This is a genomic window from Pseudomonas sp. GD03858 (assembly GCF_029840925.1).
In the GTDB taxonomy this organism is placed as follows: domain Bacteria; phylum Pseudomonadota; class Gammaproteobacteria; order Pseudomonadales; family Pseudomonadaceae; genus Aquipseudomonas.
Genome location: NZ_JAOCDM010000005.1, coordinates 1 through 102,609 on the forward strand (window position 1 = coordinate 1; position 102,609 = coordinate 102,609).

The following is a 102,609-nucleotide window of genomic DNA, read 5'->3' on the forward strand; positions in this document are numbered from 1 at the left end:
CTCGTACAGCCCTGCCGATGCCCTGCCGGGTCCTCACCCTGGCACGGCTCGGTTGCGCATGGAGATCCTTCATGGCCAAGCAGACCATCAATCTCGGCACTGCCCCAGGCGGTGCCGGCGGCGACACCCAGCGTTCAGCCTGGGTCAAGGCCGTCGCCAATTTCGACGAGCTCTATCAAGCCGATGCCAACTTGCAGACCAGCAAGGCGGCTGCCGGCACCAATGCCGACATCAAGGCGCTGACCGGCCTGGTCACGCCGCTGACCCTGGCCCAGGGCGGGACCGGCGGTAAAAGCGCGGTCGAGGCACGTACCGCCTTGGGGCTGGGCAGCGCGGCGACACGCAATGTCGGGCAGACCGCAGGCAGCCTGCTGGAAGTGGGGGCGTTCGGCCTCGGCGGCAAGTCATCGCCCTACAGTGATTCGATCAACCGCATGGAGGGCGGGTTCTCCCTGATCACGCCCAACACCCAGTATGTCGGGGCCACGGGCATCGGCTACGGCTCGGTGCTGACGGTGCCCTACAGCGAGGCCGAGTTCCGCGGCGCACAGCTGTTCTTCGGGCAGTCGCCGGAAGCCCGCCTGGTCCTGCGCTCAGGCAGCTTCGCCACGGCGACCTTCAACGTCATCTACCACACCGGCAACACCACCCGTGCCGCCGATGGCACCCTCAAGGCGATCTGACCATGACCCGAGCCGCAATCAACCTCAACGGCCCGACCGGCGAGGTCATCGACGTGACGTCCCTGGGGCGCGACACGATCAGCTGTCACAAGGCTGGTACGGGTGAATACCGGGTGCTGGGCACCCTCGGCATGGCGCCGCCACCGGAGGGCTGGGGGTATGTCATCAACCCGCTGGACGCCGGTGTCGAGGTGCGCATCCGGCATGTCGCTCCGACGCTGGAGATCAGCGTCAGTCGCGACGGTGTCGCCACCGACCTGCAGCACAGCCTGACCTTGCACGTGGCCGTCGAGCCACTGCCACCCGAGCCGTTGCCTGAGCCGCGTCCCGACCCGCTTGCCGCCGCCCAGCGCGAGATCGGCAAGCGGCGCGCCGCCGCCGACCTGGCCATTGCCCCGCTGCAGGACGCCGTTGACCTCGAGGAGGCCAGCGATCTGGAGCAGCACAGCCTCAGGGCCTGGAAACGCTACCGCGTGGCGCTCAACCGCCTGCCGGACCAGGACGGTTTCCCGGAAACCATCGAGTGGCCGTCCGCCCCGCAATGATCGCCGCTTTCTTGCATGAGGAATCGCCCATGAGCGAACTCTCCACACTCAGCGCGGCGCTGACCGCCAGGGTGCGCGAAGCGATGCCGGCGCTGGCCTCGGTCGACAGCCACGACCGCGCCGATCCCTCGCCCGCGCTGCCGGCCCTGCGCCACGGCATCCTGCGCATGACCGCCGACGGCGCCCCCCGCGATGGTCGCTCGGTGCTGATCGCCACCTTCGAGGCCGACATCACCCCGGATGCCACGCAGCCCGAGGCGCGCCTGCAGGGCAGCGAACTGGCGGCGCAACTGATGGACTTGCTGCGCCAGCAGCTATGGGGCCTGGATTTCGTCGAAGCCAGCCGCAACGTGCAGGCGCAGTACGAAGGCGTCGGCTGGAAGGTGCGCTGGGAGCAGCCGATCCTGTTCGGCGAGCCGCAGTGGGCCTGGCCCGACCAGCCACCCGGCAGCCTGCTGCTGGGCGTCGATCCGCGCACCGGCGCCGGCAATGAGCACGAGTACCTGGCGCCGGAGGACCTGGCATGAGTTACGCCACGGCGATGCACGACCGCATGCTGGCCTGCCTGGTGATTCCCTGCGCGGTGGTCGCGGTGGACCTGGTCGCGGCGCGGGTGCGGGTCGGCGATGGCGACTGGACCAGCGCTTGGGTGCGCTGGCACAGCCTGGCCGCTGGCAAGGCGCGGCACTGGCGGGCGCCAAGCCTGGGCGAGCAGGGCGTGCTGATCAGCCCCAGCGGCGAACCGGCGCAAGGCACCTTCGTGCCCGGCCTGTACGGCAATGCCGGCAGCGCGCCGGATGAGCGCGACCATGTCGAGGTCTGGCGCTTCGAGGATGGCGGCTCGCTGAGCTACGACTGGCAGGCCGGACGCTACGACATCCAGCTGCCCACCGGCAACGCCACGGTCAAGGTCGGCGCCAGCACCCTGGTGGTCAACGATGGCGCCATCACCCTCGACGCCGCCGCCATCACCCTGACCGGCAATGTCACGGTCAAGGGGCCGCTGCTGGTCAGCGGCGACATCAACGGTGGTGGGCGGATCATCGATACCGCCGGCAACACCGCCAATCACAAGCACTGATACCCATTGCCTGTGCGCCCATGGGGCTCGCAGGCAGGGCCGCCAGGCCAAGGGTAGGACCTAGAACAGGGGCCTGATATGCCGCAAGGTTTCGAGAGCTACAACGTCGACGGTTCGCTGAACACCCGTGTCACGGATCGCATCACCCGGATTCTCGGCAAGGTCGGCCCGGTGAGCGCAGCGGGGTCCATCACCATTCCCGAATTCGCCCACGGCACACCGTGGACAGCCATTCTCCAGCGCAACACCACCGGCGGGTTCAACCCGTTCCGCTGTGTCCACGCCTCGGTCAGCGGCACCACGCTGTCGTGGAATCTGACCGGGTTGGCGGGCTGGGCCATACAGCCAGGCACCATTGTCTATGGGGTGTACTGATGCCCGCGGGTCTTCAGGTACTCAACGACAAAGCCCTCATCCAGATCGACGGAACGTTCCAGAATCTGTGCCTGGTGGCCAAGGGCACGATCAGCACCACCACCGGTAACCAGTCCCCGTATCCATGGGCGCGGTTCGCCCGGATCGACTATCCGGTGGCCGCTCGCCAACCGATCATTGCCTTCAATACCCAGGGCTGGGCCTGCTACCTGGTCGATGACACCGGCTTCAAGGTCTTCGGCATGCCGGCTTCCGGGTCGGGCAGCGCCCCGCTAGTCGTCGAGTACTTCATCTTCGACCTGCCGCAATACGCCCAGGCCCTCGGCAACGTCGGTCTGCAGGTCTGGAGCGAGCAGGGCCTCGAAGTGTTCCACAGCAAGAACAGGTACATGCGCGTCGTTGGGTCGTACTCCGTCGATATCGCCTACGACACGACCCATACCGGTACGGCGCCACCCGGCATCAAGCTCGCCGTGGCGCCGGGCGTGCAGAGCGTGGGCTATCTGTCCGAGCGCATCGGCACCAATACCCAGATGGGGCTGGCCGTGCGCATGTGGCATGGCCAGTGCCAGACCCCTGCCGCCGGCGGCAGCTACCTGATCAGCAACAAACTCATCACCGTCTTCGCCGGGCCGGGCCTGGCCAGCAACCAAGGCGCGGTCGGGGCCTACAACAACGGCTTGGTGGTGGACGTTACAGGATACTAGGAGGTCATATGCCACTCGATTCGGTCAAACTGGGAACTCCTCCCACTGGCGCGGACGGTGACGTTGCGCGCACCGCGTTCATGCGGATCAACAACAACTTCAAGATGATGGACGACATGGGGCTGACCGCGCCCATTTCGCCTACCCGAGACATTGCCGATCTGAACCAGGCCACCAGCCCAGGTTGGTACAGTGCGTTGAGCGGCACCGCGACTCACCTGCCGCCAGGGATGAGCTATCCCCTGGTCTGTGTCGCCCAGTCAGCCGTCGGTTTCATCGTGCAGACCGCGCTCGACCCCATGACGGGGAAGTCGGCCAGCCGCGGGTTCAATGCCAACATCCAGACCTGGAGCGACTGGCGAACCACGCCCGCGTCGTCCGACCTCGGCTCTGCGGCCTTCGCCGCGCTGACCACCTCCACGGCCGACTCGACCACTGGCCGGGTATTGAAGGTCGGGGACTTTGGCGTCGGCGGTTTCACCCCAGGCGTGCTGGAGAGCGACATCAACGCGCTGCGCTCCACCGGTGACTATTACGTCGAGGGCAAGGGACTGAATATCCTGCCGCTCAACACCAACGGTTACCTGCGCGTCTGCTCGGTGGCGGGCGCCTACTCCATGCAGTCGTTCACCGCCTACAACGACAGTGGCATCTACCAGCGCATGCTGATCAATGGCACGTGGACCGGATGGTTCGAGAAATGCGCCCCGACCACTCGCTTGAGTGTTTCAAGCAACCTGAACTTCGAATACAACCGTGATTGTCAATTTGTCGATACCACGGCCAACCGACCCGCGTTCATCGCCTACGGTGTCGTACGCACCATGTGGCGTCATGCCAACAGCGAGTGCGTGCAGCTCGCCTGGTCCGTTACCAATGAGCTGACGGCCATGCGCCGGGTGATCGGCGGGGCCTGGACGGCATGGGCCAATACCACGCCAATGGGGACTGTGGGGCAGGGCTGGCAGGCGACTGCCCGGGCCCTCAATACCTCGTACCTGAACGACAGCGGACGGCCGATCCAGGTCAAGGCCCTGGTCGGCCCCGCCACTCAGATCAACTCGTACCTGCAGTGGGTGGTCAATGGCGTCACCCTCCCCGGGTCCTATAGCGGCGCGGCAGGGCAATACATCGACAGTGGCGCCATCATCGTGCCGGCGGGCGCATCATACGGCCTGTTCGGCAATAACAACCCTGGTGCGCTCAACAGCTGGATGGAAATGCGATGACAGGAGGTCACGATGTTTGATCCACAGATGAAGTACTACCGAGACGAGCGCTGGGATGGCCTGGCCATGATCCATGCGTTCAAGGCCGATGGTTCGCAGGACGACTTTATCGACGAGTCACGGGTGCCGATGACCGAGGCCGAAGTCGAGGACTACTACCGGCGGACGTTGACGCTCGATCCTCTCAGGGCTGCCCAGGCCGAGATCCTGCGTCTGCGTGGCCTTGCCGATAGCGCCATCGCCCCCCTGCAGGATGCCGCCGAGCTGGGCGATGCCCGCGAGGCGGAGGTCGTTCGGTTGACGGCGTGGAAGCGCTACCGCGTGACGCTGAACCGTGTGCCCGAACAGTCAGGCTACCCCGCCGAGATCGACTGGCCGGCACTGCCGTCCTGAGCGCGTCGAATCACGCCCCAAGCCCGCAGCCGCGGGCTTTTTCATATCAGGAGAACGTCATGCATATCCATCCAAGGGATGTGCCCGGGACAGGAGGTGCTCCATGATCGGCCTGGACCGGCGTACCGGGCAGCCACTGTCGGGCATTGCCCACCTGCGTCAATCCATCGAGGACATCCTCACCACCCCCCTGGGCAGCCGGCGCATGCGTCCCGAGTACGGCAGCCAGCTGCGCCGCTACGTCGACCTGCCGGTCAACGAAGGCTGGAAGAGCGCGGTACAGGCTGAAGTGGCCCGCGCCCTCGGGCGTTGGGAGCCGCGCCTGAAACTGGAGCGGGTCAAGGTCATCGCCGTGCTCGACGGCCAGGTCAGCCTGGCCTTGAGCGGCCGCTACCTGGGCGACGACGCGCTGGTGGAGGTGAGCGTATGAGCCAGGTCGACCTGTCGAAACTGCCCGCCCCGCAATTGCTCGAAGACCTCGATTTCGAGGTGCTGTATCAAGAGGACCTGGCCAGTTTCCGCGCCCAGCTCGGCGACAGCTGGAGCGCCAACCTGGAAAGCGATCCGGTGACCAAGCTGCTCGAGGTCGGCGCCTACCGCAAGCTGCTCAACCGGGCGCGCATCAACGATGCGGCCAAGGCCCTGCTGCTCGCTTACGCCCAGGGCCGCGACCTCGACCAGCTGGCGGCCAATGTCGGCTTGCAGCGCCTGGTGATCCAGACCGCGAACCCGAGCACGACACCACCGGCCGAGGCGGTGCTCGAATCCGACGATGCCCTGCGCGAGCGGGTGCAACTGGTCTACGAGGGCCTGACCACCGCCGGTCCGCGCAACAGCTACATCCTCCATGCCCGCAACGCCTCGGGACGGGTCGCCGACGCGACCGCCGAAAGCCCGTCGCCGGCCGTGGTGGACGTTACCGTGCTGAGCCTGGACGGCGATGGCCTGGCCAGCCCCGAGCTGCTGGCGCAGGTCAGCGCCTACCTCAACGACGACGATATTCGCCCGGTCGCCGACCGGGTCAACGTGCGTAGCGCCGAGGTGTTGCCCTATCACGTCGAGGCGGTGCTGCACATGGCCGACAACGGCCCGGAGTTCGAAGCGATCCTCGCCGAGTGCAGGCGTCGTCTCCAGGCCTGGATCAACCCACGTCGGCGGCTGGGCGTCGAGGTCGCCCGCTCGGGGGTCGATGCGCAGCTGCACATCGACGGCGTGAGCCGCGTCGAGCTGATCGGCTGGGACGACATCCGTCCCAGCAAGGCGCAGGCGGCCTGGTGCATCGGCATCGACCTGCGACGGGGGGACTGACATGCACAGCCTCCTGCCGCTCAACCGCACGCCGCTGGAGCGGGCCATCGAGGTGGCCGCCGACGAAGACCTCAAGACTACGTTGCGCACCCTCTACAACCCCGACACCTGCCCGGCGCACCTACTCTACCAGCTGGCCTGGGCCTGGTCGGTCGACCGCTGGGACGATAGCTGGAGCGAGGCGATCAAGCGCTCGGTGATCCGCTCGGCGTTCTTCGTTCACGCCCACAAGGGCACCACTGGCGCCCTCAGGCGGGTGGTCGAACCCTTCGGTTACCTGATCGAGGTGCAGGAGTGGTGGCAGACCGAGCCTGCCGGGGTGCCGGGGACGTTCGCCCTGAAAGTGGGGGTGACCGACACCGGCATCAGCGAGCAAACCTACAACGAACTGTCGTCGCTGATCGACGACGCAAGGCCGGTCAGCCGCCACATGACGGGGCTTGCCATCAGCCTCGAAAGCCGCGGCGCTCTTCATTTCGGCTGCGCGCTGCAGGACGGCGACGAGCTCGACGTCTACCCGCTGGCGCCTTCTGACGTGATCGTCAGCGGCACTATCGGTCGCGGCGGTCGGGAACACACAATCGATACCTTGGACATTGCACATGGTTGACCAGAATTCCCAGTTCTACGCCATCCTCACCAACGTGGGCGCGGCGAAACAGGCCAACGCGGATGCCTTGGGCATCCCGTGGAAAATCACCCAGATGGGCGTGGGCGACGCCAACGGCGCCGACCCCACGCCAAACGCCACCCAGACCAGGCTGATCAACGAATGGCGTCGCGCGCCGTTGAACCAACTGAAGGTCGACGACAAGAACGCCTCGGTCATCGTGGCGGAACAGATCATTCCGGCCGATACAGGCGGCCACTGGATTCGCGAAATTGCACTGTACGACGCCGACGGCGACATGGTGGCGATAGCCAATTGCGCGCCGACCTACAAGCCACTGTTGAGTCAAGGCTCGGGACGCACTCAGGTCGTGCGGATGAATCTGGTGGTGAGCAGTGCCAGCAATGTGCAACTCAAGATCGACCCGTCGGTAGTGCTCGCGACTCGCGAATATGTCGATGCAGCAATCTTGAATATCTTGCCGGCAAACAAGGCGGCCGGTGCTTATACGAAGGTGACCATTGATGATCGGGGCGTGGTCCTGCAGGGCGCTAATCCAACGACGCTCGCGGGCTTCGGCATCCAGGACGCCTACACTAAGGTCGCCCTCGATACCGTACTGGCTTTAAAAGCCAGCACGCAGGACGTTTACTCCAAGGCGGCCGTTGACGCGGCGCTATCCACCAAGGCTGGGCACGCCACAACACTGGCCGGCTATGGCATCACCGACGCTCTGCCGAACCTCAACCCGTTGCCCTACGGTAGTTATGATCTGCATGGAACCAACTACGCGTTCGTCAGTTCGCCGCTTGAGTCCAGCATCTGTCAAAACGCCTTCTGGGACGGCCAAGCATGGCGAAAGCACGATACATCGAAGCCAGCGGTCACTGTCAGTGCGGCGGGTGGTCAAGCCACCGTGCGGACATGGCCAGCGGGTGACCCAACCTACACGTCGGCGCGCATCCTGGATTCGAGCATGGAGGCCACGGTCGCGGATCTTGATGGAGGCACGACGCCTGCAAAGTGGGTGAGCGTCGCGGGCCTCTCCTATTACGTCTGGAAAAAACTGGCGGCGGCGTCCGAGTCGATAGCGGGGGTTGCCAGATTTGCAACACTCGCGGAAGTGGTAGCGGGAGCCGCCGGATATCTCACTGTATGCCCGGCGTATTTGACGGCGGGATTTGGCGCAAACCTCAGTGCCGGTAATGGCTATATAAAACTGCCGCAGTGGATGGGTGGTTTCATGGTGCAGTGGTCCTACAGTGATGAGTCAAATTCAGCAGTGGACTATCGATATTTTCCCGTGCCGTTTACCACCGCTTTTGCTGGATGGCTGCAACTTTCTTCTGAAACCATCAATGGATTCGGAGGCAGTTATGGGACCATTCTCCAGATAGTCGATAACAATCGATACCTTTGGTCCGCCGGGGGGACTTTTGGTGGTGGTGGCAAGGGCTGGGTACTGGCATTCGGTCGCTAGGGTGAAATATGAAAAACGTTATGAGGTTTAGCTGTTCTACCGGGTGTTTCTATGATTCGCGTATCCATCAAGAGATACCGGATGACGCCCTGTCAGTGACTCAGGAAGAATTCAACGATCTGTGCGCCGGGCGTAACACTGGCCAGCAAATCCTGCTGGAAAACGGAAAGTTGACTCTGGCCGATCGTGAGCCAGTCGTACTGTCGCGAGATGAGGCCGCGGCCAAGGAGCGAGCATGGCGCGACAGCGCCTTGGCCGATATTCAGTGGTTGCGCGATCGTCACCGTGACCAACTGGAAATTGGCTCGACTGCCACGCTTGCGCCGGCGCAGTTCAAAGCGCTGTTGGTATACCTGCAGGTGCTGCGTGACTGGCCCCAGTCCGAGCAGTTCCCCCAGATCGAGCACCGGCCAGTCGCGCCGCCCTGGATCTCGGAACACATTCAATGACGCCCCGCACTGACGGGGCGTTTTCCTTTCCGATGGACCCTTGGCCTCGCTCTGCGGGGCCTTTTCGTATCTGGAGACTTACATGAGCGGATTCTTCCACGGCGTCACCGTGACCAACGTCGACACCGGCGCGCGCAACATCGCGCTGCCGTCATCCTCGATCATCGGCCTGGTCGACACTTTCACCGAAGGCCCGGGCGCCACCGCCAAGGCCAACGACCTGGTGCTGATCACCAGCGAGCGCGAAGCGGTCGCGGCATTCGGCCAGGACGCGGCGATCACCAAGGCCTGTCGCGCCATCTACAGCCGCGCCAAGGCGGTCATCGTCGCTTGCGGCGTGGCCAAGCTCGAGGATGCCGCCGAGCAGACCTCGGCGATCATCGGCAACGTGCTGGCCGACGGCAAGCGCACCGGCTTGCAGGCGCTGCTCGACGGCAAGAGCCGTTTCAATGCCCAGCCGCGCCTGCTGGTCACCCCCAAGCACAGCGCCACCCAAGCCGTCGCTACCGCCCTGGTGGCCCTGGCCGACAAGCTGCGCGCCATCGCCATCATCGACGGCCCCAACACCACCGATGAAGCGGCCATCGCCTACGCCAAGAACTTCGGCGCCAAGCGCGCCTTCATGGTCGATCCGGGCGTGCGCTACTGGGACAACGCCGAAGAGGCCACCGTCGACGCGCCGGGTTCGGCCTGGGTCGCCGGCCTGTTCGCCTTCACCGACCGCGAGTACGGCTTCTGGGCTTCGCCTTCGAACAAGGAGTTCGTCGGCATCACCGGCACCACCCGCGCGGTGGAGTTCCTCGACGGCGACGACAGCTGCCGCGCCAACCTGCTGAACAACGCCAACATCGCCACCATCATCCGCGACGACGGCTTCCGCCTGTGGGGCAACCGCACCCTGTCGAGCGACCCGAAATGGGCCTTCGTCACCCGCGTGCGGACCATGGACATCGTCATGGACGCGATCCTCTACGGCCACAAGTGGGCCGTGGACCGTTCCATCACCGCCACCTACGTCAAGGACGTCACCGAGGGCCTGCAGGCCTTCATGCGCGACCTGAAGAACCAGGGCGCGATCATCAACTTCGAAGTCTATGCCGACCCGCAGCTGAACACCGCCAGCCAGCTCGAGCAGGGCAAGGTGTACTGGAACATCCGCTTCACCGATGTACCACCTGCCGAGAACCCCAATTTCCGCGTCGAAGTCACCAACCAGTGGCTGACCGAAGTCCTCGATTCCGCCGCTTAAGGAGCGCATCCACATGGCAATGATCCCCGAAACACTGGCCAACCTGAACCTGTTCGTCGATGGCGTCAGCTTCCAGGGCGACGTGCCCAGCCTGACCCTGCCCAAGCTCACCCTGAAGATGGAGGAGCACCGCCCCGGTGGCATGGACATGCCGGTCGAGATGGACCTGGGCATGGAGAAGCAGGAGGCGGCCTTCACCACCACTGGCGTGCGCCGCGAGTCGCTGAAGTTCTTCGGCCTGGCCGATGGCACCGCCTTCAACGGCACCTTCCGCGGCGCCTTCAAGGGCCTGAAGGGCAAGATCAACCCAGTGATCGTCACCCTGCGCGGTTCCCTGAAGGAAATCGACATGGGCGACTGGAAATCCGGCGACAAGGCCGAGATCAAGCACAGCGTCGCCGTCACCTACTACAAGCTGGAAGTCGATGGCCGCCTGGTTTACGAGATCGACGCCCTGGGCATGAAGCGGGTGATCGATGGGGTCGACCAGCTGGCCGCGCAACGCGCCGCCCTTGGCCTTTAAGGAGAACGCCCGATGGCTCAAGCGAAAAAGATGCCGCAATGGCTGACGGTCGATGCCGAGCGCGTGACCGTGCGCCTGTCGCGCCCCAGCGAGGCCAATGGCGTACAGGTCGACAGCCTGGCGCTGCGCGCCCCGACCGTGCGCGACATTCGCAACGCCCAGGCCGGCGGCGCAGGTGACGACGAGCAGCGCGAGCTGAACCTGTTCGCCTCGCTGGCCGAAGTCGGCGTAAAGGATCTCGAAGGTCTGGCCCTGAAGGACTACAGCCGGCTGCAGGCTGGCTATTTTCGCCTGGTGCAGGACGACGAGCTTTGACCCGGCCCGGCAGAAGGCCGCCGCCAGGCGGCTGGCCAGGGAGCTGCATTTTTCCGCCAGCGAAATCATGACCATGTCGTACAGCGACATGGTTTGGTGGCTGGTGGAGTGAAAGGGAGACACGGATGGCGAACAGATCTACGCAAGCGCTAGGCGCAGCCTCCGTCCTGGAGCTCGGGGGATCGTTGAGGGGGGAGCGACTCCTCACGGTACCCATGGGGGCGTTTGGGGTGACCCAGCGGCCGCCCGATGTTGGTGGTGGTAGTGCCAGGCCGCCCCGGCAAGGGAAGGAGGCTGTCGAGGACAAGGTCGAACAGACCGAATCCTTGAAGGCACAGCAACAGCAGGTTGGCCTGCTTCAGCAAAACAAGGCACTTCTGGAGCGCGCCCTGAACGCCCGGGCGATTCCTCCGGTGCCGACACCGTTGGCCCAGGTCACGCAGACTGCGCGCGATGCCGTATCGTCGCTGCTGGTTGCAGGCGGCGGTTACCTGCTGGCGAAGGGAATCGCCCAGGCACCCGCAGCGATTGGCAAAACCTGGAGCGGGAGCCGTGGTACGCCTGACAGCGAGGGCCATCCTGACGGAGCCCAAGTCAGCACACCCGCTCGTCCGGGTACTGTGTATCTGCCTGCGCTGCTCATCGGCGGCACTGAGCGCAAACCTGTCATGGAAGACTACCCGCTTGGCGCGGATGCGGGCCCCGCGCCAGTGCCCAGACCCGCCGAGCCGGGGCGTTGGGCGCGGGCGCTGCTGGCTGGCAAGTCGGCTGCCGGCATGGCAGGGCTGGACGCCGGGATGAAACTTATCTTCACGGCGACCACTGCCTCCACGCCAGACCAGGTGGGCGAGGGGGTGGGGGGCGCCATAGGTGGCTTCCTTGGCGCCGTGCCGGGGGCCATGCTGGGCGGGAAGCTCAAGGCCGGGGCTCCGGTTGCCTCGCTGGCGTTCTCCTTCGTCGGCGACAAGGTCGGCGGCGCGCTGGGCAAGGCGCTGATGGCCGCTCCTGGAGACGCATCACGACAAGCATCGGCAACCAATACCGGAGGCGGGCAATCGACACCTCCCGTGAGTGCCTCCTCGCCATCGCCTGCGACCACCTTGTGGGGCACCCTGGCCGGTGCCGTGGGGATCGGTGCGGGGGCGGCGGCGTTCAGGCACCGGGGCCGGCTGAGTCGTCTGGCGCGTGGCAAACGCAGCCCGATGTTGGAAGAGCCTTATCCATTGGGCGCGGACGCCGGGCCATCGCCCACGGGCATCAATCCTGCGGCGGGACGCTGGACCAGGCTGAAGGACGCGTTCAAGGCACCGGGCAAATTGCCTTGGCTGGAGGCCGGGATGAAGGCGGGCTACACCTACGCCACCGCCAAGACGCCCGAGGAGAAGGGGGCCGGCTACGGTGGCGCGATAGGTGGCGCGGTAGGCACGGCGCTGGGGGGCTTGCTCCTTGGCGGCATCGTCGGACCACCCGTTGCAATGCTGATTGGCAATGCGGTCGGTGACAAGGTCGGCGGTGTGGTTGGCGGATGGATCGGCAAGACGCTCTTCGCTGCCTCCGACGGGCCCCGCGAGAAACATCGCTCGGCGATTGCTCTGCGAGACCCACGCCAGATCACCCAGGTCCCCAGGGGGGAAGTCATCGACGAGCAGGTCGGCACAAGGATGGCCAGACAGCTCTTGTCACCGACAGCCCCGTTGAGGCTGCCGGAAGCCGACCCCTCTCCGGCACAGGGCCAAGGAGCGACTGCGCAACCGGTCACCCAGCAATTCACCTTCACCGCGAACATGCCCATCACCGTGCAAGGCAGCATCGATGCGCCCAACCAGCTCGCCCAGCAACTCGAGGAAGCGGTCCGGCGGGTGATGCAGGACCTGCACAGGCAGGCCTACAACGCACAGCTGGCCGATCACCCCAATGCATTCTGAACAGGAGGAACCATGACCTATCTGGAGCAGCTGCAAGCCACGCTGCACGCCCTGGTCAAGGCGGGAGAGGCAGGGCGTCGGCGTGCCGACGCCATGCTCGATCCGCTGAACGAGGCGATCGGCCATGTGCAGGGCGCGGTCGCCGAACTGGAAGGTTTGCCGGTGGTGGGGCCGATCATCGGCGCCAAGCTGCAACGCACGCTGCGGGCCATCGCCACGGCCCAGGCTCGGGTGGCCAAAGCGATTGCCCGGTACGACCAGGCACTGGGCGTGGTGCGCCAGGTGCGTGAGCGGATCGATGTGTTCGCCGGCCACGTGGCCAAGGCCGGGGCGGCGATTCGCCGGGTGGCGGGGGAGGTGCGTTCGACGGTGAATGGCGTGTTGTCCACGCTGGGCTTCGCGCCTCAGACGACACCCGCCGCCGAAGCGATCAAGCCGTTCCCGCATCTGCTGGTGTTGCAGCCCCTGAAGGCCGGCGCCGCGCCGTACTACTTCAATCTCGACACCGCCGCCTTCGACCAGTTGCGCCGGCAGACGCGTTTTCGCTGGGCCGGGCAGGAACGCCTGAGCCGCGCGAATGCCCAGCAGGCCATCAGCCTGGGCGAGGAGAGCATCAATATCCGTGGTGCGATCTTCCCTGGGTTCAAGGGCGGTCTCGGCCAACTGCAGACGCTGCGCAGCATCGGCCGCCAGTTGCTGCCGCTGTCGTTGACCACCGGCTACGGCGAGGTGCTCGGCACCTGGTGCCTGACCAGCATCGAAGAGGAACAGAGCATGCTGCTGGCCGGCGGCATTGCGCGCAAACAAGGTTTTTCACTGGAGTTCGTGAGCTATGGCCAGGACCTGCAAAACGTCTGAGGGCGACATGCTCGACACCCTTTGTCAGCACTACTACGGGCACCTGGGCGGCACGCTTGAGGCGGTGCTCAATGCCAACCAGGGGCTGGCGGACGAAGCGCAGCCGTTTCGTGCTGGCGTGAGGATTCAGCTGCCGGAGCTGCCGGTGACCGCGAGCGACGCCGTCCAGTTGTGGGATTGACCAGCAGCGAGATGGCACCTTTCAAATCACCACTGGAGCCTGAACCATGCAGCCCCAATTTCGCATCACCGCGGACGGCAACGACATCACCCGGTTGATCAATGACCGCCTGCTGCTGCTGCGTACCACCGACAAGCCCGGCGTCGAGTCGGACGAGTTCGAACTGCGCATCGATGCCCGCGACGGCGCCATTGCGCTGCCGGCCAGGGGCGCGCTGCTCGAGGTCCACCTGGGCTATGCCGGACAACCCTTGAGCCGCCTGGGCCGCTATAGCGTGGATGAGGTCGAGCTGTCCGGCCCGCCCGATACCCTGGTGATCCGCGGCAAGGCCAGCGACCTGCGTGGCACCGGCAAGACCATCCGCAGCGGCAGTTGGGAGAACGTGACGCTGCAACGCATCGTCGCCGAAATCGCCGCGCGCAACGGCTGGCAGGCGGTCTGCCCGCTGGCTGTGCAGGTGCCACGGGTCGATCAGTACAGCGAGTCGGATTTCAACTTCATCACCCGCCTTGCCCGCCTGCACGACTGCACCGCCAAACTGGCCAACGGGCAATTGCTGGTGATGCCGCGCCAGGGCGGACACAGCGCCAGCGGCAAATCGTTGGGCGTGGTGACCATCGCCCGTGCCGATGTCAGTCAGTGGCAGTTCAGGCTGGCGGACAAGAACACCCATAAGGCGGTCAGGGCCCGGCATCAGGACAGCGCCAGCGGTCGTCTGCAGGCTGTGGAGTTGATCAACGGCGACGCGCCCGACGGCCTGCAGCCGGTGTATACCGACCGCCATCTGTATCCCACCCGCGCCGCCGCCGAGCAGGCCGCCCGGGCGCGCCTGGCCAGCTTCAATCGCGACAGCGCCAGCGTGCGCCTGGACATGCCGGGGCGCACCGACCTGTTCGCCGAACGCAGCATCGAGACCCGCGGTTTTCTCGCCGGACTGGACGGGACGTACCTGATCGAGTCGGTGGAGCAGGTATTCACCGCCAGTGGCTGGCGTACCACCGTGCAGTGCAACGGCGGGCGCCAGGGCAAGGCCCGGGCCAAGGGCGCGGCGCCGCAGCGCAGCGGGGCATTCAAGGCCTGACGGCCATGGAGAGGGTTTCCCGGTGCCTGCGGGTCAATGCAGTTCCTATAGTCGTCGTCAAATCGACGGGCCCGACCAGGGAGGGCGGCACATGCGTGACTTACCCCTGTCGGAGGTGACCTTCGAACCGTCAGGACCAGCACATGTTCATCGATCTACGCTGTGGCCAGTGCAACAAGCTGCTGGCACGCATCACCCCCGTTTCCGAGCTCCAGATCAAGTGCGGCCGCTGCCGCACCTTGAATCATGTGAAAGCCACGCGCTTCGAGCCATCGCCCATGAGCGAACCCGTGGCGGCGATCGCCGCCGTTCGATCAGACCGCAATGGAGAACCCATCGATGCCGCTCACTGAACAGCAGCTTCGCCAGATCTACCCGCTCGCCGGCCAGCGCGCCGCGACCTTTCTTCCCGCTCTCAACAGTGCCATGGCCAATTGGGAAATCGACCACCCCAAGCGCATCGCAGCCTTCCTGGCCCAGGTCGGCCACGAGTCCGGCCAGTTGCGTTACGTCAAGGAGCTGGGCAACGCCCGCTACCTGGCCCGCTACGACACTGGCAGCCTGGCGCTGCGCCTGGGCAACACGCCCGAGGCCGATGGCGATGGCCAGCGCTATTGTGGGCGCGGGCTGATCCAGGTGACCGGACGCAACAATTACCAGGCTTGCAGTCGCGCACTGTTCGGTGACGAGCGCCTGCTGGCGCAGCCGCAGATCCTCGAGCAACCGCGCTGGGCCTGCGAGTCGGCGGCCTGGTTCTGGCATTCGCGCGGGCTCAATGCGCTGGCCGATCAGGGCGAATTCAACCGAATCACCCGGCATATCAATGGCGGATTGAATGGCCTGTCCGATCGCCTCGAACTGTGGAGCCGGGCGCGCGAGGTGCTGTGTTGAGTCGCTTGCAGTTGGCGCTCTGCTTGCTGCTGATGACGCTCAGTGCGGCATCGGCCTGGCAGGTACAGGCCTGGCGTCATGGGCGCCAGCAGGCCCTGCAGGAGCAGGAACTGGCACAGCAGCGCCTTGACCAGGCCGAGGCGCTGCAGCGGCTGATGCTGGCCGAGCGCGAACAGCGCCTGAGCCTCGAGCGGCGCCTGCAGGACAGTGAATCGAAACATTTCCAGGAACTCAATGATGCCCAACAGTCTCAAGCCCGTCTGCGTGATCGCCTTGCTACTGCCGATCTGCGCCTGTCGGTCCTGGTCGAGCGTGACAGCCGTTGCCCCGCAGTGCCTGCCACCACCGGCGCCGGCGGCCTGGATCATGACCCCGTACGCGCCCGACTTGACCCAGCGCATGCTCGACGAATTGTCGCCATCACCGACGACGGAGACCGCGGATTGATCGCCTTGCGCGCCTGCCAGGACTATGTGCGCGCGCTTGCACTACCTGACCGGTGATCGGGATCACGGCATAATGCCGGTCCAGACGCATTGCCGGAAGCAAGGAACGCATGATATCGACCGCGAAGGATTCGCCCTCACGCCTGTTGCAATGGCTGATCATCGTCGTGGGGGCGCTGCCGGTGTTCCTGCTGGCTTTCTGGGTGCCGCCGTTCGCCGAGGGTGACGAGGCGATCGCCCTGAACCGGTTTCTCGATGAGCAGTTGCTAGGGCGTGTCGGACCCTGGTCATCCGAGTTCCCGCTGATGGCCAAGGCGGTTGCCAACTACATTGCCATCGCCGCGTTGCCTGGCGCACTGGCGTTGATCCTGGCGTGGCGTCGTCACCTGCGCCCGTTCGAACAGCTGCCCGACCTGGCGCCGTATCGCTGGCTGCTGTTCCTTGCCGGTCTGCTGGCGCTCTCGGCGCTGGTCATCCACCAGCACTATTTCAGCTACACCGACTTCGCCCTGCATCGCCCCAGGTTTCGTGTGTTTGGTCGTTATCGCGCGCTGTATCCCTTTTATGCCGCGGCGGCGATGCTGGCGATCGAGCTGGTGATCCTGTGCAACTACGCAGTGTTCGTGCATTACCCGTGGCAGTGGCTGTCGCGGCGTGCCGGCGCCCGTGGCGGGTGTTAGGCTTTGTACGAAAAGTGCCTGCGCGACGATCATGCTGCGTTGAAAACAGGCTCGGAATGCTCATTGACAACCAGTCAACTCCGCTTCCTTGCCTGTTTTCGCCTTGCCTGATCGCCGCTCGGCGACTTTTCGTACAAGCCCTAGGGTATGCGCAGTCTCAACGAGGAGCCCGACATGGACCCGATCACCGTTCTCTCCCAACGCCTGGGCGAGCACCTGCGACGTTTCAACGCCCAGGTGAGCACCGCCGAGTCCTGCACGGGCGGCGGCATCGCCGAGGCCATCACCCGCATTCCCGGCAGCTCGGCCTGGTTCGAGGCCGGCTATGTCACCTATTCCAATGCGCAGAAGACTCGCCAGCTGGGCGTTCCCGAGCCGCTGTTCGCCCAGGTCGGCGCGGTCAGCCAGGAAGTGGTCGAGGCGATGGTGCGTGGCGCCCAGGCCGCCAGCGGCGCGCGCTTCGCCGTGGCGGTGAGCGGCGTGGCCGGGCCCGACGGCGGTTCGCCGGCCAAGCCGGTGGGCACGGTCTGGCTGGCCTGGGCCGATGGCAGCCAGGTCAACAGCGAGCGGCGCCACTTCGATGGCGACCGCGAAGCGGTCCGTCGACAGACGGTAATCGCCGCGCTAGACGGCTTGTTACAGCTTGGTGCCGAGTAAATCGTCCGGCGGGGGTTTGCGGAAACGAATCCCTGTGGAATAATACTGGCTACTTATACAGTTGTTCCGGCCCCAGGGCCTAAGTCGATCACGTGAGGATTTCAATGGACGACAACAAGAAGCGCGCCTTGGCTGCGGCCCTGGGTCAAATCGAACGCCAATTCGGCAAGGGCGCAGTCATGCGCATGGGCGATCACGAGCGTCAGGCCATCCCGGCCATCTCCACTGGTTCCCTGGGCCTGGACATCGCACTGGGCATCGGCGGTCTGCCGAAGGGCCGTATCGTTGAGATCTACTATTCACGCCCATAAAAGCGGTTCATGTGAGTGAGTGACTGATCTTAACTGGCCTCCAGGCCGGTCGCAAAGAAAACCAGTTCAGGTATCAGCTTAAACGAGGGCAAGATGATGGAAGCCAACAAGAAGAAGGCGCTGGATGCGGCTTTGTCGCAAATCGAGAAGCAGTTCGGTAAAGGCGCAGTGATGCGTATGGGCGAGGAGCCAAGAGAACCTATTCCGGCTGTTTCAACTGGCTCTCTCGGACTTGATATTGCACTTGGTATTGGTGGAGTACCCGAGGGTCGTATAATTGAGATTTACGGTCCAGAAAGTTCCGGTAAGTCCACTTTGTGTTTGCAAATTGTCGCACAAGCACAAAAGCTTGGAAAGGCCTGTGCATTTATAGATGCCGAACATGCGCTTGATCCAATGTATGCTGAAAAGCTTGGAGTTGATCTTGATAGCTTGTTGGTATCGCAACCGGATACGGGCGAGCAGGCATTGGAAATTACCGATATGCTCGTGCGATCCGGTTCTATCGGAGTCATTATCGTCGACTCGGTAGCTGCATTGGTGCCGAAGGCTGAAATCGAAGGCGAAATGGGTGACTCGCACGTGGGCCTGCAAGCCCGCTTGATGTCTCAAGCACTGCGCAAACTGACTGCAAGTGTAAAACAGACCAATACCATCCTGGTATTTATTAACCAGATCCGCATGAAGATCGGTGTGATGTTCGGCAACCCCGAAACTACAACTGGGGGAAATGCACTAAAGTTTTATTCCTCTGTGCGACTTGATATTCGCCGCACCGGTGCCGTTAAGGATGGCGAGACCGTGATTGGCAGCGAAACCCGCGTTAAGGTCGTAAAGAACAAGGTGGCCCCACCGTTTAGGCAGGCAGAGTTCCAGATCATGTACGGTGCTGGAATCTACAAGATGGGCGAGCTTATCGATCTAGGTGTGCAAGAAAAACTGATTGAAAAGTCAGGTGCTTGGTACAGCTACCAAGGCAACAAGATCGGCCAAGGCAAGGCAAACGCTGCGCAATGGTTGAAAGATAACGAACAGGCCGCACAAGAGCTTGAGAAGCAGATCCGGGACAGGCTGCTTAATGCCACTACAGCAGCCAAACCAACTGGCAGCCCTATTTCTGAAGTTCCAGAAGTCGAATATTGATCGACGTTTAAGGCAGCACCATCTGGTGCTGCCTAGATAGTATGGGCGGCCGCAAAAAACTGAGTGCACACCTGACCATTCCGGCACGGTGCTGCCCCTATGTCCTATTCCGAACTCAGTGTTGCAGTGCGCACCACTATCAAAATCGGTCCTTCCCAAGGCTTCAGTCAGTGAAGGATTGCCTGCCTGATCAACCGATCCCCTTCGACCATCTGCCGGGAGCTGCGTCGTAAACGCGAGGTTTGCGGCACCTGATCGGTCCACGGAGCCCGACAGCAGATGCAGCGCTCGCGCAAAGCCTACCGCCCCAGACGCAAATTGCTGCCCGGCTGTGAGCGCTTCGAACGGTTCGTTCATATGCTGCGTGAACGTTTGTCTCCCGAGCAGATTGCCGGCAAGCTGCGCAGCATGAACATACCCAACCTCAGAGATGCATACGTCTGTCGCGAGGCGATCTACAACGCGATCTATCCCCTGCCTGTCGGTGAGCCGCGCAAGGAGCTGATCATCTGTCTGCGCCAAGGTGAGACGACATGCAGGCCGCGTTCTGGTGGTGTAAATCGGCGTGGCCTGATTCCCAAGATAGTCAGCATCCACGTACGCCCGACGGAGATCAAAGACCGCTTGATGCCGGGCCATCGGGAGGGCGACCTGATCAAGGGTAAGGCCAGCGCCTCTGTGGAAAGTGCCTTGGCGGAACGCACCAGTGGCTACCTGTTGCTGATCAAGATGAACGACGCCGTTGGAAGGCTTCAGCCCGGCCCTCAATCGCATGCCGCTGGCGATGCGCAGGCGCATGACCTACGACCAAGGTCGGGAGATGGCGAGACGCGCGGTGATCACCCAGAAGACTGGCGTGGCGATCTACTTCTTTGACCTGCATAGCCCTTGGCAACGTGGCAGCAACGAAAAAATCAACGGCCTTATCCGCCAGTGCCTGCCCAGAGGAATGGACTTGTCGGTATACAGCAAAGAACAGTTGGATACCATCGCACTGCAATTGAACATGCGTCTGCGTAATCGCTTCTACTTCAACTGTCCTATCGAAGTTATGGGCGAGGTAATGCATGCGGCATGACGCTCCAGCTTCAATCTGATAACCGTTTCGTACTCAGCTTCTCTAACCGTCATGAGTATTGCGAGGAGGCAGTATGCTCAAACTGAAGAAAGGATACACCGAGCGCGACTTTGGTAAGTATGCTGAAAGTCTCGGTCATTACTTTTGCAATGCCCTCGTATCTGCATATGAAATATTCTGGCCAGATAATAGCTCGACGGAGGTCTCTTATTTTTATCACATCATTAAATTTTTGGACTTCTTGGCCGAAGATGGTTCGCAAGTAGAACTCAGGAATTTCTTGAAAACTGGTGAGATCTCAGACCTCAGCGAATCGTATATCGTTGTGCTATTCCATAATCTGATGAGCGACTATCGCAGTAATCTTGATAAGCTAGAGATTGAAAATCGAACAAAAAATAACCATGTGGCCGGTGTGCGTGCGTTCGTTCGTCATCTTGCAAATCGTGGTGTCGTACCGCATGGCTTGCACATCAAGGGCTTCCAGTTTGAGCGTGGAATAGGCTCCACTCTGCTTGATGTGACTATTCATAAAGAAGTTGACATCCAAGCGCTGATTTCTCAGCATCAGGATACGTTGATTTCCGAAGGGCTTGATGATTTCGAAGGTTTGGAAAGCCTCCTTTCTAATCTATTTGATGAGGCAGGTGCTTGTGCTTCGCAGGACGATTCGTTTGATATTGTTGAGGTATCTACTCGCGTCTTAAATAGCCGCTTGGGCGCATTGAAAAGCGCCAGTGCGGATTTGGTCGTACAGCACTATAAATTGCTTCAGGACGCAAGGCGATGGGCGAGTAATAAAGGATATCAACGGAAAGCGAAAGGCTTGAGGGATATGCTTGATCAGTCTGCCGTCGGGGTAATTGGTGGCCAGGCGGCAAAAGATATGGGTGCGGAATACGCCAAGATAATGGATGGCAGTGCTCTGCAAGTTGTAGTTACTTACTGCCATATCTATCATGGCGGACTTTATCCTTCAGATGAGGATGCTTCCTACGCATTCTTGGCTAATCGCATACAAAAAAGCGGCATCTCCATATCCGATGTTCGAATTGCTCTCGGTTATTCGCGTGAAGCTCGTGTGGCTGCGTTTGTATGGCTCTCGATCAAGTACGCAATCAATCCCGATGCTTTATTAAATCTCGCAACGAACTGCCTCATTCCGATTGGCAATGATGGGCAGTATCAGCTTGTCTGGAATAAGTTACGCAAAGGGGCTGAGAACCAGGAGTCAGTAATCGTTAGTTCGCGCTTGGACGGGGTTATGCTTACTTGCGATACCTTGACGGCCGTTGATGTTGTTGAATATTTGAGGGTATGCACTGAGCATATTCGCGCTTTTGCACGCGATGAAGATCGCAATAGTTTGTTTATTGGGTTCTACAAGAACTTTACAAAAGGAACTGACGGTTATCGTATGTATGTGCCGTCAAAACTCGCGCTTAACACAATAAATACGGCATTTAAATCGTTATGTCGAGAGGTCTCCGGAGAGCGCTGGTCGAGTACACTGAAAGCGCTGCGTGGCAGCGTTCTTTTGTTGACTGGCCTTGTAACCCGAGATGCCATGCAGGTAATGCAGGTCGGTCGTCATAGTGACTTAACGATGGCAGCTAAGTACACTCACCATTTGCCAGAAATATTGCGTCGTGAAAAAAAGGTTCGCGATTTTTTGGAATGGTTCGAAACGGTGTTGACCGTCAACATTGATCAGTTTGCAGAGAAAGTCGGTATTGATCCCGAGGCTTATGATATACGCAAGCAAAGGATTATCAATCAGCAGTTCGGTGGCATACATTGCTCAGATCCCATTGCCGGCGTACAGCCTGGCACGATAGAGGGGGAAATCTGTCATCGCATCGATAAGTGCGTCAGTTGCTCGAATCGCCGTAGTTTGTTTCTTGCCACAAAAGAAAATATTGCCAATGTTATCCACTGGCACGAGGTATTGGCTAAAGCCGAAGGATGTCTAGGGAGTAAGGAATTTTCAAGGTGGAGCTTGTGGAAGTTATTCGTGAACTCGATTCTCGACAGACTCTACAGTGCGCGTGAACATCGCAGGTTGCTTACTCAAGCAGAAGAGTATTGCAGTAGCCATCAGAATCCCTACGTTAACATTATCCATGTTCACTCAATCGAAGAGGCTACTGTATGAGTGTCATTAGCTTGAAGGCGTACAGAAGTTACTTCGATGATGAGCGTGGCCTGAATGATCTTGGCTCTTATTCTGCCTCCTGGTTTGTCGGAACGTCGCGTTTTACTGATAATCAATGGGTTGTCGAGGATAAAACTGGCCAGCAGATTATCCGCTTTGATGTTGCCGTGGCACCGAATGAATTGCTTACAGATAATCAAGATCTCTGTAATGCAGTTAAGCTTTCGGCATATCTTGTGCGCGCTATTGCTCATGATAGAAAAATAGGGGGTGTTTTATCCGGTGCATCTCAGTATAGACACGTCAAGGACATTATTAATCACGTTCGCTGGCTCAGGCTCCAAGGTGTAAATCAGCTTTCCAGTGTGAATGATGGCGTATTTGCAATTTTCAGGGCTTCAATTGGCAAACCGCTGTATGCGCGCCTGGATCTTGAAGATCGCTTGCGAGAAACGCTTGTCGAATTACAGGGTAATCCTGCTGGTCTTGAACAGTACAAAGTATTCCGCAATAGGTGTAGTCAAGTAGAATTTAATATAAATAAACTAAGCGAAGCTCTCGGTGTTAGCAGTCGAATTCTAGGAAGCGCCGGAACACCGATGGTATCGATGTTAACCAATTTTCGTCAGCATAATGGTTTTTACATTAAAGCCAGTATCAAGGATCGTTATTCAAGGGGTAGTATTAAGGAGATCGCAGAGACTAGCAGTCAAGACACAATTCGCAAAGAGTTGACGTCTATCTCAAAGCTGTATCGTCAGTGCCAGATATTCAAAGACCTTTTTCCTGTTAGCCAGCAGATACCCAAGGATTACTTTCAGAAAAATAATATCAAACCTATTCGAGTTTCTAGGAATAAGGGGCGGGCCGGCAAGTGCACTCGCGATATTCCGCAACCAATTTTCTTTGAGTTGATGGATCGGGCTATTCGCTGGGTTGTGGATTATGCCGAGCCGCTGCTTGAACTTAACTCTCAAGCGCTCGCGCAGTACGAAGAGTACGTTAGTGACGTAGGGCGTGGCGGGAAAGTAGTGCATAAGGTGCACTATGCGTCGAAAAAAATGCGCTTCTGGCTTAGCAAGCAGCTTGAGTGGCTGGATGGGTGTCCGGGCAGTCCTTATCCCATAAGTGGGTTTATAAAAGGTACTTCTGCCAAGAAATTTGAATCGGTCTTGACTGCTGAGCAAATTCAAAATGGTCACGCACTTCGTGCTCAAGGATTGACATATCAGGAGATAGGCGAGCGCTTGGGTGTGAGCAAAGCAACAGCACATAAGCTTATTACTAAGGGGGTTGCTGTTAGTGGTGCATCCCTTGATAAATGTTTGCATCACTTACTCCCAACTGCTTGTTTGCTGGTTATCTACTGTTTCACCGCCAGGCGGCAATGCGAAGTCGAATCGTTGCAAGCAGGATGCTGTGTGGATACTCCGAACGGTCCGGTTATCCGCATGTACTCTGCCAAGGTTTATCAAGAACACAAGTATTTTCCGGTCACGAAGCTTGTTGCTAAAGCAGTTCGCGTGCTTGAGGCCCTGACTGAGCCGGTTCGCAATGAAGATAACCAGTCGTTATTTACTTTTCCCGCGCTAGGTGGTGGGGAAATTAATTATTGGTCCAGCGGCAAAATCAACGAATTCGCTGAGTACGTCGGCGTTCCAGATAATGAAGGAACACCTTGGCAGTTTGGTGAGCACCAGTTCCGCCGCTTCTTCGCTATGATGTTTTTCTACAAGTTTGAGTCCGGTGATCTTGCCACGCTGTCCTGGCACTTGCGTCACACAGATTTTGAAATGACCGCCAAGTACATAACGGACAAAGACTTCCGCAGAGCTTTTGAAGAGATCAAAGCAGAGCGCATTGTGTCATTTGCACAGTCTGCTGCTAATGAAAGAACTGAAGCGCTCTGCGGAAATATGCAGAAAGAACTTGGGGATTTTTTCAGTTCGTTTGATGCTGTTTCAGAGAGTCGCGCTAAAAAAATGATTGGGAAGGTTGAGCAAATTGGCTACATACTTAACTTTGTGCCTGACGGAGCATGTTTCGGCCAGACGCCGACCTTGTTAAAGCGCAGTAAGTGCCTCATGGATGATGCTGTTCAAAAATCTTCGGCGTCCCGAGGGTCGTGTGATGGATGCCCTAATTTGCTGGGCTTTGAGACTGGCATCAGTGCGGAAGATGTAGGCTTGGTTCTTGATCCTGCATCGTCACCGATGCTTAAAGCGTTTGCCGACAGACAGGAGGCTCACAATGTCTAAGCATGTTAGTGAAGCGAACCGGCAAAAGACAGAGCAGAAGATAGAGCGCAAGCTCAACGGTCTGAAGCACTACATCGAAAACGGGGTGGCCGATTTTCCAGTTCCGAAAAAGTTCACCCTCAACTGGTTTGCTGCCTTGGCTTCTGAACCCTACGAGAGCGTCTCTAAGGCCGGTGATCAACTTAGGGCGGGTTCAGCCACTCACGAGCGTGTGATCTCGTCACTGGCGAGCGCACAGTCGGTTTTGGAGAACGGCAGGGTTGAGCAGGTCATTTGTCTCAAGTCAAAGCGAATTAGCGAGCTTGACGCGAAGGTTAAAAAATATGAAACGATGGTGCCTGGCTTGTCGCAAACCATCGTTGAATTGCTTGATCAGGTGCGTGAACTTGAGCAGCGCATCTCCTTGCAACAAGCCCAATGGGCAGACAAGCAATTCAGTGTCAGCAAGCCCAAGGGTGGATCAAATGTTTGAGCTGTTGCCGACGAAAAATGGACAGCACATTGTTATTGATGAATCGGGATTGCTTCAGCGTCACGTAACGCAATACTTGCTCGATCTTGAAAGCGTTCAGTGTCATGAGAAATCCTATGTACGTCAGATCGCATATCGACTCAAGGCGTGGTTGAACTGGCTTGGTGAGCGTGATATTTACGATGTCACAGACAGGCTTTTGTGCAAGTATCGTGATGAGCTAAAGATCTCTGGCGACCTTGAAGCAAAAGCTATTAATTACCGAATTTCATCCGTCTGCGCCTTCTATTGGTATGCCGAAAACACGGGCTTGTGTCGTGGTGTGATTGGCTCTAATGACATGCTAAGCGGTCGCGTATTTCGTATCGTCGTAAATCGAGCGAAGCAAGAGAGTAGTGCAAACTATAAAATACCTTTTTTGCTTGGAACTGTTCAGCAGGCAAGAAAGCGTATTCCGTCCGCAGACGAAATTGCAGCCCTGAAAGATGGCATTGCTGATAAAACTTTGGAATGCGGGCACCCGCTCGCCGAAGAAATCAATGTGCGCAATCAATTGATGCTTCGTTGGATGGCGGAGGCAGGACTTAGGCGCTTGGAGGTTGTATCCCTGCCTGTGAGTGCAATTCCGACCAAGTTCAAGCCCGGAACCATGGTGATGGTCACTTTGACCAAAGGCACAAAGTTTAGCAAGGTACGTGACGTTGAGGTCGAGTCCTCTCTGATTCAAGAGACCCTTGATTACATTGCGTATGAGCGTCCGGAGATAGTCCGAAAGTGCCATGCTGGCCATGATCCAGGCGTTGTGTTTGTCAGCACTTATAAAGCAAACGGCGGCACGTTTACTGCGCAAGCTATCACCGATCTGCTCGATTCTGTAGATAGTGAAATTTCGCCGCACGCGCTACGGCGCTATGCGTTGACACGTTATGCTGCTTATCTGTATCACATTCAGCTGTCGCTTTACAAAGCCGGCGAGATCGCCGAAATAGACCGGCGTAGCATTGAGTTGCGGCTAACTCAGCAAGCGGGTCATAAGAAAGTTTCTACAACATTCAGATCGTATGTCGATGTGGCTATCGCAATGACTTTGTCTGATTCTGGGATCAGCTCGCTCGAAGAGAGTCGTATACTACTGCAAACACAGCTTTCGATGATCACTTCCAAGATTGAAGCGGCGAGATCGCTCGCAAAAGAGGTGTAAAGGTCGCTCCGGAGGTGGGACTAGGAACCAGATGTTTACACACTCCACGAGGACATCATGCGTCACCATGCGACCCATCCCAGTATCCCTTGGAGAACACCGTGTCCCGTCACGACTCGTGGGCACCTCTAAAAACCCGATTCTGACCTGAACACAAGGCGTGAAGAGGTGCCCAGCACAAAGAATATGCGGTCAGTGCTTATCGCAATGGGGGTAATGCAGGCCGGATAAACCGACCTGTTGTCATCATCACGCCATCCGCACGCTGACCGACAGCTTGTAGCCGAAGTACGATTTGCCATGCTTCTTCGTAGCGCGCCTCGACATCCTTCTGTCGGCGCTTGGCGAGTTCCCACTCGATGGGCGCTGCTCGTTGTTTCACGACTTCCTGTTCTTCAGCTGTGTTGTGCTGGGTTGGGGCACGAACGATGCTGGCATCGATGATCTGTCCTTCGCGTGCGTTGAAGCCATTGAGCTGTAGTTGGCGCTGAACCTCATCAAAAATCAGATGCTCGACCTTGGCCTGAACGAGCCGCTCACGGAAATTCCAGATCGTCTTGCGATCCGGCACGAGCGCCGTGTTCTTCAGTCCGGCAAAGCGCTGAAAGCTCATGCGGTCGAGTAGCTGGAACTCCATCTGTTCGTCGGACAGGTTGAACAACTGCTGCAAGACCAACAGGCGCGTCATCAGCTCTATTGGGTACGGAGGCCTACCGCCTTTAGCGGGACTCGGGCGAGGAGCCCAGCGGTCGATCTCCTCGGCCATAAGGCGGAAGTCGACATGCTTGTTCAGCAGGGCCAGTGGATCGCCCAAGCTGTCGAGTTTCGCTTCACGTTCCTGGTCGGCAAATAGGCTGAGCATGCGCGGGGCGTCCTGTGGTTCAGTGGCTCAGATTCTAATGGGTACAGCCGGTTTTTGGAGGCTCCCTCAAGGCGCCGATTCTTCACAGAGCTATAACCCGCGTCTGGATCTGGTGCTGTTCGTCAACGGCATCCCCGTCGCTACGCTGGAGCTGAAAAGCGAGTTCAAGCAGAGCGTGGAAAATGCCAAGCGCCAGTACCGCTACGACCGTCCGGTAAAAGACCCGCTGACGCGCAAACCCGAGCCGCTGCTGACCTTCAAGCGCGGCGCGCTGGTGCACTTTGCTGTGAGCCAGGATGAGGTGGCGATGACTACTAAACTGGCCGGCAAGGAGACCTTCTTCCTGTTCCCCAAGCGGGTGTTGGATACAGTGCTGGATGCCATGACTGATCACGAGAAGCTTTCGCTGGAGGTGCTGGATAACGAGATCAAGAGTCGGGCGTTTGCGATGGTGATTTTGAAAATGCTGACGGCGGCTGGCGGCTTGGGGCAAGGTAATAGCGGTGCTGCTGTCTGACTGTATTACTTGTTCGGGTTAGATTTCAGAGAGCTGTGGCAGAAGGCTTGAAGGTTCGCAGGCGAGTTCGCCTGCGATGCGGTAGAGCTTCTCGACGGTGATGTTGACTTCGCCACGCTCGATGCGACCGACATAGCTGCGGTCGAGACTGCACGCCAGCGCCAGTGCATCTTGGGAAATCCGGCAGGCCTTCCTCTGCATTCGGATGCGTTCCCCTAACGCCTTTGCCAACTTATCCATGACCGTCTCAATTCAACTTGAGGCGGCAATATCGTGCGTTTGCGGACGTATAGGCCACGGATTATAATCCGCATTTTCGCGCTATTTCTTATGGTGCCCTCAATGAAATCGGCCTCGTTTATCTTCGACAGGCGTCTGTATGAGCTGCTTCAGGAGCCAGGGCGTACATCGTTTACGACCCGCGAACTGCGCGATGCCTATGCCGCTCGCTTGAGTGGCACACAATTCCGTATCGCCGATGTGCGCCGCTATGTGTATGAGCAGATTCGCCGATTAGTTCGGGCGGGCTGGGTTGTGCAGGATGAGGATCGTCGTGTTCGAGGGCAGGTCTACCATCTGCAGATGATTCCGACGCATCTGCAACTTGAGCTGATCGACAACGGTTTTGAGAACAGCCTTATGGCTGCCGGAGTGCCCGAACCTGACAAGGCCGTTCGCGACCTTGAGGCTTTGCCGCTTAAGTCGCCAGCCAATACGGATTTGCAGTTGGAGGCGCTCCACAAAGAAATCCGCTTGGACTTCCTCACTTCAATGGGTGAGGCGGAGCGATTCAAGCTACTGCTGGACGAGATGCCGCATTTGCGGGACAAGGTTGAAGGCGATTACCTGGAGGCCAGGGATCGCAGTTCTCGCCTTCTGGGGCATTTGCGCGCCATCGAAAAGACCCTCAAAACGCTCGCTGCATCACGATGAGCAGATCGCTGCGCAGCTGGCAGAACAGCTGCATCACTCGGGCGTTGGAGCACTTTGCCGTCACGCCGCACTTCTTCTGCCAGGCAACGCCGGGAGCCGGGAAGACCCGCATGGCCGCAGAGCTGACCAGCCGACTGCTTGAGCAGGACAGAATCGATTTGGTGCTGTGCTTTGCGCCGTCCTGCCAGGTCGTGGAGGGTTTTCGTTCGACCTTTGCGCAAGTGCTAGGTAGACGTCTCGATGGCCAGATAGGTGCCGTGGGCGCGGCTTATACCTATCAGGCCATGGAATACCGTGATGAGGGATTTTGGCAGCTGCTTGATGACTACCGGGTGTTCGTGGTCTTCGATGAGATCCACCATTGCGCCGGCCACGATCCGCTGCTCAGCAATGCCTGGGGGCAGCAGATACTGCATCGGATACAGGATCGGGCTGCCTTCACGTTGGCCCTTTCTGGTACGCCCTGGCGTTCGGACGATAAGGCCATCGCCCTGGCGCGCTACTCATCTCCCGAAGGGCATCTGATCTGTGATTACCGCTATGGCTTGAAAGAGGCCGTTGCTGACGGCGTATGCCGATCTCCTCGCATTGTGTTGCTCGACAATCAGAAGGTGAAACTTACTGAGGAACTGGGTGCTGACAGCTCCGTAAGGCTGTTTCCCAGCATCGCCAAACTGTTGGGCGAGTCACCTGTCACCTATGAGGAACTGCTGCGCCATGATGAGGTGATCAATCCAATCCTCGACCTTGGCTGCAGCAAGTTGAACGAGCTACGCCAGATCAAGCCTGATGCCGCCGGTTTGGTGGTAGCCACCGATATCGAACACGCTCAGCAAATAGCCCTGGCTCTAGAAGCAATGGGTGAAGAGTGCCGTATCGTGACCAACAAAACCCCGGATGCGCAGCAGGTGATCAATGCTTTCCGCAGCAGCAACTGCCGCTGGATTGTCGCTGTCGGAATGATCAGCGAAGGCACCGACATCCCGCGCCTGCAAGTGTGCTGCTACCTCAGCCGTATCCGCACCGAGCTGCATTACCGGCAAGTGCTGGGACGGGTGCTGCGACGCACAGGTGAGTCTGACGCCCAGGCTTGGCTATTTATGCTGTCGGAGCCAACGCTTCAGGGCTTTGCGGAGCGAATTGCGGATGACTTACCGGATGATCTGGCTGTTTTGAGCGATGCTCATATGCCAAGTTTAACCCCAGGCTCCCGGCCAGACCTGGTGGGGACTTTGGGGCATGCCGAAGGCATCGGTGATGTAGGGTTTGGTGGTGCAGAGCCTAATGTTGGGTCGCAGGCTACGAATATTATTTCGCTGGGTGGCTTTGCAATTGAGCCCGCTTACCAGGTCAGCTTTTCTCAGCATTATCGGCAGCAGCTACTGGCTTGTTTTTGATGCTCAGCCATTCGAGGCTGATCCAATGATGTTGGTGTTCATGAATCCATAACCGGCCGGCGTCGTGTGGAACGTAATCGTGAGGTGTGCATGGAGATTAAGTCGAAGGCATTGGTCGATGTCGTTGAGGATGTGATCTGCGACGTGTGCCGTTCTGGCACACGTATTCCCGGCTATGGCCTCCAACACGGCAAGCTTGAAGCCCATTGGGGATATGGCTCGCAGCATGACGGCGAGCACTACCAGGTGCATCTCTGCGAGCCCTGCTTTTTCAGGGTGCTGAGTGGGTTGCGTCGGGAGCGCATGGTCAATGTGTTGCCGCTGACCGAAAACTGACCCAGTAGAGGCTGTTCTGCCGACTGAAAACTGACCCAGGTGTTCAACTGCTTCTGCTCAATTTTTGAGCAGGAGAACACAGGGTGATCAGTATGGAAATGATGGGCAAAATTCGGCGGATGAGTGTGGCCGAAGTGCTGGAGTTGGAGCGCGCTGAACTGATGCCTGTGCCAGCGCCATTCGACGGTTACGTCGAGCGGCCTGCGCGGGTCTCCAGCACCTGCCTGGTCAGCGTCGGGCGCAACCGCTACTCGGTGCCGTGCGAGTACGCGGGTAACCCACCACTGCCACATCGTCGAAACCGGTAACGAGTCCTATCGCCTGCAACACAGTAGCTTGGCGGCCCAGGCCAAGATCAAATCACGGGAGCGAAAGCGTAAGGGCGGCCAGGAACCGGAGGACGATGAGTCGTTCTGATTTCATGGTGACGACGGCCTGCTGCATGGCTGCATGTGGCAGGTCTTCAACAGCTGAACTGGGACAGCGAGGGAGTGGGTTCAAAAGCAGCTGCGCTGGTAGACTTATCCACAGTTGCTGGTAACAAAATCAGCAATCCGCCCTGGGTCAAATTTCAATCGGCAGGGTGGGTCAATTTTCCATCAGCGCCAACAACGGGCATCTATTTTCATGGAGACAGATTATCTAATATGCCCTATTTATTTGCCAGGTTAATAGCTGAATTTTATCGTGACGAGCTGCTTATCTATATACCTGGGCGGTTGCAGGAGCTGAGTGCAACACGGTTATTGAATTGAAGCCGGAGCATCATGCCGCATTGCCATGGCATTTTGCATGACCTCTCCCATCACCTCGATGGGGCATTTGAAGTCGAAGCGCTTGCGCGGTCGCATGTTCAGTTGCAGCGCAATGGCGTCCAGCTCCTCCTGGCTATGTACCGACAGGTCTGTGCCCTTGGGCAAGTACTGGCGAATCAGGCCGTTGATGTTTTCGTTGCTGCCGCGCTGCCAGGGGCTGTGCGGGTCGCAGAAGTAAATTGCCACCCCGGTCTGCTGGGTGATTTCAGCATGCCGCGCCATTTCTCGGCCCTGGTCGTAGGTCATGCTCTTGCGCATCGCCAGCGGCATGCCATTGAGCGCTGCACTGAAGCCTTCCATCGCCGAGGTCGCCGTCGCGTCGTTCATCTTTACCAGCATCAGGTAGCCACTGGTTCGCTCCACCAGCGTGCCTACACACGAGGCGTTGGCCTTGCCCTTGATGAGGTCGCCTTCCCAATGCCCCGGCATCAGCCTGTCTTCAATCTCCGGCGGGCGCACATGAATACTGACCATCTCGGGGATCTGGCCGCGCCGATCCACGCCACCAGAGCGCGGTCGGCGCGTCGTCTTGCCTTGGCGCAGACAGATGATCAGCTCCTTACGCAGCTCACCCACTGGCAGGGCATAGATCGCGTTGTAGATCGTCTCGCGACAGACGTAGGCTTCTCTGAGGCTGGGAATGTTCATGCTGCGCAGCTTGCCGGCAATCTGCTCGGGAGACAAACGCTCGCGCAGCATATGGGCCACCAACTGGAAGCGCTCACTACTCGGCAAGAGCTTTCGTTTCGGTCGACAGCGTTGGCGGCGGGCCTGCATTTGCTGCTGGGCCAGGCGGGCCGAGTAGCCACCGCAAGCACCTCGGTTACGGCGCAGCTCACGGCTGATGGTCGAAGGGGATCGGTTGATCAAGCAGGCAATCCTGCGCAGGCTGAAGCCTTGGGTACGACCGATTTGAATGGTGGCGCGTTCTTCAACGCTGAGTTCGGAATAAGACATAGGGGCAGCACCGTACCGGAAAGGTCAGGTGTTGCACTCAGTTTTTGCCGCCGCCGGGCACCAGGCTACCGATTCGATTAGCCGCTATGGCGATAAAAGATTTGGACGTGCAGAAGCGGTTAAGGTTAAGCCTGCAAGCGATGCTGACTTTTCAAAGGTGAGAGATACAGTGCCTGCTCGAATGCGTGCGGACGCCGTGGCTCTTAATGATCAGCGAGACTTGGATCGTAGGACTGAGGTCGCTGACGGCTGAGGTGATGTGGTCATTTCAGCGGACAATCATGAATTCCTTAGGCTATAGAGCGTTTGTATCTAGCTCTGGTTTTGATAGCGGTTTCCACCTTTACGTCGTCAACGCTCAGGTATCTGTTACGTAATCTTGGACACATGGGTGTCGCTCACCGGCAGCTTGCGGCCGATTCTGTTGAAAAAGTAGCGACCTCCCCATGCCGTTGGCAAAATTGCTTTGTCAGCGGGCGTGGAGGCGAACAGCATGATGGGACAGTTACCGGGAGGACAGCAGCGCCTGTTCTACTCGTTCAATCTCGAAGATCACGTCCCGGCCCAACATCTCCTGCGCAGCATCGACCAGTGCCTGGATCTCAGTGATCTGCGCGCCTATCTGGCGGATTTCTATAGCCCCATCGGGCGTCCCTCGATTGACCCGGAATTGATGGTGCGCATGCTGGTCGTCGGCTACTGCTATGGCATTCGTTCCGAGCGGCGATTGTGCGAAGAGGTGCACCTGAACCTGGCCTATCGCTGGTTCTGCCGGCTGGGTCTGGAAGACGAAGTACCTAATCACTCGACCTTCTCGAAGAATCGCCATGGCCGTTTCCGTGACAGCGATCTGTTCCGCTGGTTGTTCAATGAAGTGCTGCGGCGCTGCATGGCAGCCGGCCTAGTCAAGGGCGAAGGTTTCGCCGTCGACGCCAGCATCATCAAGGCGGATGCCAGCCGGCAACGTGGGGTGGTGGGAGATGAAGTCGATTGGAGCGATCCAAAGCTCAGCAGCCGCGCCGTGCGCGAGTACCTCGAAGCACTTGATGAAGATGCGTTGGCTGAGGCTCTTCCCAAGAAGATTTCGCTCACCGATCCTCAGTCCCGTTGGACAGCAGCACCAGGCGGCCCGGCCTTCTTTGCCTACTCCACAAATTACCTGATCGACACTGAGCACGGTGTGATCATGGATGTGGAAGCGACCCCGGCGCACCGTACCACCGAAGTCGACTCGACCAGGACGATGGTCGAGCGTGTCGAAGCGCAGTTCGACCTCACACCGGAACGCCTCATCGGCGACACCGCCTATGGCACTGCCCCGATGCTGGCCTGGATGGTCGAAGAGAAGGACATCGAGCCGCATGTGCCGGTGTGGGACAAGACTGAGCGCAAGGACGACAGTCTCTCCAGTAACGACTTCCACTGGAATCAGGAAGCCAATGAATATCGCTGCCCAACCGGCAAACCGCTACGCAGTGAATGGCGCGCCTTCACCCAGAAAAGATCGCGGGTAACCAAGGCCAACACCATCATCTACCGCTCCAGCCAAACCGACTGCGTCACCTGTCCGTTGAAAGCGAAATGCTGCCCCAACACACCGAATCGGAAGATCGTTCGCAGCATCCATGAGGCTGCCCGCGATGTGGCTCGACGCATCGCCAAGACACCGGAATACCTCGTCTCACGTTGCGAACGGAAGAAGGTGGAGATGCTTTTCGCCCATCTTAAACGGATCATGAAACTCGACCGTTTACGACTGCGTGGCCTGACAGGCGCCACTGACGAATTCACCATGGCTGCGATGGTGCAGAACCTGCGCCGCATGGCCAAGCTTTTGCCTCAAGGGCCACCGCTCACGGGATAGGTACGCCTGTGGCGAGCAGAAACCCTCGAATTAACCCTCAAACCTGAGCAAGGACGCTCAGTGAAACGCCGAAAGGTAACTTGAAGTGGCTTGCAGCCACTTCGACAGCAGGTACATCCGACCGCCTTGCTGCCGCTAAACCTACTTTTTCAACAGAATCGACCCAAAGCTGCCGCTCGCCCGGGCGAACAATCGGCCAAAAGCGGTCATCAGGTGCTCACGAATGCAGGGCTGATTGATTTTATGCAACTGGCCACTAAACTTGGGACTAGCCCACCATGAGGTAGAGATTCAAAACTGAGTGAAGCTAATTGCTTAACTGCCGTCGCGCTCCGATGTAGTGCACGCTGGAAACTCATTGATATATTACCTCACCGTAGTTAGCAACGAGCATCGCAGATTCATAGACAGTAATGCTGAGCTGCAGGCGCAGGTGTCGTGAAGACGCACGTACTCAATATCGATGCAATGTTGCTGCTACAAAAATGCAGTGGCAAGGCAGATCCAGTTGCGACCAAGCTGGTGCTGTTTGTAGCTCTTGCGCGAGTTTGCGTGCGCCAGGCAGTTTCGCTACATACCATGCCCTTTCGAGAGGCGCCGCCGACAGTCCTCAATTACGTTGAACACTCTATCCAGTTCGAGACGTGCCTGGCGGCAGGTAAGAACTCCGCTCCCTCATGAGTTCGGGCAATTTCCTCATGCCACAGACACTTTTAACAAATGCTCAGGTGGCGACTTGATCAGACATAGCAGTGATTCGAGCACAGAACGTATTAGCGACTCTTTGTTCTCTGGCTGTTGCAGACATTCATACAAAAGACCGCTGATAGCGCTCTGAAATAGCGCCTCGACCATTTCAAGATTTATGTCTGGAGAAATTTCGCCATTTCTAGAAGCGGACTCGAGGATGGCCGCAATTTGCCGCATGAACTGCTTGCGCAGCCGCGTTAAGCCGTCCCGAATGATTCCGCATTCGCCTGTAGGACCTTGAAGGAACATGATGCTCAAGAGCTTTCGAGCCGTGTCGTCGCCAACCGTATTCAGCAGAACGCGCGCCAGCCACGTCCATGCGTTGTCAAGGCAGGCATTGCGAGGCACCGGCTGTCGAAGCGGAATCGATAACTCGTCGAACAGCGCGTTCAAGATGGCGTGCTTGTCTTTGAAATGCCAATAGACCGCACCGCGTGTGACGCCCGCCATCTTGGCCACCGTCGCCAACGCGGCGTTATCGACCCCTTCATCCCAGAACACTTCATTGGCAGCCATGAGAATCTTGCGTCGGGTCAGCTCCGCTTCAGCGGCGGTTCGTCTGGCCATGCTTTCGCCTCTCAGGATGTATGCGTGGCGCGCCGACCGATCGCCCGCTCGACGCTCTGCTGGCAGCGACGCAGCGCCTGCTGAAATGGCTCACGTCGAGTCACTAGTCGCGCTGTCGGTCCGACGATTGCGATCGAGTACCGACCCAAATAGGTTTCCAGCGTGATCGCAAACGAGCTGAGTCCTTCAATCAGCTCGCCATGCTCTTCGGCAACGGCGCCCTCAGCGATCTGGCCGAGCTGCTCAAGCAGCGTAATCCGGTCAGGCGTGCATGGAGTTACGATCGGCAACGGGTCGGGCAGCAGCTGTTGCAGCCACTCATCGGCCAGGACCGCCAGCAGCGCCTTGCCGCTCGCAGTCGCGTAGGCCGGCGCCTTGATACCAATGGGAAACACGACACGTAGCTCACGCTCGGCCACGACGTGGTCGACCACGTAGGCTTTCGCGCCGACCAGCGTGCTGACGCAAACCGACTCGCCCAACTGCTCGCAGAGCTCGAGCATGTAGGGCTTGAGCAACGTGATGATGTCCGTCTGGGTCTGGCTGATCAGCTGCCCGAGTGCCGGCCCCAGGCGGAAGCCGCCACTGGGGCCAAGGGTCTCGACCAGGTACTCGGCCTCCAGCGCGGTGATGATGCGCTGCACCGTGGAGCGGGGCAGGTCGACGATCTGCGCGATAGCAGCCAGGCTCAGTCCCTGGGGGTTGTCGCCCAGGGCCCGCATGATCGCTCCTGCGCGGGCGATTACCTGAATACCGTTGTGCCGGCCGGCTTCAGCGGCCTGGTCTGTCTGTGTCATAGCATCCTCTTATGTACTACGCCCACTTGGGTTGCGGGGGTTTTCCAGCAGCTTCGCAAGAGTGAACAGGCATTCTTCAACGTCGCGGACCGGAGTTGCCAGTTCCTTGTTCAGGCCTGTTACATATTCCGAGTTGTCTCTACTGAACTGTATAGTGATACACTGAATCGCTATATGGTACAGCCTTTGTGCATTTGAGGGGAGACAACAGGTGAATCACCGAAAAGCTAAATCGCGCGCATGGCATTCCGTTCCGCTGGCGGCACTGTTGCTGGCCGGCTGCGTGGAGTCGGACAAGACGCAAACCGCGGCGCCGGTGCCCGAGGTCGGCGTCTACACCGTACAGGCGCAGCCGCTGACCCTGACCACCGACCTGCCGGGTCGCACCAGCGCCTACCGGGTCGCCGAGGTGCGCCCGCAGGTTTCCGGCATCCTCCAGCAGCGCCTGTTCACCGAGGGCTCGGAGGTGAAGAAAGGCCAGCAGCTGTACCAGATCGATCCGCGCACCTACGAGGCGCGCCTGGCCCGCGCCGAAGCCAACCTGACCACCGCCGAGAACCTGGCCCGCCGCTACGAGCGCCTGCTGAAGACCAATGCGGTCAGCCAGCAGCAGTACGACGACGCCCAGGCCGCCTGGAAGCAGGCGCAGGCGGAAGTGCAGGTGGCACGCATCGACGTGCAGTACACCAAGGTGCTGGCGCCGATCTCCGGGCGCATCGGCCGCTCGGCAGTGACCGAGGGGGCGCTGGTGACCAACGGCCAGGCCCAGGAACTGGCCACCGTGACCCAGCTCGATCCGATATACGTGGACGTCAACCAGCCGATCACCAAGCTGCTCGGCCTGCGCCGCGCGCTGGAATCCGGCCGCCTGCAGAAAACCGGCAGTGACCAGGCCGAGGTCAGCCTGACGCTCGATGACGGCAGCGCCTATCCGTTGCCCGGCACCCTGAAGTTCTCCGAGGTGAGCGTCGACCCGACCACCGGTTCGGTGACGTTGCGCGCCGAGTTTCCCAACCCGGACCGCAAGCTACTGCCGGGCATGTTCGTGCATGCGCTGCTCAAGGAAGGCACCCAGCAGGACGCCATCCTCGTGCCGCAGCAGGCGGTCAGTCGCGATACACGCGGCGTTCCCAGCGTCTGGGTGGTCAAGCAGGACAACAGCGTCGAGAAGCGCGAAGTCGAGACCCTGCGCACCGTCGGTAATGCTTGGCTGATCGGCAAGGGCCTCGCCGACGGCGAACGTGTGATCACCGAAGGCACCCAGCACGCCCGCAGTGGCGTCACGGTAAAGCCAGTGGAGGCCAGCAACGTCCATCTGGTTACCGAGTTTGGCGAGCCCACTGCTGCCACAGCCCACTGAGGAGCTAGACGTTCATGTCCCGTTTTTTCATTGACCGGCCGATCTTCGCCTGGGTGCTGGCGATCGTCGCCATGCTCGCCGGCGCGTTGTCGCTGGTGAAAATGCCGATCAGCCAGTACCCCAACATCGCCGCCCCGGCCGTGGCCATCCAGGTCAGCTACCCCGGCGCCTCCGCGCAGACCGTGCAGGACACCGTGGTGCAGGTCATCGAGCAGCAGCTCAGCGGCCTCGACGGTTTTCGCTACATGTCCGCGGAGAGCAATTCCGACGGCAGCATGACCATCATCGTGACCTTCGAGCAGGGCACCGACCCGGATATCGCCCAGGTCCAGGTGCAGAACAAGCTGCAGCTGGCCACGCCCAGGCTGCCCGAGGAAGTGCAGCGCCAAGGGCTGCGCGTGGTGAAGTACCAGCAGAACTTCTTCCTGATCATCGGGCTGGCGGACAGCACCGGCAAGATGAGCAACTTCGACCTCGGCAACGTGATCGCTTCGCAGCTGCAGGACCCGATCTCGCGCATCGACGGCGTCGGCGACTACATGCTGTTCGGCTCGCCCTATGCCATGCGCATCTGGCTCGATCCGGCCAAGCTCAACAGTTACCAGCTGACTCCAGGCGATGTTGCCGACGCTATCCGCGAGCAGAACGTACAGGTTTCCTCCGGCCAGCTCGGCGGTCTGCCGACGCTCAGCGGCGTGCAGCTCAACGCCACGGTGCTGGGCAAGACGCGCATGACCACGCCCGAGGAGTTCGAGGAAATCCTGGTCAAGGTCAAAACCGACGGCTCGCAGATCCGCGTCAAGGACGTTGCCCGGGTCGCGCTGGGCGCCGACAACTTCGCCATTTCCAGCAAGCACAACGGCAGACCGTCGGCGGCCCTGGCCCTGCGCCTGGCCAGCGGCGGCAACCTGCTGGAAACCGTGAAGGCGGTGAAAGCCGTGATGGAGAAGCAGAAGGCCTATCTGCCGGAAGGGGTCGAGGTGTTCTATCCCTACGACACCACCCCGGTGGTGGAAGCCTCGATCAGTTCGGTGATTTACACCATCATCGAAGCCGTGGCGTTGGTATTTCTGGTGATGTTCCTGTTCCTGCAGAGCTTCCGCGCCACCCTGATTCCGACCCTGGCGGTGCCCGTCGTTCTGCTTGGCGCCTTCGCCCTGCTGCCGTCCTTCGGCATCAGCATCAACGTGCTGACCATGTACGCCATGGTGCTGGCCATCGGTTTGCTGGTGGATGACGCCATCGTGGTGGTTGAGAACGTCGAGCGTCTGATGCACGAAGAAGGGCTGACGCCGCTGGAAGCGACGCGCAAATCCATGGGGCAGATTCAGGGCGCGCTGGTCGGCATCGGCCTGGTGCTGTCGGCGGTGTTCGTGCCGATGGCCTTCTTCGGCGGCTCGGCGGGGATCATCTACAAGCAGTTCGCCGTGACTATCGTGCTCTGCATGAGCCTCTCGGTACTGGTCGCGCTGATTTTCACCCCGGCGCTGTGCGCCACCATCCTGAAGAAGCCCAAGGGCGACGCCCACCACGAGAAAAAAGGCTTCTTCGGCTGGTTCAACCGTATTTTCGACCGTGGCACGAATCGCTTCGAACGCGGCGTCAGCGGCATGCTCAAGAATCGCGGGCGCTACCTGCTGGCGTTCGTGTTGATTACCGCCGGTACCGGCTATCTGTTCACCCAGATTCCCAAGGCGTTCCTGCCCAACGAGGACCAGGGGTTGATGATGGTGGAGGTGCGGATGCCGGTGAATTCCTCCGCCGAACGCACCGAAGCGGTACTGCAGGAAGTGAGCGACTACCTGCGCAATGAGGAAGGCCAGCTGATCCAGCACGTGCTGACCGTCAACGGCTTCAACTTCGCCGGTCGCGGGCAGAACTCCGGCCTCGGTCTGGTCATGCTCAAGGACTGGAGCGTGCGCGCCGCGGAAGGCCAGGACGTGTTCAGCCTGGCCCAGCGCGCCAACGCCCGCTTCGCCCAGATCAAGGACGCCACCGTCATGGCCTTCGTGCCGCCGGCGATCCTGGAAATGGGTAACGCGATGGGGTTCAACCTCTATCTGCAGGACAACTCCGGCGTCGGTCACGCCGCGCTGATGGAGGCGCGCAACCAGTTCCTGCAGCTGGCCGGCGAGCATCCGAAGCTGCGCGCGGTGCGCCCCAACGGCAAGGACGACGAGCCGCAGTTCCAGGTCAACATCGACGATGAGAAGGCCCGTGCGCTGCAGGTCAGCATCGCGGCGATCAACCAGACCATGTCGGCGGCCTGGGGCTCGATGTACGTCAACGACTTCATCGATCGCGGCCGGGTCAAGCGCGTCTACATCCAGGGCGAAGACACTTCGCGCATCTCGCCGGAAGACTTCGACAAGTGGTATGTGCGCAACGCCCTCGGCGAGATGGTGCCGTTCTCGGCCTTCGCCACTGGCGAATGGTCCTTCGGCTCGCCCAAGCTGGAACGCTACGGCGGCATCTCCTCGGTGGAAATCCTCGGTGAGCCGGCGCCGGGCTACAGCACCGGTGACGCGATGATCGCCATCGCCGAGATCATGCAGCAGCTGCCGTCAGGCATCGGCCTGAGCTACACCGGCCTGTCCTACGAGGAGATCCAAACCGGCGACCAGGCGCCCATGCTTTATGCGCTGACTGTGCTAATCGTGTTCCTCTGCCTGGCTGCACTTTATGAAAGCTGGTCGGTACCGGTGTCGGTGATGATGGTGGTTCCGCTGGGCATTCTCGGCGCGGTACTTGCCACGCTAATGCGTGAACTGAACGCCGACGTCTACTTCCAGATTGGCCTGATGACCACGGTCGGCCTGTCGGCGAAGAACGCCATCCTCATCGTCGAGTTCGCCAAGGATTTGTATGAGAAGGAAGGCATGCCGCTGGTCGATGCTGCCGTTCATGCGGCCAGGCTGCGGCTGCGACCGATCGTCATGACTTCCTTGGCCTTTACCTTCGGTGTATTGCCCATGGCTCTGGCCAGTGGCGCCGGTGCCGGCAGCCAGCACTCGGTCGCTACCGGCGTGGTCGGCGGGATGATTACCGCCACCGTGCTCGCGGTGTTCTTCGTGCCGCTGTTCTACGTGGTGGTGGTCAAGCTGTTCGAGGGCCGCAAGCAGCCGCGCGCCGTTGCCGAAGCCGAAGGAGAAACCGCATGAAGTTCAAGCCTTTGACCCTCGCGGTTGCCCTGGCACTGGGCGGCTGCAGTCTGATCCCGCAGTACCAGCGACCGCAGGCGCCGATCGAGGCCGACTGGCCGCAGGGCGCGGCCTACGATCAGGCGGAGCAGGGCGACACGCGCGCGGCCGATCTGCGCTGGCAGGAGTTCTTCCGCGACGCCGCGCTGCGCGAGCTGATCGGCGTGGCGCTGCAGAACAACCGCGACCTGCGTCAGGCCGCGCTGAACGTCGAGGCCTACCGCGCGCTGCACCGCATCCAGCGTGCCGAGCTGTTCCCCGGCGTCGATGCGGGCGGCAGTGGCAGTCGCCAGCGCCTGCCGGACGACCTCTCGCCGACCGGCGAGGCGGGTATCCAGAGCCGCTACGACGTAGCGCTGGGCGTATCCTACGAGCTGGACGCCTTCGGCCGCATCCGCAGCCTCAGCCGCGCGGCGCTGGAGCAGTACCTGGCCAGCGAAGAAGCCCAGCGCAGCGTGCACATCGCTCTGGTCGGCGACGTCGCCACCGCCTATTTCGCCTGGCGCACCGACCAGGCGCTGCTGGAGCTGAGCGAGGCCACGCTGGAAAGCTACCGGCAGAGCCTGTCGCTGATCGAAGCCAGTGCCGAAGCCGGCACTGCCTCGGAACTGGACGTGCGCCAGGCGCGCACGCTGGTCGATCAGGCGCGTACGCAGAAGGCGCTGTACACCCGGCTCATCGCCGAGGATGTCAACGCCTTGCGCCTGCTGCTGGGCGCGGCGATTCCGAACGATCTGCCGGCAGGCGGCAAGTTGCAGATGGATACGCTGGCCGATTTCCCCGCCGGGCTGCCGGCCGATCTGCTGCTGCGTCGCCCGGACATCCGCGCCGCGGAGTACCGCCTGCTGGCCGCCAACGCCAATATCGGCGCGGCACGCGCGGCGTTCTTCCCGAGCATCAGCCTGACCGGCAGCGCCGGCACCGCCAGCAGCGAACTGGACGGCCTGTTCGACGGCGGTTCCGGGGCCTGGAGTCTGGTCCCGCGGATCAACCTGCCGATCTTCACCGCCGGGCGGTTGAAGGCCAATCTCGACTATGCCGAGATCCAGAAGGACATCCACGTCGCGGCGTACGAGAAGGCCATCCAGACCGCCTTCCGCGAGGTCGCCGACGGCCTCGCCGCGCGCGGCACCTACGACGAACAGGTACAGGCGCAGAGCGATCTGGTCGACAATAACCGCGCCTACTACCAGCTGGCCCGCCAGCGTTACGACGAGGGCGTGGATACCTACCTCACCGTGCTCGACGCCCAGCGCGAGCTGTTCGCGTCGCAGCGCCAGCTGCTCAGCGACCATCTGTTGCAGCTGAACCGCGAAGTCCAGCTGTATCGCGCCCTGGGTGGCGGCTGGAAGACGGACACGGCCGAGCGTTCGGCCGCGGGGGCTGATGGCCCCGCAACACTCACCATGAACTGAAGTAAGGAGTTCGTTTTGATCAATCGCATGATTCTGGGCGGCGCGCTGGCGCTGGGCCTGGCCGCCGGCCCCGTAGCCGCCGCTGAAGTCTCGGGCGCTCTGGGCGTCACCGGGCAGGGCGACATGACCTTCCGCGCCAGCCTGGCGCAGGCATGGGACAAGAGCTGGTGGCAAAGCGAAACCGGCCAGCTGAGCGGCTACTGGGACGCGGCCTACACCTACTGGGAAGGTGGCGACGACTATTCCGGCGCGCACTCGCTGTCGTTCAGCCCGGTGTTCACCTATGAGTTCAGTGGCTGGCGCTACACCCCGTACGTCGAGGCCGGCATCGGCGTCGCGTTCTTCTCCAAGACCGACGTCGGCGAGCAGCAGCTGGGCTCCTCGTTCAACTTCGAGGATCGCCTCGGCGTCGGCCTGAAACTGCCGGGCGAGCGCAAGGTCGGCCTGCGTGCCATGCATTACTCCAACGCCGGCATCAAGCAGCCGAACGACGGAATCGAATCCTACTCATTGTTCTACAACAAAGCCTTCTGATATCTGGGGCTTCTGCGCCGGACGGAGTCGCAACGTGGTAATCACCTTGCCGCAATTGTCCCTTATACCTAGTACGTTGTGTCGCAGCGATTTCGTCTGCGCGCTGCCCTCTGTGTTGTTCCCCCGCAATTACTGATCATTCGTGACCTGTCGCACCGCCGCAAACTGCTGGTGAGCTCGTCTACAACTTAGAGGCGGTAACCTGATGGACTACGGAATATCGTCCAGTCGCAATTGGCAGCACATCAATGAGATCCGAACTCAGAAAAATGCCTGCCGCATGGTGCCGGCGGTGGAAGGGCGCTATCCGGCCAATAACGGACACTAACGATTAAGCTAAGGGGCCGGCTTTAGCCCAATGTCATCAACTTAAGCCCCCAGCCCTGGCCGGGGCAAGAAATCCCGGGGCTTGGACGCGCGGTGCAGCAGTGCCTTCACTGGTTTTGCTCCCCAGTTCAGCGCATGTGCGACCCAGACGCCAGCTTAATGGATGCCGGTTCGCCTCGGCGGGCGGGATTTCTCGTTTTCCGGGCGAGCGCGTGCCGGCCGCTGTCTGGCCAGCTTTTTTGCGGTGCAGTTCGGGTGCTGCTTGTTCTTAGCGCGTCGGTTTGTAGCCCTCGCAGCCGCGACTGGCCAGGCGCTTACGCTGGCGCGGGAAGCTGCGGCCCGGGCGCACAGCGCTGAGGCTGTTGGCCATCAACTCCATCACGTTGGCCAGCCCCTGCACACCGGGGCGTACCAGCAGGTCGACCAGGGTGTTCTTGAGGCGTGACACCCCTTGGGTGAAGTTGACCTTCCAGCGCAGCTTGCGGCTTTTGTGGCGCTGCTCGATGACCGGTTGCAGCAGATGTTGCATCAGCAGCGCTAGGTTTTTCAGCAGTTGCCCGGCATGAAAGTCCTGCTTCACGGCCGTCACGCTACGGCCGCTAAAGTTGTCGAGGCAGAGGGTCTGCTTGAGGCGGCGGTAGTCCGTTTCGATGCCCCAGCGGCGGTGGTAAAGATCCGCGAACACCTCGGCCGGGAAGGCCTGTCGATCCAGCAGGGAGGTCAGCAGCACTTCGCTTTCACCGCTGGCTAGCTCGACCCGGATCAGGCGCAATTCGACCCGGCCCGCGGGATCGACGCCGGCCTCGGTACAGAACAGGCGCGCCTCGGGATGACTGGCAGAGAAGAACTGCGTGTCTTCTGTCTGCCCCGAGCGGAGAAACTGTTTGACCTGCGCGTTGTAGCCACACGGCAGGCGCATCAGGAAATGTCGCCGGTGCTGCTCGAACAGCGCAAACAGCCAGTGTCCGGGGTAGCCGCGATCAAACAACGTCAGGCTGTCAGCGGGCAGATGCTCGAGGTGCAGATGGGCGCAATCGCGCTCGCCGACTGCGGATGGCACGATCAGGCTGTGTAGCGTCTGGCCGTCGGCGACGTCGTAGAGCATAGACAGACGGGCAACGGGAAACTCGCTATGGCAGCCGAAAAAGCGCGTCATGACCGACTCCAGCGGTAAATGGACGGTCGAGCCGTCCACGGCGAGTACCCGTAACCCGCGCCACGTCTGGCGCAGCCCGAGGCTGTCGAGCTGTTGCTGAAGGGTTTGGTTGAGGCTCTCGAAGACCTCGGGCTTGAGCTTGCCGCGCGCCTTGCTGAAGGCCTGCGCAGTGACCATTTGCGTCTCAGTCGACGCCTGATTGAGTACGCGATAGAACTGATCGAGTTCGGTTTGCAGGGCCGTGCGCGGCTGATTGAGCAGGAACAGGACGAGGTTCTTGAAGGTGAGCTGGCGTCGGCGGGTAAAGTCTTGAGGATTCTGGCGGTGGGCGGCGATGAAGGCGGGACAATCGAGCGGGCTGGTTATTTTTTGTACAATTTTCAAGCCAGGGCTTGGCTGGCGGTGTCAAGCGATGCGGTATAGGTAGTCAAAAGGGCTTCTCCCATGCACTGATTTGAGCGCTAATTATATGATATTTATGGATAATTTCAAAAGTTGATGACATTGTCCTCCGGCCAGGCTGGCAGGACGTACCCGCAACCGAGCCGGCCACTCGTCGTTCTGGGGTAGGCATAGGCATACAGCACTCTTTCAGCGCGGAACCTAATGCGAGCTCCAGTAGGCTGCACTACCAGGTAACGGCATGGGGTATCGGAACCTTGGCCGCACTGGGGGACTCTTTGTGGTTGAAAGCAGAGTGGCGGGAGTCGCGAGAGGATCGAAGTGATGAGAGCGATTGATCAGGGGCTCCGATTTTGGTTATTCGTTCTCCATTCGATACACTCTCCCTCTGGGCCGTGGGACTTGTTGACGGGAAACCGTCTCCCCCCACGGACAATTTAGGAGAGTTGCCGTGACCATGGTTCATGAGCGCACCCGTAGCGTGGTGCAGACAAGAGACTTCTTGCGCGACTTATCTAGGGATTCAACCCTGCCTGAATCCATACGCCTCCAGGCTGAACGCCTTCTACGGCATTACCCGGAAGCCGCTGATATCTGGCTCGCAGGAAGGCTTGAAGAGCGGCGGAGAGAGGAATTGTCCCAGTTAGCGGACAAGCTCGGGCATCTACATCCAGCATTGGGCTGCTGGTTAGCTGCTGAGCCGCTGTTCTGCGATGAAAGCACTAAGTCGAGCTCAACCACGGAGATAGATTGATTTCTATCTCAAGCAGAAGGCCCTGCTAAGCGGCCTGCGGGGGTTCCAATTCATTGAAATTTTCCAGTGCTACACTGAGAAATTTGCGTTCATTTTCTGAAATGCCGCCAGCCAACCTTCGAGCCTCTGCCTCTAATACTGGGCAACGATCGATCCTTGGGGGCTGGCGTTTAGAGGATTTCATGGAAACCAATGGCAGGTTTGTGGCTGATGGCGTGCTTGATGCTATCAGCACGTTCGGGAACCCAATAGCGCTGTTTTAGCGCTCAGCTGTTTCCGGTGCCCTGATTTCAGGGTTTTTCGAGCGTTTTGCACACGCCGATGGTCATGGATATCACGGAAATCGGGGCGGTCACTAAATATCGGTGGCATTTCAGGTCGGCAACGCTCACCAAATTCCGGTCAACGCTCACAAAACTCCGGTCAGCGGCAACCCAGGCTTTGACTGTTCGTGCGTATTGCTTGGTGGAGGGATTATCCGAGCAGTGTAATCGGCTCGGAAACAAGAAGTCCTCGATGTGGCCGGATTTTTCGACCCTTGAGTCAGTCTATGGACGATATTGGCAGAATCTCACAGGCAGCTTCGGGTCGGCTGCTGCGGCGATTTTGAAGGCAGTTGTCGTGTGAGCGTATCGCGCTGCCTTCGATGTTTCCGGCAGCACTGCCTCCCGTTCCGGATTGGCGCAGCAAAAGACTTGATTCGAATTCGGAGGAAACATGGGTATTTCGTATTACCTTGCATGTTTGGAGACCCGGCAATATGTCTGGGTTGGCAGGCTTGACCCACAGGGGGAAGTGCCGGTGGCGGATGTCGAAAGCTCCATCGCCATGTTCGCGCTGGTGAATCGGAACAAACCGTTGATCGTCGTGAGCGAATGCCATCCGATCCTCGAAGAGGGAATGGAGTGGTCGCCGCCGGCAACGCAAGAAACGTGCAGCGGACAACCATGACCAACCAACGCCAACCGCATCTTCGGACACTCGTCGCGTTACGAGTCATGGCACAGGTCGTCGATGGACAGCTTGAAGTGTTGGCGCTGATGGAAAATTGACCCAGTAGGATTGCTGATTTCTGCATCAGCAGCTGTGGATATGGATACGGGCAGGATATGCGCAGTGACAGCCAGGCTAGCCGCAGCTACGCCCCTATTGGCGAAACGCCAGTGCGCCAGGTCAGCGGCAGTCGCTTTTCCACCAACATGATTTCCACTGTGACCAATCGGGGCAAACTGCGCTTCATGCTGTATCGGGAAACGCTGACAGCCCCAGTGCTGATTCGCTTCCTGGGTCGCCTGATTCGCGATGCGCAGGGCCGCAAAGTGTTCTTGATTCTCGACAACCTGCGCGTACACCACAGCAAAAAGGTGAGCGCCTGGGTCGCCGACCGCAAAGAGCAAATCGAACTGTTCTTCTTGCCGGCATACGCCCCGGAGTTGAATCCTGACGAGTATTTGAATTGTGATTTGAAACATCAGGTCCGTACGGGCTTGCCAGCGCGTAATCAGGACGAACTGGAAGGGCGTGTTCGCTCGGTCATGAGGCGATTGCAATTACACCCCCAAAGAATCCGTTCTTATTTCCGGCATCCACGTATCGCCTACGCGGCATGATTTGGTGTATTTGATTGCCGGGTTAATAAAGAGAAACGCTTAATCGGTGAGTTATGGGCTAAGAAATCAGGCGGGAAGGGTGTGTACCTGATGGCTCAGAAAAAGGACGAGCCGGGCCGTGGGTTGCGTGAGCAGCTACTTAATGCCATTAACAAAGCTCCCTGACGGCACCGTATGCCATTGCCTACGAACTGAACATCCGGCCACGCAAACGCTTCAGCTGGAAATTCCCGATTGAAGAGATGATAGAGGCGATAGAAATAGCGATGGCGATGCAATAGATACACCTGCCTCAATTCAATAACCGTGTTGCACTCAGCTCCTGCAACCGCCCATTCTTTACAGTTTAGGGGCTTGGCGTTAGGAGGGGAGATGATGGAGGATGTGTGGACAGCTACCTGAACCAGTTTTGGCGGTTTCTAGCATGACTTGCTTTATCTATGGCCCGGAATCCTCGGGCAAGACCACGCTGACCCTGTCGGTCATCGCCGAAGCCCAGAAGAACGGCGCCACTTGCGCCTTCGTCGACGCCGAGCACGCCCTCGACCCCGAGTATGCCGGCAAGCTGGGTGTCAATGTCGATGATCTGCTGGTCTCGCAGCCGGACACTGGCGAGCAGGCCCTGGAAATCACCGACATGCTGGTGCGCTCCAACGCCGTCGACGTGATCATCGTCGACTCCGTGGCAGCCCTGGTGCCCAAGGCCGAGATCGAAGGCGAGATGGGCGACATGCACGTTGGCCTGCAAGCCCGCCTGATGTCCCAGGCCCTGCGCAAGATCACCGGCAACATCAAGAACGCCAACTGCCTGGTCATCTTCATCAACCAGATCCGCATGAAGATCGGCGTGATGTTCGGCAGCCCGGAAACCACTACCGGCGGTAACGCCCTGAAGTTCTACGCCTCGGTGCGCCTGGACATCCGTCGTACCGGCGCGGTCAAGGAAGGCGACGAAGTGGTCGGCAGCGAAACCCGCGTCAAGATCGTCAAGAACAAGGTCTCGCCACCGTTCCGTCAGGCCGAGTTCCAGATTCTCTACGGCAAGGGCATCTACCGCAACGGCGAGATCATCGACCTGGGCGTTTCCCAAGGCCTGGTGGAGAAATCCGGGGCCTGGTACAGCTACCAGGGCAACAAGATCGGTCAGGGCAAGGCCAACGCCGCCAAGTACCTGCACGAGAATCCAGCCATTGGTGCCGAGATCGAGAAGCAGATTCGCGACAAGCTGCTCACCGCAGGTGCCGTGGCCGCTGCTGGCAAGGCCGCTGCCGTTGAAGCCGATGCCGACGACATGGCCGACGCCGACGCCGGTTATTGATCGGCTCCATGTCCGTCGTACTCGACACTCCCGTCGCCGTTCGGCGGACAGCCATGGACCTGCTCGCCCGCCGCGAGCACGGTCGCGTCGAGTTGACGCGCAAGCTGCGTCAGCGCGGTGCTCCGGATGAGCTGATCGAGCCCGCGCTCGATCGGCTTGCCGAAGAAGGGCTGCTCAGTGAGGCCCGTTACCTCGAAAGTTTCATCCGCTACCGTTCCGGTGCTGGTTACGGCCCGGCGCGAATTCGCGAGGAGCTGGGGCAGCGTGGACTTGCCCGTGGTGATATCGACCAGGCCCTGCGTGAAAGCGAGGTCGACTGGGCCGCGCAGCTGCGCGATGTCTGGCAGCGCAAGTTCGCCGGACAACGCCCTCATGATCCACGCAGCCGTGCGCAGCAGACACGCTTTCTGGCCTACCGTGGTTTTTCCATGGAGATGATCGGCCGGCTGTTCAGTGGTCGCGACCTCGACGACTACTGAAGCCTTGAATGATGCCCTGCATGGTCGCCTTGAAAGAGGCGGTCATGCAGGGCATTTTTCGTTCAGCTGACTTTCAAGGCTTCCCGTGCCCGCTGGGTGGTATGCATCGGCTGGGGTTTGGCCCAGTTCTCCGGCAGGTTGATGAAATCCACCAGCTCGCGCAGACGCCCCTGGTCGCGACCGTTGAAGGCGAAGGTCAAGCGTGTCAGGTGGCTGAAGTTACCTTCCTCGTGCTCGGCACCGCTGTCCGGTTGCTGGTGGAACCTGCCGCTCAGGCGCAAGTCGGCGAAGCCTTCCTCCACATCATGCAGCGCCGCGTCGCTGAGCGGGTGATGCATGCGGATCACGAACTGGTTCTTCAGCCAGCGGCTGGAGTGGTAGTTGCTGTAGAACTGGTTGATTTCCTCCACCGCCTCATCGGCACTATGTACCAGGCGCACCAGCTTGAGGTCGCTGGGCAGGATGTAGCGGTTTTCCTCGAGCTGGCGGCTGATGAAGCTCAGCGCGTCGCGCCAGAAGCTGCCGCCGGGCGAGTCCAGCAGTACCACTGGCACCAGCGGGCTCTTGCCTGTCTGGATCAAGGTCAGCACTTCCAGCGCCTCGTCGAGGGTGCCGAAGCCCCCTGGACACAGCACCAGCGCATCGGCCTCCTTGACGAAGAACAGCTTGCGGATGAAGAAGAAATGGAACGGCAGCAGCTTGTCGGTGCCGTCGACCGTGGCGTTGGCGTGCTGCTCGAACGGCAGGGTGATGTTGAAGCCCAGGCTATGCTCGGTGCCGGCGCCTTCATGGGCCGCGGCCATGATGCCGCCGCCGGCGCCAGTGATCACCATCAGGTCCGAGCGTGCCAGGGTCACCCCCAGCTCTCGCGCCAGGGCATACATGGGATGTTCCACGGGGGTGCGTGCCGAGCCGAACACCGTGACCTTGCGTCGCCCCTTGTAGCGCTCGAGCGTGCGGAACGCGTGGTCGAGCTCGCGCAAGGCCTGCAGGGTGATCTTGGCGTTCCAGCGGTTGCGATCGTCATGGGCCATGCGCAGGACGGTCAGCATCATGTCGCGGTACAGCGGCAGGTTGGGGCTGTTGGGCGCGACCAGTTGCAGTTGTTCGTCGATCTTGCTCAAGTCGATGCCGCTGTCGCGGAAGTGGTTGAACAACAGCTCGTTCGGTTGATAAGGCATTCAACGTCTCCTTCTGCAGCAAAACCTCTGACCGGGCCGATGGTGTGTCCCGGCCGCGACACTGCGTGTGTCGCTGGCTGCTGTAGCCTGAGTGTGATCCTCAAGCGTTGCAGTAGGCCTTCAAGGCCATGATGCAGTGGCAATTCCATCTTGTTGTCGTTGTGCTGGGTACTCGCTTTCAATCTAGACGCTGGCACGCGTTCACGCCGCTTTCGGCAATAGAGAGAGCCGCTGGTCGGATCGGATCCAAGCGGTTCGGCGCTTTGGTTTACTGGGAGGGCACAGGCGCACGATGCACGGAGGTGGCGGTATGCATCGGCTGGTGATCGAGGTGGATGGGCAACTCTTGCAGTTGCTGGAGCGGTCAGCGTTGGAGCATCGCTTGAGCCTGGAGGGTGAATGCCTGCGGCGCCTGGAGGGCGACGAGCGGCATTCGCGTTATCTGCAGGCCTTGCTGGCGGAGTTGCGCGCCGATGAAGAGCAGCGGCGCGCCAGTGACAGCGATCGGGTGGCCTGAATCACTTCTTCTTGTTGCCTGCCATGCAACTGGCGGCGTCGAACGCCTGGTCCATGACCGGTTGGTTGGTCTTGTACACGCTGAAGCGGTAGACCATCACCGCACCCTTGGACATCAACTGGCGGTAACCATTGTTGCGGCACACGCTGTCGCCCAGTTGGCTGCGCACCTGGGCGGGATTGGCCTGCATGCGCTCGGCATGCTCCTGACGCACGCTCAGGTGATTGATCAGGGCCTTGCCTTCTACGGTGTAGCCCTGGTCGAGAATGTCTTCGTTGATGGCCCGTGGGGTGCCGACGCTGCTTTCCTTGGCGACCTTCTGCAGCGTCTGGGTGAGCTCGTACTCCTGCTTGGACGCAGCCTGGGCGGCCAGGGGCAGGGCGAGCAGCAGGCTCAGGGGCGGGGCAATAAGACGCAGCATGGATCTCTCCTGGTTCGATGACTGGCGCTTTGACCTGCGCCGGCGGGCGGCGTTCCATGAAACCCTTGGGGTTTCCGGCCGCTGGAAGAGGCGATTATAAAGGAGCGCAAGGCAGCGCTGCACGGCAAATGACGCCCGCTCTGGTAGACTGGCGCTCTGTCACTCAGCGAGTCGTCCCTGTGTTTGTCCCATCCCTTTGCCTGGGCCTGCGGCCATGAGCCACGCGGTAGCACGCCTGCGCGCCGAACGCCTGGCCCGTAGCATCAAGCCCTTCATCGCCCGTGGCTCGCGTGCCGAACGCTGCCCGGATTGCCGGGTGATCGCCACCCATTGCCTGTGTGCCTGGAAGCCCCGCGTGCAGGCCGAGTCCGGGGTGTGTCTGTTGATGCACGACACCGAGCCGTTGAAGCCGACCAATACCGGCTGGCTGATCGCCGACCTGATCGAGCACACGTCGGCCTTCGGCTGGTTGCGCACTTCGGTGGACGAGCAGTTGCTGGCGTTGCTCGACGACCCGCAGTGGCAGCCCTACATCGTCTTTCCCGGCGAATTCGTCGCCCAGGAGCGAGTGGTCGGCGAAGTCGCGCGCGAACCCGGCAAGCGTCCGCTGTTCATCCTGCTCGACGCCACCTGGACGGAAGCGCGCAAGATGTTCCGCAAGAGTCCGTACCTGGACAAGTTCCCCGTGCTGAGCCTGCAGGCCGAGCAAATGTCGCGCTACCGTCTGCGCCGTTCCAAGCGCGACGACCACTTCTGCACCGCGGAAGTGGCCGCCATGTGCCTGGACCTGGCGGGGGACACCCAGGCTTCGCAGGCGCTCGACGCCTACCTCGACCTGTTCAGCCTGCACTACCTCAGCGGCAAGCGCCGCCTGCCACTGGACGAGCAGGATGAGGTCCACCAGCGTTTGCATACCTTCCTATAGTCCAAGGGGCAGGCGCGAAGGATTGGTTCATACTGTCGGGGCTGGCAGCCAGGGTGGGCGGGACGACCGGGCAATTGGCTTGACCACCCGGGACCTGCTCGGCATCCTTGGCGCCGCTTCGGGCACGACGAAGTTGCCGTTATCCCGGACTTTGCCGTGCCATCCCGGCCGGCGGCCCCGCCGTTCGCGCCATGAGTTGCCCGCCAGACGCTTTCCGTACCCCTTGCGCCTGGCACAGAACAGGATCCATAGATCGATGGCCACATACGAAATCCTGATTGCCGATGACCACCCCTTGTTTCGCAGCGCGATGCGCCAGGCCGTCACGCTCGGCCTGGGCCCTGACGTGCGTCTGGTGGAGGTGGCGAGCATCGCCGAACTGGAAACCCGCCTGAGCGAAAAAGCTGACTGGGACCTGGTCCTGCTGGACCTGAACATGCCCGGCGCCTATGGCTTCTCGGGGCTGGTGCTGCTGCGCGGGCAATACCCGCAGATCCCGGTGGTGATGGTCTCGGCCCAGGAAGAGGCGGCGGTCGTGGTCAAGTCCCGCGAGTTTGGCGCCAGCGGTTTCATTCCCAAGTCGAGCAACCTGGAGGTCATCCAGGATGCCGTGCAGAAGGTGCTCGACGGCGATGTCTGGTGGCCGCCGCAAGCCTTCGACAAGGTCGATGTCTCGGCCGAAGCCAAGGCCGCCAGCGAGGGGCTGGCCAGTCTCACGCCGCAGCAGTTCCGCGTGCTGACCATGGTCTGCGAGGGCCTGCTGAACAAGCAGATCGCCTACGAACTGAATGTGTCCGAGGCGACCATCAAGGCCCACGTGACGGCGATCTTCCGCAAGTTGGGCGTGCGCACGCGGACCCAGGCGGCGCTGCTGCTGCAACAACTTGAATCGGTTTCGGCCAGCTAAGTAGCCGAGCGTTCACGCTTTTTTGACCCGTGCTGGATTAGCCTTCCGGCCTTTCAACGGTGAAGTGACACCCATGTCGCCATTCAAGGGCCAGACCGGCCTCAAACGCATCTTCAACGCCGCCGGCTATTCGCTCGACGGTCTGCGCGCCGCCTTCAAGGGCGAGGCCGCCTTCCGCCAACTGGTGCTGCTCAACGTGCTGCTGATCCCGACGGCCTTCTGGCTGCCGGTCAGCCGTGTCGAGCGGGCCATGCTGATCGCCGTGTGCCTGCTCGGTCTGATCGTCGAGCTGCTCAACTCGGCGGTCGAGGCGGCGATCGACCGTATTTCCCTCGATCGCCACCCGCTGTCGAAGAACGCCAAGGACATGGGCAGCGCCGCGCAACTGGTGGCGATGACCATGGTCGCGGTGGTCTGGGGCGTGATCCTGCTCGGCTAGGCGATCGGCGGCAGGACGATCTCGTCACTGCGCTGCACGCCGGCGGTGAAGCTGCGGCACAGCTCGAGAAACTCGCGCATGGCGGAGGTCTGGTACTTCTGCTTGTGCCAGATGAAGTAGAACTGCCGCGACAGGTCCAGGGCCGGGGTTTCCACCGCGACCAGGCTGCCGCGACGGAAGGCGTCGCGCAGGGCCAGGCGTGAGATGCAGCCGATGCCCAGGCCCGACTCCACGGCGCGCTTGATCGCTTCGGTGTGCTCCAGCTCCAGGCGGATGTTCAGGTTGGCGCGGTGATGACGCATGGCCTGATCGAAGGTCAGGCGTGTGCCCGAGCCCTGTTCGCGCAGGATCCAGGCCTCATGGGAAAGCTGCTCGATATCGGCGTGGCCGACCTTGGCCAGCGGATGCTGTGGTGCGCAGAACACCACCAGCTCGTCCTCCACCCAGGGCTGCACCTCTAGGTCGGGATGGTTGCAGTCACCTTCGATTAGACCCAGGTCAATTTCGTAGTGGGCCACTTGCTGCACGATATGCGCAGTGTTCTGTACATGCAGTTTCACCTGGCTCTCCGGGTGTACCTGCATGAAACTGCCGATCAGCAGCGTGGCGAGATAGTTGCCGATGGTCAGGGTGGCGCCGACCGCCAGCGAGCCGAACCCCGACTTGCCGTTGAGCAGGTCCTCGATTTCCTTGGCCTGGTCGAGCAGGGCGACCGCCTGGGGCAGCAATTGATGGCCCAGGGCATTCAGGCTCAGGCGTTTGCCGGCGCGGTCGAAGAGCTGGCAGCTGGACTGGCGTTCCAGTTCGGTGATCGACGTGCTTGCGGCCGATTGTGACAAGGCCAGCACGCCAGCAGCCCGGGACACGCTCTGGTGCTGGGCGACGGCGACGAAGACCTGGAGCTGACGAAGTGTGAATCGCATATCTATATAACCGATAACACATATCTTGATAATTCAGTTAACAGATATTGTCGCTGCCCCTAAACTATCGCGCAACTGCGCGTCCTGCGCGCGCCGCGTTTTCCTTCAGGAGCCCCACCGATGAGCAACATGAACCACGAACGTGTCCTCAGTGTGCACCACTGGAACGACACCCTGTTCAGCTTCAAGTGCACCCGCGACCCGGGCCTGCGCTTCGAGAACGGTCAGTTCGTGATGATCGGCCTGCAGCAGGACAGTGGCCGCCCGCTCATGCGCGCCTACTCCATCGCTTCGCCGAACTGGGAAGAGCATCTGGAGTTCTTCAGCATCAAGGTGCCGGACGGTCCGCTGACCTCCCAGCTGCAGCACCTGAAGGAAGGCGACGAGATCATCATCAGCAAGAAACCGACCGGCACCCTGGTGCTCGACGACCTGAACCCGGGCAAGCACCTGTACCTGCTGAGCACCGGCACCGGCCTGGCCCCGTTCATGAGCGTGATCCAGGACCCCGAGACCTACGAGCGTTTCGAAAAGGTGATCCTGGTCCATGGCGTGCGTTACGTGAACGAAGTGGCCTACCGCGAGTTCATCACCGAGCACCTGCCGCAGAACGAGTTCTTCGGCGAGTCGGTGCGTGACAAGCTGATCTACTACCCGACCGTGACGCGCGAGCCGTTCGAAAACCAGGGTCGTCTGACCGATCTGATGCGCAGCGGCAAGCTGTTCACTGATATCGGCCTGCCACCGATCAATCCGCAGGACGATCGTGCGATGATCTGCGGCAGCCCGAGCATGCTCGACGAGACCAGCGAAGTGCTGGACAGCTTCGGCCTGAAGATTTCCCCGCGCATGCGCGAGCCGGGCGACTACCTGATCGAGCGTGCCTTCGTCGAGAAGTGAGGCGAGCGGCATGAATGAGAAACGCAGGCCCGGCCTGCGTTTTTTTATGTCTGCGATATTTGGATTGGCAGCCGGCCCTTCGCGGGTGAACCCGCTCCTACAGGGGCCGGTGAAGATCCTGTGGGAGCGGGTTTACCCGCGAAGTGGCCGGACGTGAAAATGGCGGGGCTTCAGCGTTCGCGCACCACTTCCAGCACCCGAATCGCATCCGGTTGCGGGTAGTGCCACCTGACCTGCACATCCCAGAACCTTACGCCGTACACCCGCTCCGACGGCGGTATCTGGTAGGCCGGGCGAGGATCCTGCGCCAGGCATTGCTCGATCAGCTCGACCAGTGGTTCGCCCAGGCGCGATGCGTGCTCGCGCGCCTGGGGCAGGGCAGTGTCGCTCCACTGCACCGCAATGGGCGCCGGCGCGCCGTCGGCCATGCGATTGGTCGCTTCGGCGAGGCTGTCGGCATAAGGCACGTAGGGCTTGATGTCCAGCACCGGTGTGCCGTCCAGCAGGTCGATGCCCGAGAGCAGCAGGCGCCCTGGCTCGACACCTTCCAGGCGTACCACCGACTGGCCGATGCCGTTGGGCCGGTGGGTGGCCCGAGTGGCGAACACCCCCATGCTCTTGTTGCCGCCCAGGCGCGGTGGGCGAACCTTCAGGCGTGGCTTGTCCTCCAGGGCCTCATGGAAGAGAAACAGCAGCCAGACGTGGCTGACCTGCTCCAACCCTTGCACCGCGTCGCCCTGGTCGAACGGCGGCAGCAGTTCCAGCACGCCACGCGCCGCTGGCGCCAGCTGTGGCTGGCGCGGAATGGCGAACTTCTCCTTGAAGCAGGAGCGCACGATGCCGACCGGCGAGACCGTATGCTGCATCGCCGCTCAGCCGCGCACGCGAAGCGTGAGGCCCTTGAGGAAGTTGCGCAGCAACTGATCGCCGCAGGGACGGTAGTTGTCGTGGCCGACCTTGCGGAACAGTGCGCTCAGTTCGGGCTTGGACACCGGGAAATTGACCGATTTCAGCACGGCGTGCAGGTCGTCTTCCTTCAACTCGAACGCCACGCGCAGTTTCTTGAGCACGGTGTTGTTGGTCACCGGCACTTCGATCGGCTGCGCCGGGCGGCTGTCGTCGCGGCCGCGACGATGAATCACCAGGCCATCGAGAAAATGCGCCATGACGTTCTCGGGGCAGCGCACGAAGCCAGGTTCCTCTTCCTTCTTCACATAGCCGGCGACGGCCTCGGCGGTCACCTGCAGGCCGGACAGCCCAATGATCTCGGCCATCTTCTGGTCGTTGACCTTGAGCATGTAGCGCAGGCTGCGCAGTACATCGTTGTGGTTCATTGCGGCGAATCCTGTTCAAGTGCCGCGCCATCGTGGCGCGGCGGTGATGCTAGAAGCGTTCGGTGGCGGCCAGATAGCGCCATTGACCCAGGGGCAGCTTGCCCATGGATACTCCGCCCAGGCGGATGCGGCGCATGCCCAGCACCTTGAGGCCGGCGGTCTCGCACAGTTGCTCGATGACGCCCGCTTGCGGGTTCTTCAGGACGATGCGCAGGTGCTGTTCGTTCTGCCAGCTGGCCTTGGCGCGCGGCAGCTCCACGCCCTTGCGCTCGACCCCGCGCGCCAGGCGCTCCAGCGACCCCGGCTTGGCTTCGCCGCTGACCTGGACGATGTATTCCTGCTCCATGCGGCGCAGGTCGGCGTCGAGCTTGCGGGTTACCCGCCAGTCCTGGGTGAACAGTTGCAGGCCGCTGGCGCCGGGCAGCAGCGGGGCGACGCAGGCCTGCCGGGCGAAATGCCCGTGCAGCGGGCGCACCGTGTCACGCTGGGCGTCGCTGAGGCTGGCCATGGTCATGCCCGCCTGAGCGCTTGCCAGGTCCTGGCCGGCGAGCTGGTTGAGCAGCAAGGTGACCGGCTCGAGCGCTTCGGCGCGGGCGCCGGGCAGCAATTCGACCCGTTGCTCCATGACCTTGAATTGCGGCTGCTCGACCACCGCGCCGTCGACTGTGACCCAGCCTCCCTCGATGTACAGCTCAGCCTCTCGGCGGGAGCAGCCAAGCTGTTCGATCAGGCGTTTGGACAGGCGGATGGGTTCGGACATGGACAATGGATTCACGCGACGGGAAAAGCCGCCATTGTACCTGCCTGGGCAGGGTTGCGGCTGCAAATCGCTGTCATTTGCGCCATTTCGGGGCAGACCAGGAGGTTGGATGCGCCAGCTTCATATGTAGCAGGGGATAGGGCTGGCCCAGGCCGTCGGTTTCCGAGCGGCCGACCACCTCGAAGCCCTCATGCAGGTAGAAGCCCAGCGCCTGGGGATTCTGCTCGTTGACGTCCAGTCGTTCGGCATTGAGCTCAGCCACGGCGTGGCGCAGCAGGCGTTGCCCGACACCTTGACCACGGCACTCGGGGTCGACGAACAGCAGATCGACGCGACCATTGGCCACACCTGCAAAGCCGAGGATGCGCCGCTTCCTGTTCATGCAGCAAACCAGCATCACCGCGTCCAGGTACTTGCGCAGCACGTGGTCGCGCAGCAGCAGCAGGTAGCCCTCGGGCAGGAAGTCGTGGGTGGCGCGCACCGAGGCTTCCCAGATCCGCACCAGTTCCGGGTAGTCGGCGTAACGCGGGGTGTGCAATGTCAGCGCTGCCTTCATCCTGATCGGCTCCTGTGCATCGAATGGCCTCTGCACAACCATAGATGCAAAAAAATACCCCGCCAGTGGCGGGGTATCGTGCGCTGCGTGGCGGCTCAGATGGGCTCGGCCCACATGTCGTACTCATCGGCATCGACGATGCGGCAACGCACCTTGTCGCCCGGCTTGAAGCCGTGGTCGCCATCGATGAACACGCTGCCGTCGATTTCCGGTGCGTCGAAGAAGCTGCGGCCCACCGAGCCTTGCTCCTCGACTTCGTCGATCAACACTTCGATCTCCTTGCCGATGCGCTGTTGCAGGCGTGCGGCGCTGATGGCCTGCTGATGGGCCATGAAGCGATCCCAGCGGTCCTGCTTGATGTCGTCGGGCACCTCTTCCAGGCCCAGGTCATTGGCCGGGGCGCCTTCGACCGGCGAATACTGGAAGCAGCCGACGCGGTCGAGCTGGGCTTCGGTCAGCCAGTCGAGCAGGTACTGGAAGTCTTCCTCGGTCTCGCCGGGGAAGCCGACGATGAAGGTCGAACGGATCACCAGCTCCGGGCACTGCTCGCGCCAGTTCTTGATGCGCGCCAGGGTGCGGTCTTCGAAGGCCGGGCGCTTCATCGACTTGAGCACCTTGGGGCTGGCGTGCTGGAACGGGATGTCCAGGTACGGCAGGATCTTGCCGGCGGCCATCAGCGGGATCACGTCATCGACGTTCGGGTATGGGTACACGTAGTGCAGGCGCACCCAGGCGCCCAGGCTGCTCAGGGCCTCGCACAGCTCGAGCATGCGGGTCTTGACCGGGCGGCCGTTCCAGAAGTCGGTCTTGTACTTGACGTCGACGCCGTAGGCGCTGGTGTCCTGGGAGATCACCAGGATCTCCTTGACGCCGGCCTTGACCAGGCGCTCGGCCTCGCTCAGCACTTCACCGACCGGACGGCTGACCAGCTTGCCGCGCATCGACGGGATGATGCAGAAGCTGCAGCTGTGGTTGCAGCCTTCGGAAATCTTCAGGTAGGCGTAGTGGCGCGGGGTCAGCTTGACGCCTTGCGGTGGCACCAGGTCGATCAGCGGGTTGTGGTCCTGGCGTGGCGGCACCACTTCGTGCACGGCGTTGACCACCTGCTCGTACTGCTGCGGGCCGGTGACCGACAGCACGCTCGGGTGCACGTCGCGGATGTTGCCTTCCTCGACACCCATGCAGCCGGTGACGATGACCTTGCCGTTTTCCTTGATCGCCTCGCCGATCACTTCCAGCGACTCGGCCTTGGCGCTGTCGATGAAGCCGCAGGTGTTGACCACCACCACGTCGGCGTCCTCGTAGGTGGGCACGACTTCATAGCCCTCCATGCGCAGCTGGGTCAGGATGCGCTCGGAATCGACCAGGGCCTTGGGGCAACCCAGGGAAACGAAGCCGACCTTTGGGGTGGCGGGAGTGGTGGACATGGCTAACCTCGGTATTGAATACAGGTCGCCCGACCGGTGACGGGGGCGATCCTGGTGGGCGCTTTCGGCGCCTCTGATCAAAAAGTGCGCAATTCTAGCGAGCGCAAGGACGCTTGACCAGCAGAAATACGACGAACGCTGCGCTATGCTGCGCGCCGTTGCGCCGGGGCATCCGGGATGGCCCGGCGCGGGTGGGAATTCAACCGGTCTAGATGACCGTCTGCGGGGAGAGGGCGATGGTTCAGGCAAGCAGTCACGCCGAAGGCGGGCAGGGCGTGGCACGGCCGTTGGGCCTGCTGGTGGCGGCTGTTGGGGTGGTCTATGGCGATATCGGCACCAGCCCGCTGTACACCCTCAAGGAGGTCTTTACCGGCGGCTATGGCGTACAGGTCAACCACGATGGCGTGCTGGGCATCCTGTCGTTGATCCTCTGGTCGCTGCTGTGGGTGGTGTCGTTCAAGTATGTGATGTTCATCCTGCGCGCCGACAACCAGGGCGAGGGCGGAACCATGGCCCTGACCGCACTGGCGCGGCGGGCCACGGCGCAGTACCCGCGGTTGCGCATGCTGATGGTCGGCTGCGGCTTGGTCGGCGCCTCGCTGTTCTACGGTGACAGCATGATCACCCCGGCGGTGTCGGTGCTGTCGGCGGTGGAGGGCATGGGCCTGGCGTTCGAGGGCATCGACCATTGGGTAGTGCCTATTTCGCTGGTGGTGCTGGTGGCGCTGTTCCTGGTGCAGAAGCACGGCACGGAGAAGATCGGCAAGGCGTTCGGCCCGATCATGGTCGCCTGGTTCCTGGCCCTGGCGGCGCTCGGGGTGCATGGCATCTCGCAGAGCCCGGAGGTACTCAAGGCCTTCAATCCGGGGTGGGCGCTGAACTTCTTCATCGTTCATCCGGGGATGGGCGTGGCCATTCTTGGTGCCGTGGTGCTGGCGCTGACCGGCGCCGAGGCCCTGTACGCCGACATGGGCCACTTCGGCCGCAAGCCCATCGCTCGCGCCTGGTTCGCCCTGGTGCTGCCGGCGCTGGTGCTCAACTACTTCGGCCAGGGGGCGATGCTGTTGCAGAACCCGGAGGCGGCGCGCAACCCGTTCTACCTGCTGGCGCCGTCCTGGGCGCTGCTGCCGCTGGTCGGCCTGGCCACCATGGCCACGGTGATCGCTTCGCAGGCGGTGATCTCGGGTGCCTTCTCCCTGACCCGCCAGGCCATCCAGCTGGGCTACGTGCCGCGCATGCAGATTCAGCACACCTCCAGCGACGAGCAGGGACAGATCTACATCGGCGCGGTCAACTGGACGCTGATGGTCGGCGTGGTGCTGCTGGTGATCGGCTTCGAGTCGTCCGGCGCCCTGGCCGCGGCCTACGGCGTGGCGGTGACCGGCACCATGCTGATGACCACCATCCTGGTCTCGGCGGTCATGCTGCTGCTGTGGAAGTGGCCACCGGTGCTGGCGGTGCCGCTGCTGGTGGGCTTCCTGTTCGTCGATGGGCTGTTCTTCGCCGCCAACGTGCCGAAGATCGCCCAGGGTGGCGCCTTCCCGGTGCTGGCGGGGATCGTGTTGTTCGTGCTGATGAGTACCTGGAAGCGCGGCAAGCAGATCCTGGTCGATCGCATCGACGAGGGCGCGCTGCCGCTGCCGGTGTTCATCGGCAGCATCCGCGTGCAGCCGCCGCACCGGGTCGAAGGCACCGCCGTATTCCTGACGGCGCGTCCCGATGCGGTGCCCCATGCGCTGCTGCACAACATGCTGCATAACCAGGTGCTGCACAGCCAGGTCGTGTTGTTGACGGTGGTCAGCGAGGATCGGCCACGGGTACCCGAGGCCGAGCGTTTCGAGGTGGAAGCGTATGGCGACGGGTTCTTCCGGGTGCTGCTGCACTTTGGCTTCATGGATGAGCCGGACGTACCGGCGGCGCTGAAGCTGTGCCATCTGGACGGCCTGGACTTCAGCCCCATGCGCACCACCTACTTCCTCAGCCGGGAGACGGTGATCGCTTCGCGCCTGGAAGGGATGTCGCGCTGGCGGGGGAATCTGTTCGCGTTCCTGCTGAAGAACGCCAACGGCAACCTGCGGTTCTTCAACCTGCCGCTCAATCGGGTGATCGAGTTGGGGACGCAGGTCGAGATCTGAGGGCGAAAGCATCGCGGGGCAAGCCCGCTCCCACAAGGCCTATGTAATCCTCGTGGGAGCGGGCTTGCCCCGCGATGGGCCGCACAGTGATCGGTTTACATCATTTCTCAGCGACGTTGGCCTTTCCCTGGCGGGTCTCGATCTCGCCGATCAGGCGCTTGGCCAGGGCCGGGTAGTTTTCGTCGAAGTGATGACCGCCGGGCAGCTTCATGCGCTCGCCCACAGCCGTCTTGTCGGTGCAGCCGCTTTCGTCGGTCTCTTCCACACCGTAGATGCACACCACCTTCGCCGCCGGCAGCCTGGCCATTTCCGGACCGGTCGGCGCCTCCTGGCCTTCCTTGCCCAGCCAGCCCTCCACCTCGATCTCGAAGCTGCCGCTGCGGGCGAAGGCCAGCAGGATCACCGCATCGATACGTTTCTGGTCTTCGGCGGGCAGGCGGTTGTAGATGGCGGGCAGCACGTCGGCGCCGAACGAGTAGCCGGTCAGCACGAAGCGCTTGGTGCCCCATTTCTGACGATAGTGCTGCATCAGCTCGGACAGGTCGGCGGCGCTCTGTTCCGGGGTCTTGTGCTGCCAGTAGTAGCGCAGGGTATCGATGCCGACCACAGGGTAGCCGAGCTTGGCCATTTCGCCGGCGACATCGCGGTCCAGGTCACGCCAGCCGCCATCGCCGGACAGGAACAGGGTCACGGTGTCTGTGGTCTGGCCGGCCGGCACCTCCACCACGGGAATGGACAGGGCGTTGCCGTCCTGGCCTACCAGGGCCTGGGTCAGCTGGGCCTTGAGCACCTGGGGCAGATGGATATCGTAGTCGGCGATGCTGGTCTCGGCGTTGGCCTGGTCGCGCACGAAGGCGGCGCTGGCGTCATCCGGGTTGTCGTTCCAGGCGACGTTCCAGTGGCCATGGGCGGCGGCCTTGGGCAAGGCGGCCTGGCAGCCCGGCTGTTCGAGGGCAAAATCCACGGAGATGGCGCGGGCCTTGTCGTCGTTCTGGGTGGCGAGCCAGCGCCAGGCCTGGCTGGCGCCTGGGCCGATGCCGGCGACCAGGGTCGGTTTGTCCGCCAGCTGTGTGAAGGCCTGGTCCAGCGCCGCCTGCTGCTTGGCGCAATCGGCGGGCGGCAGGATGACCTGCACCAACTGGGCCTCGCCGGCCTGGCTCAGGTCGAGCAGCTGCTTGTCGGACAAGGCCTGGTCCTGCGGCACACCAATGGCCACCCGGGCCTTGGCATGCACGCCGGGCGTGGCGCGGGTCAGGCTGCTGCCATCGCTCAGGGTCAGATGCTCCAGGCGGGCTTCGGGGGCCGGGCGGGTCCACAGCCAGAAGGCGCTGCCACCGGCCAGCGCGGCCAGCAACAGGGGAATCATTACGTACAGCCAATAGCGTCGGATCATCAACGTTTCACCAATCCAGTCAGGCCGCCGGCGATCAGGGCGGCAGTGTCAGCCAGTGCCACCAGCGGGTCGAGCCCGGCCGGCACGGCCATGTAGCGAGGTTCCCAGCCCGGTTGGAACTTGTCCTTGAAGCGCCGCAGGCCCTGGAAGTTGTAGAGCTGCTCGCCACGCTGGAACACCATCGAGCCCAGGCGTTGGGTCAAGGGCGCACCACGGCGCGGTTGCAGGCCGGAAAGGGGCACCATGCCCAGGCTGAAGCGGCCATAGTCGTGGCTCTTATAGTGAAGGATCAGGCCGATCATCATGAATTCCATGGTCAGCTTCGGCGCCTCGGGGTGGGCGCGCATCAGGTCGAGGCTGGCCAGTTCGTTGCTGTGGGTCTCCAGCAGGTTGGCAAACGCCACCGGTCGACCCTGGAAACGAATCAGCGCGATACGAAAGTGCTGCAGGTACTCGGGGCTGAAGCGGCCGAGGGAGAAGCCTTTTTCGCGCACGTTCTTGCCGGTGAGCCAGGCGTCGGAAATTTCCTTGAGCTCGGCCAGGGGCGCGTGACCGGGCTCGTGGATTTCCAGGGCCAGACCGTCGCGGCCGCCTCGGTTCCAGGTGTAGCGCAGGTCCTTCATCTCCTTGCCCTTGGCCTCGATGTCGAACTGACGCAGGTCGACCCGGGCCTCTTCGCCCAGCTTGATCGCGGTCAGGCCGATGTCCATGTAGAACGGCAGGTTCTCCGCGCGCACCTGGTAGAACACCGGGCGGGCATGATGCAGGTCGCACAGGTCGCGGAACTGCCAGATCATCTCGGCACGTTCCTGGGCCGGGCCGATCGGATCGTACAGTGCCACCAGGCTGCGACCGCGACGGGCGTACATCAGGAAGGCGTTGTTGTTGGGGTGGAACAGCAGCGCCTTGTCACCGGTCAGGGCCAGGCCGCCGTCGGGCTGGTCCGAGGCCAGCAGGATCTGGTTGGCGCGCTGCAGTTCTTCTTCGTTGGGCAGGTGGATCACCGGGCGGGCGGTGCGCAGCAGCCAGGTCAGGGCAACCACCACCAGCAGCACGGCGCTGCCCAGCGCTGCGCGCAGGCCGCGCGGGGCGTCGGCGTCCAGGGTGAATTGCCACCACAGCTTGTGGGTGTAGGGAACGTCCTGGTAGGCGAACAGCAGCAGCCATACCGAGGCACCGACCACGCAGGCGCTAGCCGCCAGGTACACCGGCGAGAAGGGCAGCTCGAGCAGTCGGCTGGGGCGGTAGAACGAACGACGGAACAAGGCGAGCAGGGCGGCGGTGAAGCACATCAGCGTCGCTTCTTCCCAGTCGAAGCCCTTGAGCAGCGACAGCACGGCGCCCACCAGCAGCAACACGGTGGTCAGCAGCCAGGCAGCCGACAGGCGTCGACGCAGGCCCTGTGCAAGCAGCAGGCACAGCACGCCGATCAGGCTGGCGCCGAAGTGCGAGGCATCGATCAGCCGGTGGGGAATCAGAAAGCCCATGTGCTCCAGACGGCCGTCAATCTCGGGGGTGGCGCCTGAGAACAGCAGCACCACGCCAGACAGGAACACCAGGATCGCCAGTACCGGCGCCGCCAGGCCGGAGGCCGCGCGGATGGCCTGCTGGGCGACCAGCAGCCGGCGTGCCTCGTTGGCCAGCAGCAGCACGCAGGCCACCAGCAGAGGCAGCACCACGTAGATCAGGCGGTACAGCAGCAGCGCGGCGGCCAGTGGCGCCGCCCCCAGCTGGTTGGCGAACGCGGCCAGCAAGATGGCTTCGAACACGCCTACGCCGCCCGGTACGTGGCTGAGCACACCAGCCGCCAGGGCCAGCAGATAGACGAGCACGAAGGCGCCGAAGGGCGGGGCTTCAGGCAACAGCAGGTAGAGCACGGTGGCGGCCGCGGCCACATCCAGCGCGGTGATCAGCAGTTGCAGTGCGCTCAGGCGGGCGCCCGGCAGGCGCAGGGTACGACGACCGAACTGCACGAACAGGTTGTCGGCCAGCGGTTGTTCCGGCAGGCGCCGGCGGTAGAGACCAAGCACCAGGGCCGCTGCCGCGACCAATACCGCCACCGCGATCGTGCCCAGCAGTGGGGCGGGCAGGCGCAGCGCGGCTGCGGCCGCCGGCAGATCGCTCAGCGTGGCGATTGCTGCCAATGGGGGCAGCGCGCATCCCAGCGAAAGGCTGGCGAACACGGTCATTCGCGCCACCTCCACGGCCCCGAGCCCCTGGCGGGCATATAGGCGATAGCGTACCGAGCCGCCCGACAGCATCGACAGGCCGATGGCATTGCCGATGGCGAACGCGCTGAAACCGCCCAGCACCAGGGTGCGTGGCGGGAGCTTAACCGCGGCGTAGCGACTGGCCGACCATTCGTAGCCGAGCAGGATCACGAAGCCGACCACGGTGGCCAGCAGCGCGCCGAGCAATGCTTGGGTCGGCACGCTGAGCATGGCATCGTGCAGTGCGTAGATGTCCAGCTCGCTCAACAGGTGCCGGCAGGCGATCAGGCCCATGGCGAACAGCAGCAGGGTCAGGGCCAGGCCAAGTGGTTGGCGGTATTTGCTCAGGCGTTCCAGCCAGGGCAGGCGTTGTGCCGCCGCGGGCAAGGCCGTGGTCAGCGGTGCCTGGGTTTCGGGAGTGGGGGCGGTCATGGGGTGCCTCGTGCGATCAGCGCGAGGCAGGAGCGGGCTACGGCCAAGTGGAAATCCCTTTGGAAAAACGTGTCCAGATATTACTCCGGGCCGGGTGGTTTATCTGTTTCAGGATAGTTAAAGATAGTTCATCCAGCTCGGGTGGCAGCGGTTCGAAGCCCCGATGAACTGTGGGAGCTGAACAAGGCAGTTGTTCCCGCAGGCGTTGTGGCAGCTTGAGAAAGCTGTATGCGATTACCAGCGAAGCGGGCGGCAGGTATTGTTGGTGATCAGGCGCAACGGAGGGGGATAAAACGCGGAGGCGGAATGCAACAAGCCCCGCGTTATCTTTCGATAAGCGGGGCCTGTCCTGACGAATATGGTTGCGGGAGCCGGATTTGAACCGACGACCTTCGGGTTATGAGCCCGACGAGCTACCAGGCTGCTCCATCCCGCGTCAGTGGTGCGCATTCTACGGATATGCGCTTGGGTGTCAAGCGTTAATCTTTGATTTCTCGCGTTTTTTTTTCATGAAGCAAATTTTAGACAATAAAAAAGGCCACTGTCGAAACAGTGGCCTCTTCTTGAATCTGGTTGCGGGAGCCGGATTTGAACCGACGACCTTCGGGTTATGAGCCCGACGAGCTACCAGGCTGCTCCATCCCGCGCCTGTGAGATCGAATTCTACGGAATTACTTCCGGGTGTCAAGCAATAATTCAAAAAAATCCTTTTTTGTTCAAACCCTTAGCGGCTGTAATCGTGTCGCGGCTCAGGTACGACGGGGGTTGCAGGGCGATTATCGTGCCCGGGGTGTCCCGTTGTCGGGGGCATGGAGTAGTATCTGTATGAATTTACAGTACTGGCTGTCGTCCATGTCCCTGCGCAAGATTATCCATATCGACTGTGACTGTTTTTACGCTGCCATCGAGATGCGTGACGATCCACGTCTGGTCGGGCGCCCTATGGCGGTCGGAGGACAGCCGGGCAAGCGTGGGGTGATCGCCACCTGCAACTACGAGGCCCGCGCCTATGGTGTGCGCTCGGCCATGGCGTCGGGCCATGCGCTGAAACTGTGCCCGGACCTGGAGATCGTCAAGCCGCGCTTTGAGGCCTACCGCGAGGCATCTCGAGAGATTCACGGGATCTTCCGTGACTACACCGAGCTGATCGAGCCGCTGTCGCTGGACGAGGCCTACCTGGATGTCACCGACAGCCAGTGGTTTTCCGGTAGCGCCACGCGTATTGCCGAGGACATTCGCCGCCGGGTTGCCCAGCAGTTGCATATCACCGTTTCCGCGGGGGTGGCGCCGAACAAGTTCCTGGCCAAGATCGCCAGCGACTGGCGCAAGCCCAATGGCCTTTTCGTCATCACCCCGGACCAGGTGGAGGCGTTCGTCGCGGCGTTGCCAGTGGCACGCCTGCATGGGGTGGGCAAGGTCACGGCGGACAAGCTCTCGCGGCTGGGGATCGATACCTGCCTGTCATTGCGCGAGTGGTCGCGGCTGGCGCTGGTGCGCGAGTTCGGCAGTTTCGGCGAGCGGCTGTGGGGGCTGGCGCGGGGGATAGATGAGCGGGCGGTGCAAAGCGACAGTCGACGGCAGTCGGTCAGCGTCGAGAACACCTACGACCATGACCTGCCTGACCTGGACAGTTGCCTGGAAAAACTGCCGGAGCTGTTGGCCAGCCTGAACGAGCGGATTACGCGGATGGACAGCAGCTATCGGCCCGACAAGCCCTTCGTAAAGGTCAAGTTCCATGATTTCAGCCAGACCACCCTGGAGCAGGCGGGGGCGGGTAGGGATCTGGAAAGTTATCGGCAGTTGCTCAGCCAGGCGTTTGCCCGGGGTGGCAAGCCGGTGCGGTTGCTGGGCGTTGGGGTAAGGCTGCGCGATCTGCGCGGGGCGCATGAGCAGTTGGAGTTGTTCGAAGACAAATAGAAGAGGGGCTGCAAAGCAGCCCCTTTTCGATTTACTGCACGCCCGGATCGGCTACCAGGCGCCCGGTGGCCTTGGTCAGGGTTTGCAGGAACTCCTGCTGCAGCTCCGGATCGTTGCGGGTCAGCTCGATCAGGCTCTGCTCCAGCTCACTGGCTTCTTCTTCCAGGCCCAGTTCCGACAGGCGCTTGACCCGGTGCACCCACTGGCCGACATCATCATCCTCGAGGTCGTCGAAGATCAGCTCGTGGGCCTCGAGCAGCTTGCCGCGCAGGTTGCCGCTGACCAGCAGGCTGGCATCGCCACGCACCTGGTTGTCCTCGTCGACCACCTGCAGGTGCAGGGTGCCGATATGATTGAGGTTCTGCTCGGAGAACGGGCTGTCGAGCAGGTTCAGCCGCAGCACACCGTTCTTGTCGGTGGTCAGCTCGTGGGTCATCTTGCCGGCCTTGACCTCGACCAGGCGCTCGTTCCACGGCAGGCTGATGGACTCCTCGCGCTTGCCTTTCTCGACCTCGTCGATGCCGGCCAGGTTCTGCTGCGCGCGGCCATTGGACTGCACGTTCATGAACGGGTTGACGCCGGCCAGGCCATAGCTGAGCCAGTCGTGGGTCATGCTGTCCGGCAGGTTGCCCAGCGCGAACACATTGACCACGTTGGCGCCGACACCGGCAACCACGGCCACCGTGCCCAGGGGGATCTCGTAGATTTCCCGCCAGGGTTGGTACGGGGTGTAGCGGTCGTAGCGGCGCGTCACTTCGAACTCGGTGACTTCGAAGCGCTTGAGTTCATGAATGCGCACGCGCCGTTGCGGAAGCTCCATCACCTTGGGCTCGCCGACATCGATCTGCAGACTGTGCTCGAGCAGCTTGCGCTCGACGCGCTCCTCATGGTCGCTACGCTGGGACATCTGGTTGGCGCAGCCGCTGAGCAGCAGGGCGCCGCACAGTGCGGCGCCCCCCAGGGTGTAGGTACTTCGCTTGGACATGATCACTCGCGTAACGGGTTATCAGCGGCGGATGCGGGCCTGCAGGAAGGTCAGCACGTCCTCGAGCGGCAGTGCCTGGGCCTCCGATTCGGTGCGGTGCTTGTATTCCAGGTTGCCTTCGGCCAGGCCGCGGTCGCTGACGACGATGCGGTGCGGAATGCCGATCAGCTCCATGTCGGCGAACTTGATGCCGGGGCTGGTCTTCTTGTCGCGGTCGTCCAGCAGTACTTCGTAGCCTGCGGCGGTCAGTTCGGCGTACAGCTTGTCGGTCGCTTCGCGAACCACGTCGGTTTCGTAGCGCAGTGGCACCAGGGCGATCTGGAACGGCGCCAGGGCGTCGTTCCAGATGATGCCCTTGTCGTCATGGTTCTGCTCGATGGCGGCGGCGACCACGCGGGACACGCCGATGCCGTAGCAGCCCATCGACAGTACGACAGGCTTGCCGTTCTCGCCCAGTACCTGGCACTTGAGCGCCTCGCTGTACTTGGTGCCGAGCTGGAAGATATGCCCAACCTCGATGCCGCGCTTGATCACCAGGGTGCCCTGGCCGTCCGGGCTCGGATCGCCTTCGACCACGTTGCGCAGGTCGGCGACTTGTGGAACCGGCAGGTCGCGCTCCCAGTTCACGCCGAAATAGTGCTTGTCGTCGATGTTGGCGCCGATGCCGAAGTCGCTCATCAGGGTGACCGAGCGGTCGATGACGCATTCCAGCGGCAGGTTCAGCGGGCCGAGGGAGCCTGCACCGGCACCGATGGCGGCGCGCAGTTCGGCGTCGGAAGCCATCACCAGCGGGTCGGCGACCTGCTCCAGCTTGGCGGCCTTGATTTCGTTGAGCTCGTGGTCGCCACGGATGACCAGGGCGACCAGCTTGCCTTCCTCGGCACCGTGGACGATCAGGGTCTTGACGGTCTTCTCGATCGCCAGGCCGAAGTTCTCCACCAGGTCGGCGATGGTCTTGGCGTTTGGCGTGTCGACCAGGCGCAATTCTTCGGTAGGAGCCGGGCGCACGGTTTCACGCGGGATGGCTTCGGCTTTCTCGATGTTGGCGGCGTAGTCGGAGGTATCGCTGAAGATCACGTCGTCCTCGCCGGAAGAGGCGAGCACATGGAATTCGTGCGAGTAACTGCCACCGATGGAGCCGGTATCGGCCTGCACCGGGCGGAAGTCCAGGCCCAGGCGGGTGAAGATATTGGAGTATGCCAGGTGCATGCGGTCGTAGGTTTCCTGCAGGGAAGCCTGGTCGGCATGGAAGGAGTAGGCGTCCTTCATGATGAACTCGCGGCCACGCATCAGGCCGAAGCGCGGACGGATCTCGTCACGGAACTTGGTCTGGATCTGGTACATGTTCAGCGGCAGCTGCTTGTAGCTCGACAGCTCGTTGCGGGCCAGGTCGGTGATCACTTCCTCGTGGGTCGGGCCGACGCAGAAATCGCGCTGGTGGCGATCCTTCAGGCGCAGCAGCTCAGGGCCGTACTGCTCCCAGCGACCGGATTCCTGCCACAGTTCGGCGGGCTGGATGCTCGGCATCAATACTTCGAGCGCCCCGGCGGCGTTCATTTCCTCGCGGACCACCGCCTCGACCTTGCGCATCACCCGCAGGCCCATCGGCAGCCAGGTGTACAGGCCGGAGGCCAGTTTGCGGATCATGCCGGCGCGCAGCATGAGCTGGTGGCTGATGACCACTGCATCGGCCGGGGTTTCTTTCTGGGTGGCGAGCAAGTATTGACTGGTGCGCATGGTGAGCCGTGTCGATTGCCTGAAAGTGAAATGACCCCGCATTGTACGGGGGCGAGACGAAAGCGTACAGAATGCAGCACGCGGGCGATTCTGTCAGCCAAGAAAAAGCCCGGCGTGTGCCGGGCTCGTTCATTTGCGTGGCAAGGCCGGCGCAGTCTTACAGGATACTCAGCGGGTACTCGACGATCAGGCGCAGTTCGTCCAGCGACGGCGAGCCGTAGACGTTGTCCGAGGATCGGTAGGTCGCCTGGCGCACGCGCAGGCTCAGGTCCTTGGCCGGGCCTTCCTGGAGCACGTACTTGATGTCGATATCGCGTTCCCATTCCTTGCCGTTGTTGGTCACGTCGGTGTTGGCACCGGTACCGTGGGCATAGCGGGTCATGAAGGTCAGGCCCGGGATGCCATATTCGGCGAAGTTCAGGTCGTAGCGAGCCTGCCAGGATTTCTCGTCTTCGGCGTTGAAGTCGGAGCGGGCGATGGAGTTGGCGAGGAACACGGTACCGCCACCATCGACGCCGTAGCCGTACTGGCCGTCGCCGGTCACGCGCTGGAAGGCCAGGGTGAAGGTGTGGGCGCCAATGTTGTAGGCACCGGACAGGCTGAACGCGCGGTTGTCGAGCTTGGTGGTGTCGTCCTTGTCGGCGCGCACCAGGCCACGGCCATCGCTCTTGGTGTCATAGATGTTGAAGTCGAACACCAAGCCTTGCTTGTCCGAGATCGGCACCGCCCAGTTGACGTTGGCGTAGTATTTGCGCCAGTAGTCTTCGACCTTGGAGTAGTAAAGGCTGGTGGACAGGCTGTCGGTGAAGGCGTAAGTGCCACCGAACACGTCGGCTTCCTTCAGGCGGAAGCTGTCGCGATTGGTCTCTTCCTGGGCTGTGAGGCTGGTGAAGCGACCGGCGTGAACGGTCAGGCCTTTGATCTCGTTGCTGGTCAGCAAGGCGCCCTGGGCAATTTCCGGCAGCAGACGGCTATCGTCGGTGGCGAACACTGGCAGTGCGGTGAACTGGTCCCCGACTTTCAGCACGGTATCGGAGATGCGGAACTTGGCGGCGGCGCCACCCTTGGAGTAGTCATCCTGGGAGCGACCGTCCGAACCGGTGGGGAACAGGCCGGTGCCGGCGCGGCCCTTGCCGCTGTCGAGTTTCAGGCCGAGCATGCCGATGGCGTCGACGCCGACGCCCACGGTGCCCTGGGTGAAGCCGGATTCGTAGGTGCCGAGGAAGCCCAGGCCGGTTTCCTCGCGACGGCTCTGGCGGTTGCCTTCCTCGTCGCGATCGTTGTTGCGGAAGTCACGGCTGAAATACAGCATCCGGGTCTTGACGTTGAGCTTGCTGTCTTCGATGAAACCCTTGGATTCATCCTGCGAAGAGGCAATGGCCATCTGCGAAGTCCCTGCCGCGACGGCCAGGGCGATCATGCTCCACTTCATCACGCGCATCGTGATTTGCTCCTTTGGTTTTTAGGAAGAGTACCGCTGCACCCGGATGTTTTAGTTATAGGGGCAGCTCTTTCTTGTTATGTCGGCGAAAATGTATATCACGCAGACTATTCTTGGCGATATGGGCGGAAACGACCTTTCGGTAACTTTACGGCCATGTCGCTGTTGGTTATTTCCATGTCGCAAATCACGCCCGTTTATATAGGGCGCACAACACCAGCGCTGTCTCGAAACCGTCATGAATGTATAAATACAAAGTACGGCTTGTGAAACTCCCTGGTTAACCGATGCCGCTGTTGTTATTTGTCGCGCTCACCTTGCAATGCAGGGGGCGTGCCGACTTGGCGTATGGAGAATGCAACAAGCGTGCTCAAAATCGCGAACGCTTGATGAAATTTTCACATTTCACCGACCTCGATGGAGAAAACCTCCGTAAACACGGGGTGTCTCCCGCTTTCTGGTGAGTGACGCGGTGACGGCACTGACGCCAGGTCAAGCTGCCTTCCAAGTCAAGGTGTTACCGGCAACTGTTGATCCTGGCTGTTTTATGTGACGCAAGTGTGGTGGCGGTGTTGGCGGCGGCATCATTATGGTGCGAAAAGTAGCGGAGTGTTACCGAAGCGGGGCGACAGGCCCGTCGCTCATGTGCTTCAACTGTCGTCCGGCGCCTGTTTTGCTGTTTGATGCGTGTGGCGCTGGAGGAAGCGGGGTATCCTGCACATCCGTGTTTCCGCCCGCGTGGGCGGGCTGTTTGCTGTCAAGGAGGTTTGCCGTGTTCACCCTCGATTCGCGCCTGCAACAGGATTCCCTGGTGCTTGGCGATCTGCCGCTGTGCCGTCTGCTGCTGAGCAAGGACGCCAACTATCCCTGGTTCATTCTGGTGCCGCGCCGTGCTGACGTCAGCGAACTGTTCGAGCTCGACGAGGTGGACCAGCGCCAGCTGTGGGAGGAGACGACGGCGTTGGCCGAAGCTCTGAAAGATGCCTTCGCCGCCGACAAGATGAACGTCGCGACCCTGGGCAACGTGGTCAGCCAACTGCACATGCATGTGATCGTGCGCCGCCATGGCGATGCGGCCTGGCCTGCACCTGTTTGGGGCAAGGTGCCGGCTATCGGCTATACGCAAGAGCAGGTGGACGGTGTCCGCCAGCGGATGCGTGCATTGCTTGGCGATAGCTTCAAGGAGGTCTGAACGTGTCGCAGGAAATGGAGTCGCGTATCACCGAGCTGGAAACCCGTCAGGCTTTCCAGGATGACACTATCCAGGCGCTCAACGATGTGGTGGTCGAGCAGCATCGAGTTATCGAACGGCTGCAGTTGCAGATGGCCGAGCTGATCAAGCGTCACGAAGAGATGGTCGGCCAATACGCTGGCGGGGGGGAGGAGCCACCGCCGCCTCATTATTGAGCGCGGCGGAGGCGGGGTGGTCAGCGGCGCGAAACCGCCACCACGTCTTCGGCCTGCAGGCCTTTGTCGCGGTGCATTACCGAGAACTCCACGCGTTGCCCCTCGACCAGGACGCGATGGCCCTCGCCGCGGATGGCGCGAAAGTGAACGAAGATATCGTCACCGGAGTCGCGGGAGATGAAGCCGAAGCCCTTGGACGTGTTGAACCACTTCACCGTGCCGGTATCGCGCTTGCCGCCATCCTGCGGGGCGCCCTGGCTGCTCCGGGCCTTTCGCGTGCCGCGGGCGAAGCCGGCGACCAGGTGCAGGGCGCAGGCCAGCGTGGCGCAGGCCAGTGCTGGCAGGTTGCCCAGCTCCGGACGGGCCAGCAGGGCGAGGGTTTGCAGGATCACGGCCACCACCAGCAGGATGCTGCTGGCGCGTTGCAGTTGCTGGCGCATGCCCTTGTAGTAATGCGGCAGGACAGGGGCCAGCACCAGGTTCAGCAGGCCGAGCAGCGCCAGGTAGACCGCTTCTGGTTGTTGGAGGAAAGGTGTTGCGTCAGTTTTCAGGCTGGGTATGAGCGATAGCAGCAAAGCCGCCACGCCCGTCACCAGATGGACGATCTTGAACATTAGGTTTGGCTCACGTTGATAAGGCCGATCACAGGATGAGCTGGTCGCACGGTGCGCATGAGGTGTAAGCGCGAAAACGTGACGGGCCAGCCTATGCACCCGGCACTGACAATCCGCACGGGTGGCACGCTGCCTATTTAACAGCAAAGGCGGGGGCTTCTCAAACGGCACGCTCCAGATGGTCGCGGCGATGGCCTCGTGTCATGGGCGCCGCGCAGCGACTCTTGTTACAGTTGTCCTGCCCGCTTGGTTATCAAGCCTTATGGAAAGGGGAACTTCATGGCAATCGATATCGGTATCAGTGAAGAAGATCGCAAGTCCATCGCCGATGGGCTGTCCCGACTGTTGTCGGATACCTATGTGCTGTATCTGAAGACCCATAGCTTTCATTGGAACGTCAAGGGTCCGTCGTTTCGAACCCTGCACCTGATGTTCGAGGAGCAATACAACGAACTGGCCCTGGCGGTCGACTCCATTGCCGAGCGCATTCGCGCACTGGGTTTTCCAGCGCCGGGGGCCTATTCCTTCTATGCCCGCCACTCTTCGATCAAGGAAGAGGAGGGGGTGCCGCCTGCCGATGAAATGATCCGCCAGTTGGTCGAGGGCCAGCAGGCGGTGGTGCGTACGGCACGCAGCATCTTCCCGGTGGTGGACAAGGTCAGTGATGAGCCGACGGCCGACTTGCTCACCCAGCGCATGCAGGTGCATGAGAAAACCGCCTGGATGCTGCGCGTCCTGCTCGAAGAGTGATGATTGCCGCCTGATCGTCGTGCAGGCTGCCAGGCCGGGCCCGAGACAGGGTCCGGTCGTTTTGCGGGGAAGGTCTTGCCGCTGCCAGGCAAAACCGTTTCGCGGCTTCATTGGCGTCATTGATTCCACTCGCAGTAGCGAGTGGAGGGAGTTCGTGACGATGGAGCGAAGCGATGACGCATATGGTGCAGGGTATCAATGGCGGTGCGCGGCAGGGGGCGGGCAGGCCCCGCCTGGACCCCTTCAGGCATGATTTCGACATGAATCAGGCCGGGCCTGTCTCGCGTTCCGTGCGGCTCAACGGCTTCGCTACCTGCCTGCGCCTGGAAGCGGTGTACTGGCGGATCCTGGAGCGTATCGCCGAGGCCAATCACTGCTCGGTGAGCGCCGTGCTGTCCTACGTGGATCGTGAGGTGCACTTGCGCCATGGTGGTGTGAGGAATTTCAGCGGGCTTGTCCGGGTCATCTGCGTGAACTGGCTGCAGGACATGCCGGAGGCGCATTGACCGCCCAGCGGGCTGCGCTGCTCTGCTTAACCATATATAATCCCGCTCTTTGCTGCCCTGGGCAGCGTGCGATGTGGTTGACGAGAAACACCCATGCCCCTTTACGACTATCAATGTGCATCCTGCGATCACCGGATGGAGGTGTTGCAGAAGATCAGCGCCGCGCCGCTGAGCGATTGCCCGGTGTGCCAGGCGCCTTCATTGAAGAAGCTGCTGTCGGTCCCCGGCTTTCGCCTGAGCGGCAACGGCTGGTACGAGACCGACTTCAAGACCGGGGCGAAAAAGAATCTGGCAGGCGGCGACAAGGCCGACTGAGTTGAATTGCACCGACCAGGTCTTGCAGTATTAGCCCCTTGGGCGGCCAAGACCTCCACCGAATACACGAATCACGAGAAGAAACCACGATCATGATGCGCAGCCACTATTGCGGCCAACTGAACGAGTCCCTGGACGGCCAGGAAGTCACCCTTTGCGGCTGGGTCCATCGTCGTCGCGACCACGGCGGGGTGATCTTCCTCGACATCCGTGACCGTGAAGGCATGGCCCAGGTCGTGTTCGACCCGGATCGCGCCGAGACCTTCGCCGCCGCCGACCGCGTGCGCAGCGAATACGTCGTGCAGATCACCGGCAAGGTGCGCAAGCGCCCTGACGGCGCGGTGAACGCCAACATGGCGTCCGGCGCCATCGAGATCCTCGGCTACCAGCTGAACGTGCTCAACGAAGCGGAAACCCCGCCGTTCCCGCTGAACGAATACTCCGACGTCGGCGAGGAAACCCGCCTGCGCTACCGCTTCATCGACCTGCGTCGCCCAGAGATGGCCGACAAGCTGCGCCTGCGGTCGCGCATCACCAGCAGCATCCGTCGCTTCCTCGACGAGAACGGCTTCCTCGACGTCGAAACGCCGATCCTGACCCGCGCCACGCCGGAAGGCGCACGTGACTACCTGGTCCCGAGCCGTACCCACGCCGGCAGCTTCTTCGCCCTGCCGCAGTCGCCGCAGCTGTTCAAGCAACTGCTGATGGTCGCCGGCTTCGACCGCTACTACCAGATCGCCAAGTGCTTCCGCGACGAAGACCTGCGCGCCGACCGCCAGCCGGAATTCACCCAGATCGACATCGAGACCAGCTTCCTCGACGAGTCCGAGATCATGGGCCTGACCGAAAGCATGATCCGCAAGCTGTTCAAGGAAGTGCTGGACCTGGAGTTCGGTGAGTTCCCGCACATGACCTTCGAAGAAGCCATGCGCCGCTACGGTTCCGACAAGCCGGACCTGCGTATCCCGCTGGAACTGGTCGACGTCGCCGATCAGCTGAAGGATGTCGACTTCAAGGTCTTCGCCGGCCCGGCCAACGATCCGAAGTGCCGCGTCACCGCCCTGCGCCTGCCGGGCGGCGCCAGCATGCCGCGCAGCAAGATCGACGAGTACACCAAGTTCGTCGGCATCTACGGTGCCAAGGGCCTGGCCTACATCAAGGTCAACGAGCGCGCCAAGGGTGTCGAGGGTCTGCAGTCGCCGATCGTCAAGAACATCCCCGAGGCCAACCTCAACAACATCCTCGACCGCGTAGGCGCAGTCGATGGCGACATCGTGTTCTTCGGTGCCGACAAGTTCAAGATCGTTAGCGAGGCCCTGGGCGCGCTGCGTATCCGCCTGGGTCACGACTTCGAGCTGCTGACCTGCCAGTGGGCGCCGATGTGGGTCGTCGACTTCCCGATGTTCGAAGAGAACGAAGACGGCAGCTTCACCGCGCTGCACCACCCGTTCACCGCGCCGAAGTGCACCCCCGAAGAGCTGGAGGCCAACCCGGCCACCGCGCTGTCGCGTGCCTACGACATGGTCCTGAACGGCACCGAGCTGGGTGGCGGTTCGATCCGTATCCACCGCAAAGAGATGCAGCAAGCGGTCTTCCGCCTGCTGGGCATCGAAGCGGCGGAACAGGAAGAGAAATTCGGCTTCCTGCTCGACGCCCTGAAGTTCGGCGCACCGCCTCACGGTGGCCTGGCCTTCGGCCTGGACCGCCTGGTCATGCTGATGACCGGCGCCCAGTCGATTCGTGAAGTGATCGCCTTCCCGAAAACCCAGAGCGCCGCGTGCGTCATGACCCAGGCCCCGGGCATGGTCGACGCCAAGGCCCTGCGTGAGCTGCACATCCGCCTGCGCGAGCAGACCAAGGTCGAGTGATCGACCGGGGCGCCCCGGTAACGGGGTGCCCCCGCGCTTGAGGCGCAGGATTCTTCACGTTCCGCCCTTCGGGGCGGAACCTGTTTCTGTTTCAAGGATTCGGAGTCGTTATGGCTGGTCATTCCAAGTGGGCGAACATCAAGCACCGCAAAGAGCGCCAGGATGCCAAGAGAGGCAAGGTCTTCACCAAGTGGATCCGCGAACTGACCGTCGCGGCCAAGCAGGGCGGCCCTGACCCTGCTTCCAACCCGCGCCTGCGCCTGGCGCTGGACAAGGCCCTGGGTGCCAACATGAGTCGCGACATCATCGATCGCGCCGTGGCCCGTGGTGCCGGCACCAACGAAAGCGACAACGTCGAAGAGCTGAGCTACGAGGGCTACGGCCCCGGTGGCGTGGCGATCATGGTCGAGGCCATGACCGACAACCGCAACCGTACCGCCGCCGCCGTGCGCCATGCCTTCACCAAGTGCGGCGGCAACCTCGGCACCGACGGCTCGGTGGCCTACCTGTTCGAGCGCAAGGGGCAGATCAGCTTCGCCGCTGAACTGAAGGTCGACGAGGATGCGCTGATGGAAGCCGCGATGGAGGCCGACGCCGACGATGTGGTGGCCAACGACGACGGCTCCTTCGAGGTGTTCACCTCGTTCAACAGCTTCTACGCCGTGCGCAATGCGCTCCAAGAGGCCGGCTTCAAGGCCACGGACGCCGAGATCGTGATGCAGCCGACCACCAGCGCCGAACTGGACAAGGACGGCGCGGAGAAGGTGCTCAAGCTGATCGACATGCTCGAGGACCTGGACGACGTGCAGAACGTCTACTCCAATGCGCAGATCTCGGATGAGATCATGGAAACGCTGGGCTGATAAGCTTTCGGCTACCCGTGCGCCTGTACTGGTGCAATCGCGGGGCAAGCCCGCTCCCACGAGGCCGGCAAATGCTGGGGTGGGAGCGGGCTTGCCCCGCGATTGCGTCCAGCAAAACCTTACGCATTCACGACTGACTACACACGCTATGACCCTGATTCTTGGTATCGACCCCGGCTCGCGCATCACCGGCTTCGGCGTGGTCCGGCAGACCGCCCGTGGCTGCGAGTACGTGGCCTCGGGCTGCATCCGCACCGGCGGCGGCGAGCTGCACGAGCGTCTGCAGATCGTCTTTCGCGGGGTGAGCGAGATCATTCGCCAGCACGAGCCGGTGACCATGGGCATCGAGCGCGTGTTCATGGCGCGCAATGCCGATTCGGCGCTCAAGCTGGGGCAGGCCCGGGGCGCGGCGATCGTCGCCGCCGCCGAAGCGGGGCTGGAGATCGCCGAATACAGTGCCAGCCAGGTCAAGCAGGCCGTAGCCGGTACCGGTGGCGCCAACAAGGAGCAGGTGATGCTGATGGTGATGCATCTGCTCAAGTTGACCCAGAAACCGCAAGTCGATGCCTCGGATGCCCTGGCCATCGCCCTGTGCCATGCCCATACCCGCTCCAGCCTCGTACCCCATGGGCTGGCGACGGCCCGGCGCCGCGGCGGGCGCTTGCGTCTGTAAGCGCTTCATGCGCTGATACATATTTTGTCCAGGTGGCGCGCTCACCTGGCGCATTTGCTGATAGGGTGGTCCGGTTTTCGACCGGCGCCCGAGAGGAAGGATCGGAACGTGATTGGACGTTTGCGCGGCACCCTGGCGGAAAAACAGCCGCCGCACCTTGTTATCGACGTCAACGGCGTGGGCTATGAGCTTGAAGTACCGATGACCACCCTGTATCGCCTGCCCAAGGTCGGCGAGCCAGTGACCGTGCACACCCACCTGGTGGTGCGCGAAGACGCTCACCTGCTATATGGTTTTGCGGAAAAGCGCGAGCGTGAGCTGTTCCGCGAGCTGATCCGGCTGAACGGCGTGGGGCCGAAGCTGGCGCTGGCGCTGATGTCCGGCCTGGAAGTGGACGAACTGGTGCGCTGCGTGCAGGCCCAGGACGCCTCGGTGCTGGTGCGCGTGCCCGGTGTCGGCAAGAAAACCGCCGAACGCCTGCTGGTCGAACTCAAGGACCGCTTCAAGGCCTGGGAAACCTCGCCGGCGATGTTCACCCTGGTCTCCGACGGCCCGCTGCCGGTGGCCAGTGAGTCCTCGGCCGAGGCCGATGCGGTCAGTGCCCTGGTCTCCCTGGGCTACAAGCCACAGGAAGCGAGCAAGGCGATCGCCGCGATCAAGGACAAGGCGGGCCTGAGCAGTGAGGAACTGATCCGTCGCAGCCTCAAAGGGATGATTGCCAAGTGATCGAGACCGACCGCCTGATCGCCGCCTCCGGGCGTGACCGTGAAGAGGTCCAGGACCGCGCGATCCGTCCGCTGCGCCTGGACGAATACATCGGCCAGCCCGTGGTGCGCGAGCAGATGGCGCTGTTCATCCAGGCCGCGCGTGGCCGCAACGAGTCCCTCGACCACACCCTGATCTTCGGGCCGCCCGGCCTGGGCAAGACCACCCTGGCCAACATCATCGCCCAGGAAATGGGCGTATCGGTCAAGAGCACCTCGGGCCCGATCCTCGAGCGTCCGGGCGACCTGGCGGCGATGCTGACCAACCTCGAGCCCCATGATGTGCTGTTCATCGACGAGATCCATCGCCTGTCGCCGGTGGTCGAAGAGGTGCTGTATCCGGCGATGGAGGACTTCCAGCTGGACATCATGATCGGCGAGGGTCCGGCCGCGCGCTCGATCAAGCTCGACCTGCCGCCGTTCACCCTGGTCGGCGCCACCACCCGTGCCGGCATGCTGACCAACCCACTGCGCGATCGTTTCGGCATCGTCCAGCGCCTGGAGTTCTACAGCAACAAGGACCTGGCCACCATCGTCAGCCGTTCGGCCGGTATTCTCGGGCTGCCGATGGATGACAAGGGTGCCTTCGAGATCGCCCGCCGGGCACGGGGCACGCCACGCATCGCCAATCGCCTGCTGCGCCGGGTGCGTGACTATGCCGAAGTGCGCGGCAAGGGCGAGATCACCAAGGCGGTCGCGGACATGGCGCTCAACCTGCTGGATGTCGACGAACGTGGCTTCGATCACTCCGACCGGCGTCTGCTGCTGACCATGATCGAGAAGTTCGACGGCGGTCCGGTGGGGCTCGACAACATTGCCGCGGCGATCGGCGAGGAGCGTCACACCATCGAGGACGTGCTCGAGCCCTATCTGATCCAGCAGGGCTACATCATGCGCACCCCGCGTGGTCGCGTGGTCACCCGGCATGCCTACCTGCATTTCGGCCTGAACATCCCCGGGCGCTTCTGTGAAGGCGGGGAATATGCCGCGCAGGACGACGAATGACAGATCGAATCGGTATTTTCGTGGTCCTACCGCTGGCACGCCATCGACTCGCTGGCAATACGACATTATCGATGCAAAAACAGTTGCCGGGGCGGATTGGCAAGTACAGGAGTAAGCACTAGAGTATGCGCGCGCAAAATGGGCTGGAACCGTTCGCACACCGCTGTCGCGTCTATTACGAGGATACCGACGCGGGCGGCGTGGTGTATTACGTCAACTACCTCAAATTCATGGAGCGCGCACGCACCGAGCGGCTGCGTCACCTGGGATTCTCCCAGGCCCAGCTGGCGCAGGACAACCTGCTGTTCGTGGTTCATTCCAGCGAGGCGCGCTACCACGCGCCGGCCCGCCTGGACGACGAGCTGCGGGTGACCGCGCAGGTGCTTGAATTGAATCGCGCCAGCCTGCGCTTCGTGCAGCAGGTGTGGCGAGCAAAGGATGAAGTGCTGCTCTGCGAAGGGCAGTTCCTGGTGGCCGCCGTGCGCGCCGACACTTTCAAACCCCGGGCCATTCCCCCAGAGCTGCGCGACGCCTTTCTGGCGGACGGCACGGGTACTCAATCGAACGCAGGAGAATAAGCGTGGAAGCAAACGTCGTCGACCATACCTCCATGTGGAGCCTGGTCGCCAATGCCAGTGTCGTGGTTCAGCTGGTGATGCTGACCCTCGTGGCAGCCTCGGTGACCTCTTGGATCATGATCTTCCAGCGCAGCAACATGCTGCGCGCCGGTCGTCGTGCACTGGACGCTTTCGAAGAGCGCTTCTGGTCGGGTATCGACCTGTCCAAGCTGTACCGCCAGGCCGGCAGCAATCCGGATCCGGACTCGGGTGTCGAGCAGGTCTTTCGTGCCGGCTTCAAGGAGTTTTCGCGTCTGCGCCAGCAGCCGGGCGTCGACCCGGACGCAGTCATGGAAGGTGTTGGCCGCGCCATGCGCGTCGCCATCTCCCGCGAGGAAGAGAAGCTCGAGCAGAGCCTGCCGTTCCTGGCCACCGTCGGTTCCACCAGCCCGTACATCGGTCTGTTCGGTACCGTCTGGGGGATCATGAACTCCTTCCGCGGCCTGGCCAGCGCCCAGCAGGCCACCCTGGCCACCGTGGCACCGGGTATCGCCGAAGCCCTGATCGCCACCGCGATCGGTCTGTTCGCCGCGATCCCGGCCGTTATCGCCTACAACCGTTTCTCCGCGCGCAGTGAAGTGCTGATTGGCCGCTACTACACCTTCGCCGACGAGTTCCAGGCGATCCTGCACCGCAAAGTACACACCAGCGAAGAGTGATCAGGTAGAAACCCATGGCCCGAGTTCGCCACAAACGCAAGCCGGTCGCCGAGATGAACGTGGTGCCCTACATCGACGTGATGCTGGTGCTGCTGGTCATCTTCATGGTGACCGCCCCCATGCTCAACCAGGGTGTGAAGGTGGACCTGCCCAAGGTTTCCAGCGAAGCCCTGCCGCAGGACAACAACGTTCAGATCCTGACCATCTCGATCAAGGCCGACAAGACCTACTACTGGAACCTTGGCAGCGAAGTCGACACCGACAAGCAGATGGACAAGGCCATGACCCTGCCGGAAATGACCAGTGCAGTGACCAAGATCATCGCCGCCGGTCGTGACCAGGGCAAGCAGACCCAGGTCTTCATCCGTGGCGACAAGGCCGTCGACTATGGAGCGGTCATGGGCGCCATGGGCGGGTTGCAGAAGGCTGGTGTCGGAAACGTTGGCCTGATTACCGAGGCGCCCTGATGCAACAGCGAGAGCCATCCGCCTCGGAAAGCTATTTCTGGCCCAGTGTCTGGGCCATCGGCCTGCATGTGCTGGTGTTCGCCATGCTGTTCGTCAGCTTTGCCATGACGCCCGAGCTGCCGCCCTCCAAGCCCATCGTCCAGGCCACGCTCTATCAGCTCAAGTCCAAGAGTCAGGCGACCACCCAGACCAATCAGAAGATTGCCGGGGAAGCGAAGAAGACCGCTTCGCGCCAGACCGAAGTCGAGCAACTGGAGCAGAAGAAGGTCGAGCAGGAGGCCGTGAAGGCTGCGGAACAAAAGAAAGCCGACGCCGCTCAAAAGGCCGAGGAGGCGCGCGAGGCCGCCGAGGCGAAGAAAGCCGAAGCCGCCGAGCAGAAGAAGGCCGCCGAGGCCAAGAAAGCCGAGGAAGCGAAGAAGGCCGCTGAAAAGCAGCAGGCCGACATCGCCAAGAAGAAGGCCGAGGAAGAGGCCAAGAAGAAGGCTGAGGAAGAAGCCAAGAAAGCCGCCGCGGAAGAGGCGAAGAAGAAAGCCGCCGAAGACGCGAAGAAAAAAGCGGCCGAGGACGCCAAGAAGAAAGCGGCGGCCGAGGACGCGAAGAAGAAGGCAGCTGAAGAGGCCAAGAAAAAGGCCGCGGCAGACGCCCAGAAGAAAAAGGCACAGGAAGCGGCCCGCAAGGCGGCGGAAGACAAGAAGGCCCAGGCGCTCGCCGAGCTGTTGTCCGACACCACCGAGCGGCAGCAGGCGCTGGCCGACGAGCAGGGTGACCAGGTGGCCGGCGACTTCGACGACCTGATCCGCATGCGCGCGGCCGAAGGTTGGGCGCGTCCGCCATCTGCGCGCAAGGGCATGACGGTAGTTCTGCAGATCAACATGCTGCCGGACGGCACCATCACCAACGTGAGTGTGGCCAAGTCCAGCGGCGACGGTCCGTTCGACAGCTCGGCCGTGGCCGCGGTGAAGAACATTGGTCGGTTGACCGAGATGCAGGGCTTGAAGCCGAGCGATTTCAATCCGTATCGTTCATTCAAGATGACATTTACACCTGAGGATCTAGCGTTGTGATTAAACGTCTGAGAGGACTCCTGGTCTTGCTCTGCTGCGTGGCAGGCATGGCCATGGCCGAGGAAAAGAACATCCTGGTCACCAGCGGCAGCGACCGGGCAACCCCCATCGCGGTAGTGCCGTTCGGCGTGCAGGGTGGCAGCGTGCTGCCGGAAGACATGGCCGACATCATCGGCAACGACCTGCGCAACTCCGGTTACTACGCGCCAATCCCGCGGCAGAACATGATCAGCCAGCCGAGCCAGGCCAGCGAAGTGATCTTCCGCGACTGGAAAGCCCTCGGCGCCCAGTACGTCATGGTTGGCAGCATCGTGCCGGCCGGTGGTCGCCTGCAGGTGCAGTACGCGCTGTTCAACGTCGCCACCGAGCAGCAGGTACTGACCGGTAGCGTCGCGGGCGGCGTCGACCAGCTGCGCGACATGGCGCACTACATCGCCGACCAGTCGTTCGAGAAGCTCACCGGCATCAAGGGCGCGTTCTCCACTCGCATGCTCTACGTGACCGCCGAGCGCTTCTCGACCAACAACACCCGCTACACCCTGCAGCGTTCGGACTACGACGGTGCTCGCGCAGTGACCCTGTTGCAGTCGCGCGAGCCGATCCTGTCGCCACGCTTCGCGCCGGATGGCAAGCGTATCGCCTATGTCTCGTTCGAGCAGAAGCGCCCACGCATCTTCGTCCAGCACATCGATACCGGTCGCCGCGAGCAGATCACCAACTTCGAGGGCCTGAACGGCGCGCCGGCCTGGTCGCCCGACGGTACCCGCCTGGCGTTCGTGCTGTCGAAAGACGGCAACCCGGACATCTATGTGATGAACGTGGCGTCGCGCCAGATCAGCCGTGTCACCGCAGGCCCGGGCATCAATACCGAGCCGTTCTGGGGCAAGGATGGCAACACCCTGTACTTCACCTCCGACCGTGGCGGCAAGCCGCAGATCTATAAACAGTCGGTCGGTGGCGGTGGCGCCGAGCGCGTGACGTTCGTGGGCAACTACAACGCCAACCCGAAACTGTCGGCGGACGAGAAGACCCTGGTGATGATCCATCGCCAACAGGGTTTCACCAACTTCAAGGTGGCCGCCCAGGACCTGCAACGCGGAAGTGTAAAGATTCTCTCCGAGACCAGTCTTGATGAGTCTCCCACTGTTGCGCCAAACGGCACCATGCTAATCTACGCCACCCGCCAGCAGGGCCGGGGAGTCTTGATGCTCGTGTCGCTTAACGGCCGTGTGAGGCTCCCACTTCCTACCGCTCAAGGCGAAGTCAGAGAACCGTCCTGGTCCCCTTACCTGAACTGATTGCGGCGTAATATTTTTGCTTAACACACTGGGGTTTCATTAGGAGTTTCACGATGGAAATGCTGAAGTTTGGTAAATTCGCTGCGCTGGCTCTGGCCATGGCCGTAGCTGTAGGTTGCTCCTCGAAGGGCGGTGACAACGCTGGTGAAGGCGCTGTCGACCCGAACGCTGGCTACGGTGCCAACACTGGCGCTGTCGACGGCTCCCTGAGCGAAGAAGCCGCCCTGCGCGCAATCACCACCTTCTACTTCGAATACGACAGCTCGGATCTGAAGCCAGAAGCCATGCGCGCCCTGGACGTTCACGCCAAGGACCTGAAAGCCAACGGCAACCGCGTTGTTCTGGAAGGCAACACCGACGAGCGCGGCACCCGCGAGTACAACATGGCTCTGGGTGAGCGCCGTGCCAAGGCCGTTCAGCGCTACCTGGTTCTGCAGGGCGTTTCCCCTGCTCAGCTGGAACTGGTTTCCTACGGCGAAGAGCGTCCAGTTGCCACCGGCAACGACGAGCAGTCCTGGGCTCAGAACCGTCGCGTAGAACTGCGTAAGTAAGTTCTTATGCGTATGTGCCGTCGTGCTGTAACCGTCCTCGCACTCAGCCTGCCCCTCTCGGCGTGGGCTGCGGTTCCCGTAGTAGATGACAACGCCGGTGGTTATCCACCCGCGGGTTATGGCACGAGCGGCGCCTATGCCGGAGCAGGGGCTTCGGCCCCTGCTTCTGCAAACGGCCAGCTGTTCATGCAGCTGCAGCAGATGCAGGACCAGATTTCCCGCCAGCAAGGCATCATCGAAGAGCTGCAGAACGATGTGTCGCGCATGAAGCAGGAAAACCTCGAGCGCTACCAGGATCTCGACCGCCGCATCAGCAGCGGTGCCGCGCCTGCCGCGACTCCCGACAATTCCTCCACCGGTGGCGCGAACAGCGCAGCCACGGGTGCCGCCGCCGGCGTCAGCGCCGCGCAGCCACCGGCCGCCAGCAGCGAGCCGGGTGATCCGGCGAAAGAGAAGCTGTATTACGACGCCGCTTTCGACCTGATCAAGCAAAAAGACTTCGACAAGGCCAGCCAGGCTTTCAACGCCTTCCTGCGCAAGTACCCCAACAGTCAGTACGCCGGCAATGCCCAGTACTGGCTCGGCGAGGTCAACCTCGCCAAGGGCGACCTGCAGGGCGCGAGCCAGGCCTTCGCCAAGGTCAGCCAGCTGTACCCGCAGCACAGCAAGGTGCCAGATTCGCTCTACAAGCTGGCTGATGTCGAGCGCCGCATGGGCCACACCGACAAGGTCAAGGGCATCCTGCAGCAGGTCATCACCCAGTACCCCGGCACCTCCGCCGCGCAACTGGCGCAACGCGACCTGCAGAAGCTGTAAGCAGCAGCGTTTGAAAGAAACCCGCGCCTGACGCGGGTTTTTTCGTTAGAATCTCTGCCCTTTTTTCGTAAACACGCTGTTGCGGATAACGCCATGTCGAGTCCGCGACAGTGCCTGACGGAGGCGGATAGCCTGTTCAGCTGTCACGCCCGTGGCGATCATGCAAGACACATTACGTATCACCGAAGTGTTTTACTCGTTGCAGGGTGAAACGCGAACGGCCGGGCTGCCCACGGTATTCGTGCGCCTGACCGGTTGCCCCCTGCGCTGCCAGTATTGCGACAGTGCCTATGCCTTCAGTGGCGGTACTATTCGCACCCTCGATTCGATCCTCGAGCAGGTCGCCGGCTTCAAGCCGCGCTACGTCTGCGTGACCGGTGGCGAGCCGCTGGCTCAGCCCAATGCGCTGCCCTTGCTGCGGCGCCTGTGCGATGCCGGTTATGAAGTGTCGCTGGAAACCAGTGGCGCCCTCGATATCAGCGCAACCGACACCCGAGTCAGTCGCGTGGTCGACCTCAAGACGCCCGGCTCCGAGGAATCGCACCGCAACCGCTACGAGAACATCGAGCTGCTGACCGGCAACGACCAGGTCAAGTTCGTCATCTGTTCCCGCGAGGACTACGACTGGGCGGTTTCCAAACTGATCCAGTACAACCTGGCAGAGCGTGCCGGCGAGGTGCTGTTCTCGCCCAGCCACCACCAGGTCAATGCCAGTGACCTGGCCGACTGGATCGTTGCCGACAACCTGCCCGTGCGTTTCCAGCTGCAGCTGCACAAGCTGCTGTGGAACGACGAACCTGGACGCTGAGAGGACAAGACATGAATGAGAAACGTGCGGTAATCCTGCTGTCCGGTGGTCTGGACTCGGCCACCGTGGTCGCGATGGCCAAGGCCGATGGCTACCAGTGCTACACCATGAGCTTCGACTACGGCCAGCGCCATCGTGCCGAGCTCAACGCCGCGGCGCGGGTGGCTCGCGACCTGGGCGTGGTCGAGCACAAGGTGATCGGCCTGAACCTCGATGGTATCGGCGGTTCGGCCCTGACCGACAGCAGCATCGATGTGCCCGAGGCGCCGAGCGAGGGCATTCCGGTCACCTACGTGCCGGCCCGCAACACCGTGTTCCTGTCGCTGGCCCTGGGCTGGGCGGAAGTGCTCGAGGCCCGTGACATCTTCATCGGTGTCAACGCCGTGGATTATTCCGGCTATCCGGACTGCCGCCCGGAGTTCGTCGAAGCCTTCGAACGCATGGCCAACCTGGCCACCAAGGCCGGCGTGGAAGGGCAGGGCTTCCGCATCCAGGCGCCATTGCAGAACCTGAGCAAGGCGCAGATCGTCCAGGCGGGTATTGCCCGTGGCGTGGACTACAGCCTGACCGTCTCCTGCTATCAGGCCGATGACGATGGCCGTGCCTGTGGCAAATGCGACAGCTGCCGCCTGCGGGCCGATGGCTTCAAGGCGGCCGGTGTAGAGGATCCGACCCGGTATTTTTGATTTTTTTCTGATGGGGTGTTGATTTCCTCTGGGAAATCAGTAATATACGCGCCATCCAACGGGTCGTTAGCTCAGTTGGTAGAGCAGTTGGCTTTTAACCAATTGGTCGTAGGTTCGAATCCTACACGACCCACCATATTCGCAGCGGATCCGCTGCTACGAGAAGCCCGCCGTTTTCGGCGGGCTTTTTCGTTTTCGGCAGAAAAACCATTGCGAGCGCCGATCATGTGTTGCCTGGCCCCGGCAAGGTGACTGCGCAATGAATCATTGCAAACAACGCAGCCGACAAGCCGACAAGGTTGTTCTAAGGTGTATCGACCAGTAGCGCTGAAAGGATTCACACATGGACGTGTGCATTGATTCAGAAGAGCGATACCCACGCGGCGAGGCTGCGCGCCCACGCCGGGCGGCAGCCTCGATTTTCGCGCGTCGCGCAGCCTCAGCGCGCCGCGTAGGCCGCCTTGAAGTCCGGCGCGGTCCAGCCCGTGAGGTCGTACTCGGCCATGCATTGTTCAGCCAGGGCTCGCATTTGCTCGGTGCGCCCCGAATGGCTGGCGATGTGCAGGGTATCCAATCGGCTCTTCTCGTAGCTGCCGGAGTAGTTGACCTCATACAGCTCATGACGCGAGCCGAACTCGGTGCCGATGGCGTCCCACAACAGCTTCAGGGTCTTGGCCCGTTCCTCGGCACCGATGCCGTTGGAGCCGCGGGCGTACTGGTCGAGGAATGGCCGCACCTCGGGGTTGAGGAAGTCCTTGGCGTGGGACGGCAGGTAGATCAGGCCGCTGGCCACGGTCTTGCGGATCAGGTTGATCACCCGGCTGTAGGCATCTCCCGCCATGGCGCGGTAGGCCAGCGCCGACTCCAGGTTGGGCAGCAAAAACTCCTCGTTCCAGCTCTCGGTGCGGTAAGCCATCGAGTCGGACAAGCCCCAGAGCATGTGGCGCAAGGCGATGGCTTCGCCCACCGCGCCCTGCACGCCCTGGAAGTCGCGGGTGCCGCAGATCTCCACGGCCTTGAGGAACAGCCCGCAGATGAAGTCCATCTTCACCGCCAGGCGGGTGCAGCCGTGCATCAAGGTGCGGCCGAAGAAGCCGGACTTCTGGATGAAGCTGTTGGACATCTCCACCCCGTACATGAACACGTCCTGCCATGGCACGAAGGCGCGATCGAAGATCAGGATGCAGTCGTTCTCGTCCATGCGGCTCGACAGCGGGTAGTCGAACGGGCTGCCGTTCTTGCTGGCCGCCTGCTCGTAGGAGGTGCGGCAGATCAGCTTCACGCCCTTGGCGCCGGTGGGGATCATGAAGATCGGCGAGTACTTCTTGTCCTGGTACATCACGTTGTAGTGGGCAACGAAGGTGTACTGGGTCAGCGCCGCGCCGGTGGCCACCACCTTGGCGCCGCTGATGTAGAGACCGTCGGCGGTTTCCTCGACGACCCGCACGAACACATTGGAGGTGTTCGGGTCCTGGTTGCGGTCCACCGGCGGGTTGACCACGGCGTGGTTGATGAACGGCAGGCGCTCGCGGCTGTAGTTGTACCAGCGTGTGGCGTTCTCGGCGTACTCGCCATACAGGTCGCGGTTGGGGCCGAAGGTGCCGATCCAGGCACCCTTGAAGTCCGGGGTGCGACCCATCCAGCCATAGCTCAGGCGGGCGGTTTCGGCGATCGCGTCGCGGGCGGCGACCTGTTCCTCGACCGTGCGCGGCGCCTGGAAGAAGCGGTGGCAGCGCAGCCCCGGGGCGCCATCGATCTCGATGGTGAGCTTGTCGCGCAGCGCGGGGTCATGCAGCGCATCGTAGAAGCGCGCGTTCATCAGCGCGGCATTGCGAAACGCCGGGTGCTCGGTGACATCCTCGACCCGTTCGCCGTTGATCCAGACTTCCCGGCCGTCCCGCAGGCTTTCCAGGTACTCCTGGGAGGTCTGAAGGCCCCTGCGTTCTTGAGAGAAACCGTTTCGATCCATCATGTGTCTGCTCCGTGTCCGTTTGCTCACGCGCCTTGAGTGTCGGGCGGCGCGCTGTTGTTGTGAGGTAAATGCTGGCTTGCACGGACCACAACTTAGGTATGAGTGTGACTAAATGTAAATTTCGAAACGTGCAATCTACGATTGCTCGCAGGAGGGGTTGTGGGCGCTTTTTGGCGCTGGCTACTGTTGGCGGTTTTTGTCGATTGCAGGGGCGCCGCCGCGGGCTCGCATTTGCCTGCGCGGCAAGCTGATCGATTCAGCCACCGGAGCATTCCTGCACCAGTTGGCGCAGCCAGCGATGCACCTGGTCGTTGTTCACCCGGGGATGCCAGGCCTGGCAGAACTCGCCGCCGGGGGTTTCCACCGGCAGGGTAAAAATGTGCAGCGGCAACAGCGGCAGCGACCACTCGACGAAGCGCCTCGGGATTATCGCGACCATCTCCGAAGAGCTGGCCAGCTGCATGGCGGCCTGGAAGCCTGGCACCACCAGCGGCACCTTGCGTTGCAGGCCGAGCTTTTCCAGCTCGAGGTCCAGCGGACCACGGGTGCGGCCACGGCGCGACACCGAAAGGTGCGGGAACGCCACCAGGTCCTCGGCGCTGACACTGTCCAGGCGGGCGAGGGGGTGCTGGTTGTTGACCACGCCAACGAAGGTGTCGATGTACAGACGCTGTTTATAGACCTCGGGACCGAGTGGGCCGGCGATGCCGATGTCCAGGTCGATCAGCCCGTCGCGCAGCGCGGCGACGTCCTCGTTGCCCTGGGCCATGAAGCTCAAGGTCACGTGCGGGGCCTGTTGCGCGACGCGCTGGCTCAAGCGTAGGGCCCAGGCTCCGGTAAAGCCATCCTCGGTGCGCAGGGTGAATACTCGCTTTACCGTGCCCAGGTCGAGCTTCTGTTTGGTGCCCAGCACATGACGCGCTTCCTCGAGCAGGTTATGCACCTGAGGCGCCAGCTCCAGTGCCAGGGGGGTGGGTACCAGGCGCCGTCCGGCCAGCACGAACAACGGGTCGCCCATGGCCTCGCGCAGGTTCGACAGGCGTCGGCTCATGGCCGGGATGCTCAGGTTCATGCGTTCGGCGGCGCCGGTGACACTGCCTTCGCGCAGCATCGAATCGAAGGTCAGCAGCAGGTTCAGGTCCGGTAGGTTCATTGCGCAGTCCTTTGCAAAAAATGCAAGTCTAGTCTCTGGTTATTGCAATTTTCAATATTCCTGAGGCTCCCTAACATTCCACTGCAACCCAACCCTCCAAGGATGTTGTGATGGAATCCTCTCATTCGCTTCAGCAGGGGCTGGCGATCTGCCTGCTGCTGGCGCTGCCTGGCTGCGTCAGCCCCGGGCACAGCCCCGAACCGCCGAAACCCTTGGCACCCGAACAGCTCGAGGCTGGCCGGGACATCGACCGCGTCGCCACTCAGCCCTCGTCCTCGCTGGACGACCGCTGGTGGCAGCGGTTCAACGACACCGATCTCGACCGCCTGCTGGTCGCCGCCCTGGATACCGCCCCCAGCCTGGCGATCGCCAGTGCGCGGATCGACCGGGCGCAAGCCGAGGCCGGCATTACCCTGGCCAATACCCGGCCGAATCTCTCGGCCATGACCCAGATCCTGCGCAGCCAGGATTCGCAGCATTACAAGACCGGCGCCGATGAGGCCGGGGTCTGGCACACCGATGGCCAGGCGCTGCTGCAAGGGCGCTACAACCTCGATCTGTGGGGCCTGAACCGTGCCCTGAACGAGGCAGCAGTGGGCAGCCTGCGCGCCGCCCAGGCCGACCAGGCGGTCGCTCGCCTGGCGCTCAGCGGCAGCCTGGTGGAAACCTGGTTCGCCCTGGGCGGGGTGCTCGAACAGCAGGCCATCGTCGAGCAGACCCTGGAACAGCGCCGCAGCATCCTGCGCCTGAGCGAAGATCGGTTGAAGTCCGGTCTGGGCACCCAGGTCGACGTTGTTCGCGCCCGTGGGCCGATTCCCTTGCTCGAAGCCGAACAGGCGCGTCTGCAAGGCGTCGCTCGTGGCTATCAGTTGCGTCTTGCCGCCTTGGCCGGCAAGGGCCCTGGCTGGGGCGAGCAATGGCGGCCACGCATCGCCGACCCGCGTCGCAGCGTAACCCTGCCTAGCCACCTGCCGGCCGAGCTGATCGGTGGCCGGCCTGACGTGGTCGCCCAGCGCTGGCGTGTCGAAGCCCAGGGCAAGCGCATCGGCGCGGCTCGCGCGGCGTTCTATCCGAATATCGATTTGCTCGCATTCGCCGGCTTCCAGAGTTTCAGTTTCCAGAACCTGTTCCACCACGACAGCCGCACTTATGGCGTGGGCCCCGCAGTGACCTTGCCGATCTTCGACGCCGGGCGCCTGCGCAGCCAATACCAGGGGCAGCAGGCCGGCTATGCCGAGGCCGTGGCCAGCTACAACCAGACGCTGGTCAATGCCTTGGGAGAAGTCGCCGGGCATGTCTCGCAACTGCGCGCCATCGAAGGCCAGCGCCTGAAGACCGTGCAGGGCCTGGACGAGGCCGAGCAGGTCTACGACCTGGAAAGCCTGCGCTATCGCCAGAGCCTCACCGATTTCCTGCATGTGCTCGATGCCCAGACCCGGGTGCTCGACACGCGCATGCAACTGGTCCAGCTGAAAACCTCGGCGCTGCAGAACCAGGCCGGCCTGCTGCGCGCCCTGGGCGGCGGCTGGAAAGAAGCCGATCAGACCCCTACCACGCTTGCGGGAGCCTCCCATGACTGATGCCACCCAAACTCCAGCCCCGGCGCCGACCAAGTCGCGCCGTGGCCTGATTTTCCTGCTCATTGCCCTGGTCGCCGTGGCGGCGGCTGTCGTTGCCGGCCTGTGGTACTGGATGTATGGCCGCCTCTACGAGACCACCGACAACGCCTACGTCCGCGGCGATGTGGTGCTGATCTCGGCCCAGGTGCGCGGCACCGCCACCGCGGTGAACATCCAGAACACCGATAGGGTCAAGGCCGGCGATGCCCTGGTCGAAATCGACCCGGCCGACGCGCGCTTGAGCCTGGACGCCGCCACCCATCAACTGGCCCTGACCGTGCGCACGGTCAACAGCCTGTACGCCGAGGAAAACGACCTGAGCGCCCAGGTCAAGCTGCGCCAGGCCGAAGCCAACCGGGCCAACCAGGACCTGCAACGGCGCCGCTCGGTGATCGCCCAGGGCGGCGTGTCCGGCGAGGACCTGCATCACGCCGAGGAAGCCGCGCAGATCGCCCAGTCGGGGCTGCGCGCGGCCGAGGCCAAGCTGGTGGCGCTGCAGGCGCGAATCCAGGGCACCACGGTGGAGAACCATCCGCAGGTGGCCGCCGCCGCCGAGCGGGTGCGCGAAGCCTACCTGGCGCTGGCGCGGACCAAGGTGCCGGCGCCGGTCGACGGGCTGATCACCAAGCGTGCCGTGCAGGTGGGCCAGCATATCGAGCCGGGCACCGTGCTGATGGGCCTGGTGCCCCTGGACAAGGTCTGGGTCGAAGCCAACTTCAAGGAGTCGCAGCTGGGCCAGATCAAGGTTGGCCAGCGTGTCGAGCTGTTCGCCGACCTGTATGGCGAAAGCGTGGTCTACCACGGCCGCATCCAGGGCATCGAGGCGGGCAGCGGGGCGGCCTTCGCCACCATCCCCGCGCAGAACGCCACCGGCAACTGGATCAAGGTGGTGCAGCGGGTACCGGTGCGCATTGCCCTGGACCGCGAGGAGGTGCTGCGTCACCCGCTGCGCATCGGCCTGTCGATGACGGCCAAGGCCACCCTGGGTGAGCCGGACGAGCCAGCGCCGACCAGTGTGCAGGACAACACCGAGGTCTACGGCAGTGTCGGCAGCGGCAGCGATGCGCTGGTGAACCGGATCATTGCCGAGAACCTGCAGGTGTCAAAGCTTAGCGTGTCGAGGAACGACCGATGAGCAGCGCCAAGCGTCCCATCGAGCCGCTCAGTGGCGGCACGCTGGTGCTCGGCGCGCTGGCGATCGGCATGGCCAACTTCATGATGGTGCTCGACACCACCATCGCCAACGTCGCGGTGCCGACCATTTCCGGCAACCTTGGCGTGGCCCCCGACCAGGGCACCTGGGTGCTGACTTCGTTCAGCATCTCCCTGGCCATCGGCCTGCCGCTCACCGGCTGGCTCGCCCAGCGCTTTGGCCAGGTCAAGCTGTTCCTCAGCGCCGTGGTGCTGTTCGTGCTGGCCTCGGTGTGCTGCGGCCTGGCGCCGAACCTGACCTCGCTGCTGGTGTTCCGGGTGTTCCAGGGCGCCGTCTGCGGCCCCCTGGCGCCGTTGTCCCAGGCCCTGCTGGTGGCGATATTCCCGCCCGCGCGGCGCACCACGGCGTTGGTGGTGTGGTCGATGACAACTTTCCTCGGGCCGGTCTGCGGCCCGATTCTCGGCGGTTACCTGACCGACAACATCAGCTGGCCGTGGATCTTCTATATAAATGTGCCGGTCGGCATCTTCATCCTGCTCGCCCTCGGCCAGGTGCTGAACGGGCGCGACAACCCCACGCGCAAATTGCCGGTGGACGTGGTCGGCCTGCTGCTGCTGATGGTCGCCGTCGGGTCGCTGCAGATCCTGCTCGACAAGGGCCAGGACCTGGACTGGTTCGCCTCCACGCCGATTCGCGCCCTGGGAGTGATCACCGTGCTGGGCTTCGCCTCGCTGATCACCTGGGAGCTGACCGCGCAGCATCCGATCCTCGATCTGCGCCTGTTCAAGGAGCGCAACTATGCCATCGGCACGGTGTGCGTGAGCCTGGGCTTCGCCCTGTACTTCGCCTCGCTGGTGCTGGTGCCGCTGTGGCTGCAGACCGAAATGGGCTACACCGCGACCTGGGCCGGTATCGCCACCGCGCCGCTGGGGATCGCCGGGGTGGCGCTGGCGCCTTTCATCGGCCGGATGATGCAGCACGCCGACGCGCGGGTGCTGGCGAGCATGGCGTTCATCTGCTGGATCGGCGCGTCACTGTGGCGCATGCATTTCGAGACCAACCTGGACATTGCCTTCATTGGCTGGAACTCGGTGCTGATGGGCGCCGGCACGGCGTTCCTGTTCACCCCGCTGGTGGCCATCTCGCTGTCGCGCCTGCCGCCAGAGAAGATCCCCGCGGCCCTGGGCCTGCAGAACGCCCTGCGCATGACCGGCGCCAGCTTCGCGGTCTCGCTCGGCCCGGCCTTCTGGGACCACCGGGCGCGCCAGCACCAGGTGGAACTGGCCGAGCGCATCACCCCGTTCGATCACTGGAGCGCCCAGGCCCAGGACAACCTCGGCCAGCTCGGACTGTCGGCCCAGGGCGCCCTGGAATCGCTGGGACGCACCATCGACCGACAGGCGCACATGCTGGCCCTGAACGATTTCTCCCTGGCCAGCGCCTGGTTGTTCTGCGCGGTGCTGGGGATCGTCTGGCTGGCCCGTTCACCCAAGGCGAAAGCCAAGTAAATCTGGAGTTTTCATGCTCGAATTTCGCAAGAAGCTGAAATACAACCTCGAAGTCACCGATGTCCGCGATGTCACGCCGCTGGTGCGGCGTGTCACCTTGAAGGGCGATCTGTTCGCCGGGGAGTCGCCCTGTGAGCCGGGGCAATGGCTGAAGCTGTTCCTGCCCAGTGGCGCCAGCCAGGTCACCCGGGCCTACACCATACGCCGGCATTATCCGCAATCGGCGCGGGTCGAGGTCGACTTCGTGCGCCATGACCATGGCCCGGCGGGGCGTTGGGTGGAGCGGACCTGGGTCGGCGAGCAGATTGGCTGCTCGGCGTTGCGCGGCGGTTTCCAGCGCCAGGAGGATGCCGAATGGATGGTGCTGGCGGCCGATGAAACCGGTACCCCGGCGGTGATGAGCATTCTCGAAAGCCTGTCGCCGCGCGACCGCGCGCTGGTGGTGCTGGAGGCTGCGAGCCTGACCGAACTGCAGGCGGTGGACTCGCTGGCGACGGTCAATTGCGAGTGGTACTTCCGCGATGAGCACCCGGCCGGTAGCAACCTGTTGCTCGAAGGCATCAGCAAGCTGAAGTTGCCCTCGGGAATCGGCCAGTTCTGGATCGCCAGCGAGGCGCAGGCGGTCAACGAGGTGCGTGACTACCTCACCGAAACCTGTTCGATCCAGCGGCGTCTGGTGCGTGGCAAGGGCTATTGGATGCGCAACGTCGCCGATTATCGCGATTGAGCGCACGTTCGCCTTGCGCTGCCTGGCAGCGCAGGGCCCGCTGTCCTCAGCAAACCTGCAACACAGGTTCGGCCAGACGTTCGAAATGCAGGCGCTCGGCTGCCAGGCCGTAATCCTTCAGCGCCGCACCCACCGTCTCGACCATGGCCTGCGGGCCACACAAAAACGCCGCATCGAGCCGGCTGACGTCGATCCATTCGCGAAACAGCGTGTCGCACATGGCCAGGTCCAGGCGCCCGGACGGAAGCCCGTTGTCGTTGCTTTCCCGGCTGAACAGCAGGATCAGTTCCAGGCGTTGCCCATACAGGGCCTGCAGCGCGGCCAGGCGTTCGCCGAACAGCAGGCTGGCGCGGTCGCGGTTGCCGTAGACCAGGGTGAAGCGGCTGCCCTCGTCGTTTTCCAGGGTGCTCTTGATGACCGGCAGCAGCGCCGTGATGCCGCTGCCCGAGGCCATGCCCAGGCAATGATGAGCCTGGGCCTGTTGCTGCTCGGGGCGATAGGATGAGCCCGCCGGTGGCATCACCAGCAGGGTGTCGCCCACCGCCAGCTGGGTGTTGGCGTAGCTCGAGAAACGGCCTTGCGGCACATGCCGGATCGCCACCCGTAGTTCGCCGTCGTCAGGCGCGCTGAAGATCGAGTACGAACGCCGCACCGGTTCGCCTTGCAACTGTGCTTCCAGTTGCAGGTACTGGCCTTGCTCGAAGCGGTAGGTCGCCGCCAGGTGCGAGGGCACGGCAAAGGCGATCGAAACGGTATCGGCGCTCTCGCGGCGGATATCGGCGACTTGCAGCGGGTGCATCACGGTCATGGCGCGGGTCCTGTTCAGGCGCTCTGGCGCAAGAGAGTGGCTTCGGGGCCGGCGAGACGCTCCAGGCGGCGCATGCTGTGCGTGGTGCCGGGTAGCAGGCGGCCGATCTCGCCGGTACGGTAACGGATCATCGGCAGCGCCTCGCGGCTCAGGGTAGTCAGCACCACCTCGCCGAAGTGGCCATCGGGCAGCGCCGTAGCGCTGTCCGGATCGATGATCTCTGGATAGAAGTGGTCTTCCCACAGCGTGACGCCATCGCGGGCTTGCAGGCATTCCATGCCGATGCCGGGGTCCATCAGGGCCGGCACGCCGTACAAGGCCAGGGTCTGGACGCCCAGGCGCCGCTCCAGCTCCTGGCGCAGGGTGCTGGCGCACGGTTGCGGGCCGAGCAGCACGGTGCGCAAGGACAGCGCAGGCAGGGCTATGCCCTGGCGTTCCAGTTCATGGGCCAAGGCCAGCAGTTGCGCAGGGTTGGCCACGAGCATTTGCGGCTGGAAGTCGCACAGCAGGCGAACCTGCTCGCACGCTTCGCGGGCCGCCAGGGGGATCAGTGCGCAGCGCAGGCGTTCGGCTCCCAGTTGCAGGCCGGCGCCGGCGCTGAAACCGTCCAGGTCGCCGAGCACATGCAGGCGGTCGCCGGCATGGGCGCCGGCAACGCGCAGCGAGCGTGCGACCAGCGCCGCCCAGACGTCCTGGTCGTTGCGTGTGTAGCCAATGAGCGGCGATCGGGCGCTGCCGTCGTGGCAGGCTTGCAGGCGTACCACTTGTCGCGCCGGTACGGCGAACAGCGAGAACGGGTAGTGGTGGTGCAGTTCGGCGTTGCCGATGAAAGGAAAGCGGGCGAGGTCGCCGAGGTGCTGCAGCTGCTCGGGGTGCAGCCCCATGGCTTCGAACTGCTGGCGGTACCAGGGCACGTTGCGCCAGGCGTGTTTCAGCGACCAGCGCAAGCGGCGCAGCTGCACGTCGCGCAGTTGTTCGAGGCTGCAGGTTTCCAGGGTGTCGCGATGGGGCGAGGTGAGCGGGCGTTGTTCGAAGGCAGCGATATCGAGGCGTGTGTTGGCGTTCATCTTCCAAGTCCGTTTGGTAGGTCGACCATCAGGCTTGCATGCTATGCCGGGGTATCGGGGATGGCTACTCGCATTGCCCGGCCCGCCGTGTGCCGGGCGCGAACCGTTTCCGCGCCTGCCGGCTCGCGTCCGCGGCGCCTGCTTCGCGGCTGAAGCCGCTCCCACAGGATCCCCGTTGTCTTGGGCATTGTGTAGTACCTGTACCCGTGAAGCAGGCGCTGCGTTGTTCGCGGTGGTTCTGCGCCCAGACAAGCCCGCGCTCACCGGGCGCGCAGCCCGGACCGTTCAACGATTCAGGCGTCGTGCATCGAACGCATCGCGGGCCTGGAAGGCACTGTAGGTGGCTTGCGCGGCGAGCATCCCAGCCAGTCCGTAGGTGCGCTCGAGGCCGAATCTGGCGAAGCCTTCCGGTACCGGCAGCCGACGGGCGATCGCGTCGGCCAGCACCTCGCCGGCCACGGTGGTCGGCGCCATGCCATGCCCGCCGAACCCCACCGCGTGCCAGATGCCTTGCGCATCCTGGCCGATCTGGGCCATCTGGTGGCGCCCGTAGCTCATCAGTCCGCCCCAGGCGTACTCCAGTGGCACGTCCTCGAGCTGTGGGTAGACGCTCAGCAGGTCGGCCTTGAGCAATCGGGCGATGGCCTGCGGCCCACGGTCGAGGATGGAGATACGCCCGCCCCAGAGGATCCGCGTGTCTTTCAGTGGCCGGTAGTAATCGAAGGCGAAGCGCGTGTCGTAGATCGCCGACTGGCAGGCGATGGCGTCCTTCAGGCGCTCGCCCAGCGGAGGGGTCGCCACCACATAGGTGGCGATCGGTAGCACGGCGCGCTCGATCGGCGGGTAGACGCCTCGGGCATAGCCGCCACCGGAAAACACCACTTCCTCGGCGTGCACTTCACCTTGTCCGGTGCGCACGATGTAACCGTGGGGCTTTTTCTCGATGGCGATGACCGGCGATTGCTCGAAGATCGTCACGCCCGCTTGCGTGGCGGCCCGGGCGATGCCACAGACGTACTTCAGCGGGTGGAAGTGGAAGGCGTTGCGCTCCAGCAGTCCGCCATAGTAACGCTCGCTCCTGAGCTGCTCTTTCAGCTCGCCGGGCGCGATGTGCGTCCACTCCACGCCATAGGCTTGCTTCATCAACTGGCGGGGTTTTTCCAGGCGCGACGGGTCGTTGAACCAGTTGGCCAGGATCACGCCCTGATCGACCAGGTCGCAGTCGATGGCGTATCTGCGGGTGCGTTCGCGGATCAGCTCGACGGCGTCGAGCGTCAGCTGGTACAGGCGGCGTGCTTCGCTGGCGCCGAGGGTCGCCAGCAGGTCGGCGTTGCCGAGGCTGTAGCCGCCGAACACGAAACCGCCGTTGCGCCCCGAGGCGCCATGGCCGACGCGTTGTGCTTCGAGCACGGTCACATCGCCTACCCCGCGCTCGGCCAGTCCCAGTGCCGTCGACAGACCGGCCAGGCCACCGCCGAGGATGCACACGCGAGTGTCGGTTCGACCCGACTGGGCCGGATAGTGGGGTCTGTCGGCGGTAGCTTCGTAGTAGGAATCGAGCAAGGTGCTGTTCATCATGATCCCAGGCAGTGATGGGCGGGCCGGGCCAGGCCCGCCATTGGTGTTGTCAGGCGGGTTGCTGGTGGGTGGTGACGGAGGTTTCGGCGACGGCCTTGCTGTCTTCGGCCTTGCGCGTCTCGATCACCGAGAAATCCATCTGCCGATAGCGCACGACTCGGGAGCCGGTGACCAGCTTGTGGCCGAACCACATGACCGTGAACAGCACCAGGCCGACGTAGGTGGCGAAGGCGCCGATCCAGTCGATCTGCCCGCCAATGAAGGCCTGGTAGTTTTGCCCGAGCATCACCACCATGCACAGGCCGAAGGCAAACAGCGGTCCGAACGGAAAGAACTTCGAGACGTACGGCAGCCTGGCCAGGTCATGGCCTTGCAGCAGGTAGCCGCGGCGGAAGCGGTAATGACTGACCGCGATGCCCAGCCAGGCGATGAAACCGAGCATGCCGGAGGTGTTCAGCAGCCACAGGTAGAGCTTGCCGGGGCTGAACAGGAAGCTCAGCAGGCACAGGCCGGCGACCGCTGCGGTGGCCAGCAGCGCCCAGACCGGCGTGCCGCTGCGGGTCACGCGGGCGAAGATGGCGGGTGCCTTGCGTTCCCGAGCCAGGCTGTAGAGCATGCGCGAGGAGGCGTACATGCCCGAGTTGCCGGCGGACAGCACCGAAGTGAGGATTACCGCGTTCATCACCGCGGCGGCGGCGAGCATGTCGGCCTTGGCGAAGATCAGCGTGAAGGGGCTGATGGTGATATCGGACAGGCCGTCCTTGAGCAGTCGCGGGTCGGTGTAGGGGATCAGCAGGCCGATCACGATGATGGTGAATACGTAGAACAGCAGGATCCGCCAGAAGATCTGGCGCACGGCCTTGGGAATGTTGCGCCCGGGGTTGGTCGTTTCGCCCGCGGCGATGCCGACGAACTCGGTGCCCTGGAACGAGAAGCCGACGATCATCGCCACGCCGATCAGCGCCGGCAGGCCGCCGGCGATCGGCGCGTCAGCGATCTGCCAGAGGTGGCTGCCGCCGTCCTGGCCGCCTTCGAGGATACCCAGCAGCATCAGCACGCCCACGGCGATGAAGATGATGATGGTGACGACCTTGATCAGGGCGAACCAGAACTCCGCCTCGCCGAAGAAGCGTACCGACGCGACATTCAGGGCGAACAGTAGCGCCAGGAAGACCGCGCTCCAGATCACCCCGGGCGTATCCGGGAACCAGTAGACCATGATGATCTGCACGGCCACCAGGTCCACGGCAATGGTCACGGCCCAGGAGTACCAGTAGTTCCAGCCCAGGGCGAAGCCGAAGCTTTCATCCACGTAGCGCGAGGCGTAGGTGGAGAACGAGCCGCTGACCGGCATGCAGGCGGCCAGTTCGCCGAGGCTGGTCATCAGGAAGTAGACCATCAGGCCGATCACCGCGAACGCCAGCAGCGCGCCGCCGGGGCCGGATTGGGCGATGGTGGCGCCGGAGGAGACGAACAGGCCGGTACCGATCGAGCCGCCGATGGCGATCATGTTCAGGTGGCGGCTGGTGAGGGTGCGCTTGAGGTGTCCGGAAGCTGGAGGTGCGCCAGTCGAACTGGCGTCGTGGTTCGCATGGGTCATGGGCAACCTGCTGATCTGCATTCAAGTGAGTTGTTGTTCTTGTTGTGTTCTGACCACTTCCAATTGCAGGGAGGGCGAGCGCGGGATGAGCGCCGGCCTGCCAGCGGTTTCTCCAGGACCGTGGCGGTGGTGATTGCATTGATAGAGATCAGTATTGGCCTGGAAAGGCGCGGACAACAAACGACCATTAATCGCTACATCATTCCTTTTTGGAATGATATTTTTCGTCGTTTTGGTGGGGTATTAAGCGCACTCTATAGCGCGATATTTGCTTGTTGTCCTGATTTTTAAGGTGCCTGTTCTCGTCTATTTAGATATTAATATCGTCTTTTTGTCTTGTTTGGCTGTGTGCCAGATAATGTGTTCGGAAAAAAATTCATCAATATGCGCGCAAAAAAAAGCCGATATCTGATTGCTCGGATATCGGCTTCGACGTTGTTGCGGCCTGTGGTCGGCGCGGGCGTGGTGGAGGGCTTAGCCCTCGTCGGGGTGGGGAGCGTCGTTGCTGGCGGTACGTTGTTCTTTCTCGGCCTTGTCCATCGGCAGCTTGTCGAATTCACGCAACCCGTTGCTGGCGTAGGGGTCGCCGATCCAGCGCGGGCCGGCGACGAATTGTGGGTTCACCAGGCTCTTGGCTGGTTCGTAACCGTCATAGCTCAGCCCCGCCAAGTCGGAAAGGGTGTGGATGAGGTGCGAGCTGCTGTAGGCCCGGTTGACCATGGAGCGAAGGTCCCGGGGAGCGCTCGCCTGCCAGCTGGACGAAGTCCAGAGCAGGAACGGGATGGTGTACATCGGCCGCGTGGGGTCGGCCTCGTTGCGACCCAGGCGGTCATGGTTGCCCGAGCGGTAGACATCCTCGCCATGGTCGGAGAGGTACAACAGGAAACCGTTCGGGGTGCTGGCCGCGTACCGCTTGATCAGGTCGGAGACGACGAAGTCGTTGTAGCGCACCGCGTTGTCGTAGAAGTTGTAGGTTTGCAGCTGGCTGGGCGTCAGTGTCGGCGGCGCGCCGTTGCCATCGTTGAAGTGGGCGAACTCTGCCGGGTAGCGGTAGCGATAGTCCATGTGGGTGCCCAGTAGGTGGACGATGATCAGCTTCTTCGGCGCCGCGTCGTGCAGGGCATTTTCGAAGGGCGCCAGCACCACGCTGTCGTACTGGCTGGCGTTCTGGTTGCGCTGGTTGTTCAGGTAGACCGGTACGTCCGTCTGCTGGGAGAAGGTCGTGAGCATGGTGTTGCGCTTGGTCATCGTCTGTTGGTTGGTGATCCAGAAGGTCTTGTAGCCGGCCTGTTTCATCAGGTTGATCAGCGACGGTTCGCTGAGAAAGCGATCAGGGTGCTGTTCGTCGCCGAAGGTGAGGATCTGCTGCATCACTTCGATGGTGTAGGGGCGCGGCGAGACGACGTCGCGGAACACGGTGAGGCGCTTGTCGCTGGCGGCCAGGGCGTCGAGGTTCGGCGTGGTGTCGCGGTCGTAGCCATACAGGCGCATGTGTTCGCGGGTGGTGGACTCGCCCAGCACCAGTACCAGGGTGCGCGGGGCATCGCCGCTGCTGTCCTTGAGGTTTTGCAGCGGTGGCAGGGCGGCGTTTTGTTGCAGCAATGCCTGCATGCTGTCCAGCTGCTGGCGGTATTGCCGGTAGCCGACCACCAGTTGCCATGGCACCGCAGCGGCCATGCGCTGTTCGACCTTTTCCTGGGCGTCGGCGAAGTTGCGCTGTTGGCCGACCATCTGTTTGTAGAAGGGGTAGCCCAGGGTCGCCAGCAACAACAGGGCGACCACTGGCAGGCGGCCGTACAGTGGCAGGGTGACCGGGCGGATGCGTTTGAACAGCAGTACGGCGACGATGCTGTAGAGCAGCAATGCCAGGCCCAGCCAGATGCTGAAGTACTGGCTGAAGTATTCGCTGGCCTCGGTGGTGTTGGATTCGAACATCACGAAGATGACGCTTTGCGAGAATTCCTGGCGGTAGATGGCGAAGTAGCTCAGGCCGACCAGGGAGCTGGCCCAGAGCACCAGGCCGATCAGCGCGGCGAGCGGGCGGGTCAGGCGTGGCAGCAGCAGTATCGGTGCCAGCCACAGGCTGCTGAGGACGAAGGCGTCGCGAAAGCCGGCGAAGCCGGTGGTGCCGCTGAACAGCAGCAGCGCTTGGGTGATGCCGGAGAAGTACCAGAAGAACAGCACAAGCCAGCCGAGGCCGGCCCAGTCGATGGATTCGCGAGCGGGGGGAGTTGTGCGTGACACGAGTGCCTCGGGGAGCGGTTGTCTGCTGGATTGGTTGGCGGGCGACGCTAAAGGGGGCAACGTGAAAAGATCGTCAACAATTCATGAAAGTCTCGGGGCGGCTGACGAGTGAGATCCGAATAAGCTGCTCTTGATGTTTGCTCTTGATGTTTGCTCTTGATGTTTGCTCTTGCTTCTAGGTGCGCGATAGTTCAGGCAACACCAATTGCGACTTCAGGAGGCCGAGTGGAGTTCTTGCGGAGGGAGGTGACGGGCATGGATGCCCGTCAAGCGCT

At 62.0% G+C, this 102,609-nt stretch carries 98 protein-coding genes, 3 tRNA genes and 9 pseudogenes; 80 read left to right on the top strand and 30 right to left on the bottom strand.

Going from position 1 to position 102,609, the window contains the following annotated elements:
- The 32 genes and pseudogenes from N5D48_RS02500 to N5D48_RS02655 all read left to right on the top strand — a co-directional run.
- Window positions 1-683 (top strand): annotated as a pseudogene (locus N5D48_RS02500) (hypothetical protein); the annotation flags it as partial.
- A 2-nt stretch (window positions 684-685) separates the two neighbouring features.
- On the top strand, window positions 686-1,228 hold the full coding sequence (locus tag N5D48_RS02505) for a tail fiber assembly protein (RefSeq protein ID WP_279880730.1): 543 nt from the start codon (window positions 686-688) through the stop codon (window positions 1,226-1,228).
- Between the two features lie 29 nt (window positions 1,229-1,257).
- On the top strand, window positions 1,258-1,755 hold the full coding sequence (locus tag N5D48_RS02510) for a hypothetical protein (protein ID WP_279880733.1): 498 nt from the start codon (window positions 1,258-1,260) through the stop codon (window positions 1,753-1,755).
- The gene (locus N5D48_RS02515; RefSeq protein ID WP_279880736.1) at window positions 1,752-2,309 is read left to right on the top strand and encodes a phage baseplate assembly protein V; all 558 of its coding nucleotides are present in this window, start codon (window positions 1,752-1,754) and stop codon (window positions 2,307-2,309) included. Before N5D48_RS02510 ends, N5D48_RS02515 begins: the two co-directional genes overlap by 4 nt.
- Window positions 2,310-2,387: 78 nt before the next feature.
- Complete coding sequence (locus N5D48_RS02520; protein ID WP_279880738.1) at window positions 2,388-2,684, top strand: hypothetical protein; 297 nt, start codon at window positions 2,388-2,390, stop codon at window positions 2,682-2,684.
- A complete protein-coding gene (locus N5D48_RS02525) occupies window positions 2,684-3,391 on the top strand; it encodes a hypothetical protein (protein WP_279880740.1) in 708 nt (235 codons plus the stop codon). Before N5D48_RS02520 ends, N5D48_RS02525 begins: the two co-directional genes overlap by 1 nt.
- Window positions 3,392-3,399: 8 nt before the next feature.
- Complete coding sequence (locus N5D48_RS02530) at window positions 3,400-4,620, top strand: pyocin knob domain-containing protein (protein ID WP_279880742.1); 1,221 nt, start codon at window positions 3,400-3,402, stop codon at window positions 4,618-4,620.
- A 12-nt stretch (window positions 4,621-4,632) separates the two neighbouring features.
- A complete protein-coding gene (locus tag N5D48_RS02535) occupies window positions 4,633-5,013 on the top strand; it encodes a tail fiber assembly protein (RefSeq protein WP_279880744.1) in 381 nt (126 codons plus the stop codon).
- Between the two features lie 103 nt (window positions 5,014-5,116).
- Complete coding sequence (locus N5D48_RS02540) at window positions 5,117-5,443, top strand: GPW/gp25 family protein (protein ID WP_279880746.1); 327 nt, start codon at window positions 5,117-5,119, stop codon at window positions 5,441-5,443.
- A complete protein-coding gene (locus N5D48_RS02545; RefSeq protein WP_279880748.1) occupies window positions 5,440-6,321 on the top strand; it encodes a baseplate J/gp47 family protein in 882 nt (293 codons plus the stop codon). The genes N5D48_RS02540 and N5D48_RS02545 overlap by 4 nt, the downstream gene beginning before the upstream one ends.
- A 1-nt stretch (window position 6,322) precedes the next feature.
- Window positions 6,323-6,931 carry a phage tail protein I gene (locus tag N5D48_RS02550; protein WP_279880750.1) on the top strand — a complete coding sequence of 203 codons (609 nt, stop codon included), beginning with the start codon at window positions 6,323-6,325 and terminating at the stop codon, window positions 6,929-6,931.
- Entirely contained in the window at window positions 6,924-8,411 is a 1,488-nt protein-coding gene (locus N5D48_RS02555) for a phage tail protein (RefSeq protein ID WP_279880753.1), read from the top strand. Before N5D48_RS02550 ends, N5D48_RS02555 begins: the two co-directional genes overlap by 8 nt.
- A gap of 95 nt (window positions 8,412-8,506) precedes the next feature.
- Window positions 8,507-8,860: a phage tail assembly chaperone gene (locus tag N5D48_RS02560; protein WP_279880754.1), complete on the top strand. Its 354-nt coding sequence runs from the start codon at window positions 8,507-8,509 to the stop codon at window positions 8,858-8,860.
- Between the two features lie 82 nt (window positions 8,861-8,942).
- The gene (locus N5D48_RS02565; protein WP_279880756.1) at window positions 8,943-10,109 is read left to right on the top strand and encodes a phage tail sheath family protein; all 1,167 of its coding nucleotides are present in this window, start codon (window positions 8,943-8,945) and stop codon (window positions 10,107-10,109) included.
- A 13-nt stretch (window positions 10,110-10,122) separates the two neighbouring features.
- Window positions 10,123-10,632 (top strand): phage major tail tube protein, encoded by a 510-nt coding sequence (locus tag N5D48_RS02570; RefSeq protein WP_279880758.1) that lies wholly within the window; start codon window positions 10,123-10,125, stop codon window positions 10,630-10,632.
- Window positions 10,633-10,644: 12 nt separating this feature from the next.
- Window positions 10,645-10,947 (top strand): phage tail assembly protein, encoded by a 303-nt coding sequence (locus N5D48_RS02575; RefSeq protein WP_279880760.1) that lies wholly within the window; start codon window positions 10,645-10,647, stop codon window positions 10,945-10,947.
- 326 nt (window positions 10,948-11,273) lie between these two features.
- Window positions 11,274-12,872 (top strand): hypothetical protein, encoded by a 1,599-nt coding sequence (locus tag N5D48_RS02580; RefSeq protein WP_279880762.1) that lies wholly within the window; start codon window positions 11,274-11,276, stop codon window positions 12,870-12,872.
- 12 nt (window positions 12,873-12,884) lie between these two features.
- Window positions 12,885-13,730: a phage tail protein gene (locus tag N5D48_RS02585; RefSeq protein WP_279880765.1), complete on the top strand. Its 846-nt coding sequence runs from the start codon at window positions 12,885-12,887 to the stop codon at window positions 13,728-13,730.
- Entirely contained in the window at window positions 13,705-13,911 is a 207-nt protein-coding gene (locus N5D48_RS02590; protein WP_279880768.1) for a tail protein X, read from the top strand. Before N5D48_RS02585 ends, N5D48_RS02590 begins: the two co-directional genes overlap by 26 nt.
- 46 nt (window positions 13,912-13,957) lie before the next feature.
- Complete coding sequence (locus N5D48_RS02595) at window positions 13,958-14,992, top strand: contractile injection system protein, VgrG/Pvc8 family (protein ID WP_279880770.1); 1,035 nt, start codon at window positions 13,958-13,960, stop codon at window positions 14,990-14,992.
- 143 nt (window positions 14,993-15,135) lie between these two features.
- Window positions 15,136-15,345: a Com family DNA-binding transcriptional regulator gene (locus tag N5D48_RS02600; protein ID WP_279880772.1), complete on the top strand. Its 210-nt coding sequence runs from the start codon at window positions 15,136-15,138 to the stop codon at window positions 15,343-15,345.
- Window positions 15,332-15,883, top strand: coding sequence for a glycoside hydrolase family 19 protein (locus N5D48_RS02605; protein ID WP_279880774.1), 552 nt, complete (start codon window positions 15,332-15,334; stop codon window positions 15,881-15,883). Before N5D48_RS02600 ends, N5D48_RS02605 begins: the two co-directional genes overlap by 14 nt.
- Entirely contained in the window at window positions 15,880-16,386 is a 507-nt protein-coding gene (locus N5D48_RS02610; protein ID WP_279880775.1) for a lysis system i-spanin subunit Rz, read from the top strand. Before N5D48_RS02605 ends, N5D48_RS02610 begins: the two co-directional genes overlap by 4 nt.
- A gap of 53 nt (window positions 16,387-16,439) precedes the next feature.
- Window positions 16,440-17,009, top strand: a complete 570-nt coding sequence (locus N5D48_RS02615; RefSeq protein WP_279880778.1) for a hypothetical protein — start codon at window positions 16,440-16,442, stop codon at window positions 17,007-17,009.
- Between the two features lie 174 nt (window positions 17,010-17,183).
- On the top strand, window positions 17,184-17,666 hold the full coding sequence (locus N5D48_RS02620) for a CinA family protein (protein WP_279880780.1): 483 nt from the start codon (window positions 17,184-17,186) through the stop codon (window positions 17,664-17,666).
- 104 nt (window positions 17,667-17,770) lie between these two features.
- Window positions 17,771-17,962: pseudogene (locus N5D48_RS02625) on the top strand (DNA recombination/repair protein RecA); the annotation flags it as partial.
- A gap of 111 nt (window positions 17,963-18,073) precedes the next feature.
- A complete protein-coding gene (gene recA, locus N5D48_RS02630) occupies window positions 18,074-19,120 on the top strand; it encodes a recombinase RecA (protein WP_279841677.1) in 1,047 nt (348 codons plus the stop codon).
- 99 nt (window positions 19,121-19,219) lie between these two features.
- Window positions 19,220-20,217 (top strand): annotated as a pseudogene (locus N5D48_RS02635) (IS30 family transposase).
- Window positions 20,218-20,271: 54 nt separating this feature from the next.
- Window positions 20,272-22,353: a hypothetical protein gene (locus N5D48_RS02640; protein WP_279841556.1), complete on the top strand. Its 2,082-nt coding sequence runs from the start codon at window positions 20,272-20,274 to the stop codon at window positions 22,351-22,353.
- The gene (locus N5D48_RS02645; protein ID WP_279841555.1) at window positions 22,350-24,611 is read left to right on the top strand and encodes a hypothetical protein; all 2,262 of its coding nucleotides are present in this window, start codon (window positions 22,350-22,352) and stop codon (window positions 24,609-24,611) included. Before N5D48_RS02640 ends, N5D48_RS02645 begins: the two co-directional genes overlap by 4 nt.
- A complete protein-coding gene (locus N5D48_RS02650; protein WP_279841554.1) occupies window positions 24,604-25,083 on the top strand; it encodes a hypothetical protein in 480 nt (159 codons plus the stop codon). The genes N5D48_RS02645 and N5D48_RS02650 overlap by 8 nt, the downstream gene beginning before the upstream one ends.
- Window positions 25,076-26,284 carry a hypothetical protein gene (locus tag N5D48_RS02655; RefSeq protein WP_279841553.1) on the top strand — a complete coding sequence of 403 codons (1,209 nt, stop codon included), beginning with the start codon at window positions 25,076-25,078 and terminating at the stop codon, window positions 26,282-26,284. Before N5D48_RS02650 ends, N5D48_RS02655 begins: the two co-directional genes overlap by 8 nt.
- A 199-nt stretch (window positions 26,285-26,483) precedes the next feature.
- Here N5D48_RS02655 and N5D48_RS02660 read toward each other — a convergent pair whose 3' ends face one another.
- Entirely contained in the window at window positions 26,484-27,146 is a 663-nt protein-coding gene (locus N5D48_RS02660) for a transposase (RefSeq protein WP_279841552.1), read from the bottom strand.
- A gap of 85 nt (window positions 27,147-27,231) precedes the next feature.
- On the opposite strand from N5D48_RS02660, the pseudogene N5D48_RS02665 reads away from it, so the two are divergent.
- A pseudogene (locus tag N5D48_RS02665) lies at window positions 27,232-27,492 on the top strand (type I restriction endonuclease); the annotation flags it as partial.
- Window positions 27,493-27,681: 189 nt separating this feature from the next.
- Here N5D48_RS02665 and N5D48_RS02670 read toward each other — a convergent pair.
- Window positions 27,682-27,903, bottom strand: a complete 222-nt coding sequence (locus tag N5D48_RS02670; protein ID WP_279841551.1) for a helix-turn-helix transcriptional regulator — start codon at window positions 27,901-27,903, stop codon at window positions 27,682-27,684.
- 102 nt (window positions 27,904-28,005) lie between these two features.
- Between N5D48_RS02670 and N5D48_RS02675 the strand changes: the two genes are divergently transcribed.
- From N5D48_RS02675 to N5D48_RS02695, 5 genes and pseudogenes are all read left to right on the top strand, one after another.
- On the top strand, window positions 28,006-28,596 hold the full coding sequence (locus N5D48_RS02675; protein ID WP_279841550.1) for a hypothetical protein: 591 nt from the start codon (window positions 28,006-28,008) through the stop codon (window positions 28,594-28,596).
- Window positions 28,593-29,993: a DEAD/DEAH box helicase family protein gene (locus N5D48_RS02680; protein WP_279841549.1), complete on the top strand. Its 1,401-nt coding sequence runs from the start codon at window positions 28,593-28,595 to the stop codon at window positions 29,991-29,993. Before N5D48_RS02675 ends, N5D48_RS02680 begins: the two co-directional genes overlap by 4 nt.
- Before the next feature lie 90 nt (window positions 29,994-30,083).
- Window positions 30,084-30,305 (top strand): annotated as a pseudogene (locus tag N5D48_RS02685) (hypothetical protein); the annotation flags it as partial.
- Between the two features lie 143 nt (window positions 30,306-30,448).
- Window positions 30,449-30,637 carry a hypothetical protein gene (locus N5D48_RS02690; protein WP_279880885.1) on the top strand — a complete coding sequence of 63 codons (189 nt, stop codon included), beginning with the start codon at window positions 30,449-30,451 and terminating at the stop codon, window positions 30,635-30,637.
- Window positions 30,600-30,746, top strand: a pseudogene (locus N5D48_RS02695) (ATP-binding protein); the annotation flags it as partial. The gene N5D48_RS02690 and the pseudogene N5D48_RS02695, both read left to right, overlap by 38 nt.
- A 326-nt stretch (window positions 30,747-31,072) precedes the next feature.
- Here the strand turns inward: N5D48_RS02695 and N5D48_RS02700 are convergent.
- Window positions 31,073-32,101, bottom strand: coding sequence for an IS30 family transposase (locus N5D48_RS02700; protein ID WP_279841548.1), 1,029 nt, complete (start codon window positions 32,099-32,101; stop codon window positions 31,073-31,075).
- Window positions 32,102-32,594: 493 nt separating this feature from the next.
- Between N5D48_RS02700 and N5D48_RS02705 the strand changes: the two genes are divergently transcribed.
- Window positions 32,595-33,965, top strand: a complete 1,371-nt coding sequence (locus tag N5D48_RS02705) for an IS1182 family transposase (RefSeq protein ID WP_014818820.1) — start codon at window positions 32,595-32,597, stop codon at window positions 33,963-33,965.
- A 696-nt stretch (window positions 33,966-34,661) separates the two neighbouring features.
- On the opposite strand, the gene N5D48_RS02710 is transcribed toward N5D48_RS02705, so the two are convergent.
- Both N5D48_RS02710 and tbtR read right to left on the bottom strand, forming a co-directional pair.
- On the bottom strand, window positions 34,662-35,282 hold the full coding sequence (locus N5D48_RS02710) for a TetR family transcriptional regulator (RefSeq protein ID WP_256074870.1): 621 nt from the start codon (window positions 35,280-35,282) through the stop codon (window positions 34,662-34,664).
- A gap of 11 nt (window positions 35,283-35,293) precedes the next feature.
- Window positions 35,294-36,079, bottom strand: a complete 786-nt coding sequence (tbtR, locus tag N5D48_RS02715; protein ID WP_108234753.1) for a tribuytltin resistance regulator TbtR — start codon at window positions 36,077-36,079, stop codon at window positions 35,294-35,296.
- Window positions 36,080-36,290: 211 nt separating this feature from the next.
- Here tbtR and N5D48_RS02720 point away from each other — a divergent pair, with 211 nt between their 5' ends.
- From N5D48_RS02720 to N5D48_RS02735, 4 genes are read left to right on the top strand one after another with little or no spacing between them, the layout of a single operon-like run.
- The gene (locus N5D48_RS02720) at window positions 36,291-37,439 is read left to right on the top strand and encodes an efflux RND transporter periplasmic adaptor subunit (protein WP_279841547.1); all 1,149 of its coding nucleotides are present in this window, start codon (window positions 36,291-36,293) and stop codon (window positions 37,437-37,439) included.
- Window positions 37,440-37,453: 14 nt separating this feature from the next.
- Window positions 37,454-40,600, top strand: a complete 3,147-nt coding sequence (tbtB, locus tag N5D48_RS02725) for a multidrug efflux RND transporter permease subunit TbtB (RefSeq protein ID WP_279841546.1) — start codon at window positions 37,454-37,456, stop codon at window positions 40,598-40,600.
- A complete protein-coding gene (locus tag N5D48_RS02730) occupies window positions 40,597-42,054 on the top strand; it encodes an efflux transporter outer membrane subunit (protein ID WP_279841545.1) in 1,458 nt (485 codons plus the stop codon). The genes tbtB and N5D48_RS02730 overlap by 4 nt, the downstream gene beginning before the upstream one ends.
- A 27-nt stretch (window positions 42,055-42,081) precedes the next feature.
- Entirely contained in the window at window positions 42,082-42,588 is a 507-nt protein-coding gene (locus N5D48_RS02735; protein WP_196456986.1) for an acyloxyacyl hydrolase, read from the top strand.
- 595 nt (window positions 42,589-43,183) lie between these two features.
- Here N5D48_RS02735 and N5D48_RS02740 read toward each other — a convergent pair.
- Window positions 43,184-44,455 (bottom strand): IS4 family transposase, encoded by a 1,272-nt coding sequence (locus N5D48_RS02740; RefSeq protein ID WP_279841544.1) that lies wholly within the window; start codon window positions 44,453-44,455, stop codon window positions 43,184-43,186.
- A 475-nt stretch (window positions 44,456-44,930) separates the two neighbouring features.
- On the opposite strand from N5D48_RS02740, the gene N5D48_RS26185 reads away from it, so the two are divergent.
- Complete coding sequence (locus tag N5D48_RS26185) at window positions 44,931-45,227, top strand: BPSL0761 family protein (RefSeq protein WP_347881532.1); 297 nt, start codon at window positions 44,931-44,933, stop codon at window positions 45,225-45,227.
- Window positions 45,228-45,652: 425 nt separating this feature from the next.
- On the opposite strand, the pseudogene N5D48_RS26190 reads toward N5D48_RS26185, so the two are convergent.
- Window positions 45,653-45,742 (bottom strand): annotated as a pseudogene (locus N5D48_RS26190) (integrase); the annotation flags it as partial.
- Window positions 45,743-45,944: 202 nt separating this feature from the next.
- On the opposite strand from N5D48_RS26190, the gene N5D48_RS02745 reads away from it, so the two are divergent.
- The 4 genes and pseudogenes from N5D48_RS02745 to recX all read left to right on the top strand — a co-directional run bounded on the left by N5D48_RS02745 (window position 45,945) and on the right by recX (window position 48,634).
- Window positions 45,945-46,178, top strand: a complete 234-nt coding sequence (locus N5D48_RS02745; RefSeq protein ID WP_209939271.1) for a hypothetical protein — start codon at window positions 45,945-45,947, stop codon at window positions 46,176-46,178.
- A gap of 68 nt (window positions 46,179-46,246) precedes the next feature.
- Window positions 46,247-46,837, top strand: a pseudogene (locus N5D48_RS02750) (IS630 family transposase); the annotation flags it as partial.
- Between the two features lie 436 nt (window positions 46,838-47,273).
- A pseudogene (gene recA / locus N5D48_RS02755) lies at window positions 47,274-48,155 on the top strand (recombinase RecA); the annotation flags it as partial.
- A gap of 8 nt (window positions 48,156-48,163) precedes the next feature.
- A complete protein-coding gene (gene recX, locus N5D48_RS02760; protein WP_279880782.1) occupies window positions 48,164-48,634 on the top strand; it encodes a recombination regulator RecX in 471 nt (156 codons plus the stop codon).
- Between the two features lie 62 nt (window positions 48,635-48,696).
- Here recX and N5D48_RS02765 read toward each other — a convergent pair whose 3' ends face one another.
- Complete coding sequence (locus N5D48_RS02765) at window positions 48,697-49,815, bottom strand: LOG family protein (RefSeq protein ID WP_279880784.1); 1,119 nt, start codon at window positions 49,813-49,815, stop codon at window positions 48,697-48,699.
- Between the two features lie 310 nt (window positions 49,816-50,125).
- Here N5D48_RS02765 and N5D48_RS02770 point away from each other — a divergent pair, with 310 nt between their 5' ends.
- Window positions 50,126-50,332, top strand: a complete 207-nt coding sequence (locus N5D48_RS02770) for a hypothetical protein (RefSeq protein WP_279880787.1) — start codon at window positions 50,126-50,128, stop codon at window positions 50,330-50,332.
- A 1-nt stretch (window position 50,333) separates the two neighbouring features.
- Here N5D48_RS02770 and N5D48_RS02775 read toward each other — a convergent pair whose 3' ends face one another.
- The gene (locus N5D48_RS02775; RefSeq protein WP_279880789.1) at window positions 50,334-50,753 is read right to left on the bottom strand and encodes a quorum-sensing-regulated virulence factor family protein; all 420 of its coding nucleotides are present in this window, start codon (window positions 50,751-50,753) and stop codon (window positions 50,334-50,336) included.
- Window positions 50,754-50,967: 214 nt separating this feature from the next.
- Here N5D48_RS02775 and N5D48_RS02780 point away from each other — a divergent pair, with 214 nt between their 5' ends.
- The 3 genes from N5D48_RS02780 to N5D48_RS02790 all read left to right on the top strand — a co-directional run bounded on the left by N5D48_RS02780 (window position 50,968) and on the right by N5D48_RS02790 (window position 53,024).
- Window positions 50,968-51,678, top strand: a complete 711-nt coding sequence (locus N5D48_RS02780; RefSeq protein WP_279880792.1) for a DTW domain-containing protein — start codon at window positions 50,968-50,970, stop codon at window positions 51,676-51,678.
- A 256-nt stretch (window positions 51,679-51,934) separates the two neighbouring features.
- The gene (gene erdR, locus N5D48_RS02785; RefSeq protein WP_279804904.1) at window positions 51,935-52,585 is read left to right on the top strand and encodes a response regulator transcription factor ErdR; all 651 of its coding nucleotides are present in this window, start codon (window positions 51,935-51,937) and stop codon (window positions 52,583-52,585) included.
- A 64-nt stretch (window positions 52,586-52,649) separates the two neighbouring features.
- A complete protein-coding gene (locus tag N5D48_RS02790) occupies window positions 52,650-53,024 on the top strand; it encodes a diacylglycerol kinase (protein ID WP_279880794.1) in 375 nt (124 codons plus the stop codon).
- Here the strand turns inward: N5D48_RS02790 and finR are convergent.
- Window positions 53,021-53,947, bottom strand: coding sequence for a LysR family transcriptional regulator FinR (gene finR / locus N5D48_RS02795; protein ID WP_279880796.1), 927 nt, complete (start codon window positions 53,945-53,947; stop codon window positions 53,021-53,023). The two genes, N5D48_RS02790 and finR, sit on opposite strands and share 4 nt — an antisense overlap.
- Before the next feature lie 120 nt (window positions 53,948-54,067).
- Here finR and fpr point away from each other — a divergent pair, with 120 nt between their 5' ends.
- Window positions 54,068-54,847 (top strand): ferredoxin-NADP reductase, encoded by a 780-nt coding sequence (gene fpr, locus N5D48_RS02800; protein WP_279880798.1) that lies wholly within the window; start codon window positions 54,068-54,070, stop codon window positions 54,845-54,847.
- 170 nt (window positions 54,848-55,017) lie between these two features.
- Here fpr and tsaA read toward each other — a convergent pair whose 3' ends face one another.
- From tsaA to rimO, 5 genes are all read right to left on the bottom strand, one after another.
- A complete protein-coding gene (tsaA, locus tag N5D48_RS02805; protein WP_279880800.1) occupies window positions 55,018-55,713 on the bottom strand; it encodes a tRNA (N6-threonylcarbamoyladenosine(37)-N6)-methyltransferase TrmO in 696 nt (231 codons plus the stop codon).
- A 6-nt stretch (window positions 55,714-55,719) separates the two neighbouring features.
- Window positions 55,720-56,181 (bottom strand): DUF1456 family protein, encoded by a 462-nt coding sequence (locus tag N5D48_RS02810; protein WP_279880802.1) that lies wholly within the window; start codon window positions 56,179-56,181, stop codon window positions 55,720-55,722.
- A 49-nt stretch (window positions 56,182-56,230) separates the two neighbouring features.
- Entirely contained in the window at window positions 56,231-56,941 is a 711-nt protein-coding gene (locus N5D48_RS02815; RefSeq protein ID WP_279880805.1) for an rRNA pseudouridine synthase, read from the bottom strand.
- Window positions 56,942-57,014: 73 nt separating this feature from the next.
- Entirely contained in the window at window positions 57,015-57,497 is a 483-nt protein-coding gene (locus tag N5D48_RS02820) for a GNAT family N-acetyltransferase (RefSeq protein WP_279880807.1), read from the bottom strand.
- A 95-nt stretch (window positions 57,498-57,592) separates the two neighbouring features.
- Entirely contained in the window at window positions 57,593-58,924 is a 1,332-nt protein-coding gene (gene rimO / locus N5D48_RS02825; protein ID WP_279880809.1) for a 30S ribosomal protein S12 methylthiotransferase RimO, read from the bottom strand.
- A gap of 236 nt (window positions 58,925-59,160) precedes the next feature.
- Between rimO and N5D48_RS02830 the strand changes: the two genes are divergently transcribed.
- Entirely contained in the window at window positions 59,161-61,059 is a 1,899-nt protein-coding gene (locus N5D48_RS02830; protein ID WP_279880812.1) for a potassium transporter Kup, read from the top strand.
- Between the two features lie 100 nt (window positions 61,060-61,159).
- On the opposite strand, the gene N5D48_RS02835 is transcribed toward N5D48_RS02830, so the two are convergent.
- From N5D48_RS02835 to N5D48_RS02850, 4 genes are all read right to left on the bottom strand, one after another.
- Window positions 61,160-62,452 (bottom strand): AcvB/VirJ family lysyl-phosphatidylglycerol hydrolase, encoded by a 1,293-nt coding sequence (locus N5D48_RS02835; RefSeq protein ID WP_279880814.1) that lies wholly within the window; start codon window positions 62,450-62,452, stop codon window positions 61,160-61,162.
- On the bottom strand, window positions 62,452-65,094 hold the full coding sequence (gene mprF, locus N5D48_RS02840; protein WP_279880816.1) for a bifunctional lysylphosphatidylglycerol flippase/synthetase MprF: 2,643 nt from the start codon (window positions 65,092-65,094) through the stop codon (window positions 62,452-62,454). Before mprF ends, N5D48_RS02835 begins: the two co-directional genes overlap by 1 nt.
- 359 nt (window positions 65,095-65,453) lie before the next feature.
- Window positions 65,454-65,530: transfer RNA gene (locus tag N5D48_RS02845), tRNA-Met, on the bottom strand.
- A gap of 134 nt (window positions 65,531-65,664) precedes the next feature.
- Window positions 65,665-65,741 (bottom strand) — tRNA-Met (locus N5D48_RS02850).
- Window positions 65,742-65,952: 211 nt separating this feature from the next.
- Here N5D48_RS02850 and dinB point away from each other — a divergent pair.
- A complete protein-coding gene (dinB, locus tag N5D48_RS02855) occupies window positions 65,953-67,011 on the top strand; it encodes a DNA polymerase IV (protein ID WP_279880875.1) in 1,059 nt (352 codons plus the stop codon).
- A 31-nt stretch (window positions 67,012-67,042) separates the two neighbouring features.
- Here the strand turns inward: dinB and N5D48_RS02860 are convergent, their stop codons facing one another.
- The 3 genes from N5D48_RS02860 to N5D48_RS02870 form a co-directional block, all read right to left on the bottom strand.
- The gene (locus N5D48_RS02860) at window positions 67,043-67,996 is read right to left on the bottom strand and encodes a hypothetical protein (RefSeq protein WP_279880818.1); all 954 of its coding nucleotides are present in this window, start codon (window positions 67,994-67,996) and stop codon (window positions 67,043-67,045) included.
- 21 nt (window positions 67,997-68,017) lie between these two features.
- Window positions 68,018-69,733: a proline--tRNA ligase gene (locus N5D48_RS02865; protein ID WP_279880820.1), complete on the bottom strand. Its 1,716-nt coding sequence runs from the start codon at window positions 69,731-69,733 to the stop codon at window positions 68,018-68,020.
- 157 nt (window positions 69,734-69,890) lie between these two features.
- Window positions 69,891-71,174, bottom strand: coding sequence for an OprD family porin (locus N5D48_RS02870; RefSeq protein ID WP_279880821.1), 1,284 nt, complete (start codon window positions 71,172-71,174; stop codon window positions 69,891-69,893).
- Between the two features lie 772 nt (window positions 71,175-71,946).
- On the opposite strand from N5D48_RS02870, the gene N5D48_RS02875 reads away from it, so the two are divergent.
- Together N5D48_RS02875 and N5D48_RS02880 are read left to right on the top strand one after the other, a co-directional pair.
- Complete coding sequence (locus tag N5D48_RS02875; protein WP_279880823.1) at window positions 71,947-72,366, top strand: HIT domain-containing protein; 420 nt, start codon at window positions 71,947-71,949, stop codon at window positions 72,364-72,366.
- Window positions 72,367-72,380: 14 nt separating this feature from the next.
- On the top strand, window positions 72,381-72,581 hold the full coding sequence (locus N5D48_RS02880) for a SlyX family protein (RefSeq protein ID WP_279880877.1): 201 nt from the start codon (window positions 72,381-72,383) through the stop codon (window positions 72,579-72,581).
- A gap of 20 nt (window positions 72,582-72,601) precedes the next feature.
- Here N5D48_RS02880 and N5D48_RS02885 read toward each other — a convergent pair whose 3' ends face one another.
- Window positions 72,602-73,195: a cold shock domain-containing protein gene (locus tag N5D48_RS02885; RefSeq protein ID WP_279880825.1), complete on the bottom strand. Its 594-nt coding sequence runs from the start codon at window positions 73,193-73,195 to the stop codon at window positions 72,602-72,604.
- A 279-nt stretch (window positions 73,196-73,474) separates the two neighbouring features.
- On the opposite strand from N5D48_RS02885, the gene N5D48_RS02890 reads away from it, so the two are divergent.
- From N5D48_RS02890 to N5D48_RS02975, 18 genes are all read left to right on the top strand, one after another.
- Window positions 73,475-73,945, top strand: a complete 471-nt coding sequence (locus N5D48_RS02890; protein ID WP_279880827.1) for a DNA starvation/stationary phase protection protein — start codon at window positions 73,475-73,477, stop codon at window positions 73,943-73,945.
- A 182-nt stretch (window positions 73,946-74,127) separates the two neighbouring features.
- Entirely contained in the window at window positions 74,128-74,451 is a 324-nt protein-coding gene (locus N5D48_RS02895) for a ribbon-helix-helix domain-containing protein (protein ID WP_279880880.1), read from the top strand.
- 93 nt (window positions 74,452-74,544) lie between these two features.
- Window positions 74,545-74,766, top strand: coding sequence for a zinc ribbon domain-containing protein (locus N5D48_RS02900; protein WP_279880829.1), 222 nt, complete (start codon window positions 74,545-74,547; stop codon window positions 74,764-74,766).
- A 92-nt stretch (window positions 74,767-74,858) separates the two neighbouring features.
- The gene (gene aspS / locus N5D48_RS02905; RefSeq protein ID WP_279880832.1) at window positions 74,859-76,634 is read left to right on the top strand and encodes an aspartate--tRNA ligase; all 1,776 of its coding nucleotides are present in this window, start codon (window positions 74,859-74,861) and stop codon (window positions 76,632-76,634) included.
- A 110-nt stretch (window positions 76,635-76,744) separates the two neighbouring features.
- Window positions 76,745-77,497 (top strand): YebC/PmpR family DNA-binding transcriptional regulator, encoded by a 753-nt coding sequence (locus N5D48_RS02910; protein WP_279880834.1) that lies wholly within the window; start codon window positions 76,745-76,747, stop codon window positions 77,495-77,497.
- 148 nt (window positions 77,498-77,645) lie between these two features.
- Window positions 77,646-78,170, top strand: a complete 525-nt coding sequence (ruvC, locus tag N5D48_RS02915) for a crossover junction endodeoxyribonuclease RuvC (RefSeq protein WP_279880836.1) — start codon at window positions 77,646-77,648, stop codon at window positions 78,168-78,170.
- A 108-nt stretch (window positions 78,171-78,278) separates the two neighbouring features.
- Entirely contained in the window at window positions 78,279-78,896 is a 618-nt protein-coding gene (gene ruvA, locus N5D48_RS02920; RefSeq protein ID WP_279880838.1) for a Holliday junction branch migration protein RuvA, read from the top strand.
- Window positions 78,893-79,939 (top strand): Holliday junction branch migration DNA helicase RuvB, encoded by a 1,047-nt coding sequence (ruvB, locus tag N5D48_RS02925; RefSeq protein ID WP_240063769.1) that lies wholly within the window; start codon window positions 78,893-78,895, stop codon window positions 79,937-79,939. Before ruvA ends, ruvB begins: the two co-directional genes overlap by 4 nt.
- Window positions 79,940-80,064: 125 nt before the next feature.
- A complete protein-coding gene (ybgC, locus tag N5D48_RS02930; protein WP_023628696.1) occupies window positions 80,065-80,517 on the top strand; it encodes a tol-pal system-associated acyl-CoA thioesterase in 453 nt (150 codons plus the stop codon).
- A 2-nt stretch (window positions 80,518-80,519) separates the two neighbouring features.
- On the top strand, window positions 80,520-81,215 hold the full coding sequence (gene tolQ / locus N5D48_RS02935) for a protein TolQ (protein WP_279880840.1): 696 nt from the start codon (window positions 80,520-80,522) through the stop codon (window positions 81,213-81,215).
- A 14-nt stretch (window positions 81,216-81,229) separates the two neighbouring features.
- The gene (gene tolR, locus N5D48_RS02940; protein ID WP_012315816.1) at window positions 81,230-81,682 is read left to right on the top strand and encodes a protein TolR; all 453 of its coding nucleotides are present in this window, start codon (window positions 81,230-81,232) and stop codon (window positions 81,680-81,682) included.
- Complete coding sequence (tolA, locus tag N5D48_RS02945; protein WP_279880844.1) at window positions 81,682-82,746, top strand: cell envelope integrity protein TolA; 1,065 nt, start codon at window positions 81,682-81,684, stop codon at window positions 82,744-82,746. Before tolR ends, tolA begins: the two co-directional genes overlap by 1 nt.
- Before the next feature lie 47 nt (window positions 82,747-82,793).
- On the top strand, window positions 82,794-84,044 hold the full coding sequence (tolB, locus tag N5D48_RS02950) for a Tol-Pal system beta propeller repeat protein TolB (protein ID WP_279880882.1): 1,251 nt from the start codon (window positions 82,794-82,796) through the stop codon (window positions 84,042-84,044).
- A 53-nt stretch (window positions 84,045-84,097) separates the two neighbouring features.
- Window positions 84,098-84,595, top strand: a complete 498-nt coding sequence (gene pal, locus N5D48_RS02955) for a peptidoglycan-associated lipoprotein Pal (protein WP_023381906.1) — start codon at window positions 84,098-84,100, stop codon at window positions 84,593-84,595.
- A gap of 6 nt (window positions 84,596-84,601) precedes the next feature.
- Entirely contained in the window at window positions 84,602-85,411 is an 810-nt protein-coding gene (gene ybgF / locus N5D48_RS02960; RefSeq protein ID WP_279880846.1) for a tol-pal system protein YbgF, read from the top strand.
- 160 nt (window positions 85,412-85,571) lie between these two features.
- Window positions 85,572-86,219 carry a 7-carboxy-7-deazaguanine synthase QueE gene (gene queE, locus N5D48_RS02965; RefSeq protein ID WP_279880848.1) on the top strand — a complete coding sequence of 216 codons (648 nt, stop codon included), beginning with the start codon at window positions 85,572-85,574 and terminating at the stop codon, window positions 86,217-86,219.
- Window positions 86,220-86,230: 11 nt separating this feature from the next.
- A complete protein-coding gene (gene queC, locus N5D48_RS02970; RefSeq protein WP_279880851.1) occupies window positions 86,231-86,905 on the top strand; it encodes a 7-cyano-7-deazaguanine synthase QueC in 675 nt (224 codons plus the stop codon).
- A 60-nt stretch (window positions 86,906-86,965) separates the two neighbouring features.
- Window positions 86,966-87,041 (top strand) — tRNA-Lys (locus tag N5D48_RS02975).
- A gap of 303 nt (window positions 87,042-87,344) precedes the next feature.
- Here the strand turns inward: N5D48_RS02975 and N5D48_RS02980 are convergent.
- Together N5D48_RS02980 and N5D48_RS02985 are read right to left on the bottom strand one after the other, a co-directional pair.
- Entirely contained in the window at window positions 87,345-88,877 is a 1,533-nt protein-coding gene (locus tag N5D48_RS02980; protein ID WP_279880853.1) for a 4-hydroxyphenylacetate 3-hydroxylase N-terminal domain-containing protein, read from the bottom strand.
- 256 nt (window positions 88,878-89,133) lie between these two features.
- On the bottom strand, window positions 89,134-90,030 hold the full coding sequence (locus N5D48_RS02985) for a LysR family transcriptional regulator (protein WP_279880855.1): 897 nt from the start codon (window positions 90,028-90,030) through the stop codon (window positions 89,134-89,136).
- A 110-nt stretch (window positions 90,031-90,140) separates the two neighbouring features.
- Here N5D48_RS02985 and N5D48_RS02990 point away from each other — a divergent pair, with 110 nt between their 5' ends.
- The 4 genes from N5D48_RS02990 to N5D48_RS03005 are packed head-to-tail and all read left to right on the top strand — an operon-like array spanning window position 90,141 to window position 95,037.
- On the top strand, window positions 90,141-91,610 hold the full coding sequence (locus N5D48_RS02990; protein ID WP_279880857.1) for an efflux transporter outer membrane subunit: 1,470 nt from the start codon (window positions 90,141-90,143) through the stop codon (window positions 91,608-91,610).
- Entirely contained in the window at window positions 91,603-92,784 is a 1,182-nt protein-coding gene (locus tag N5D48_RS02995) for an HlyD family efflux transporter periplasmic adaptor subunit (protein ID WP_279880859.1), read from the top strand. The genes N5D48_RS02990 and N5D48_RS02995 overlap by 8 nt, the downstream gene beginning before the upstream one ends.
- On the top strand, window positions 92,781-94,310 hold the full coding sequence (locus N5D48_RS03000; RefSeq protein WP_279880861.1) for a DHA2 family efflux MFS transporter permease subunit: 1,530 nt from the start codon (window positions 92,781-92,783) through the stop codon (window positions 94,308-94,310). Before N5D48_RS02995 ends, N5D48_RS03000 begins: the two co-directional genes overlap by 4 nt.
- Window positions 94,311-94,323: 13 nt before the next feature.
- Window positions 94,324-95,037, top strand: coding sequence for a siderophore-interacting protein (locus tag N5D48_RS03005; protein ID WP_279880863.1), 714 nt, complete (start codon window positions 94,324-94,326; stop codon window positions 95,035-95,037).
- A gap of 46 nt (window positions 95,038-95,083) precedes the next feature.
- Here the strand turns inward: N5D48_RS03005 and N5D48_RS03010 are convergent, their stop codons facing one another.
- The 4 genes from N5D48_RS03010 to N5D48_RS03025 form a co-directional block, all read right to left on the bottom strand.
- Window positions 95,084-95,845: an FAD-binding oxidoreductase gene (locus tag N5D48_RS03010; RefSeq protein WP_279880864.1), complete on the bottom strand. Its 762-nt coding sequence runs from the start codon at window positions 95,843-95,845 to the stop codon at window positions 95,084-95,086.
- Window positions 95,846-95,859: 14 nt separating this feature from the next.
- Complete coding sequence (locus tag N5D48_RS03015) at window positions 95,860-96,912, bottom strand: phenylacetate--CoA ligase (RefSeq protein WP_279880866.1); 1,053 nt, start codon at window positions 96,910-96,912, stop codon at window positions 95,860-95,862.
- Window positions 96,913-97,197: 285 nt separating this feature from the next.
- A complete protein-coding gene (locus tag N5D48_RS03020) occupies window positions 97,198-98,487 on the bottom strand; it encodes an FAD-binding oxidoreductase (RefSeq protein WP_279880868.1) in 1,290 nt (429 codons plus the stop codon).
- A 52-nt stretch (window positions 98,488-98,539) separates the two neighbouring features.
- The gene (locus N5D48_RS03025; RefSeq protein WP_279880870.1) at window positions 98,540-100,090 is read right to left on the bottom strand and encodes an amino acid permease; all 1,551 of its coding nucleotides are present in this window, start codon (window positions 100,088-100,090) and stop codon (window positions 98,540-98,542) included.
- Here N5D48_RS03025 and N5D48_RS03030 point away from each other — a divergent pair.
- Window positions 100,082-100,381, top strand: coding sequence for a hypothetical protein (locus N5D48_RS03030; RefSeq protein WP_279880872.1), 300 nt, complete (start codon window positions 100,082-100,084; stop codon window positions 100,379-100,381). The two genes, N5D48_RS03025 and N5D48_RS03030, sit on opposite strands and share 9 nt — an antisense overlap.
- A gap of 183 nt (window positions 100,382-100,564) precedes the next feature.
- On the opposite strand, the gene N5D48_RS03035 is transcribed toward N5D48_RS03030, so the two are convergent.
- Window positions 100,565-102,334, bottom strand: a complete 1,770-nt coding sequence (locus tag N5D48_RS03035) for a phosphoethanolamine transferase CptA (RefSeq protein ID WP_279880873.1) — start codon at window positions 102,332-102,334, stop codon at window positions 100,565-100,567.
- Window positions 102,335-102,609 lie beyond the last annotated feature (275 nt).

What these genes read in the sequence shown, in the direction of transcription:
- tolB (WP_279880882.1), top strand. Translation starts at nt 82,794, where the DNA reads ATGGCCATGGCCGAGGAAAAGAACATCCTGGTCACCAGCGGCAGCGAC.
- ybgC (WP_023628696.1), top strand. Translation starts at nt 80,065, where the DNA reads ATGCGCGCGCAAAATGGGCTGGAACCGTTCGCACACCGCTGTCGCGTC.
- N5D48_RS02890 (WP_279880827.1), top strand. Translation starts at nt 73,475, where the DNA reads ATGGCAATCGATATCGGTATCAGTGAAGAAGATCGCAAGTCCATCGCC.
- N5D48_RS03025 (WP_279880870.1), bottom strand. Translation starts at nt 100,090, where the DNA reads ATGACCCATGCGAACCACGACGCCAGTTCGACTGGCGCACCTCCAGCT.
- N5D48_RS02830 (WP_279880812.1), top strand. Translation starts at nt 59,161, where the DNA reads ATGGTTCAGGCAAGCAGTCACGCCGAAGGCGGGCAGGGCGTGGCACGG.
- tbtR (WP_108234753.1), bottom strand. Translation starts at nt 36,079, where the DNA reads ATGACACAGACAGACCAGGCCGCTGAAGCCGGCCGGCACAACGGTATT.
- N5D48_RS02775 (WP_279880789.1), bottom strand. Translation starts at nt 50,753, where the DNA reads ATGCTGCGTCTTATTGCCCCGCCCCTGAGCCTGCTGCTCGCCCTGCCC.
- rimO (WP_279880809.1), bottom strand. Translation starts at nt 58,924, where the DNA reads ATGTCCACCACTCCCGCCACCCCAAAGGTCGGCTTCGTTTCCCTGGGT.
- N5D48_RS02515 (WP_279880736.1), top strand. Translation starts at nt 1,752, where the DNA reads ATGAGTTACGCCACGGCGATGCACGACCGCATGCTGGCCTGCCTGGTG.
- N5D48_RS03015 (WP_279880866.1), bottom strand. Translation starts at nt 96,912, where the DNA reads ATGAACGCCAACACACGCCTCGATATCGCTGCCTTCGAACAACGCCCG.
- N5D48_RS02595 (WP_279880770.1), top strand. Translation starts at nt 13,958, where the DNA reads ATGCAGCCCCAATTTCGCATCACCGCGGACGGCAACGACATCACCCGG.
- N5D48_RS02700 (WP_279841548.1), bottom strand. Translation starts at nt 32,101, where the DNA reads ATGTCTTATTCCGAACTCAGCGTTGAAGAACGCGCCACCATTCAAATC.
- N5D48_RS02835 (WP_279880814.1), bottom strand. Translation starts at nt 62,452, where the DNA reads ATGATCCGACGCTATTGGCTGTACGTAATGATTCCCCTGTTGCTGGCC.
- N5D48_RS02860 (WP_279880818.1), bottom strand. Translation starts at nt 67,996, where the DNA reads ATGTCCAAGCGAAGTACCTACACCCTGGGGGGCGCCGCACTGTGCGGC.
- N5D48_RS02600 (WP_279880772.1), top strand. Translation starts at nt 15,136, where the DNA reads ATGTTCATCGATCTACGCTGTGGCCAGTGCAACAAGCTGCTGGCACGC.
- N5D48_RS02745 (WP_209939271.1), top strand. Translation starts at nt 45,945, where the DNA reads ATGGGTATTTCGTATTACCTTGCATGTTTGGAGACCCGGCAATATGTC.
- N5D48_RS02675 (WP_279841550.1), top strand. Translation starts at nt 28,006, where the DNA reads ATGAAATCGGCCTCGTTTATCTTCGACAGGCGTCTGTATGAGCTGCTT.
- N5D48_RS02815 (WP_279880805.1), bottom strand. Translation starts at nt 56,941, where the DNA reads ATGTCCGAACCCATCCGCCTGTCCAAACGCCTGATCGAACAGCTTGGC.
- N5D48_RS02680 (WP_279841549.1), top strand. Translation starts at nt 28,593, where the DNA reads ATGAGCAGATCGCTGCGCAGCTGGCAGAACAGCTGCATCACTCGGGCG.
- N5D48_RS02555 (WP_279880753.1), top strand. Translation starts at nt 6,924, where the DNA reads ATGGTTGACCAGAATTCCCAGTTCTACGCCATCCTCACCAACGTGGGC.
- N5D48_RS02780 (WP_279880792.1), top strand. Translation starts at nt 50,968, where the DNA reads ATGAGCCACGCGGTAGCACGCCTGCGCGCCGAACGCCTGGCCCGTAGC.
- erdR (WP_279804904.1), top strand. Translation starts at nt 51,935, where the DNA reads ATGGCCACATACGAAATCCTGATTGCCGATGACCACCCCTTGTTTCGC.
- fpr (WP_279880798.1), top strand. Translation starts at nt 54,068, where the DNA reads ATGAGCAACATGAACCACGAACGTGTCCTCAGTGTGCACCACTGGAAC.
- recA (WP_279841677.1), top strand. Translation starts at nt 18,074, where the DNA reads ATGGAAGCCAACAAGAAGAAGGCGCTGGATGCGGCTTTGTCGCAAATC.
- N5D48_RS02770 (WP_279880787.1), top strand. Translation starts at nt 50,126, where the DNA reads ATGCATCGGCTGGTGATCGAGGTGGATGGGCAACTCTTGCAGTTGCTG.
- N5D48_RS03020 (WP_279880868.1), bottom strand. Translation starts at nt 98,487, where the DNA reads ATGAACAGCACCTTGCTCGATTCCTACTACGAAGCTACCGCCGACAGA.
- pal (WP_023381906.1), top strand. Translation starts at nt 84,098, where the DNA reads ATGGAAATGCTGAAGTTTGGTAAATTCGCTGCGCTGGCTCTGGCCATG.
- tolR (WP_012315816.1), top strand. Translation starts at nt 81,230, where the DNA reads ATGGCCCGAGTTCGCCACAAACGCAAGCCGGTCGCCGAGATGAACGTG.
- N5D48_RS02525 (WP_279880740.1), top strand. Translation starts at nt 2,684, where the DNA reads ATGCCCGCGGGTCTTCAGGTACTCAACGACAAAGCCCTCATCCAGATC.
- N5D48_RS02910 (WP_279880834.1), top strand. Translation starts at nt 76,745, where the DNA reads ATGGCTGGTCATTCCAAGTGGGCGAACATCAAGCACCGCAAAGAGCGC.
- N5D48_RS02735 (WP_196456986.1), top strand. Translation starts at nt 42,082, where the DNA reads ATGATTCTGGGCGGCGCGCTGGCGCTGGGCCTGGCCGCCGGCCCCGTA.
- tsaA (WP_279880800.1), bottom strand. Translation starts at nt 55,713, where the DNA reads ATGCAGCATACGGTCTCGCCGGTCGGCATCGTGCGCTCCTGCTTCAAG.
- N5D48_RS02620 (WP_279880780.1), top strand. Translation starts at nt 17,184, where the DNA reads ATGGACCCGATCACCGTTCTCTCCCAACGCCTGGGCGAGCACCTGCGA.
- N5D48_RS02505 (WP_279880730.1), top strand. Translation starts at nt 686, where the DNA reads ATGACCCGAGCCGCAATCAACCTCAACGGCCCGACCGGCGAGGTCATC.
- N5D48_RS26185 (WP_347881532.1), top strand. Translation starts at nt 44,931, where the DNA reads ATGGTTCATGAGCGCACCCGTAGCGTGGTGCAGACAAGAGACTTCTTG.
- N5D48_RS03000 (WP_279880861.1), top strand. Translation starts at nt 92,781, where the DNA reads ATGAGCAGCGCCAAGCGTCCCATCGAGCCGCTCAGTGGCGGCACGCTG.
- N5D48_RS03030 (WP_279880872.1), top strand. Translation starts at nt 100,082, where the DNA reads ATGGGTCATGGGCAACCTGCTGATCTGCATTCAAGTGAGTTGTTGTTC.
- tbtB (WP_279841546.1), top strand. Translation starts at nt 37,454, where the DNA reads ATGTCCCGTTTTTTCATTGACCGGCCGATCTTCGCCTGGGTGCTGGCG.
- N5D48_RS02545 (WP_279880748.1), top strand. Translation starts at nt 5,440, where the DNA reads ATGAGCCAGGTCGACCTGTCGAAACTGCCCGCCCCGCAATTGCTCGAA.
- N5D48_RS02895 (WP_279880880.1), top strand. Translation starts at nt 74,128, where the DNA reads ATGGTGCAGGGTATCAATGGCGGTGCGCGGCAGGGGGCGGGCAGGCCC.
- N5D48_RS02645 (WP_279841555.1), top strand. Translation starts at nt 22,350, where the DNA reads ATGAGTGTCATTAGCTTGAAGGCGTACAGAAGTTACTTCGATGATGAG.
- N5D48_RS02550 (WP_279880750.1), top strand. Translation starts at nt 6,323, where the DNA reads ATGCACAGCCTCCTGCCGCTCAACCGCACGCCGCTGGAGCGGGCCATC.
- N5D48_RS02655 (WP_279841553.1), top strand. Translation starts at nt 25,076, where the DNA reads ATGTTTGAGCTGTTGCCGACGAAAAATGGACAGCACATTGTTATTGAT.
- N5D48_RS02690 (WP_279880885.1), top strand. Translation starts at nt 30,449, where the DNA reads ATGAGTGTGGCCGAAGTGCTGGAGTTGGAGCGCGCTGAACTGATGCCT.
- N5D48_RS02565 (WP_279880756.1), top strand. Translation starts at nt 8,943, where the DNA reads ATGAGCGGATTCTTCCACGGCGTCACCGTGACCAACGTCGACACCGGC.
- N5D48_RS02520 (WP_279880738.1), top strand. Translation starts at nt 2,388, where the DNA reads ATGCCGCAAGGTTTCGAGAGCTACAACGTCGACGGTTCGCTGAACACC.
- N5D48_RS02900 (WP_279880829.1), top strand. Translation starts at nt 74,545, where the DNA reads ATGCCCCTTTACGACTATCAATGTGCATCCTGCGATCACCGGATGGAG.
- N5D48_RS02705 (WP_014818820.1), top strand. Translation starts at nt 32,595, where the DNA reads ATGATGGGACAGTTACCGGGAGGACAGCAGCGCCTGTTCTACTCGTTC.
- ybgF (WP_279880846.1), top strand. Translation starts at nt 84,602, where the DNA reads ATGCGTATGTGCCGTCGTGCTGTAACCGTCCTCGCACTCAGCCTGCCC.
- N5D48_RS02885 (WP_279880825.1), bottom strand. Translation starts at nt 73,195, where the DNA reads ATGTTCAAGATCGTCCATCTGGTGACGGGCGTGGCGGCTTTGCTGCTA.
- tolA (WP_279880844.1), top strand. Translation starts at nt 81,682, where the DNA reads ATGCAACAGCGAGAGCCATCCGCCTCGGAAAGCTATTTCTGGCCCAGT.
- N5D48_RS02810 (WP_279880802.1), bottom strand. Translation starts at nt 56,181, where the DNA reads ATGAACCACAACGATGTACTGCGCAGCCTGCGCTACATGCTCAAGGTC.
- N5D48_RS02865 (WP_279880820.1), bottom strand. Translation starts at nt 69,733, where the DNA reads ATGCGCACCAGTCAATACTTGCTCGCCACCCAGAAAGAAACCCCGGCC.
- N5D48_RS02650 (WP_279841554.1), top strand. Translation starts at nt 24,604, where the DNA reads ATGTCTAAGCATGTTAGTGAAGCGAACCGGCAAAAGACAGAGCAGAAG.
- recX (WP_279880782.1), top strand. Translation starts at nt 48,164, where the DNA reads ATGTCCGTCGTACTCGACACTCCCGTCGCCGTTCGGCGGACAGCCATG.
- N5D48_RS02530 (WP_279880742.1), top strand. Translation starts at nt 3,400, where the DNA reads ATGCCACTCGATTCGGTCAAACTGGGAACTCCTCCCACTGGCGCGGAC.
- N5D48_RS02820 (WP_279880807.1), bottom strand. Translation starts at nt 57,497, where the DNA reads ATGAAGGCAGCGCTGACATTGCACACCCCGCGTTACGCCGACTACCCG.
- mprF (WP_279880816.1), bottom strand. Translation starts at nt 65,094, where the DNA reads ATGACCGCCCCCACTCCCGAAACCCAGGCACCGCTGACCACGGCCTTG.
- queE (WP_279880848.1), top strand. Translation starts at nt 85,572, where the DNA reads ATGCAAGACACATTACGTATCACCGAAGTGTTTTACTCGTTGCAGGGT.
- N5D48_RS02710 (WP_256074870.1), bottom strand. Translation starts at nt 35,282, where the DNA reads ATGGCCAGACGAACCGCCGCTGAAGCGGAGCTGACCCGACGCAAGATT.
- N5D48_RS02540 (WP_279880746.1), top strand. Translation starts at nt 5,117, where the DNA reads ATGATCGGCCTGGACCGGCGTACCGGGCAGCCACTGTCGGGCATTGCC.
- N5D48_RS02585 (WP_279880765.1), top strand. Translation starts at nt 12,885, where the DNA reads ATGACCTATCTGGAGCAGCTGCAAGCCACGCTGCACGCCCTGGTCAAG.
- N5D48_RS02870 (WP_279880821.1), bottom strand. Translation starts at nt 71,174, where the DNA reads ATGCGCGTGATGAAGTGGAGCATGATCGCCCTGGCCGTCGCGGCAGGG.
- N5D48_RS02640 (WP_279841556.1), top strand. Translation starts at nt 20,272, where the DNA reads ATGCTCAAACTGAAGAAAGGATACACCGAGCGCGACTTTGGTAAGTAT.
- N5D48_RS02730 (WP_279841545.1), top strand. Translation starts at nt 40,597, where the DNA reads ATGAAGTTCAAGCCTTTGACCCTCGCGGTTGCCCTGGCACTGGGCGGC.
- N5D48_RS02615 (WP_279880778.1), top strand. Translation starts at nt 16,440, where the DNA reads ATGATATCGACCGCGAAGGATTCGCCCTCACGCCTGTTGCAATGGCTG.
- N5D48_RS02510 (WP_279880733.1), top strand. Translation starts at nt 1,258, where the DNA reads ATGAGCGAACTCTCCACACTCAGCGCGGCGCTGACCGCCAGGGTGCGC.
- queC (WP_279880851.1), top strand. Translation starts at nt 86,231, where the DNA reads ATGAATGAGAAACGTGCGGTAATCCTGCTGTCCGGTGGTCTGGACTCG.
- N5D48_RS02660 (WP_279841552.1), bottom strand. Translation starts at nt 27,146, where the DNA reads ATGCTCAGCCTATTTGCCGACCAGGAACGTGAAGCGAAACTCGACAGC.
- N5D48_RS02605 (WP_279880774.1), top strand. Translation starts at nt 15,332, where the DNA reads ATGCCGCTCACTGAACAGCAGCTTCGCCAGATCTACCCGCTCGCCGGC.
- N5D48_RS02590 (WP_279880768.1), top strand. Translation starts at nt 13,705, where the DNA reads ATGGCCAGGACCTGCAAAACGTCTGAGGGCGACATGCTCGACACCCTT.
- N5D48_RS02570 (WP_279880758.1), top strand. Translation starts at nt 10,123, where the DNA reads ATGGCAATGATCCCCGAAACACTGGCCAACCTGAACCTGTTCGTCGAT.
- aspS (WP_279880832.1), top strand. Translation starts at nt 74,859, where the DNA reads ATGATGCGCAGCCACTATTGCGGCCAACTGAACGAGTCCCTGGACGGC.
- N5D48_RS02880 (WP_279880877.1), top strand. Translation starts at nt 72,381, where the DNA reads ATGGAGTCGCGTATCACCGAGCTGGAAACCCGTCAGGCTTTCCAGGAT.
- N5D48_RS02985 (WP_279880855.1), bottom strand. Translation starts at nt 90,030, where the DNA reads ATGAACCTACCGGACCTGAACCTGCTGCTGACCTTCGATTCGATGCTG.
- finR (WP_279880796.1), bottom strand. Translation starts at nt 53,947, where the DNA reads ATGCGATTCACACTTCGTCAGCTCCAGGTCTTCGTCGCCGTCGCCCAG.
- N5D48_RS02980 (WP_279880853.1), bottom strand. Translation starts at nt 88,877, where the DNA reads ATGATGGATCGAAACGGTTTCTCTCAAGAACGCAGGGGCCTTCAGACC.
- N5D48_RS02765 (WP_279880784.1), bottom strand. Translation starts at nt 49,815, where the DNA reads ATGCCTTATCAACCGAACGAGCTGTTGTTCAACCACTTCCGCGACAGC.
- N5D48_RS02535 (WP_279880744.1), top strand. Translation starts at nt 4,633, where the DNA reads ATGTTTGATCCACAGATGAAGTACTACCGAGACGAGCGCTGGGATGGC.
- N5D48_RS02995 (WP_279880859.1), top strand. Translation starts at nt 91,603, where the DNA reads ATGACTGATGCCACCCAAACTCCAGCCCCGGCGCCGACCAAGTCGCGC.
- N5D48_RS02990 (WP_279880857.1), top strand. Translation starts at nt 90,141, where the DNA reads ATGGAATCCTCTCATTCGCTTCAGCAGGGGCTGGCGATCTGCCTGCTG.
- ruvC (WP_279880836.1), top strand. Translation starts at nt 77,646, where the DNA reads ATGACCCTGATTCTTGGTATCGACCCCGGCTCGCGCATCACCGGCTTC.
- N5D48_RS02670 (WP_279841551.1), bottom strand. Translation starts at nt 27,903, where the DNA reads ATGGATAAGTTGGCAAAGGCGTTAGGGGAACGCATCCGAATGCAGAGG.
- N5D48_RS03005 (WP_279880863.1), top strand. Translation starts at nt 94,324, where the DNA reads ATGCTCGAATTTCGCAAGAAGCTGAAATACAACCTCGAAGTCACCGAT.
- N5D48_RS02575 (WP_279880760.1), top strand. Translation starts at nt 10,645, where the DNA reads ATGGCTCAAGCGAAAAAGATGCCGCAATGGCTGACGGTCGATGCCGAG.
- N5D48_RS03010 (WP_279880864.1), bottom strand. Translation starts at nt 95,845, where the DNA reads ATGACCGTGATGCACCCGCTGCAAGTCGCCGATATCCGCCGCGAGAGC.